Raw genomic sequence first — 112,915 nt, forward strand, 5'->3', positions numbered from 1 at the left:
CACCGCGCCACCACTTCCCACCCCCGAAAGGCGGACACCGTGCAGCAGGACGACGACCTCATCACGCGGGCCAGGACCTGGCTCGCCGAGGACCCGGACCCCGACACCCGCGCGGAGCTCGCCGCACTGCTCGACGCCGAGGACCTCGCCGCCCTGGAGAACCGCTTCGCCGGCACGCTCCAGTTCGGCACGGCCGGCCTCCGGGGCGAAATGGGCGCAGGCCCCATGCGCATGAACCGCTCCGTGGTCATCCGCGCCGCCGCCGGTCTGGCCGCCTACCTGAAGGCGCAGGGGCACGCCGACGGCCTCGTCGTCATCGGCTACGACGCCCGCCACAAGTCCGCCGACTTCGCCCGCGACACCGCAGCCGTGATGACCGGCGCCGGCCTCCGCGCGGCGGTACTCCCCCGCCCGCTCCCCACCCCCGTACTCGCGTACGCCATAAGGCATCTGGGCGCCGTCGCCGGCGTGGAGGTCACGGCCAGCCACAACCCACCCCGCGACAACGGCTACAAGGTCTACCTCGGCGACGGCTCGCAGATCGTGCCCCCCGCCGATGTGGAGATCGCCACCGAGATCGCGGCGGTCGGCCCGCTCACCGGCGTACCGCGCCCGGAGTCGGGCTGGGAGATCCTCGGCGAAGACGTCCTGGCCGCCTACCTCACACGTACGGACGCCGTCCTCAGCGCCGGCTCCCCCCGCACCGCGCGCGCCGTGTACACGGCGATGCACGGCGTGGGCACCTCCGTACTCACAGCGGCCTTCGCCCGGGCCGGCTTCCCCGAGCCCGTACTGGTGGCCGAACAGGCGGACCCCGACCCGGCGTTCCCCACCGTCGCCTTCCCCAATCCGGAAGAGCCCGGCGCGATGGATCTCGCCTTCGCCACCGCACGCCGCTCGAACCCCGACCTCATCATCGCCAACGACCCGGACGCCGACCGCTGCGCAGTCGCCGTCCCGGACGCGTCGGCCGACGGCGGCTGGCGGATGCTGCGCGGCGACGAGGTCGGCGCGCTGCTCGCGGCGCACCTGGTGGACCGCGGCGCCACCGGCGTGTTCGCCGAGTCGATCGTCTCCTCCTCCCTCCTCGGCCGGATCGCCGACAAGGCGGGCCTCGGCCACGAGGAGACGCTGACGGGCTTCAAGTGGATCGCCCGCGTCGACGGCCTGCGCTACGGCTACGAAGAGGCTCTCGGCTACTGCGTGGACCCGGAGGGCGTCCGCGACAAGGACGGCATCACGGCGGCACTCCTGATCGCCGAACTCGCCTCCGTACTCAAGGAGAAGGGCCGTACCCTCCTCGACCTGCTCGACGACCTCGCGCTCGAACACGGCCTGCACGCCACGGACCAGCTCTCGGTCCGGGTCGAGGACCTGACGGTCATCGCGAACGCCATGCGGCGCCTGCGCGAGACTCCCCCGACCACCCTGGCGGGCCTCCCGGTCACCGCCGCGGAGGACCTCTCGCAGGGCACGGCCTCCCTGCCGCCCACCGACGGCCTGCGCTACCACCTCACGGGCGCCAGGGTGATCGTCCGCCCGAGCGGCACGGAACCGAAGCTCAAGTGCTACCTGGAGGTCGTGCTCCCGGTCTCTTCGGCCGCCGAACTGCCCAAGGCCCGCACGAAGGCCACGGAACTCCTGGCGGGCATCAAGCGGGACCTGTCGACGGCCACGGGGATCTGACAGACCTTACGATGATGCCGATGGCGGCAACCTACGAATGGCGAGGCGACTTCGACAACGAAGCGGTGAACGCTCTCCACGCGGAGAGCTTCGATCACCCGCCGGAACCGATCGACTGGCTCGCCCGCACACACCGCCACAGCCTGGGGTGGGTCTGCGCCCGGCTGGACGGCCGGCTCGTCGGCTTCGTCAACGTCGCCTGGGACGGCGGCGCCCACGCCTTCGTCCTGGACACCATGGTGGCCGAGGACCTCCGCGGGGCCGGCATCGGCACCGCACTGGTCTCCGCCGCCGCCCACGGCGCCCGCTCGGCGAACTGCGCCTGGCTGCACGTCGACTTCGAGGACCACCTGCACGGCTTCTACTTCGACGCCTGCGGCTTCAACCCGACCGCCGCAGGCCTGCTCGCGCTCTCCTGACGGTCGCGGCGGGGGGTGGCGGGGGGGGTTAGGGACCGGCCGACGGGCTTTTTGTCCGGTATCGACGTCCGTAACTTCCCTCCCCCTGCCCCGGGCGGCCGCCCGGGGCCGGCTCAGCCGATTGCGAGGAGGGTCGCCAGCAGCAGCGCGCCGACGGCGGCCGGGGCGATGACCTCGTAGGCCCAGCGCACCGACGCCGTGGTCGTGCCCGGCTCCTCGCGGGTGCCGGCGCGCTCGGCGAGCTCGCGCAGGTCGCTGACCGTCTGGTCCGCGGCTGCCGCGCGGCCGGCGGAGTCGCGGACGTCGGCGTGCACGGAGGTCCGGCCGTACGGGTCGTCGTGCGCCTGCTGGGTGGCCTTCCTGGCCGCGCGCTTGCGTTCGCGCAGGGAGACGGGCACCGCCCACAGCTGGTACTTGTCGCCGCTGTGCGTGAAGATCTCGCTGGAGTACGCGGCGCGCACGGTGGAGACGTCGGCCCAGGGCAGCACGACCGTGCGGAACGGATTGCGGATCCGGATCCGCTCCTCGTCGGCGAACACCGCCGGCCGCAGCGTGAAGGCCACGATCAGCGGGATCACCGTCAGCAGCGCGGCCAGCGCCAGCCACGGCACCCACCCCTTGCCCTGGACCACCGCGTCGCCGCCGATCCAGCCGACCAGCAGGATCAGCAGTGCACCGCTGACCAGACCGGCGCCGGACCGGAAGGTCCGGTCGGCGTAGGCGGGCTGGGAGGGAGGCGTGGGGCTCGTCATGGCCCCGATTCTGCCTGAAGGGGGAGGGGCCGTGCGGGGCGGCCTTGCCGGTGCCGGGCGGCGCGAGTGGGGGCGCGGAAACGGGGGAGCCCCCTGTACAGGTCGCTACGCGCGTAGATATGCTCATCTGGTGACCATGCCCACCACTGCTCCTGCATTCGCCGACGCGACGGCGTCCGACAGTGCGCTGCGCCGCTTCCTGCACGGGCTGCCCGGCGTCGACACCGTCGGCCTCGAAGCGCGCGCCGCCTCTCTCGGCACCAGGTCGATCAAGACGACGGCCAAGGCGTACGCCATCGATCTGGCCATCTCGATGATCGACCTGACGACGCTGGAAGGCGCCGACACCCCGGGCAAGGTCCGGGGGCTGGCCGCCAAGGCCGTCAATCCCGATCCGACCGACCGTACGGCCCCGCGCACCGCTGCCGTCTGCGTCTATCCCGACATGGCGGCCACCGCGGTCGCCGCGCTGGCCGGGTCCGGGGTGAAGGTGGCGTCCGTCGCGACGGCCTTCCCCGCCGGGCGTGTCGCGCTGGACGTCAAGCTCGCGGACGTACGCGACGCCGTGGCGGCCGGGGCCGACGAGATCGACATGGTGATCGACCGCGGCGCCTTCCTGTCCGGCCGTTACCTGAAGGTGTACGAGGAGATCGTCGCCGTGAAGGCCGAGTGCGGCTCCGCGCGGCTGAAGGTGATCTTCGAGACCGGCGAGCTGTCCACGTACGACAACATCCGGCGGGCCTCCTGGCTCGGGATGCTGGCGGGGGCGGACTTCATCAAGACCTCGACCGGCAAGGTCGGGACCAACGCCACCCCGGCGAACACGCTGCTGATGCTGGAGGCCGTGCGCGACTTCCGGGAGCAGACCGGCGTACAGATCGGTGTGAAGCCCGCGGGCGGCATCCGCACCTCCAAGGACGCGGTCAAGTTCCTCGTCCTGGTGAACGAGACGGCGGGCGAGGACTGGCTGGACAACCACTGGTTCCGCTTCGGCGCCTCCAGCCTGCTGAACGACCTGCTGATGCAGCGCCAGAAGCTCAGCACCGGCCGCTACTCCGGCCCCGATTACGTGACGGTGGACTGATACGCCATGGCATCCGCATCGAAATCCGCACCCGCATCCGCATCCGGGTCGGCGTCCGCGTTCGAGTACGCGCCCGCCCCCGAGTCGCGCTCCGTCGTCGATATCGCACCCTCGTACGGGCTGTTCATCGACGGCGAGTTCGTCGACGCGGCCGACGGTCAGGTCTTCAAGACCGTCAGCCCGTCCACCGAGGAAGTGCTGTCCGAGGTCGCCCGGGCCGGCGCCGAGGACGTCGACCGGGCCGTGAAGGCGGCCCGCAGGGCGTTCGAGAAGTGGTCGGCGCTGCCCGGCTCCGAGCGCGCCAAGTACCTCTTCCGGATCGCCCGGATCATCCAGGAGCGCTCGCGTGAGCTGGCCGTCCTGGAGACGCTTGACAACGGCAAGCCGATCAAGGAGACCCGGGACGCGGACCTCCCGCTGGTCGCCGCGCACTTCTTCTACTACGCGGGCTGGGCCGACAAGCTGGACCATGCGGGGTTCGGCCGGAGGACGACAGACGGGCACGCCGGAGCGAATCCGCGCCCGCTGGGCGTGGCCGGGCAGATCATCCCTTGGAACTTCCCGCTGCTGATGCTCGCGTGGAAGATCGCCCCGGCGCTTGCCACCGGCAACACGGTGGTGCTGAAGCCGGCGGAGACGACGCCGCTGTCCGCGCTGTTCTTCGCGGACATCTGCCGCCAGGCGGGTCTGCCCAAGGGTGTCGTCAACATCCTGACGGGGTACGGCGACGCGGGCTCCGCGCTCGTCGAGCACCCGGATGTGAACAAGGTCGCGTTCACCGGGTCGACCGCCGTGGGGAAGGCCATCGCCCGGCAGATCGCGGGCACGGACAAGAAGGCCACGCTGGAGCTGGGCGGCAAGGGCGCCAACATCGTCTTCGACGACGCCCCCGTCGACCAGGCCGTCGAGGGCATCGTCACCGGCATCTTCTTCAACCAGGGCCAGGTCTGCTGCGCGGGCTCCCGGCTCCTCGTACAGGAGTCCGTGCACGACGAGGTGCTGCACGCCCTCAAGCGCCGGCTGTCCACGCTCAGGCTCGGCGACCCGCTCGACAAGAACACCGACATCGGCGCGATCAACTCCGCGGAGCAGCTCGCCCGGATCAGCGCGCTCGTCGAGACCGGTGAGGCGGAGGGCGCCGAGCGCTGGTCGGCACCGTGCGAGCTGCCGTCCGCCGGCTACTGGTTCGCGCCGACGCTCTTCACCGGTGTCACCCAGGCGCACACCGTGGCCCGCGACGAGATCTTCGGCCCGGTGCTGTCGGTGCTGACCTTCCGTACGCCGGACGAGGCCGTCGCGAAGGCCAACAACAGCCAGTACGGCCTCTCTGCGGGCATCTGGACGGAGAAGGGCTCCCGCATCCTCGCGGTGGCCAACAAGCTCCGTGCGGGCGTCGTGTGGGCCAACACGTTCAACAAGTTCGACCCGACCTCGCCGTTCGGCGGATACAAGGAGTCGGGCTTCGGCCGCGAGGGCGGCCGTCACGGTCTGGAGGCCTACCTCGATGTCTGACGGGCGACTCAGCGTCTTCAAGACCTACAAGCTGTACGTCGGGGGCAAGTTCCCCCGCTCCGAGAGCGGCCGGGTGTACGAGGTGACGGACTCGAAGGGCCAGTGGCTGGCGAACGCGCCGCAGTCCTCCCGCAAGGACGCACGGGACGCGGTCGTGGCCGCGCGCAAGGCGTTCGGCGGCTGGTCGGGCGCGACCGCGTACAACCGCGGGCAGATCCTCTACCGCGTCGCGGAGATGCTGGAGGGGCGCCGGGAGCAGTTCGTACGGGAGGTGGCGGACGCCGAGAGCCTGTCGAAGTCCAAGGCGGCTGCCGTCGTGGACGCGGCGGTCGACCGCTGGGTCTGGTACGCGGGCTGGACGGACAAGATCGGCCAGGTCGTGGGCGGGGCGAACCCGGTCGCGGGCCCGTTCTTCAACCTGTCCACCCCGGAGCCGACGGGTGTGGTCGCGGTTCTCGCGCCGCAGAAGTCGTCGTTCCTCGGGCTGGTCTCGGTGATCGCCCCGGTGATCGCGACCGGCAACACGGCGATCGTCATCGCCTCGGCCGACGCGCCGCTGCCCGCGCTCTCGCTGGGCGAGGTCCTGGCGACCTCGGACCTGCCCGGCGGTGTGGTGAACATCCTGTCGGGTAGGACGGCGGAGCTCGCGGCGCCGCTGGCGTCCCACCAGGACGTGAACGCCATCGACCTCACGGGGGCGACCGACGCCGGGCTGGCCAAGGAGCTGGAGACCGCGGCGGCGGACAACCTGAAGCGGGTCCGCCGCCCACAGGCTGTGGACGGCGACGACTGGTCGGCCGATCCCGGTACGCACCGGCTGACGGCCTTCCTGGAGACCAAGACGGTCTGGCACCCGACGGGCGCGCTGGGCGCCTCGGGCTCCTCGTACTGATCTTCCTGCGCGCGCGTACGTGTGGGGCCGACCCCGACTCCAGGGCGGCCCCACACACACGTCTACGGCCCGTTCAGCCGGTGATCAGGCCCGTCACCTCTCCGACCACGGGCAGATCGCCGAGCGCGGCGCCGCCGGTGATCGGGTCCGTCACCAGAGCCGTGGTCACGGGCTTGAAGTCCGCGATCTGGGTGCCCACCGCGTTGTCCAGCGGATCCACGCCCGTACCGGCGAGCGGGTCCAGCTGGAGTTCGGTCACGGGCTTGACCGCGCCCACGATCCCGTAACCCAGCACGCTGTTCAGCGCGGGCTCCGCCGCGTCGCCGACGGACGCCAGGGCGCCGTCCGCGGTGTCCGCGCCGGTTGCGGGCAGGGCGGGCAGCGGCGCCGCCTGGGCCGCCGCCGCACCTCCCGCACCGAGCGCCGCGCCCAGCGCGGTGAGGGTCAGACCGGTGCGCAGCAGGGTGCGGTGCCGGGACTTGGACAGTGCATGACGTGCCATGTTTTCCCACCTGATCAGGACGTGTCGGGTACGTGTCGGGTAATCATTCGTGCACGCAGAGTAGTTGAGGTGTGATGCTCGATACCAACAGGACCTCCCGGGGATCCCCTACGCGGGTCAATGCCTCACACTTCTGTCCTGTGAGCTCCCAACCGATCCCCACGCGCGTCGTGCTGCTCGCCGGTCCGTCCGGCTCCGGCAAGTCGTCCCTCGCGGCCCGCAGCGGTCTCCCGGTGCTCCGCCTGGACGACTTCTACAAAGAGGGAAACGATCCGACACTGCCCCGGGTCACCGGCAGTACGGACATCGACTGGGATTCGGCCCTGTCCTGGGACGCGGACGGCGCGGTCGCGGCCGTGGCGGAGCTGTGCCGTACGGGCCGTACATCCGTTCCCCTGTATGACATCGCCACCAGCTCACGCACGGGCCGCGAGACGCTCGACATCGAACGCACGCCGCTCTTCGTCGCGGAGGGCATCTTCGCGGCGGACATAGTGGAACGCTGCCAGGAGCTCGGCCTGCTCGCGGACGCGCTGTGCCTGCGGGGCCGGCCGTCGACGACCTTCCGGCGCCGACTGCTGCGGGACCTCCGCGAGGGCCGCAAGTCGGTCCCGTTCCTGCTGCGCCGCGGCTGGCGCCTGATGCGCGCCGAACGCCGCATCGTGGCCCGCCAGACAGCACTGGGCGCCCACCCCTGCGCCAAACAGGAGGCCTTGGGCCGCCTGGCCGCGGCAGCGGCGGGCCGCTGCCGACGGGCGACGGTGGGGGCACGGGGCCCGGAGTAGACAGGCATGACGAATCTGGCCCATGTCGCACCGGAGGCCCGGGACCGGCTCGTGATCCGGTTCGGCGCCGATGTGCTCGGCTGGTGTGACGAGTTGCCGGGTCTCGTCGCTGAACTCTCTGACCGTTGGGGTCTGGACCCGGTGGCGACGGGTGGCGGCGGCACCTCACGGGTGTTCCGCTGCCTACGGCACGAGACCGGCGCCTCGGTCTGGCTGAAGCTCACTCCGGAGCCGTCGATCGCCCGCGAGGAGGCCGAAGCCCTGCGGGCCTGGGCGGACACGCCTGGGGCGACCCGGACTTCGACGCTGTGGACTCGCTCGCTGCCTGGTTACGCGGCTGGGGCGGACAGGCCCCCCGGCCCGTCCGCCCCAGCTGCGTATCAACCCCCGTGCCGCCGCCTCCCCCGAAGCTGCGGCCTTTCCCCCGTACCCCTCGGGCCCCGTTTGTCCCCCGCGACCCCTCTTTCCCCCGTAGACCTCAGGCCACCAGCTCGCCGAAGGACTCCTCCTCGTCACGGCCGAAGCTGAGGACCTCGTCCTCGCGCAGCCGGCGGAGTGACCGCCAGATGCTCGACTTCACCGTGCCGACACTGATGTCGAGGATGGACGCGATCTCGGGGTCCGTGCGGCCCTCGTAGTAGCGGAGCACCAGCATCGTGCGCTGGAGTTCGGGCAGCCGTGCGAGTGCCTGCCAGAGCACCGCGCGCAGTTCCGTGCCCCGCATCGCGTCCGTGTCGCTCACCGTCTCCGGGAGCTCCTCGGTCGGGTATTCGTTGAGCTTGCGCCTGCGCCAGGCGCTGATGTGCAGATTGGTCATGGTGCGGCGGAGATATCCGCCGACGGCCGCCTTGTCGCTGATCCTGTCCCACGCCCGGTACGTCGAGAAGAGGGCGCTCTGCAGCAGATCCTCGGCCTCGAACCGGTCGCCGGTCAGGTGGTAGGCGGTCGCGTACAGGGAGGCGCGGCGCTCCTTGACGTAGGCGGTGAACACCGCTTCGGCGTCCTCCGCCTCGACGAGGGGCTTCCGCTCCCCCGGGACCTCCCCGTACGCGCTTCCCCCGTTTTCCCCCGTGGCGGCGTCAACCATCGTCAGGTACGACGTGTGCTGACGCCCTGCGCCACGTGTACGCCCCCGCCCCCCGGCCGGGGACTTCTCCGGGCTCCGCCCGACGTCGTGAAGGCGCGTGACAACTGCGCTTGAGTTGGTGCTGTGCAGTGCGTTCATCTGGCGCCCCCCATCGGTGGAGTCCGTTCGTTCCCTGTGCCAACGAGCTTGCCGGGGCAGTTTCATGGCACTGTCCCCCGACTGTCACAGAGCTGTCACAGGGCATGTCGGGCGATCAAGTCGGGGGGATTGTCGAAACCCGGCACCGCCATGGGCCAGAATGGCCCCTGTGCCTTTCCTGTTGCTGATCGAGGACGATGACGCCATCCGCACGGCCCTCGAACTCTCGCTGTCACGCCAGGGCCACCGTGTGGCCACCGCGGCGACGGGAGAGGACGGCCTGGAGCTGCTCCGGGAGCAGCGGCCGGACCTGGTTGTGCTGGATGTGATGCTGCCCGGGATCGACGGTTTCGAGGTGTGCCGGCGTATCCGGCGTACCGACCAGCTGCCGATCATTCTGCTGACCGCGCGCAACGACGACATCGACGTCGTGGTGGGACTCGAGTCCGGCGCGGACGACTATGTCGTGAAACCCGTACAGGGCCGGGTGCTCGACGCCCGTATCCGCGCGGTCCTGCGCCGCGGGGAGAGAGAGTCCACGGACTCGGCCACGTTCGGAAGTGTCGTCATCGACCGTTCGGCGATGACCGTCACGAAGGACGGGGAGGATCTGCAGCTCACGCCGACCGAGCTGCGACTCCTGCTCGAACTGAGCCGCAGACCGGGGCAGGCGCTTTCCCGGCAGCAGTTGCTGCGCCTGGTCTGGGAGCACGACTATCTCGGTGACTCACGGCTTGTGGACGCCTGTGTGCAGCGGCTGCGGGCGAAGGTGGAGGACGTGCCGTCCTCGCCGACCCTGATCCGTACCGTGCGGGGTGTGGGCTACCGGCTGGACACGCCTCAGTGAGTGATTCCGCGAAGCGTTCCATACTCGCGGGTCTTCGCTGGACCAGTCTGCGGCTCCGTCTGCTGATCGTGTTCGCGCTGGTGGCTCTGACGGCGGCGGTGTCCGCTTCGGGCATCGCGTACTGGCTCAACCGCGAGGCCGTCCTGACGCGTACACAGGACACGGCGCTCGGCGACTTCCGCCGTCAGATGCAGAACCGGGCGGCCTCGCTGCCCCTGCAACCCACGGCGGACGATCTGCAGGACGCCGCCGAGCAGATGGCCAGCAGCGGTCCCGGTTATCACGTGCTGCTGATCGGCGCCCGTGACGGCAAGCCCGTCGCCGGGTCGTCCGACCTGGACTCCTTCACGAAGGCCGACGTACCCGCCTCGCTGCAGAGGCAGGTGAACAAGAAGCAGCCGCTGACGTCGGCCAACACCGTCGAGTACCACCTGTTCTGGCAGCGTACGACCCTGGGCGGCACCCCGTATCTGGTGGCCGGGACGAAGATCATCGGCGGTGGTCCGGCCGGCTACATGCTGAAGTCGCTCGACCAGGAGCGTCAGGACCTCAGCTCGCTGGCGTGGTCCCTGGGCATCGCCACCGCCCTGGCCCTCGTCGGCTCGGCGCTCCTCGCCCAGGCTGCGGCGACGACCGTGCTGCGGCCTGTGCAGCGGCTCGGCGACGCGGCCCGCAAACTCGGCGAGGGCAAGCTGGACACCCGTCTCGTGGTCTCCGGCACCGACGAACTCGCCGATCTCTCCCGTACGTTCAACAAGGCCGCGATCTCCCTGGAGAAACAGGTGGCGGACATGAGCGCGCGCGAGCAGTCGAGCCGCCGGTTCGTCGCCGACATGTCGCACGAGCTGCGCACCCCGCTGACCGCGATCACGGCCGTCGCCGAGGTGCTGGAGGACGAGGCGGACAGCCTGGACCCGATGATCGCTCCGGCCGTGCACCTGGTGGTGAGCGAGACCCGGCGGCTGAACGACCTCGTCGAGAACCTCATGGAGGTCACCCGCTTCGACGCCGGTACGGCCCGCCTCGTCCTGGACACGGTCGACGTCGCCGACCAGGTGACTGCCTGCATCGACGCCCGTGCCTGGCTGGACGCGGTCGATCTGGACGCCGAGCGCGGCATCATGGTGCGGCTCGATCCGCGCCGGCTCGACGTGATCCTGGCCAATCTGATCGGCAACGCCCTCAAGCACGGCGGGTCGCCGGTGCGGGTGTCCGTACGGACCGACGAGGACGATCTGGTCATCGAGGTGCGCGACCACGGCCCCGGCATCCCCGAGGAGGTTCTGCCCCACGTCTTCGACCGCTTCTACAAGGCGAGTGCCTCCCGCCCGCGCTCCGACGGCAGCGGGCTCGGCCTCTCCATCGCGGTGGAGAACGCGCACATCCACGGCGGTGACATCACGGCCTCGAACCTGCCGGACGGCCAGGGCGCGGTGTTCACGCTGCGCCTCCCCCGGGACGCGGAGGGGCTGACCGACGCCCCCGAGGACGACGACGCCGGCGACGACGGCCCCAGGGACGCCGACGGTCCGCGGGACGACCGCCCCCGCGACGGCCACCCCCGGGACAACGGCCCCGGCCGGAACGAGAAGGGCGGCGACGCCAAGTGACGCGCAGCGAGCGGGCGCACAGCACACCGCGCGCGGGCCGGCCGCGCCCGGGCTCCGGGCGCCCCGGGGCCACGGCGAAGGACCGACCGGTCCGGGGCTCCGCCCGCCGGGCCGCGACCGCGCTGGCGGCCGTCGCGGCCTGCGCGGCGCTGGCCGCCGGCTGCGGCATCCGCAGCACCTCGGTACCGGTCGACGCAGGGGCGGCACCGTCCCGGATGCCGTGCCGGACGACGTCGGCCGAGTCGTCCGTACCCCCGGCGGGCAGTGTCTCCATGCGGGTCTACCTGGTCTGCGCCTCGCAGCTGGCCACGGTGGAGCGCACGGTCGACATCGACGACTCCCGCTTCCGCCCGCTCCTCGTCGCGCAGGCGCTCCTGAGCCAGCTGCAACGGGAACCGGACTCGGCCGAGCGGCGCGCCGGATTCACCACCGACGTCCCGACGGGGCTGCGGGTCACCGAGGCGCGCAAGGGGGACCCGGACGGCACGCTGCGCCTCAGCGAGCAGCCGGACGACCTGCCGGCGGAGGCCCTCGCGCAGGTGGTGTGCTCGTACGCGGAGAGCGAGTCGATCGGCTCCGGCGGCTCGGTGCTCCTGGGCGGCCCGGGCAACTACGCCCCCCGCGGCTACCTGTGCACGTCGGAGACGAAGAGCCTCCCCGGCGACGTACCCACCCTGGGCGCGGTCGAACTCTCCTGACGCCCGCGGGCGTCAGCGGGGCGGGCGTCAGCGCGGCAGCGGGGGTTACGGACAGCCGAACGCCCGTTTTACCCCTTACGTACGTCCTTAACCTCCCCCAGCGGCCCGCCGGGGGGGCGGCGGGGGGCCGGCGGGCCCCGTGCCGCTCGTCACAGTGGGTTCCCGGGAGCGGACGGAACCGATCCTGCCGGTCGTGACGTCTTGGTGCACGTGCGTCACAGTTCGGACGGCCCGGCCGTCATCCGCTTCCGCGCGGCGGGGGTAGTCCTCCTCCTCGTGCATCTTCTGTTCGTCTGCTGGCTGACGCTTCGCCCGCTGGACGTGCCCTGGGTGACGGCCGCGAACTTCCAGCCACTCGCCGGCATCAGGGCGGACCTCGCCCTGGGTCCCGCCGAGGCGATCAGCCGCATCGGCAAGGGCCTGCTGCTGCTGGCGCCGCTGGGCATACTGCTGCCGATGGCCGGCGGCAGGCTGCGGGTCTCCCCCTGGGCGTCGCTGGCCCGTACGGTCGCGGCCGGTGCGCTGATCTCGATGGGCATCGTACTGGCGCAGACGGGGGTGCCCGGCCAGGTCGTCGACGTCGACTCGATGCTGCTGAACACCGCGGGCGTCGCGCTGGCCCATCTGCTGGTCGTCCCGCTGTCACGGTCACGGCTGCGCAGGGGTAACCGGGCGGGCGCAGGCGACCTGTCCCGGATCGGTTACGGGGGCCTGATGCTCCGGGATGAGGGCCCTCAGGGATCTACCCCGACGATTACCAGGGTCGGCATCGCACCGTAGAGCGATGCCTGTCGTACCCGGTGGAGTCACTATGGAAGTACCGGGAGCGCGACGGAGCAGCTCCCCGAATCGGTTCGTGAAGGAGCCCACCATGGCCGGACTTGTACGCCCCCGAGAAGGACGCATGATCGGTGGAGTGTGTGCGGCGCTGGCACAGCGTTTCGGTACATCCGCGGGGACGATGCGCGTCATCTTCCTGTTGTCGTGCCTGCTCCCCGGACCTCAGTTCGTGCTCTATCTGGCCCTGTGGGTCCTGCTGCCGTCCGAGAAGAACCGCGCCGCGACGACGACGGCCTGGTGACCGCCCGGATCAGGCGAGATCAGAGAAAGCCGGCGGAAGGCCGGGAGAAACGCAGATGGGGCGCACGCCCGAGTGGGTGTGCGCCCCATCTGTGTGTGCGGAATCTGATCTGTGTGCGGGGGGGGAAGAGAGATCAGGCGCCGAGCGGCAGGGCGCCGGTGAGGCCGTTGACCGGGAGGCCGCCGAGCAGGTTGGTGCCGGGGGCCGAGAGGTCGCTGCTGCCGCGCTGCTGCTGGTCGAGCAGGCCGCCTGCCGCCTTCTGCACGGCGGGCAGCGCGTCGGTGACGGAGTCGAGCGCGACACCGGCGGGCAGGGCGCCCGCCACGGAGTCGACGGGCACGGCGACGGCGGAGGCACTGCCCGCGCCTGCGGCGGCGAAAGCGGCGCCGAGAGCGGCGACACCGAGGGTCCTGACAGCAGACTGCTTCATGTGAAATTCATCCTTGGGGAAGGGGATGTGAGCGGCTCTGCAACGTAGTCAGCCGCGCGCCTCTCACGCAAACATGCCGGGACACGCGAAAACGGCCGGGATATGGCGCTCCCGGCCGTTTCACTTTCCGTTCGGTCAGCCTGCGGGGGATGAAGAGAGGCTGGTCACGGCCGTCTGACGGAAGAGCCACTCGGATTTCAGTTCTGCGTATCCGGGCTTCACGACGTCGTTGATCATGGCCAGACGTTCATCGAAAGGAATGAACGCCGATTTCATCGCATTGACGGTGAACCACTGCATGTCGTCGAGCGTGTATCCGAAAGTCTCGGTCAGTCGCTCGAATTCCCCGCTCATGCTCGTCCCGCTCATCAGCCGGTTGTCCGTATTCACGGTGGCGCGGAAATGCAGCTTCCGCAGCAGCCCGATGGGGTGCTCCGCGTACGAGGCCGCGGCGCCGGTCTGGAGGTTGGAGGTCGGGCAGAGCTCCAGCGGGATCCGCTTGTCCCGGACGTAGGAGGCGAGGCGGCCGAGGGTCACGCTGCCGTCGTCGGCGATCTCGATGTCGTCGATGATGCGGACGCCGTGGCCGAGCCGGTCCGCGCCGCACCACTGAAGGGCCTGCCAGATCGACGGCAGCCCGAAGGCCTCGCCCGCGTGGATGGTGAAGTGGTTGTTCTCCCGCTTGAGGTACTCGAAGGCGTCCAGGTGGCGGGTGGGCGGATAGCCCGCCTCGGCTCCGGCGATGTCGAAGCCGACGACGCCGAGATCGCGGTAGCGGTTGGCGAGCTCGGCGATCTCCAGGGCGCGGGCCGCGTGCCGCATCGCGGTGAGGAGAGCGCCGACGCGGATGCGGTGGCCGGCTGCGTGGGCGCGCCGCTCTCCCTCACGGAAGCCCTCGTTGACGGCCTCGACGACCTCTTCGAGGGAGAGACCGGCGGTGAGGTGCTGCTCGGGCGCGTACCGCACCTCGGCGTAGACGACGCCGTCCTGGGCGAGGTCCTCGGCGCACTCCATGGCCACCCGGAACAGCGCGTCGCGGGTCTGCATGACGGCGCAGGTGTGGGCGAACGTCTCCAGGTAGCGCTCCAGCGAACCGGAGTCGGCCGCCTCGTGGAACCAGGCGCCGAGCTTGTCGGGCTCGGTCTCGGGCAAGGCTTCGAGGAGGGTACCTCCCATGCCCTTAGGGCTATGGGGGCCTTGCGCGCGGGCCAGGTCGACGATGGTGCCGGGGCGCAGGCCGCCGTCGAGGTGGTCGTGGAGGAGCACCTTGGGCGCGCGGCGGATCTGTTCGGGGCCGGGGACGTTCGGAGTCTGGCTGGTCTGCCTCGTCATTGGTGCACTCTAGCGCCTACGCGCGTAGAGTGCTGGCTGCCGATGCGTAACAGTGACCGCGAAGCCGGGTGGAATACACCTGTGCTTCTGACACTGTTCTGTCATGGCACAGCGCGCACTTCCCCTGCCTGCCGCCAGGCTGGGACGGGCCGTCCTCACGGCCGGAGCAGCACCCGAGGTCAGCGGCGTGGTCCTGCTGCTCCCTGACGGCGAGACCGATTCCCGACGCCGTCCCTCCACCCTCTCGTACGCGGCGCAGTTGCCGTTCGCCCGGAACCTGGCCCGCGCCGGCCAGGACGACGGGCTCGCGGTGCACGTCGTGCGCTACCGCACCCGGGGCTGGAACGCCGACGCGGATCCGGCGGCCGACGCACTCTGGGCGGCCGACGAGGTCGTACGCCGCTACGGCGACATCCCCGTGTGCCTGGTCGGGCACGGCATGGGCGGCCGGGCTGCGCTGCGGGGCGCCGGGCACACCGCCGTCAACTCCGTGCTGGCGATGGCCCCCTGGATCCCGGACGGGGACGCGGAGCCTGAGCCCGAACCGGTGAAGCATCTGGCGGGGCGCCGGGTCCTGATCGTGCACGGTACGAACGACGCGCGGACCAATCCGGAGCTGTCCTACCGGCTGGCCGAGCGGGCCAAGAAGTCCAACCGGGACACCTGTCGCTTCGAGGTGCACTCGGACGGGCACGCGTTGCGTCAGCACCGGTCCGAAGTGATGGCGCTTGCTTCGGACTTCGTACGGGGTTCGCTGTTCGCCCGGTCGTACGCCCGTCCGGTGGCCGACGCGTTCGCCGCTCCGCCGCCGTTGGGGCTGCGGATGCCACTCGCGGCGGGGTTCGGACGGTCGCTGCGGCACTGAATGGGCCTCGGGCCGGGGGGGGCTGAGGCACCGGGGTACGGGGCTGGTCGTCGGGCCTCGTGGCGGTCTCAGTCAGGTAGCAGGCTGCCCCGGCGTGACAGCAGGAAGTGCTTGAAGGCGGCGACCGGCGGGGTGTCGGGGTGGCCGTCCAGCCAGGCGACCCCGATCTCGCGGGCCGCCCGCGGCGCCGTCACCGTCAGCTCGACCACCCCGGGCCGTGCCACCGCCGGCGGCGGCAGCAGGGCCACCCCGAGGCCGGCCGCGACCAGGCCGCGCAGGGTCTCCGCCTCCTCGCCCTCGAACGCGACCCTCGGGGTGAAGCCCGCCTCCGCGCAGAGGTCGTCCGTGATCCGGCGCAGTCCGTAGCCGGGTTCGAGGGTGACGAAGGTTTCGTCGGCGGCCTCGGCGAGGCGGATCCGTCGGCGTCCGGCCAGACGGTGGTCGTCGGGGACGACCAGGCGCAGCCGCTGCTCGTCAAGGCGCCGAGCCACGAGGTCCGGGGCGTCGGGCACGGGCGAGGTGAGGCAGAGGTCGAGGCCGCCCGCGCGCAGGCGCTCGATCATCGCCTCGCCGTAGTTCTGGACGAGCTGGAAGCGGACCCGGGGGTGGTCGACGCGGAAGGCGCGGATCAGGCCGGGCACGGTCTCGGATCCCATGGTGTGCAGGAAGCCGAAAGCGACCTTGCCCGCCGTGGGGTCGGCGTCGGCGCGTACGGAGTCGGCCGCCTTCTCCACCTCGGCCAGGGCGCGTTCGGCGGAGCCGAGGAAGGTGCGGCCCGCGGGGGTGAGCGAGACGGTGCGGCCCCGGCGGGCGAACAGGGCTACGCCCAGGTCCTGTTCGAGCCTGACCATGGCCCGCGACAGCGTCGACTGCGGGACCCCGAGCTCGTGCGCGGCCCGGGTGACATGCTCGTGGCGCGCCACCGCCTCGAAGTACGCGAGGCGTGGCGCAAGCACGGCCCGGATGTCTTCTTCGTAACTGCTCGGTGACAGCTGCGGCTGTGAGCTGTATTGATGCGCCATGGGAACGATTATGAGGGTTTCATGCATTGGACGCATGAAACCGTGCGGCGCTACGTTCGCCGCATGCCTCCTGCCAGTACCGGGGCGTCCACCATCGCGCTGGACGCCGCCGCTCCGTCCCCCTCATCCCCCGCAGCCGCCTCCCCGGCCGCCCCGGACCGCCTCACGCCCGGTGGTCCCGGCTACCGCAGGATGAGCTTCGCGCTCTTCTCGGCGGGGGTCGCGACCTTCGCTCTCCTCTACTCCACCCAGGCCCTGCTGCCGTCCGTCTCCGCGTCCTTCGGCGCGACGGCCGGCCAGGCGAGCTGGACGGTCTCGGCGGCGACGGGTGCACTGGCGCTGTGTGTCCTGCCGCTGAGTGCGCTCTCCGAGCGCTTCGGGCGGCGGCAGATGATGACGGCCTCCCTGTCGGTCGCCGTGGTGGTCGGGCTGCTCGTGCCCTTCGCCCCGTCGCTCGGCTGGCTGATCGCGCTGCGCGCGGTCCAGGGCGCGGCGCTGGCCGGACTGCCCGCCTCCGCGATGGCGTATCTGGCCGAGGAGGTACGGCCCAAGGCCCTGGTGGCCGCGATCGGGCTGTTCGTGGCGGGCAACAGCATCGGCGGCATGAGCGGCCGTATCCTCGCCGGCTGGGTCGCCCAGCTGTGGGGCTGGCGGGTGGCGCTCGGCGCGATCGGGCTGCTGGCCGTGGTGTGCGCCGTGGTCTTCCACTTCATGATCCCCAAGGCGCGGCACTTCAGCCCCGCGTCGCTCAACCCGAAGGCCCTGGCGAAGACCGTCACCGGTCACCTCGCCAACCCGCTGCTGCGCAGGCTTTACGCGATCGGCGCCCTGTTCATGACGGTGTTCGGCGCGGTGTACACCGTGATCGGCTACCGCCTCGTCGAGGAGCCCTTCAGCCTCCCCCAGGGCATCGTCGGCTCGATCTTCCTGGTCTACCTCGTCGGCACGGTCTCCTCCGCCGCCGCGGGCCGGCTGGTCGCCCGGCTGGGACGCAGGGGCGCGCTCTACCTCGCCGTGTCCACGACCGCCGCGGGTCTGCTGCTGTCCCTGGCCGACCAGCTGGCCGCCGTCCTGGCCGGCCTCGTCCTGATCACGGCCGGCTTCTTCGCCGGGCACGCGGTCGCCTCGTCCTCGGTGAGCCGTACGGCGACGTCGGGCCGCGCTCAGGCATCGGCGCTCTACCAGTCCGCGTACTACCTGGGATCCAGCGCGGGCGGCACGCTCGGCGCGGTCGCCTTCCACGCCGGAGGGTGGGCCGGCACGGTCGTGCTGGGCGTCCTGGCGATCCTCGGCGTCCTGTCGATCACCGTGTTCGGCAGCCGCGCGGCCCGGACGGAGCGACTCCGCGCCGCGTGACGGATCCGGGTGCCGCGTGGCGGACCCGGGTGGTGGGCGGGGCCGGCCGGTGCCGGGCGGCGCTGCTCACCGGAGGGTGGCATCGGAGGCGGGCTCGTCGGGCTCGGCGTTCTTGTCGGGCTCGGCAGTCGCGTCGGGCTTCTCCGTGTCCGTGTCCGCGTCCCCGGAGCCCCGGCGTAGGCCCGTCAACGTACTGCTCCCGACGATCACCAGGCCGATCGCGATGACCTTGGCGGCCGAGTAGTAGCCGGTCCCCAGCCCCTCCGGTGCGCCGGGCAGCCGGAAGAAGAGCCACACCACGGCGAGGGCCCCGAAGGCGATCAGCACGACGCCGCCCCAGGCCTTGAGATCGACCCACCAGGGGCCCGCGCCCATCTCCCGCTGGTCGGCCTGCTCGACATCCGGGTCGGCCTGGTCGGTCCTGTCGGTCTCGTCGGTCCTGTCGGTCCTGTCGGTCCTGTCGGTCACGGTCTGCTCCCCTGCGTTGCGCCTGTGGTGGCGGTCCACAGGGAAGACGTCGGCCAGGTGCGGTCGGTTCGCCGAACCGGTCGCTTCCCGCCGGCTTCCCGATCGCGGCCCAACACTTGAGCAGCGGTTTTCCCGCTTCCGTCCCCTGTTGTCAGTGCCCTGCGGTAGCTTCCACAGTGCTGAGTGAGCGGTGTCACAGCGCAACAGGGGTGAAGCGATGAGTGATCGGACAGCGGCGACAGCGGAGATCGACAGCCGTCTGGAAGGACACCGGGTCGAGCTGACCGGTTACTGCTACCGGATGCTGGGCTCGGCCTTCGAGGCGGAGGACGCGGTCCAGGACACGCTGGTGCGCGCCTGGCGCAGCTTCGACAAGTTCGAGGGCCGCTCCTCGCTGCGCTCCTGGCTGTACCGCATCGCGACGAACGTCTGCCTGGACATGCTGAACGCGGGCAACAAGCGGGCCAGGCCGGTGGATCTGACAGGCCCGACGCCGCTGGCCCAGGCCGCGCTGAATCCGCTTCCGGAGAACACCTGGCTGGAGCCGATGCCGGACGGCCGCATCCTGCCCTCGACGGCCGACCCGGCGGAGGCGGCCGTGGCCCGTGAGTCGGTGCGCCTCGCGTTCGTCGCCGCGCTCCAGCACCTCCCGCCCAAGCAGCGTGCGGTGCTGATCCTTCGCGAGGTCCTGGCGTGGAAGGCGAGCGAGGTCGCCGAGCTGCTCGACACCTCGGTCGCCTCGGTCAACAGCGCTCTGCAGCGCGCCAGGGCGACCCTGTCGGACACGGACAAAGCGGCAGCGGACGCCGCGAATCCGCTGGACGACGAGCAGCGCAAGCTGCTGGAGCGCTATGTGGCGGCGTTCGAGGGATACGACATGGCGGCGCTGACGGCGCTGCTCCATGAGGACGCCGTGATGACCATGCCGCCGTTCGATCTCTGGCTTCAGGGACACGACGACATCACCGGCTTCATGCTCAGCATCGGCGCGGGCTGTGCGGGCTCCCGGCTGGTGGCGACGGAGGCGAACGGGACGCCGGCCTTCGCGCACTACAAGCCGAATCCGGACGGGCCGGGCTTCGTGCCGTGGGCGGTGCAGGTGATCGACATCTCGGACGGTGCCATCACGGGGATGCACTGCTTCCTGGACACCCCGCGCTGGTTCCCGCTGTTCGGGCTCCCCGACCATCTGGAGGCCGATTCCTGAGGGGAGACGGGCTGAGGCGGTCGGTCACTCGGGGGCTGTGCGGATGGTTTCCACCCCGTCGGCCAGCCCCACCAGCCCGAGCAGCGCCCCGAGTTCGACCGGGACGTTGCGCAGCCTCAGCTCGACGCCCCCGGCGCGGCGTGCGACGAGACCCAGTCGTGCGACGGCCTCGACCACGGCAAGATCCGGGTGCACGACACCGCCCACGTCGCAGTCCACCACGACGGTCCCCGAAGCTTCGGGAGCGCCGCTTACCAGGGCCTCCAGCCGGGCGCAGAGGCCCGGCACATCGGCGCGGGTGATCCGGCCGGTGAGGACGAGGGCGTTCGGCGTCATGGCATCCACACCACAGAGACCGGCCGGATGCCCGGAACTCATCGGCGCGGGGGCGTGTGAGCCTCAGCTCACTGGAAACGCCCCGGTGTCCAGGTCAAGACCGAAGGGCTCAGGGAGCGTCCGCGTCCCTCCGTACCCGACCGCTTCGAGGACCCGGTAGGTACCGTGGTCGGGGGCGCCGTGGAGCGTGGCGGTCGGGCGGCCCGAGTGCCACGGATCCAGCAGCAGGAAGAACTCGACGCCGGCTTTCGCGTATCCATGGGCCTTCTTGACCCGGTCGTGGTTGGCATTGGCCTGCGGGGTGATCCCGACGACCAGCAGGGCCTCTTCCGCCGGGACGCGGTTGCCCGGTCCGGTCGCCGCCACGCGCGGCACGACGACGAGATCAGGGAGGTAGACGCCCGCCCGTCCCGGGACCGAGACGCCCAGCGTCTGGTAGACCCCCCAGTCCTCCGGGATGACTGTGTAGAGCCTGCGCTGCAACAGCTCCGCGGTGGTGTTGTGGTCCTTCGACGGCGGTGGCGACACGGTGACGATCCCCTCGATGATCTCCACCTTGCAGCCCTCGGGTGCGTCCGTCTCCTCCCAGATCCGGACGAGGTCGTCCCAGTCCTGGCCGTGGCCCGGCCCGGGACCGACAGTGAGTGCGCTCATGGCGGTCTCCTCTTATCGGTGCGTCACCGGGTCCAGGATGCCGAACGGGACCCGTGGTGGTCCACAGGTCCCGTTCGCCCGAGGAAAGTCGCAGGTCAGGCGATACGCTCCCGCACCACAGGGGTGGCGGTGAAGGGTGTGCCCGCGGGGGCGATGTCGTAGGAGCCGGGCAGCGCGTCGAGGGCGTAGCCGAACTTCTCGGGGGTGTCCGTGTGCAGGGTCAGCAGCGGCTGTCCCTCGGTCACCGTGTCGCCGGGCTTGGCGTGCAGTTCGACGCCCGCGCCCGCCTGCACCGGGTCCTCCTTGCGGGCGCGGCCCGCGCCGAGGCGCCAGGCGGCGACGCCGATGTCGTACGCGTCGAGGCGGGTCAGCACGCCCGAGGACGGGGCGCTGATCACGTGCTGCTCGCGGGCGACGGGAAGCCCGGCGTCCGGGTCGCCGCCCTGGGCGGAGATCATGCGGCGCCATACGTCCATGGCGGAGCCGTCGGCGAGGGCCTTCTCCGGGTCGGCGTCCTTGAGTCCGGCGGCGTCGAGCATCTCGCGGGCCAGCGCGAGGGTCAGGTCGATGACGTCCTGCGGGCCGCCACCGGCGAGTACCTCGACGGACTCGCGCACCTCAAGGGCGTTGCCCGCGGTCAGGCCGAGCGGTGTCGCCATGTCGGTGAGCAGCGCGACGGTGCGTACGCCGCTGTCGGTGCCCAGCGCGACCATGGTGGAGGCGAGTTCGCGGGCGTCGTCGATCGTCTTCATGAAGGCCCCGGTGCCGACCTTGACGTCCAGGACGAGCGCCCCGGTGCCCTCGGCGATCTTCTTGGACATGATCGAGCTGGCGATCAGCGGGATCGCCTCGACGGTGCCGGTGACGTCGCGCAGCGCGTACAGCTTCTTGTCGGCGGGGGCGAGGCCGTCGCCGGCCGCGCAGATCACCGCGCCCGTGGTGTCCAGGACGTCGAGCATCTCGGCGTTGGAGAGGTGGGCGCGCCAGCCGGGGATGGACTCCAGCTTGTCGAGGGTGCCCCCGGTGTGGCCGAGGCCCCGGCCGCTGAGCTGCGGCACCGCGGCGCCGCAGGCGGCGACCAGCGGGGCGAGCGGCAGGGTGATCTTGTCGCCGACGCCACCGGTGGAGTGCTTGTCGGTGGTGGGGCGGGCGAGCGCGCCGAAGTCCATCCGCTCGCCGGAGGCGATCATCGCGGCGGTCCAGCGGGCGATCTCGGTGCGGTTCATGCCGTTCAACAGGATCGCCATGGCCAGCGCGGACATCTGCTCGTCGGCGACCTCGCCGCGGGTGTACGCGTCGATGACCCAGTCGATCTGCTCGGGGCTGAGCTCGCCGCGGTCCCGCTTGGTGCGGATGACGGAAATGGCGTCCATGGGAGGGCTCCTTCGAAAATCTGCAAGTCCGCTTGCAGGATAAGTGACGACAACGACTGGACCGCTGGGCGGGAGTCGGCCCGTGAACAAAGAAATCGACACCGGCGGCACTCGCGGACCTGACGCACCTGACGCCAGAACGCCGGGATTCGGGACAGATGCATTTTACCTCACACCATTCCCCCTATTCACCAAAGAGTATGACCGGTCGGGCCACGATCCCCCCATCCCGACCGCGAGATATTTATCGATTACTGGCCCCTGAATAAATACCCCGACTATCCGATGGGTGAAAACCCGCACGAAGACGACAAAGAAGATCAGGGCCGACCGAATCATGCAGTAGCAGGCAATTCGAAAAATGACCCATTGAATAAAACTCGAAATCCTCTTGAGAGGCCTCCGCGCGTGCGCTACTTTTTTCACCGAGTGCATGGACGAAGCAACTGGAATCGGGGGAGTCGGTATGAAATTGGGCGTCGAACGTGCCACGAAGAAGGCGAAGGCCGACGTGACGCTGGCAGCCGCGACCCTCGCGGCGGTCGGCGGAATGGTCGTGTTCGCACAGCCTGCCGCAGCCATCACCTGCGAAGCGACGAAGTCTGGTGACGGTCGCAGCGTGTCCGCGACCTGCACGGATATCGGCCGATTCGACTACTTCCGGGCGAAGGCCATCTGCGTCGATCCGCATGGTTCCAAATGGACCATGTACGGGCCGAAGAAGAGCAGCGGGCAGACATCCACGGTGAAGTGCGGTGACAACGTAAACGTTGGTGTCTATCAGGCTGGATGGGAACTGATCGAGACTACATGATCCGGCCGAACGTATAGACGCGACTTCAGGAGCGCATGAAAATGTCAATCAATCGTGGTTTTGTCGCAGCGACCTCCCTTGCCGCCTTGCTGGCGGCAGGGCTCATCACGGCACCATCTGCCGGCGCCGCGGTAGCTCTCGACGCAAACTGCAACACGTGGGTTTCCCAGAACGGACGGCAAGGCAACGCCAGTTGTTCGAGTCTCGGTTCACTCGGCAACTTTCGAGTTCGCGTGACATGTGTGGACCCGCACGGTTCCAAGTGGGTGGTGGTCGGCCCCTGGATGGGTAACAACAAGACCTCGAGCCGACTGTGCTCCGACAACGTCAACGTCGGGGTTGTCTCTATTGGAACAGACATCAACCCGACTCCCACACCTTGACTCAGAACTGTCAAGGCTCTGATTCCTGAATTACAGGATACGCCGAGCCGCGGCGGAGGGCACCCGTTTCGACAGAAGCGCGTGCCCTCCGCCACGTCCATTTGCTCCGAGGTCGCCGCGTTGCCGTCCCCGGACCAAGTGGCGAGACCAACCGATCCGAACAGGCGAGGGCATTACCCCAAGTGCTGCGGCCCAAAGGCCTGCGGCAGCATCTCGTCGAGCGTGCGGTAGCCGTCCGGGGTCTCCAAGACCAATTCCGGCCCCCCGAACTCGTACAGCAGCTGGCGGCACCGTCCGCACGGGACGAGGGCCGCGCCCTCGCCGTCCACGCAGACGAAGTGGGTCAGCCGGCCGCCGCCCGTGGCGGCGAGCTGGGAGATCAGTCCGCACTCCGCGCACAGGCCCACGCCGTAGCTGGCGTTCTCGACGTTGCAGCCGACGAGGATACGGCCGTCGTCAGCCAGGGCGGCAACACCGACCTTGTAACCCGAGTACGGGGCGTACGCCCGGGACATCGCGTCCCGGGCGGCCGTCCGCAGGGCGTCCCAGTCGACCGGCGGAGCGGCATCCGCAGCCGGGGGCGTCACTTGCCCTGCCCCTTGCGGTAGCGCATGCCGTCCGCCTTCGGCATCCGCAGCCGTTGCGCGGAGAGCGACAGCACGAGCAGCGTGACAATGTACGGCGTGGCGCTGACGAACTCGGTGGGCACCGTGTCGGTGGCGAGGTACCAGACCAGCACCGCGGCGGCGATGACGGCGCTGATGACACCGGGCACGAAGCTCCTACGGTAGAGCTTCCAGGCCGCCAGCACGGCGAGCAGCACCACGAGCAGCAGGAGCAGCGCGTGGACGGACTCACCGCCGTTGCGCAGCTGGAGGGCGTCGGCGAAGCCGAACAGGCCTGCGCCCATGGCGAGTCCGCCGGGCCGCCAGTTGCCGAAGATCATCGCGGCGAGACCGATGTATCCGCGACCGCCCGTCTGGCCCTCGTTGTAGATGTGCGAGGTGACCAGGGAGAGGAAGGCGCCGCCGAGACCGGCCAGGCCTCCGGAGACGATCACGGCGATGTACTTGTAGCGGTAGACGTTGACGCCCAGGGACTCGGCGGCGACGGGGTTCTCCCCGCAGGAGCGCAGCCGCAGGCCGAACGAGGTCTTCCACAGGATGAAGAACGTGGCCGCGAAGAGCACGACGGCCACCAGCGTCAGCAGCGAGACGTGGGTGACGAGTCCGCCGAGGATGCCGGCGAGGTCGGACACGAAGAACCAGTGGTGCTGCTCGACCGAGTGCAGCCAGCCGGACAGCCCTGGGACCGTGACCTGCGTGATGCTGTCGGCCGGTGGCGACTGTTTCGGGCTGCCGCCCCTCTCGGACGCCTCCCCGGTGTTGAACCAGAGCTTGGCGAGGTACGTCGTGAAGCCGAGGGCCAGGATGTTGATGGCGATGCCGGAGATGATGTGGTCGACGCCGAAGGTGACGGTCGCGAAGGCGTGCAGCAGCCCGCCGAGCATGCCGCCGACGACTCCGGCCAGGACGCCGATCCAGGGGTCGGTCTGCCAGCCGGCCCAGGCACCGAAGAAGGTGCCGAGGATCATCATGCCTTCGAGGCCGATGTTGACCACGCCGGCCCGCTCGGACCACAGTCCGCCGAGACCGGCGAGCCCGATCGGCACGGCCATCGCGAGGGCCGCGCTGATCTGCCCGGCGGATGTGACGTCCTGGGCCCCGGTGATGGACCGTACGGCGGACAGCGCGAGCAGGGCGCCCGCGATGATCAGCAGTACGACGGGAAAACTGAAGCGGGTGCGGCCGCCCTTGCCGCTGGAGACCTTGGGGGCCGCGGGCGGCGGGGTGGAAGTCGCCGTGGCGCTCACGCCGACACCTCCTGCTGGTCGGAGTTACGTGCGGCCTTGGCGGCGAGTTCCGCGCCGACCCTGCTCTGCTGGCGCTTGAGGCCGAATCGGCGGACGACTTCGTAGGCAATGACGACGCACAGGACGATGACGCCCTGGATGACGCCGACGATCTCCTTGTCGTAGCCCTCGAATTCGAGCTTGCCCGTGCCGCGTTCCAGGAAGCCCCAGAGCAGCGCGCCGAGCGCGATGCCGATGGGGTGGTTGCGGCCGAGCAGCGCGATGGCGATGCCGGTGAAGCCGATGCCGACCGGGAAGTCGCCGCTGTACTCGTAGCTGTCGTTGAGCAGCGTCGGCATGCCGATCAGGCCGGCCACAGCGCCGGAGATCAGCATGGAGGTGACGACCATCTTCTTGACGTCGACACCGCTGGCCTCGGCTGCCGATCCGGACTGCCCGACCGTACGGAGGTCGAAGCCGAACCGGGTGCGGGTGAGGGTGAACCAGTAGGCGAAACCGGCGACGACCGCGATCACGACGAAGCCCCAGATGGGCGTCGGAGTGGTCGGGAACTCGAAGAAGTGCGAGGACTCCGGGATGGGGGTGGTGGACACCTTCGTGCCGGCCTCGTCGAGGTGGCCGAGACGGCCCTGCTGGAGGAGGTAGCCGATGATGGCCGTCGCGATGGAGTTCAGCATGATCGTCGAGACGACCTCGCTGACTCCGCGGGTGACCTTCAGGAGACCGGCGATACCGGCCCACATCGCGCCGACGATCATCGCGGTGAGGATGACCAACGGGATCTGGAGGGCGCCCGGCAGGGTGAGTGCCCCGCCGAGCGCGGCGGCGAAGAACGCGGCGAGGCGGTACTGCCCGTCGACGCCGATGTTGAAGAGGTTCATGCGGAAGCCGACGGCGACCGCGAGACCCGCGAGGTAGTAGGTCGTCCCCTTGTTGAGGATGTAGACCTGGCTGTCCGACTTCAGTCCGTAGTCGAACATGATGCCGAAGGCGCTGAACGGTTCCTTGCCGGTGGCTGCGAGCACCAGGGCGGTCACCAGGAACGCGACCACGATGGCGAGCAGCGGGGCGGCGATCCCCAGGAGCAGCCGCTCCTTGTCGAACTTCTTCATCGGTCCTCTCCCCCGTCCCGGGGGCCGGTTTCGGGGCTGTCGGCCCCGGTGTCGTCGCCGCCCGTGGTGTCCGGCGCTTCCAGGTGCCCGGCAGCTGCACCGGTCATCGCCGAGCCGAGCTCCTCGGGGGTGACGGTCGCCGGGTCGGCGTCGGCCACGAGCCGGCCGCGGTACATGACGCGCAGGGTGTCGGAGAGCCCGATGAGCTCGTCGAGGTCCGCGGAGATCAGCAGGACCGCGAGGCCCTCACGGCGTGCTTCGCGGATCTGGTCCCAGATCTGCGACTGTGCGCCGACGTCCACGCCCCGGGTGGGGTGGGCGGCGATCAGCAGCTTCGGGTTGTGGCTCATCTCGCGGCCGACGATCAGCTTCTGCTGGTTGCCGCCGGAGAGCGAGGCGGCGGTGACCTCGATGCCGGGGGTGCGGACGTCGTACTCGCGCACGATGCGCTCGGTGTCGGCGCGCGCCGCCTTGAGGTCGAGGATGGGGCCCTTGCTGTTGGGCTTCTCGGTGACATGGCCCAGCATGCGGTTCTCCCAGAGCGGGGCGTCCAGGAGGAGGCCGTGCCGGTGCCGGTCCTCGGGGATGACGGCCATGCCGTCCTCGCGGCGCTTGCGTGTGGGCGTGCGGGAGATGTCGGCGCCGTCGAGCGTGAGCGTCCCCTTGTCGAGGGTGCGCATGCCCATGATGGTGTCGACGAGTTCGGACTGGCCGTTGCCCTCGACGCCCGCGATGCCGAGCACTTCGCCCTTATGGATGGTGAAGGTGATGCCGTCGAGCACGGCGCGCACCACACCGTCCGGGTCGGTGGCCGTCAGCCGCAGGTCGTCCACGCCCAGCATCGGCGTATCGGTGACGGTGGACTCCCGGGTCTCGGGCGAGGGGAGTTCGCTGCCCACCATCAGCTCGGCGAGCTGCTTGCTGGTGGTGTGGGCGGGGTCGGCGGTGCCCACCGTCGTGCCACGCCGGATCACGGTGATCTCGTCCGCGACCGACAGCACCTCGCCCAGCTTGTGGGAGATGAAGATGACGGTGAGGCCCTCGGCCTTCAGCTCACGCAGGTTGTCGAAGAGCGCGTCGACCTCCTGCGGCACGAGAACCGCTGTCGGTTCGTCGAGGATCAGGGTACGGGCGCCCCGGTAGAGGACCTTGAGGATCTCCACCCGCTGGCGGTCGGCGACCCCGAGGTCCTCGACGACGGCGTCGGGGCGCACCCCGAGGCCGTACGCGTCGGAGATCTCCCTGATCTTCGCCCGCGCCCTGTCCCCGATGCCGTGCAGCTTCTCGGAGCCGAGGACGACGTTCTCCAGGACCGTGAGGTAGTCGGCGAGCATGAAGTGCTGGTGCACCATGCCGATGCCGCGGCCGATGGCGTCGCCCGGGCTGCCGAACGAGACCTGGTCACCATCCACCGAGATGGTGCCCTCGTCCGGCTTCTGCATCCCGTAAAGGATCTTCATCAGGGTGGACTTGCCGGCGCCGTTCTCACCGACAAGGGCGTGGACGGTGCCAGACCTCACCGTGATGTCGATGTCGTGGTTGGCCACGACGCCGGGGAATCGTTTGGTGATGCCGCGGAGCTCTACGGCATGAGGACTGCTGGACGCTTTGATGGCGCACTCTCCTTGGCAGGAGCGGAGGGCGGGCGATGTTCGGACACAGCGCGGGGACCGGTGGCGAAAAATACCGCGCTCGGCGGGCACTACGCGCGTAGTGCCACCGAATCGCCGGCCACCCGGCGACAGGTGGCGGACCAGGAGCACGATACCGACACACGCTGTGGGGCCCCGGCCCGGAGGTGTACGTGAATCGGGGTCCGCGGGCGCGGTGGAAACCACGCCCGCGGACCCCGACTTCAACGGGCTGGTCAGGTCGTGGTCTTGACCTTGATCGTGCCGTCGGCGATCTTCTTCTTCGCCTCGTCGACCTTCGCCTGGACGTCCTTGAGGTGGTCGCCCGTGGTGGTCAGGCTGACGCCGTCCTCGGCCAGTGAGTAGGTCTGCGTACCCGTGAGGGGCTTGCCGTCCTTGACGGACTTCACCAGGTCGTAGACACCGCTGTCGACGTTCTTGACGACCGACGTCATGATCGTGTCGGCGTACTTCGAAAGGGCCGGGTCCTTGGCCTGGTCGGAGTCGACGCCGATGGACCAGGCGCCCTTCTTGCCGGCCACGGCCTCGATGGCGCCGGCACCGGAGCCGCCCGCGGCGGCGAAGATCACGTCGGCTCCCTTGTCCAGCATGCCCTTGGCAGCGGCCTCACCCTTGTCAGGGCTTCCGAAGCCGGACAGGTCCGAACCGGTGGACAGGTACTGGATCTGGACCTTGGCCTTCGGGTCCGTCTCCGTCACGCCCTGCCGGAAGCCCGCCGCGAACTTCTTGATCAGCGGGAGGTCGACACCGCCGATGAAGCCGACCTGGCCGTCCTTGGACTTCAGCGCCGCCGCGACACCGGCGAGGTAGGAGCCCTGCTCCTCGGTGAAGACGATGGACGCCACGTTCTTCGTCTCGGACACCGAGTCGATCAGGCCGAAGGTGGTCTCGGGGTGCGCCTTGGCCACCTTTTCGAGAGCCGGCTGGTAGGCGAAGCCGACGCCGATCACCGGGTTGTAGCCACCCTCGGCGAGCGACGCGAGGCGCTGCTCACGGTCGGCCGGGGTCTCGCCGCTCTTGGCGGTGAGCTCCTTGGTGTCGGCGCCGAACTCCTTCTTGGCCTTGTCCAGGCCACGAGCGGCGGAGTCGTTGAACGAGTTGTCGCCACGGCCGCCGACGTCGTAGGCCATGCCGATCTTCATCTGGTCCTTGTCTGAACCACTGCTCTCGGTGGACGATTCACCGCACGCGGTGGCAGTGAAGGCGAGAGCCGCGGAAACGGTACACGCAGCAGCGATCTTGGATACGCGGCGCAAGGGAAGGCTCCTTCGACCTGACCGAAGCGCCTCTTCCGGCGCTGGTTTCGCGGCGATCGTAACGCGCGTAGATGTCAGATAAGGACCCGTACGGAAGCTGTTATCGGATCGTCGCGAACAGAAGGTGTCCGGTCCTGTCACCAGCCATGACCAGCAAGTAACAACGGGTCCGCGCCGCGCATCCTGCACCTCCCCCGCCGGCCACGCTCAGGCCTCCAGCAGCGCGGCGGCGGTGAAGAGTTCGACCCCCACGGTGATCGCTTCCTCGTCCACGTCGAAATTGCCCCGGTGCAGGTCAAGGCCACGGGTGTCACCCGGCGTCCGTACGCCGAGCCTCGCCATGGCGCCGGGGATCTTCTCCAGGTACCAGGAGAAGTCCTCGCCGCCCAGGCTCTGCTCGGTGTCCTCGATCGCATACGACCCACGACGGATGGCCATCGCCGCGTCGAGAAGGCCGATCGTCTCGGCCTCGTTCACCACGGGCGGCACCCCGCGTACGTAGTCGATCACCGTCTTGGCCCGGTACATTCCGGCCACCTCGTCGATCGCCGCGTGCACCAGGTCGGGCGCCTGACGCCAGCTCTCCAGATCGAGGCAGCGGATGGTGCCGGACAGCTCGGCGTGCTGCGGGATGACATTGGGTGCGTGGCCCGTCTGGAGGCGGCCCCAGGTGAGGGCGAGGCCCGCGCGTGCGTCGACGCGCCTGGCGAGCAGCGCGGGCACGTCGGTCACCACCCGGGCCGCGGCGGTGACCAGGTCGGTGGTGAGGTGCGGGCGGGCGGTGTGTCCGCCGGGGCCGTCGAGGGAGACCTCAAGCCGGTCGCAGGCGGAGGTGATCGGCCCGATACGGAGCCCGACCCTGCCCACGTCCACCTTCGGATCGCAGTGCACCCCGATGATCCGCCCCACGCCTTCCAGCACTCCGGCCGCGACCACGTCGGACGCGCCGCCCGGGAGCACCTCCTCGGCGGGCTGGAACAGCAGCCGCACCGGGCGGGGCAGCTGCCCCTGCCGGTCCAGATCGCTCAGCACGAGTCCGGCTCCCAGGACACAGCTCGTGTGCACGTCGTGCCCGCAGGCGTGGGCACGGTCGGGGACGGTGGACCGGTAGGAGACGCCCGCCTTGGTGTCCGGGATCGGCAGCGCGTCGATGTCGCCCCGCAACGCCAGCATCGGCGTCACGCCGTCCCACTCGCCCACGTCACAGACGAGTCCCGTGCCACCGGGCAGCACCTGCGGCTCAAGACCGGCCTTCTCGAGCCTGGCCTTGATCGCCGCGGTGGTACGGAACTCCTGGTTACCGAGCTCGGGGTGCATGTGCAGATCACGACGGAAGGCGATGAGCTCGGCACGCAGGTCGTCGGACAGGGTGCCGGGCAGGGCGGCTTCGGCGTGGGGCGCACGGGACTTCAACTGGTTCACCTAGTCAAGGGTAGGCCCCTGGCACCTACAACTGGCCACAGATCAACAAAAGTTCAGCCGCTCAGCGCAACAAAAAACGGCGTCGCGGGGTGTGACGAGGGATTGAGGTGGGTATGCTCCGCCGACTTTCGAGTGCGCCTCGTCGCGGTCGCGAGTTGCTGGGGACGTTACGGACCGAATATCGGGCCTTTTGCCCGATATGGGCATCCGTAACTCCCGCCCCGAGGGACTAGCCCGTCCCCGTCATGTGGAGATCCCGTGAGGGGGTGCGCCTGCGGGTCCGCTTAGGCTGCTGGCGTTGGCCAACGCGTCACCGTGGGGGGTACAGGGCTGATGAGCCATGCGATGGATGCCTTCGAGCCACTTCAAGCCGACGATCCGCCCCTGGTGGCGGGTTATCGGATCGCCGCGCGGCTGGGCGCCGGTGGGATGGGCCGGGTGTACCTGTCGCACACCCAGGGCGGCCGACCCGTCGCGATCAAGGTCGTACGCCCGGAGCTGGCCGACGATCCCGGCTTCCGGCGGCGGTTCGGCCGGGAGATCAAGGCGGCCCGGCAGGTCCGGGGGGCGTACACCGCCGAGCTGATCGACGCCGACGCGGACGGCGTACCACCGTGGCTGGCCACGCTGTACGTGCCGGGGCCTTCGCTGACGGAGGCGGTGACCCGGCGGGGGCCGCTGCCGGTGCCCGCGGTGCTGTGGCTGATGGCGGGGGTGGCCGAGGCACTTCAGGCCATCCATGCCGAGGGCATCGTGCATCGTGACCTGAAGCCGTCGAACGTGCTGCTGGCCGCCGACGGGCCGCGGGTGATCGACTTCGGTATCGCGCTGGCCGCCGACGGCACCTCGTACACGGCGACGGGGGGCACGATCGGCACGCCCCCGTTCATGGCCCCCGAGCAGGCGTCCGGGGGTGACATCACTGCGGCCACCGACGTCTTCGCACTCGGCCAGACGGCGGCCTTCGCCGCACTGGGCAGGCCGCTGTACGGCGAGGGCTCGTCCGTCGGCGTGCTGTACCGGATCGTGCATTCCGAGCCCGAGCTGTCCCTGCTGCCCGCGTCGTTGCGTCCGCTGTTCGCCCGGTGCCTGGCCGCCGATCCGGCGGAGCGGGCCACGCCTGCGGAGGTCGTGGAGTGGTGCCGCAACCGGCTGGGGGCGGAGGCCGACGCGGGTGGCGGGCCTGCCGTCTGGCGGGAGGTCGCCGGGCCGGAGCCTGTGGTTCCGGCCCCGTTGCCCGAGCCGACCCGGGCCTACCCGCAGCCCCTGGTGCCCCCGGCGTCCACGCCCGCCGTCCCGGGATTCCCGCAGCCGCCGGTGCCGGTCCCCACGCCCGTCCCGGGATTCCCGCAGCCCCCGGTGCCCACGCCGGAGCCGCGTAAGGCCCGCAGGCGGCGCACCGCGCTGATCGCTGCGGCCGGGGTGACGGGAGGGGCGCTGATGGTGGTGGCGCTGGCCTGGACGCTCATGGACGCGGCGGACCGGCTCAGCGACCGGGGCGCAGACGCCGGCGGCAGGGCATCCGCGTCCGCATCGGGGGCGGGGGCCGGGGCGGACGCGGGAACGGTTGTGGACCCGTCGGAATCCGTACCCGGACTCACCACCGGATCCCCTGCGGGCGCCTCGGCCGGAGCGGACGACACGGCGGGCGGGGGCGGTGGGGGCGCGCCCCGAGAGCCGAGGCCGGAGGACTTCGCCCAGGTGTGGCTGGACGCGAAGAACTCGCTCAGCCTCGCGGAATCCGAGCCGCAGCTGAAGAACCGCAAGGGAGACATCCGCTTCGGCTGCGATGCGAACGGCTGCGAGCTGACGGGCGACCACACCGTGTTCGTCCAGATGTTCAAATCACACGGCACCACCCTCGATGAGTGCCGTCTCATACTCAAGGACGCCACGAGCCACCGATGGCCGCTGGCCTCGACGGCGACCGGCTCCGAGATCTGCATGAAGGACGCCGAGGGCAACATCGGGCTGTACGTGATCCAGACGAAGTCGACCGCGATGCCCGGGAGCGCCTTCCTCCTCGCAGACCTGACCGTCTGGCGGAACGCCGGCCAGTAGGCTTTCGTGGTCGACCCGGGTAGGGGCGTGGGCCTGGTCCGGCCGGAGCGCACCTGCCTTGCCTGCTCCGCCACGTATCCGAGGAACGGAGTCCCATGTCCGCTTATGTCATCGTCAACGTGGATGTGCTCGACGAGGAGGCCGGCCTCGTCTACGCGGCTGTTGCCCAGAAGTCCATCCTCGACCACGGCGGCCATTACCTGGTCGCAGGCTCCACGCCCGAGCCCGTCGAAGGCGCCTGGGACTCCGCCCGGTTCATGGTCATCGAGTTTCCCGACATGGACCGGATCCGGGAGTGGTACGACTCTCCCGAGTACCGGCGGGCCCGGGAGATACGCGAGGGCAAGGCTCGGGTGGGCATGCTGTTCGTCGAGGGGTCGCCTCCCGAGGGGTTCACCCTCCCGGTCCGGTGACCCCTCCCCGCCAGGTTCGCGGGACCAGCACCCCGCATCAGCTCTCCGGGACCGCCGCGGCCCTCCAAGGTGCCAGTCGCTGCACGTCCTTGGCCGTCTCGGTCACGCCGCTCAGGAAGCCCTGGGCGCGAGGGGATGCCGTCTCGCGGAGCCACTCCGGCTCTATGTTGCACACGGCGACCTTCACGCCCGTGCCCGCCAGGGCCAGCGGGAGGGTGTGGACCACGGTGGAGGGGAAGCTCAGGACCGTGTGGCCGATGGGGCCTCTGCGGGCGATGAGTTCCAGGGGGAGGTCCGGGCGGACTATCTCCAGGCCGGTGGCGGCCTCCAGGGCGTGGAGCTTGTCCGCGGTCTCCCTGCGGTGGGCGAAGTAGCGCGTCGCGCCGTGGGTGCGGGCCAGTGTGGTCACCGCCTCCTCGTACGGGACCGGGTCGACCACGCCCGTCTCCACCAGGGAGGTGCCGACCAGGTCGGCGCCCTTGGTGATGAGGGGCGGGCCGAAGCGCTCCCGGGTCCAGGCGAAGGTGTTCGCCGTGACCTCGACGCCGTCGGGGGCCTCCACCGGCATCGCGGTGAACACCTCGACCGTGCGGGAGGCCGAGGGGGTGAAGCTGCGGCGGGCCGCGGTGGTGACCGGGGCCAGGAGCAGCTCGCGTGGGCCTCCGCTGCCCCTGCGGTGCCAGCGCACCAGGCGTTCCCCGCGCGCCAGTTGGGCGACGAACTCCATGGTGGCAGTGCCGTCGTCGACGACCGTGATCCGACGGACTCGGACCAGGGTGAGGAGCAGTTGCACGTAGCGGGAGAAGGGGTCGCCGATGACTATGCGGTCGGCCTTGCGGATCAGGCCGGTAAGCGCCCGCAGGGCCTTCAGAGGCGCGCCGGTCTCCCCGCGCGCCTCCTGCCAGCGGACGGTGATGCCCTCGTCGCGGGCCAGCTCCGCCATCCTGCGCAGCTGTCCGCGCGACATCGGGTCGACCGGGGGGAGGACGACGACGGTGGTGTCGGGTCCTCCCCGGGTGTGGGTCCACTCCAGGACGTTCAGGAGCTGGACCGGGCTCTCGACGAAGGCGAGGTTCACCGGTCGGCCCGTCAGACCGCGACCGGCTCGGCGGCCGGCGCGTTCTCGGACTCGGCGACGACACCCGCGACCCTGCGGAGCTTCTTCATCGGGCCGAGCTCCGACTCGTAGACCTTCTTGACGCCGTCACCGAGCGACGCCTCGATGGTGCGGATGTCGCGGACGAGGCGCGTGAGACCCTGCGGCTCGACGGAGGCCGCCTGGTCGGAGCCCCACATGGCGCGGTCCAGGGTGATGTGGCGCTCGACGAACGTGGCGCCCAGGGCGACGGCGGCGAGGGTCGTCTGCAGACCGGTCTCGTGGCCGCTGTAGCCGATCGGGACGTTCGGGTACTCCTGCTGGAGGGTGTTGATGACCCGCAGGTTGAGCTCCTCGGCCTTCGCCGGGTACGTCGAAGTGGCGTGGCAGAGCAGGATGTTGTCGCTGCCGAGCACCTCGACCGCGTGCCGGATCTGCTTCGGCGTCGACATGCCGGTGGAGAGGATGACGGTGCGGCCGGTGGCGCGCACGGTGCGCAGCAGCTCGTCGTCCGTGAGCGAGGCGGAGGCGATCTTGTATGCGGGGACGTCGAACTTCTCCAGGAAGGCGACGGCCTCGTTGTCCCACGGGGAGGCGAACCAGTCGATGCCGCGCTTGGCACAGTGCTCGGCGATGGCGGTGTACTCGGCCTCGCCGAACTCGACGCGGTGGCGGTAGTCGATGTACGTCATCCGGCCCCAGGGGGTGTCGCGCTCGATGTCCCACTGGTCGCGCGGGGTGCAGATCTCCGGGGTGCGCTTCTGGAACTTGACGGCGTCACAGCCGGCTTCGGCGGCCACGTCGATCAGTGCGAGGGCGTTGTCGAGGTCACCGTTGTGGTTGATGCCGATCTCACCGGTGACGTAGACGGGGTGGCCGGGTCCTGCGGTGCGGGCGCCGAAGGTACGCAGGCGGGAGGTGTTGCTCATGGTGGTGCTTCCTTACGTGGTGGGGACGTCGGGGGTTGCGGTGGAGAGGGTGGGGCCCAGGAGCCAGGCCGCGATCTCGCGGATGGCGCCGGAGCCGCCGGGGTGGGTGGTCACGGTGCGCGCGGCGGCGCGTACCGAGTCGTGGGCGCTCGCCACGGCGACGGGCCAGCCCGCCAGGCCGAAGCACGCCAGGTCGTTGACGTCGTTGCCGACGTAGAGCACGCGGTCGGGAGCGATGGACTGCTCCTCGCACCACTGCTTGAGTGCCAGGTCCTTGCGGTCGATGCCGTGCAGGACCGGGACCTGGAGTTTGCGGGCTCGGGCGGCGACGACCGGGTTCTGCTCCGTGGAGAGGATCAGGACCGGCAGGCCGGACCGGCGCAGGGCGGCGACGCCGAGGCCGTCGCCCCGGTGCACGGCGACGATCTCGCGTCCGTCGGAGTCGATGAGGACGCGGTCGTCGGTCTGCGTGCCGTCGAAGTCGAGGACGACGGCGTCGATGTCCGCCCTGGTGGGGTACGGGGAGGGGTCGAGGAGCGGGGCGAGTGCGCGGGCCCGGGCCAGGTCGTGCGGGTCGTCGATCTCCAGGACCCGGGCGGGGTCGGTGGGCACGAGCGCCGTGTGGCCGAAGAAGCGGTGGCGGTGGGTGCGGAAGCCCTCGACGTCCATGGCGTAGGCGGCGCCGGTCTCCAGGTAGTCCTGGGGCCGGTCCTGCCTGCGGGGGCGTACGGCCTTGTCGTGGTTGACGCCGTAGGTGTCCTCCTCGACCGCGCTGCCGTCGCGCCACACGAAGCCGTGGAAGGGGGCCACGGTGACCGCGGTGTCGGCGCCTTCGCGGGCGACCGCGGTGGCGACGCCGTCGATGTCCTCGCGGGTGATGAAGGGGCTGGTGCACTGCACCAGGAGCACCACGTCGGCCTTCCGGCCCTGCGCCGTCGTCTCGTAGGTGTGCAGGGCGTGCAGGACCGCGTCCTCGCTGGTGGCGGTGTCACCGGCGATGGCGGCGGGGCGCTGCACGCAGTGCAGCCTGGATTCCTCCCCCAGTGCCTCGGCGGCGGAGCGGGCCGCGGCGCCGATGGCCGGGTCGTCGGTGGTGACGACGACGTCCGTGACCTCGGGCGACGCGAGGCAGGCGCGGACGGCGCGGGCGACGAGGGGTACGCCGCCGACCTGGGCGAGGTTCTTCGCGGGCACGCCCTTGGATCCGCCGCGGGCGGGGATCACGGCGAGCACGGTGGAGGGCGGGGTCATGGTTGCTCCTGAATCGGTGGTCACAGCTCGCCCATCCGCCGGATCACGGGGGCGACCCGCTGGACGCCGTGGCGGTAGGCGCCGCGCGCCGCGTTGCGTACGGTCTCGCGGACCGCGCCCCGGACCCGGCCCGTCTCCTTGGGAGTGGCGGCGCCCGGCAGCGGGTGGCCGTCGGGGCCCAGGTGGTGGCGGGCGAGGATGCCGGGGAGGTATCCGGGCGCGGTGGCGGGTGTGTAGTAGGGGGCGAGGCGGGGAAGCGGCCCGGCGTCGAGCAGTGCGGTGACCCGGGCGCGTGCGGTGTCGTAGGCCGCGGGGTACGTTCCGTCGGCGGCGACGCCCTGGCCTGCGACCCAGGCCTCGTCGGGATCGGGGCGGCGGCCGCCGTCGATGTGGTCCCAGGACGTGATCAGCCCGGAGCCGATGAAGTGGTGGTTGCCGAGGGCCTCGCGGACGCCGAGGTCGGAGAGGATCGCGGTCGGGATCCGCCGGTGCAGGGACTCGAGCGCGGCGGTCGACGACACGGTGACCAGCAGGTCGGTGCGGTCAAGTACCTCGCCCATGTGCCCGTACACGAGGTGGAAGTTGGGCGGCAGCCCGCCGGGGAGCCGTTCGGCGAGCTTCTGGTAGGGCAGCTCCTCGATGTGCGTGGTGTGCTCGCCGGGCTTGGAGCGCAGCTTCAGCAGCACCTCGCGGGAGGGGTGCAGCCTGGCGTGCTCGACGAGCCGGCGCAGCAGGTACGTGCGCTCGGCGCGGGACGCCGGCACGGACGGCTGGGCGGCGAACACGACGGTGTCGCGGCCTTCCTCGGCCCGGTGCGGTTCCCCGCCGAGGAACGGCAGGGCTGCCTCGGTGACGGAGGACGCGTCGGCGCCGACCCCTTCGTAGACGGTGCGGAAGCGCGCGGCGTCATGACGGGAGTTGGCGAGGACGATGTCCGCGCCGTGGCGCAGCAGGAGTCCGTCGGCGAGCTTCTCGTAGACGACGCCGACATAGCCGGTGACGACGACGGGCCTGCGGGGCAGGTCGAGGGCGGCCAGGCCGTGCAGCATGGCCTGGACCGCGCCGCCCACGAGGGCGAGTACGACGAGGTCGGGCGCCTCGTCCCGCACCGTGTGCAGGAATTCGACGGCCGTCACCTCGCGCACCCGGTCGGCGTCGACCCCGACCTCGCCGACCTCGGCGAGCTGGCGGGGCGTGGGGGTGGCCCGGCCGCGCAGCAGCAGCCCGCTGATCTCGACGGGGCGCCCGGCCGCACCGGTCTCCGGGGTCCCGGTCTCCGGGGCTCCGGTCTCCCCGGCTCCGGAGAGGCGGCGCGCGGTGAGCGCGCCCCATTTCCACCGGGTGTCGGAGTCGGCGAGCACGGCTATGCGGAGAGCCGCACGGTCGGCTGCGGGGGTGGCGGCGGGAGCAGCCGCGTCATCGGTACGAGGGGGCACGTCGTAAAAGTTAGGAAGCCATTTCGATCCGCGGCCCAACGCGGTGGCAACAGATGGTTAACAGCCGGTCGACGCTTGGGGATTCCGCTCGGGAAATGGGTGAATCGCGTCCGAATGCGGACGGGTTCACTTTTCCGCCCCCCGCCGTTCACTTTCCGTACGGACAGGGGTCAAGGCAAAGGCCGGGGCCACCCCTAGCGTGATGCGGGTGGTTAAGCTCTCCGTCATCGTGCCGTTCTACAACGTCCAGGCATACGCGCCCGACACTCTCAGAAGCCTGCGGTCCAATACCCGCGAGGACTTCGAATTCATCCTTGTCGACGACTGCTCGACCGACGGGACGGCGGATCTCCTGCGCCGGGCCCAGGACGGCATCGAGGGGGTGGTGGTGCACCGGCACGAACGCAACGCCGGTCTGGCCACCGCCCGCAACACCGGCCTGGACGCGGCCCGCGGCGAGTACATCGCCTTCCTGGACGGCGACGACTGGCTCGCACCCGGTCACTACACCCGGTTGCTCGCCCGGATCGAGGCCCTGGGCTGCGCGTTCGTACGTACGGACCATGTCCAGGTCACCGGCACGTCCCGCACGGTACGCCGGGTCCAGCACGGGCTGCGGGACGTGGTGAGCGACCCCAGGGACGCGATCCTGCCCGTCGGCCGGACCACCTCGGTGGACTACGCGTACGCCTGGGCAGGGCTCTACCACCGCAGCCTGCTGGACCGGGGGCTGCTGCACTTCACCGACGGGCTGCGGACGGCCGAGGACCGGCCGTGGATCTGGCGGCTGCACCGGGAAGCGGAATCCTTCGCGGTCCTGGGAACGCTGAGCCATTTCTACCGGCGGGGGGTCGCATCGTCCCTCACCAGGATCGGCGACGAACGCCAGCTCGATTTCATTCGGGCGTATGACCAGGTGCTGGCCGACACCGCGGCCGACCGGGACGCGGAAGTCCTGATGCCGAAAGCCGTGCGGACCTACTGCGCCGTTATTTCCCATCACATCGGATCCATGGAGAAATTCGAGCCGCCCGTGGCCCGCAGCCTGAAATCGCTCGCGTCGGCGGCGCTCAGGAACATGCCGGGGCGCGTGCTCGACGACGTCCTGGACTCCATGGACACCGAACGGGCGACCGTGCTGCGCAGGCTGCGCCGCCGGCCCGCCGTCACCGAGAAAGCGGCTGCCGCGTGACCGTACAGATCTTTGTCGCCTCCAGCTTCCGGGGTCTGGCCGTGCTCGCCGCGGCGCTCGATGCCGGCTTCTTCGAGCCCGAGGACTCCGCCGCGGCCGGCACGTCCGGCGCGCCCGGGGGCTCCGGTTGTTCCCGGCGTCGCGTCCTGGTGCTCTCCGACACCACGGCGATTCCCGAGGCTGCGGCGCCGTTCGAGGCGTTGCCCGGATTCGCGGGGCTGCGCGCCCGGTTCGACGAGGTGCGCTCGTGGAACGACGCCGTCTTCCCGCTGCACCCGGGCGCCTGGACACCCAGGCCCGACGACGTACCCCTGTGGGAACGCCATCTGCGGCGCGCGTGGGGCCTCGGGGACGAGGAGGTCGAGCTGGTCATCGAGTCCCCGCACACCGGCCCCTCCCAGGCCGTCGCCCAGATCTTCACCGGCGGACCGGTGAGCGTGTACACGGACGGGCTGACCGGCTACGGCCCTACCCCGGAGAAGATCCCGCCGCTGATCGGCACCCGGGTAGGGCAGCTGATCCACCCGGACCTGCTCCCCGGCCTGGCACCGCTGCTGCTGGGCGAATTCGACGCCGTTCCACGCCCGCTGTCCGCTCCGGCCCTGCTGAGGGTCTTCGGTGAGCTGGCGGCGGCCGCACCGGAGCACCCGGCTCCGCAGGGGGCCGCGCTGCTGCTGCTCTCCGGTGCCGGGACGCTTCCCGCCGCCGACGAGACGGAGCTGCACCTGCGGATGATCCGCGGCACGGCCGCCATCGGCCACACGCATCTCGTGCTCCGGCCCGACACCGAGGCATACGGCCCCGCGCCCGCCCTTCCCGCTCTGCGGGCGGAGGCCGTACGCCTCGGTGTCGAGCTGACCGTGCCGGACATCCGGCTGCCCGGCGGCCAGGTCCTCGCCGAGGCCCTCTTCGAGCGGCTGCGCCCCGCGCTCGTCGTCGGCTCCTGCTCGACGGCGCTGCTCACCGCCGCCGCGTACTACGGGCTACCGGTGGCCAGGGCCGGGACCGGGACGCTCCTGGAGCGCCTCTCCCCCTACGAGAACCCGGCGAGGATCCCCGTCACGATCGTCGACGCGCTGCTGCCCGACCTGGCCGATCGCGCCGCCGTGGCCGACCACGCAGCGCTGACCGAGGACACGGTGGCCGACGCACTCGGTGGTCTGCTGCCAGCGGTCGCCTTCGCCATGCAGCCACGGGTACGCCCCGACCTGCGCCCGGCCGCCGAGCGCTATCTGTCGACCCGTCTGAACGCGAGGACCTGGCGCTACTTCAAGCGCCGCCGCCTCGGTTCCCTGGCCCTGCCCGGCGTCGTCCCGGCACGCCTCGCCTTCGTGCGCCGGAACGCCACACTGCGCCGGATCGCACGCCGGGCGCGGACGCTGAAGCGCCGCTGATCCCTGTGTTGTTCAGCCCAGCAGCCGCTTGAGCCCCAGGCGGTCCCAGAGGAGAGCGGCGCCGAAGGACAGGGCGACCGTGGCGGCGCTGACGCCGAGGACCAGGGCCGCGGCCACCGGCAGCGAGAGACCCGGGTCGACCAGTGCGTCGGTGAGGGTCTCCTGCACCAGTACGTGGATCATGTAGGCGCCGAACGAGGCGCCCGCCAGACGCGTCAGCACCGGACGCAGGCGCTCGGGGATCCGCACACGGTGCAGGGAGACCAGCACACCCGCGCTGAACAGGGCGACCAGGATGTTCGCGTTCGGAATCGCGTAGTGCACCCCGTGCTGGTAGGCGACGACACCGGCCACGAGCACACCGGCCGGGAGCAGCCACCACAGGTTCCGCCGGCCGAAGGCCCCGGCGGGGCGCGCGTAGAGCAGGGCGCCCATGGCCGCGTAGACCAGCTGGTACGGGACGAAGCTCCACCCGAAGCGCGGCAGGTCGTGGCCCGTGACCTGGGCGATGTCGCCGAACAGGGTCGGGGCCGCCGCGATGACGAGGAGGGCGACGCCGAGGCCCCAGGGGCGCTTGCCCGACTTCACCAGGGCGGCGAACGCCAGGACGATGATCACGGGGACGTAGGCGTAGAGGTACCAGAGGTGGTACGCCGGGCGCACCGAGGCGAACAGCGCGTCGAAGGCGAGCCTGCTCGCAGGTCCGTCGTTGGTGTCGCGCAGCCGGCCCCAGGCGATGTAGAGCAGCGTCCATACGGCGAGCGGCACCACGATCCGTACGATCCGCTGCCGGAGCTGCCGGCCGTCACGGACCGGGGCGCCGACGAGGACGGCCCATCCGGCGATCGTGAAGTACAGCGGCACGGCGAAGCGGCCCACCGAGTCCGCCACCAGACCCACCCAGTAGACACCGGGGCCGTTCGATGCCTCGCGTCCCGCCGCGGTCAGAAGGGCGCCGCCCGTGTGGCTGAGGATCACGCCGCTCGAGCAGATCAGCCGGATCAGGTCGATGTCGTAACGGTGTTCGCGGCGCGGGCGGGCTTCGGGGACCGGGCCGGGGGACTGCGCGGGGGCTGGCGAACCGGCCGGGTAAACAGAGGAAGACATAGTCATCGCAGGCTAGGAGCGGGCGGTGGGCGGGTGAACTCCGGTCGGGTGAACAGTCACTTCGTCCGGGTGTCAGGCAGGTGAAGTCCCCGTGCCGGCTGGGCGGTCCGGGGGCCTGGGACGTGCGGGACCGGCATGCCGAAGATGTCCTGGAGCTCGGCGAGGTTGGCGCGGGTGACCGACCACAGGCGCTCCTGCCGGCCGTGCACATCGGCCACGGCAGCCCGGTGGTCGTCCAGCACGGCCGCGGCACGCTCGGCGAGGCGGGCGCCCAGTGCCCTGTCGTGGACGGACACACCCCAGTCGGGGCGGTCGATGTCGGAGAGGAAGTAGGCGAGTTTGGGGTGCGAGACCAGGCTGATGATGGGCGTGCCGCAGCCGAAGGGGATCATTCCCGCGTGCCCGCGCATCCCGATCACCAGGCGCGTACGCCGGTAGAGCTCACGGATGCGGTCGTTGGTGAACAGGTACAGCGGCTCCACCGGGAGCGCGATGCCGTGTTCCCTGCGCAGGTCGTGCACGAACTTCTCGTCGGCCGGCATGTGGGCGGCGTAACGCACCTCGGCCCGCTTGCCGATGTCGCGTACGGCGGCGGCCGTTTCGGCCAGGAAGTGGCCGTAGTCGTGGCCGAAGCGCAGGCCGGCGCGGTCGTAGGCGCAGTTGATCAGCACGGTGTCGTCCCGGTCCCGGTCGCCGGCACCGTAGCCGTCGCCGTCGCCGTCGCCGTCGCCGTCCAGGGTGGGGTCGAGGTGGCGGGCCACGGTGGTGGGGCAGGGCTGGTAGCGCACCCGGTCCCGCAGCTCCTCGGGCAGGAGTTCCCTGACCCGGTCCACCGAACCCTGGTTGCGCAGCCCGAAGAAGGCCGACTTCCCGACCAGGGCGCGCAGGCTCGCCGCGAAGCGCTCCCGGCGGTAGCGCTGGCCGTCGAAGACGTTGTAGCCGACCGCGAAGACGGCGAGCGGCGCGGTGATCCTGGCCAGGACGTCGTCGGAGACGTTCCACTGCCAGCCGCTGTTGCTGTTGGGCGCGGTGTCGGGGAGGAAGAGCCCGCCGCCGCCGACGACGATGCCGCGCCTGGCGTTCAGCTCCTCCAGGGCGGGTTCGTCGACCAGCAGATGCACGGACCGTTCGTGCCAGCGGGCGGGTCCGGTGTCGGAGCCGAAGCACTGGCGCACGGCTTCGGGGAGCACCTTGTCGCCCGCGTTCTCCTGACCGTCGGCGAACAGGGCGACATGGGCGAGCTGTTCGGCGGCGGGCGCCGGTTCCCCGGTTGGTTCCGCCTCCACGAGAGTGTTCGTACGGGCATACCAGGCGCGGCAGTTGCCATCGGTGGGGTCGGCGTCGAGGCCTTCCAGGGCGTACGCCCGCGCCTGTGAGGTCCGGCCGAGCAGCCAGGCCAACCGGGCGAGCTGACCGTAGGCACGGGCGGCGAAGTCCGGTGACACGGTGGCCAGGAGGAGGTGCGCCTCGGCCTCCTCGTAGCGGGACAGGGCCATCAGGCTGATGCCCAGCGTCTCGTGGCAGCGCGGCAGGTCCGGGCGGTCCGCCACGGCGGCGGTCAGCAGGGTGACGGCGTCGTCGTAGCGACCCTGCTGCCGGTGCACCTCCGCGACCTGCCGGACCAGGTCCACCGGCGCACGCCCCCCTTCGGGGAGCGGCAGGGCGCAGTGCAGGAGCAGCTCGGGGTGTTTGGGGCCCGGCAGGGCGCAGTAGGCGGCGCGGAATGCCTCGTCGTCCAGTTCGAAGCGCTCACGCGCCTCGCGCGCCGGAGCGCCGGGGTCGAGATGCTCGGCGAAGTGCAGGACGACGGTGCTGTCAGGTACGGGGGTGTCGTCGTACAGCCGGCCGGCCGGGAAGTCGTAGCGGGTGCCGAGCGGTTCGAGGATTCCCGACTCGGCCAGCGCACGGTCGACCGTGTCCTCGCCGCCTTCGGCCAGCGCGTCCAGCACGGTGTCCGTCACGTCCTGGCGCTGGATCACCAGCAGCCCGCCGTCGCGCACGGTCCGTCCGCCGCCGGGTCCTGGCTGCGGCACGGCGGCCACTCCGGTGCGCAGGGCCAGCAGCGGCTGGAGGGAGCGGAGGACGACCATGCCCGGGCCGAGCGCGATGACGGTGTCGTAGCCGGTCGCCCGGAAGACGTCGAGGCGGCTGTCCGCGACACGCGGGACGAGACGCGGGTGCAGCCGGCGGGCGGCGTCGATCGCCGAGTCCGGCAGTCCGGGGTGCAGGAGGAGGAAGTCCTCGCAGACGACGGGGTCGGCGAGCGCGAGGCTGCGCAGCAGCACCAGGAGGCCGGGCATCCGGTCCTCGTCGGCGTACGCGGCGAACGCGATCCTCCGCTTGCCGGTGACGGCGCGCCGGTCGTCGGCGGCGAGGTCCGGGCCTGCGGGGCCGGTCTGTCCGTGGCGGGCGGCGGCGGGGGCCGCCTCTCCGTGGCGGGCCGCGGGCCCTGGGCTGCTGTCGTCGGTGGGCTCGGCAGAGGGGTTCATCGCAGTGCGGTCCTCATCTCGGTCTCATCCTCGTGTGTCGCGCGGGCCGTGACCCAGTCCCGCTCGCGCGGCAGCAGCTGACCCGGCAGTCCGAAGCCGATGAGGTCCAGGCGGTCGGCCGTGTCCAGGAAGTCCAGGAGCCTGAGCACGGTGAACGCGGTGCCGGTCCTCTCACCCCAGCCGTCCTCGCCGAGCAGCGCCGGATCGTCCAGGGGGTGCCGCAGCGAGGCATCGCCGATGTGGTCCTGGGCGCCGGTGACCAGGCGGGCGCGCAGCGAACGGCGCCAGTGCGGCAGAGAGTCGCCGAAGACCAGCCGGGTGCCGGTGCGCCGGTCCCAGGAGGGGCCCGTCCAGGGCGTGTCACCGCGCAGGGTGACCGCGTGCACGTCGGTGCGCGGGGCGGCGGCCGGGAGGGTGTCGCAGCGCACCACCAGGTCGTATCCGTCGATCAGCTTGCCGAGCGGGCTGCCGGGTTCCCGCTCCTCGTCGGCGATCCGGGCCGCACCGGAGACCAGGCAGACGGAGCGGCCGTCGACCAGGCGGCGCAGGGCACCGGCTCCGAGGGGTTCCGCGCCGCCGAGCAGGGGGTCGGCCATCCTGCCCCGGTCCAGGAGCCGGCGGTGGGCGGCGTACAGGGCGGTGAGGCGGCGGACGGCCGGGTCCGCCGTGCCGCCGCCCTCGGTGCTCCGGCGGCGTACGGTCTCGGCGAAGTCGGCACGGGCCTGTCCCGCGGGGGCGTTGTGCAGGGCCCGCAGCCGGGTGCCGTCCTCGCCGGGGAGCAGCGCCGCGGCCTCGTCCAGGCAGGCGCGCTGCTCCCCGAGGGTGGTGATGCGGCGCGCGATGTCCTCGGCCGCCGCCGGGTTCTGCTGGAGTTCCAGATGGCGCTCAAAGGCCTGCGCCGCTTCGTCGCGGTGGCCCAGTGCGTCGAGGGCCGCGCCGCGCAGCCGCCAGGCGCCCTTGGACCTGGGCCGCAGCTCGGTCGCCTCTGTGGCGATGTCCAGGGCGAGGCGCGTCTCCGTGTCCCCTTCGGCCTCCAGGCCGCGCTGGCCGGTGCGGAGCAGGGCGTCGAACAGGGCGTCCGCGCCGGTGGCCGTGGTGAGGCTCCCCATGGCGGCGACGAGCCGGGTCTGCCGGGCGTCGTTCAGGGGGCCGCTCGCCGTGAGGCCCGCGAGGTAGTCGCCGCACAGACGCAGGGCGGCCGTGGGGGCCGGCTGTGCCGTGCCGCCCTGCCCGGTTCTCGCCCGCACTGCCTTGAGCAGCCCCGCGAAGGTCTGGCCCATGCTCGTTCCGCCGTTCTGTGATCAGTGGCCGCCGGGACGCGCGCCCCGGCTCGGGGTCAGAGGCCCAGGCTGCTGCGGGTGCGTCGCACGGTGCGGCGCAGCCGGATCGCCGCTCCTCGCGGGCCGCCGCCCGGCAGGGTGAGTTTCTGCAGGCGACGCCGCTTGAAGTAGTGCTGGGTGGTGGGGCCGAGGTGGTCGCGCAGCCAGGACTCGGCCTCGGCGCGCAGCGTGGGGTGGAGCCCGGACTGCATGCAGTAGCCGACCGTCCTGACCAGCGGCGCGAGGGATTCCGGTGCTGTGGAGGGGAGTTCGGGCACGGGCTCGCCTGACTGCTCGTCCAGGTCGGGCACGAGGTGGTCGACGATGGTCAGGGGGATGCGGTTGCTGTTCTCGTACGGGGTGATGCGGTCCAGGACGAGGCGGGTGCCGACCCTGGCCACCGGGATGCCGTAGTACACGGCGGCGGTGAACATCGCGGTCGAGAAGCAGCCGACGACGAGCGTGGGCGCGCAACGCTCGTAGAGCGTCTCGGCCAGGAGCGGACTGTCGAGCGTGGTCAGCCGCACCCCGAGGGCGCTCGCCGCGTCGTCCAGCGCCCGGGAGTAGCGGGCCGGCGCGGTGGGGTGGGGCTTGAAGAGGATGGAGGTGTGGCCGGCCCGCGCCGCGCCGCGCAGCATGCGCAGGTGCAGGTCCTCCTCCTCCTCGGCCGTGAGGATGTTCAGCGCGGCGAGGTACTGGCCGAGGAGTACGGCCGTGGGGGCACCGGCCTCCGCCTCGGCGAGCTTTCGGTCACCGTCCGCCGCAGCCGCGATCTCGCCGAGCACCTTGCGGAAGGCGTCGTCCGGGACGATCTCGGGCTCGACGCCCGACTCGGCGAGTAGCAGCGGGCGCAGCCCCGGTACGAGGTCGAGGTGGAGCACCCGCTGGACGCGGCAGGCGATGGACCGCGGCACCTTGTTACGGGTCGGGCCGTAGCTCATCAGACCGTCCGCGTAGACATGGACGGCGCTCTCGGAGAAGATCGCGGCCAGCGCGCGGGCCGGGTTGACCTGGATGGACTCGACGGCGAGGTCGACGGGGCCCTCGGGGGCGATGCCCCAGGCGAGACGGAAGGCGCGCTGCCAGAGTTCGGTCTCCTCGGCGCGCGGGCCCCAGCCGCTGGGGTGGTGCGGGCTGATGGCGTCGTTCCAGTCGACGACCGCGTCGAAGCGGGCGGCGATGTCCCCGTAGCCGCGCATCTCGTCGAGTCCGAGGGCGGTTTCGGGGACCGCCGCGTTGTTGGAGACGAGCAGGATGCGGTGGCTGTCCTGCCCGGGTCCGAAGCAGCCGGCGTCCAGGGCCGCCGCGAGCGTGGCGGCGCCGTACAGGGTCGAGACCTGGAAGATCTGGGTGCGCGTGGGCATGGGTCAGGCGGCCTTCTGCTTGTCACGCAGGCGGTTGAGCAGAGTGCTGCGCCTGGTGTCCATCATCGTCAGGGTGTGGTCGAGCACCTGCTGCGGCATGCGGTGCAGCGCGGCTGCCGACTCCTGGCGCAGACGCCGGAACGTCGCGGGTTCGTAGGCGTCGGCCTTCTCGTTGTGGAAGGCGATCATCGCGCAGTAGGTGCGGACGGCCTTGGGGAGGAGGAGCTCCGCGTCCGGGTCGTCGCGTATCTCGTCGATCACCGCGTCGTAGGCGGGGAAGAAGTCCAGCTGCCGGGAGTCCTTGATCTGCGTCAGGGACGTGGTGACTCCGCGGCGGTAGAAGATCCCGTACAGATTCAGCGCCGCGCAGGTGCGGGCCCGCAGGTGCAGCTGCCAGACCCACAGCCGGTCCTCGGCGGTGCGCAGCCGGGTGGTGAAACGGTGGCCGCCGTCCTCGAAGAGCCGCCGGTGGTAGACGCCCGCCCAGACGAAGGGGTAGTCGACCAGGGTCTCCCACTCGGGGGACGCGATGCCCTCGCGCGGGTCGAGCACGGTGTCACGGAGCCGGGCGGGGGCGCGCCGCACGACCCGGCTGGTCCCGGTGGCCTGGACGTGGTCGGTGCGGGCGAAGTCGCAGTCGAGATCGGCGGCGGCGTGCAGCAGCCGGCCCAGGTGGCCGGGGGCGTACCAGTCGTCGCCGTCGAGGAAGGTGACGAAGTCACCCCGGGCCGCGTCGATGCCGCTGTTGCGGGCCGCCGCGATCCCCACGTTCTTCTCGTGCCGGATGACCTCGGCCTGCGGGAGCCTGTCGGCCCAGCGGTCGACGATGGCCGGGGTGTCGTCCGTGGAGCAGTCGTCGACCAGCAGGAACTCGATGTCCGGGCCCGCGTTGCGGGCAAGGCTGCCCAGGGTCGTGTCGGCGAAGGCGCCGACATTGTGGAACGGAACGACAACGGACAGTTTCGGCACGCGGGCCCTCGCCTTCGATCTTGGTCCGCACACGCTACGGACGCGGATGAAGGAGTGGGTGTCTCCCGGCCCGACGAACGGTGAACTCTGGGCATCGCGGGGGTGACCCGCACCGGGGGTGACCCGCGCCGGGGCGAGCCGGGCTATCACACGCCGTAGCGCGCCTCGATACCGGCGACCACGATCCACAGGCCGTCCTCGAAGCGCTCGTCGTAGCGCGTGAAGATCTCGGCCCCGGCCGCCGCCGCGAGCGGATAGCCCTCCATACGCGCGGCACGCTCGTCGAAGTCGTACCCGTCGCGCCGCTCGTCCGGCATGGGCTGGACGCCCTGCTCCTCGGTGACGAAGCCCATCGTGTAGGCGTGCGCCGTGGTGCCCGCGCGCACCGCCTGCCACAGCTCGAAGCCCGCGTCGACCATGGTGCCCAGGTGCGTCTCCAGGCCTTCGGCGTGGTCGGTCCCGGTGAAGCGGGCGCCGCTGTAGACCTTGGCACCGTCCCGGTAGCGCAGGAGCGCCCCGCGCAGCGCGCCCTGGTACGCGACCATCTGCTGCTGCCAGGTGCGGGGCACCGGCCCGGGGAGCTCCTCCGTCAGCATCCGGCGGTACATCACCGTGGCCATCTCGTCGAGCAGCGCCTGCTTGTCCTTGAAGTGCCAGTAGAGCGCGGGCGCCTTGACGTCCAGCTCCCTGGCGATGGCGCGCAGGCTCAGGCCGTCGAGGCCCACCTCGTTCAGCAGCTCCAGGGCGGTGTCCGCGACGCGCGCCCGGTCGATCTTCGTCGTACCCACCTTGACAATTTAACAGCGTTAAGCACACACTCCCAATTATGGAACTTAACAGCGTTAAGGAAACCGGGGTCCTCATCGTCGGCGCGGGCCCCAGCGGTCTCGCCCTGGCCTGCGACCTGGCCCGCCGTGGCGTACGCGCCCTCCTCGTCGAGCAAGCCCCCGCGCTCTTCCCCGGCTCGCGCGGCAAGGGCATCCAGCCGCGCACCCTGGAGGTCCTCGACGACCTCGGCGTCGGCGACGCGGTGCGTGAGCACGGCGGCCCCGCGCTCGTCGGGATGACCTGGAAGGACGGCGAGCGCCAGGGTGAGTACGACATCTTCCGCCGCGCGGCGCCCACCGAGGCCGAGCCGTACGGAGCTCCGTGGGCGATGCCGCAGTGGCGGACCCAGGAGATCCTGGCCGCGCGCCTGCGCGAGCTGGGCGGCGACATCCTCTTCTCGGCCGCCCTCACGGGTCTGTCCCAGGACACCGACGGCGTCACCGCACAGCTCACCACCGGCGAGGTGCGCGCCTCCTACCTGGTCGCGGCGGACGGCGGGCGCTCCACGGTCCGGCGCTCGCTCGGCATCACCATGGACGGCGAGACCGTCGACCCCTCCCCCACCGTGGTGGCGGACGTACGGATCGCCGAGGCGGCCCTCGACCGGCTGAACTGGCACATCTTCCTGGGCGACGCCGGCCTGCTCACGCTGTGCCCGCTGCCCGGCACCCCGGACTTCCAGCTGGTCGCGCAGATCAAGGAAGGGACGCCGGACACCACCCCGGAAGGCGTGCGGCGGCTCGTCGCGGCCCGCACCCACCTGGCCGCCCAGGACGTCACCGAGGTGCGCTGGTCGTCGGACTTCCGGCCGCGCGCCGCGCTGGCCGACCGGTTCCGCGCCGGCCGGGTCCTCCTCGCCGGCGACGCCGCGCACGTCCACTCCCCGGCCGGCGGCCAGGGCCTGAACACGAGCATCCAGGACGCGTACAACCTCGGCTGGAAGCTCGGCCAGGTCCTGCTGCACGGAGCACCAGCGGCCCTGCTGGAGACGTACGAGCAGGAACGCCGCCCGGTCGCCGCCGAGATGCTCGGCCTCTCGACCCGCATCCACCAGGGCCGCCAGGAACGCGGGGCGGCAGCGCAGCAGTTGGGGCTCGGTTACCGCGGAGGGCCGCTGGCTTCGGGGCGGGCCGGTCTCCTGGAGGCCGGCGACCGGGCGCCCGACGGGCCGGCGGGCGGGGGCAGGCGGCTCTTCGACGTCTTCCGCGGGCCGCACTTCACGCTGCTCGCCGTCGGCACCGACGCCGCCCTGCCCTCGCCGGACGGCACCCTGCTGCGGACCCACCGCACGGAGGCGTACGAGGTATACGGCAAGGGCCTGTTCCTGGTGCGGCCCGACGGCTACATCGGCTGGGCGGGCGAGGACACCGCAGGGCTCGCCGCCTACGCACGAGGGATCGGCCTTGACCTCGACTTCGCTTGAGGTCCTACCGTCCGGGGCATGGACTACTCACATGACGACGCAGGACTCGCACGGCAGCCCATCGGCTACTGGAGCTGGGCGGCCCACGACGCGACCGTGACCCACATCCGGGCCGCACTGGCCGAACACGGTCTGACCCAGCCGCCCTGGTGGGTGCTCAACCAGCTGACCGAAGCGGACGAGGAGGGCCGTCCACGCGCCGAGGTGGTGGCGGTGCTCCGCGGCTATCTGAACGTCGGCGACTCGCTGGAGCCCGAGATCGACGCGCTCATCGCCCAGGGCCTGGTCACCGAGGACCCCACCACCCACCTGCGGATGACCACCGAAGGGCACGCGCTGCGCACCAGGGCGGCCGAGCGGGTCGGCGGGGCGATCGCGGACATCCACACCGGCATCCCCGACGAGGAGTACGTCGCCGCCCTCAAGGTCCTCCAGCGCATGATCCACAACGTCGGCGGCACGGCCTGGCACCACTGAGCCCCGGCGCCCTCCGCCTCAGCTGAGAGAGAGCTTCGCCGCGAATCCGAGGAACAGCACACCCGCCGCCGAAGTGGCCCCCGCCGACAGCCGCTTGCGGCGGCGGAAGGCGGCGGCCAGGCGGGTGCCGCCGAATATGAGCGCCGAGAGGTAGAGGAAGCTGCCGATCTGCAGCAGCGTGCCCAGGAGCAGGAAGGACAGCCCCGGATAGGCGTAACCCGGGTCGACGAACTGCACGAAGAAGGAGATGAGGAACAGGATCAGCTTGGGATTGAACAGACTGACCACGAGCGCCCGCCGGTAGGGATGCTCCGCCTCCTTCGCGGGCGTGCCGTCCTCATCCGCCAGCTCGGCCATGTGCTGGTGCCGCCGGCGCCACATCGACAGAGCCGTCCGCATCATCCCTATCGCCATCCAGGTCAGATAGCCCGCGCCGGCGAACTTGACGACAGCGAAGAGCAGGGGCGTCGTCTGCAACAGGGAGGCGGCGCCCAGCGCCGACAGCGTCATCAGGATCGTGTCCCCGGTCCACACTCCGGCGGCGGCCACATACCCCGTACGCACACCACGCCTCGCGCCGACGGACAGCACGTACAGCGAATTGGGCCCCGGCAGCAGAATGATCAGCACCAGGCCGGCGAGATAGGTCGGAAGATCGGTGACACCCAGCATGAACGGAGTCTCGCACGCGGCTACGACAATTCGCCCGGGCGGTCCAGAATGCGGCGGACCAGCCCTCGTCGCAGTCGAGCGGACAGCGACGAGGGTGGCCGTCGACGCCCCTCAGAACGCGTCTGTCGGGACGTACGCCCCCCAGACCTCCCGCAGCGCGTCGCAGACCTCGCCCACCGTCGCCCGTGCCCGCAGCGCGTCCTTCATCGGGTACAGCACGTTGTCCGTACCCTCCGCCGCCGTCCTCAGCTCCGCCAAAGCCGCGTCCACCGCCCCCTGGTCCCGCTGGGCGCGGAGTCGCGCCAGCCGGGCCGCCTGCTGGGCCTCGATCGAAGGGTCGACCCGCAGCGGTTCGTACGGTTCCTCCTCGTCGAGGCGGAACCGGTTGACGCCGACGACGACACGCTCCCCGCTGTCCGTCTCCTGGGCGATGCGGTAGGCGCTGCGCTCGATCTCGCCCTTCTGGAAGCCGCGTTCGATGGCGTCGACCGCGCCGCCCATGTCCTCGACCCTGAGCATCAGCTCCAGGGCCGCGGCCTCGACGTCGTCGGTCATCCTCTCGACGACGTACGAACCGGCGAAGGGGTCCACCGTCGCCGTCACGTCCGTCTCGTACGCCAGGACCTGCTGGGTCCGCAGGGCCAGGCGGGCCGACGTGTCCGTCGGCAGGGCGATGGCCTCGTCGAAGGAGTTGGTGTGCAGCGACTGCGTGCCGCCCAGGACCGCGCCAAGACCCTGCACGGCGACCCGGACCAGATTGACCTCGGGCTGCTGGGCGGTGAGCTGGACACCCGCCGTCTGGGTGTGGAAGCGAAGCATCAGGGACTTGGGGTTCTTCGCGCCGAACTCCTCCCGCATCACCCGCGCCCAGATCCGGCGCGCGGCACGGAATTTGGCGACCTCTTCGAGGATCGTCGTGCGGGCGACGAAGAAGAAGGAGAGCCGCGGCGCGAAGTCGTCCACATCCATGCCGGCCGCCACGGCGGTACGGACGTACTCGATGCCGTCGGCCAGGGTGAAGGCGATCTCCTGCGCGGGCGAAGCACCCGCCTCGGCCATGTGGTAGCCGGAGATCGAGATGGTGTTCCACCTGGGGATCGCGGCCCGGCAGTACTTGAAGATGTCGGCGATCAGCCGCAGCGAGGGCTTCGGCGGGAAGATGTACGTGCCCCTGGCGATGTACTCCTTGAGCACGTCGTTCTGGACGGTGCCCGTCAGCCGGTCCGCCGGAACACCCTGTTCCTCCGCGACCAGCTGGTAGAGGAGAAGGAGCAGCGCGGCGGGGGCGTTGATGGTCATCGAGGTGGAGACCTCGCCCAGCGGGATGCCGTCGAAGAGGACACGCATGTCGTCGATGGAGTCGATCGCCACACCGACCTTGCCGACCTCGCCCGAGGCGATGGGGGCGTCCGAGTCGTGCCCCATCTGGGTGGGGAGGTCGAACGCGACGGACAGACCGGCCGTGCCGTTGGCGATCAGCTGCTTGTAGCGGGCGTTGGACTCGGTGGCGGTGCCGAATCCCGCGTACTGCCGCATCGTCCAGGGTCTGCCCGTGTACATCGTGGGGTGGACACCACGCGTGAAGGGGAAGGAACCCGGGGCGCCCAGCTTCTCCTCCGGCCGCCAGCCTTCGAGCGCCTCCGGCCCGTAGACCGGCTCGATGGGCAGTCCCGACTCGGACTCACGCGTCATCTGCTGTGCCTCCCACTTCGATCTGCGTACGTCTCCCACTATGCGCAGGGTTCGGCAACCGGGCAGCGAGGGAATCCGTCTCATGAGATATTCACGCGCGAACCACAGGCGCGAATCAGGGGGCCGAGGATGAGACGCAGACGCATACGGACGAACGGGAACGCGCGCAGAGTGCGCACGATGGCCGTGGCGGCCGCCGGTGTGGTCGCGCTGGCCACGCTCACGGCGGGCTGCAAGGTCGAGACGGTGGGGGCCGCTGAACCCACCGCGGCTCCGACGAGATCCTCCGCGGGCCCCACCTCCGCGCGGCCCACGGACGACGCCGAGCCGGGCGGCGGGGCTCGCGGGGGACCCCGTCGGAGCACCCACTCGCGGACACCGAGCGCGCGGCCCTCCCCGCAGCCCAGCACCCTGATGTCCGTCGGGGACCGGAGCAAGCGGGTACGGGAGCTCCAGGCGCGGCTGCGCCAGATCGGTCACTTCGACCGGAGCCCCACGGGCTACTACGGCACCGTGACCGTCGCGTCCGTGCAGTCCTTCCAGGGCAAGCGGGGCCTGTCCCGCACAGGTCGTACCGACACCGTCACCTGGGAGCGGCTGCTCGCGATGACCCGGGAACCGACGGCCGAGGAGCTCGACCCGCCGGCCCCCACCCCGAAGGCCGCGAAGCCCGACGCCCGCTGCGTGAAGGGCCGGGTGCTGTGCATCAGCAAGAACAGCCGCACGCTGTCCTGGATGATCGACGGCAAGGTCGTCTCGTCGATGGACGTGCGGTTCGGCTCGCAGTACACGCCCACCCGCGACGGCACCTTCTCGGTGTACTGGAAGTCCCGCCACCATGTGTCGACGCTCTACGACTCCCCCATGCCGTACGCCATGTTCTTCAGCGGCGGCCAGGCGGTGCACTACTCGTCCGACTTCGCGGCGCGCGGCTACAACGGCGCCTCGCACGGCTGCGTGAACGTACGGGACGAGGGGAAGATCGCGTCGCTCTACGCCCAGGTGCGGAACGGCGACAAGGTCGTCGTTTACTGATAGAGCGTTCAACCGAATAAGGGGCGCGGGCGGGACCGGGGGAACGTGTCCCGCCCGCGCCGGGTGCGCGGAGCCGAAGGTACGGGGGGAACCTCGGCTCATCGCGCGGCCGATGACCAGTCGGCACTCATTACTGCGCCGCGCCGCCGAAGAACGTTACAGCTGAGGCGTTTACGCAGGTCAGCGCGTTACGAGTGCGAGAGAGGGCCCGGGCGGCGGGCTCTTCGATGAGTCCGTCGCGTCCTCGGGCCCTTGGTCCGGCGGGCTCTGCACGGTGGGCGGACGGAAGCCGATGGAGGGAAGGGAGGACTCGCCGTCGCCGCTCCCGGCGTCGCCCCCGACGGTGTCCTGGTCGTCGTCCTGGCCCTCGCCGGGCTCACCGCTCCCGCCGTCACCGTCCTCCGCGCCGAGGAGGCGGTCGCAGAAGCGCTTCAGATTGCTCTTCCCGTCGGCCAGTTCGAGGAGCCGGGACTCCTCCTCCTCGCCCAGGGTGTCGTCGCGGTAGGCACGGCAGGCCTTGACCGACTTCTTGTACACCTCGGCCGTGGGCCCCTGGGGCACCTCGCGTCCCCCCGTGCCGTCCTGGGTGCCGCCGCCGGTGGCGCTGTCGCCGCCTGTGTCCTCGTGGTCCGTCGCGGGCCCGCCGTCCTGCCCGGTCCGCCCGTCGCTCCCTGCCTCGCCGTCCTCGGGTGCGTCCGGGGCCTTCGACCGGCCGGGCGAACCGGACGGGCTGACGGAGGGCAGCGGAGAGGGCGGCTCACCGACGTCGGGCAGATCGGCGCCCAGTTCCTCGGGGGACGCGGACGCGGAGACCGACGTGGCGGGGGCGGGCGAGCGGCTCCCGCCGAACGGTGCGGGAAGCATGCCCGTACCCCCGGCGACCGCCACGCCGCCGAGCGCGCACCCGGCGAGCGAGACGGCGAGGCCGTAACGCAGCGGGCGGGTCCAGCGCGGCCGTCCGGGCGTGGCCGTGCGGGCCGCCCCGATCCGTACGGTGTGCCGGGCGTCCTGCTGTCCCGCGAGCCCGATGGGGTTCGCCGCACCGGCGCGCTTCCCGCCTCGGGACGCCTCACGGAAGGCGGCCAGTACGGCGGCCTCACCAGGCAGTTCTTCGCCGGCGGGGGCAGGATCCCGCAGCGAGCTCAGCGCGGCCTCCAGCCGGCGGGCCCGGGCCCTGGCGTGATCGCCGACGGGTTCGACGGGCTCACCGCGGAGCAACATCTCCGCCGCGTCCACGTCAAGCCACTCGTGCTGCTCGTCGGCCATCACATGTCCTTCTGCGTCCACGGACGCGAATGCGTCACACCGGCGGGCGCAACCGAGCCCTGACGGCCGGGGCGTTGCGCGGGTACGGCGCCGAGCTCCTCGCCCGCCGCCGGAATTTCGTCCTCCGGGCCGTGGTCGGCGCCCACCAGCTCGGCCAGCCGCTTCAGTCCCCGGTGGGCCGCTGTGCGCACCGCGCCGGGCCGCTTGCCCAGCGTCCTGGCCGCGCTCTTCGCGTCGAGGCCGATCACCACCCGGAGCACGACCGCCTCGGCCTGGTCCTGGGGCAGTTGGGCGATGAGGGAGATGGTGCGCCCGGTGGCAAGCGACTCCAGCGCCTCGCCGGCCGTGTCGGACTCGGCGGGCTCAGCGGCCAGTTCGCTCTCGTCGCCGCCGATCGCGGGGCGCCTGCCCCGCATCCGTATGTGGTCGAGCGACCGGTTGCGCGCGATCCTGGCCGCCCAGCCGCGGAACCGGTCGGCGTCCCCGCTGAACCGGTCGAGGTCACGCGCTATCTGCAGCCAGGACTCCGACGCCACGTCCTCGGCGTCCGGTTCACCGACCAGCGTCCGTATGTAGCCCAGCAGCCGTGGATGCACGGCGCGGTACACAGTCCGGAAGGCGTCCTCGTCCCCGTCCTGTGCCGCGAGCACTGCGGCGGTCAGCTCCGCGTCGTCCCCCAGCACTCCCTCAACCCGCCCTGCTGATCTGAATCGTAGCTGGTCACCACTACTGCGCCACGCTGCGCGCCTCAGCACGCTACGTGGTCGGACGGTGCCCCGTCCATGACTTGTACAACCCGCAACCGTCTCCTGACACAGCGCGGTGTGACAGAAAACGCACCGGCGGCGCTGAGATGAGTACGGGGTCGCTCTGCGGCCCCGTGGAAGACGGCCGGGGCCTCTCCTGTGGGGGGTGGCGGCCCCGGTCGTCGTCCCCCTCCTCGCCAGGTGAAAAAGCGCGACCGGTGGGGCCCGTGATCAGCCCGTGCCGTGATCAGCTTCCGAGGACGGCGCGCAGGGACGGCTGGAGCCGCTCGCCGTGGGCGCGCACCATGTCGTCGCACAACTCCCAGATGCGCTCGACGGGCAGCGCTGCCCCGGTGGCCGGGTCAGCCATGGCCGCCTGCCTGACGGAGCGCGGGTCGTCCTCCAGGGCGGCGCGTACGACCAGGTCGTTCATACTCAGGTATTGGCGGTTCAGGGCGGCGCACTGGGCGGGCAGGGAGCCGATTCGGGTGGGCTGGACGCCCATCGCGTCGACGAGGCAGGGCACTTCGACGGTTCCGGTGGCCGGCAGGTTGTCGATGAGTCCGTGGTTGGGAACATTGCCGTAGACGGCGCGCGGGGTGCCGGTGGTGATGCTGTGGATGATCTGCGGGGCGTACTCCAAGGTGCCCTCGACGGGCAGCTCGGCCCCGGAGGCGAGCGCGGCGCGGGTCTTCTCGTACTCGGCGACGTTCTCGTCGACGATGCCGAGATAGGCGCCGATGGGGAGCCGCAGCCGCTCCACCTCGCTCTCGTGGCCCAGGTACCACGGCACGTACTCGGACGAGTGCTCGCTGGTCTCCGTCGGATAGTGGCCGAGGCGCCGGTACATGTCGACGCGGACCCGCCGGCGCAGCTCGGGATCCTCCGCGATGCGGGTGTCCAGCAGGGGATACAGGTCGGTTCCTTCGCGCTCGAAGCGCAGCACCCACGCCTGGTGGTTGACGCCGGCGGCCTGGTAGCTGACCTCGTCGAAGGGGACGCCGACCAGCTCCGCCAGGTCGTGCATGGTCCAGTACACCGAGTGGCACAGTCCCACGACACGCTTGAGGCCGGTGGCCTGGGCGAGGTACTGCACGTTCATCGCCATGGGGTTGGTGTAGTTGAGCAGCCACGCGTCGGGGCAGACCGCCGCGATGTCCTCGCCCAGCGCCTTGAGCAGCGGGAAGGTCCGTAGCGCGCGGAAGATGCCACCGATGCCGAGAGTGTCGCCGATGGTCTGGCGTACCCCGTGACGGGCAGGGATCTCGAAGTCGGTGCGGGTCGCCTCGCCCATGCCCACCTGGACGATGTTGATGACGAAGTCTGCGCCGTCGAGTGCCTCCCGCCGCTCGGCGTGCGCGGTGATCCTCGGAGAGGCTCCGGTCCGTACGGCGATGGCGCGGGCCGCACCCTCGGCGGTGTCGAGGCGTTCGGCGTCGATGTCGTGCAACGCGATGTGGACGCCCCTGAGTTCGGGGAAGGCGAAGATGTCCGCCAGCAGTCCCTGGGTGAAGACGACGCTTCCTGCGCCGATGAATACGATCTTGGTGGTCATGAGGGGTTCTCTCCGTTGCGGGCGACGGCTGCCTGCGCCTCGTCCCAGGTGGGTTGTGCGGGGGTGCCGCCGTGGGCCCGGGTGGACAGCGCACCGCAGGCGGCAGCGAGTTCGAGGGCGTCGGTGGTGCCGAGGCCGTTCAGTGTCGCGGTGACGAAGCCGGCGTCGAAGCTGTCGCCCGCGCCGACGGTGTCCTTCGGACTGGCCGGGACACCGGCTGTCCGCAGGACGCTGCGCCCGTCATGGGCGAGGGCGCCGTCGGCGCCGTTCTTGACGACCACGAGCGGCCCGAGCGCGGCGAGCCGGGCCGCGGCCTCGTCGAGCCGGACGTGGCCGGCCGCGGGACCGGCCAGTGCGATCGCCTCCTGGGCGTTGGGCAGCAGGATGTCGGTGACGGCGAGCAGCGCGTCGAGGGCGTCGCCGCGCCAGGCGCCGGACGGGTCGTCGTTGGTGTCGAGCGAGGTGGTGGCGCCGTGGCGGCGCGCCACACGCATCAGGCCGGGCAGCGCCTCCGCGAGAGCGGGCATGAGGAAGTAGGAGGCGGCGTGCACATGCCTGCAGTCGGCGAGCAGCGCCTCGGGGACGTCGTCGCCGGTGGTGGCGTGCAGGGTGCCGGGGGCGGTGAGGATCGCCCGGTCGCCGGCCCGGGTGAACACCGTGGTGAGCGGGGTCGGCAGGCCGGGATCGAGCCGCAGGGCATCAGTGTTGACGCCCCTGGCGTGGAGGGCGCTCCGTACGTAGCGACCGGCGTCGTCGTCGCCGACGCGGCCGGCGAACGCGACCTTCATGCCGAGCCTGGCCGCACCGCAGGCCATGATCGCGGCGGAGCCGCCGAGCGTGAGCAGGCCCGTCTCGACGAGCTGCTCGCGCTGGCCGAAGGCGAGTGGCGTGTCGAGCGGTCCGAGGACGATGTCGGGGTTGGCGTCCCCGATGACCAGCAGATCGAAGGTGGAGGGCATCAGGCTTCCGTCGGTGTCGGTGGCGGTGTCGGTGGCGGTATCGGTGTTACGGGTGGGACGAGGAGGAGCAACGGCGGCTCAGCCCTTGAGCCCGCTCGACGTGATGGACCGGATGAAGGACTTCTGCGCGAAGAGGAAGGCGAGCAGGACCGGCAGGATGGTGATCACATTGCCCGCCATGACCGCGGCCCATTGGGTGTGGTGTGTGCCCTGGAAGGTGGTCAGCCCGAGCTGGAGTGTGTAGTGCGTGTCGTGGTTGATCGCGATCAGCGGCCAGGTCAGGTCGTTCCAGGTGGTCAGGAACGTCAGGACCGCCACCGTGCTCAGTGCCGGCCTGGACAGCGGCAGGACGATACGCAGGAGCACCTTCAGCCGGGAACAGCCGTCGATCCAGGCGGCCTCTTCCAGCTCCCGGGGCAGGGACAGGAAGAACTGACGCAGCAGGAAGACGGCGAACGGCGTGACGAGCGAGGGAACGATCAGTGCGCCGAGGGTGTCGATCAGCCCCAGACGCTTCATGACCAGGAACGTGGGGATCATCGTGAGCTGGAAGGGCACGGTCATCGTGGCGAGCATCAGGGCCAGCAGCACGCGGGAGCCGCCGAACCGCATGCGGGCGAACGCGTAACCGCCGAGCGCCCCGAACACGAGGTTGGAGCAGACCGTGACGGCCGACACGATCAGCGAGTTGGCGAACCACTGGGGGAACAGGGCGTTGCCCAGCACGTACCGGTAACCGCTCAGATGGATCCCGGAGGGCCACAGGGCGGGCGGGAAGCGGTTGATCTCACTGTTGCTCATCACTGAGCTCAGCAGCAGCCACACCAGCGGGATCGCGAACAGCAGGGCGAGCGGGGCCAGGGCGAGGTGCCAGGCGCTGAACGGCAGCCTCGGGCGTCGGGGGCGCCGTGGCCCGGCCGCGGGCGTGGGGGCCGGGCTCGCGGTCTTGGCCGGGATGTCGGTCGCCGTCATCGTACGGCTCCTTCGAGGCGATGGTTCTGCCGTTTCCGGGCCACCCGCAGGATGACGCTGATCAGCAGCAGGGCGATGGCGAGCGCGTAGGCGGCGGCAGCGCCGTAGCCGGCGGTGAAGTTCTTGAAGGCCTGTTCCCAGATGAAGTAGACGATCACGGTGGTGGAGCCGAGTGGTCCGCCCTTCGTCGTCACGTACACCAGGTCGAAGACCTGCAAGGACTCGATGGTCTGCCACAGCACGAGGAACACGCTGACGGGCCCGAGGGTGGGCAGGGTGACATGGCGCAGGATCTGGAAGCGTCCCGCGCCGTCCAGCCGCGCCGCCTCGATGAGGGACAAGGGCACGTCCTGAAGGGCCGCGAGATAGATCACGACGCAGAAACCGGTGCCGCTCCACAGCGAGATCGCCACCAGTACCAACAGCGCCTGGCCCGGGTCGGTCAGGAACCCCTGCGCCGAGAGCCCGAGGCTGTGCAGCACCGAGTTGGCAGCCCCGAACTGCGGGTCGAGGATGAAGGAGAACAGCACACCCTGGGCCGTCGCGGATATGACGAACGGCACGAAGATCAGGGTGCGGTAGAGGCCGACCAGACGGATCCTCCGGTTCAGCGCGACGGCGAGCGTCAGCCCGAGTGCCATGCTCAGCGGCACATACATCAGCGTGTAGAGCAGTGTGTTGCGGACGGCCTGACTGAAGTGCGGGTCCTTGACCAGCGCGTGGTAGTTCTCCAGGCCTACCCATCGGCTCGGCGTGACCAGGTCGTCGGCCTGGAACGACAGCAGCAGCGACCACACGACGGGGACGACGCTCAGCCCCAGGATGATCAGGATCGCGGGCGAGATGAAGGACCAGGCGGTCATCGACTCACGGCGGCGTTTGCGGCGCAGCGCCGGTGCGGGCCGGTCGCGGTCGGTGAGGGTGAGTGGGGCGGGCAGGCTCGGCATCCGTGTGCTCCTCAACGCGGGATCAACAGTGCGGCGTTGGCCTCGTCGGTGCATCGACGCAGCGCCTTGGCCGGGGAGTCCGCACCGAGCAGTACGGCGATGACGGCCTGTCCGAGCGCCTGGGAGATCTGCGGATAGGCGGGATGTGTGGGACGGACCCGCGCGGACTGAAGGGCCTGGGTGAACACCCGCAGTCCCGGCGTGTGCGCCTCCTGCTTCTGCCAGGCCGCCAGCGCCTGGGTACGCCTGGTCAGCGGGAGACTGCCCGCCTGGATGTCCCACCGCACGTCCTGGGCCGGCTGGTTGAGCCAGCGCAGGAAGGTTTGTGCGGCGTCGGAGCGTGCGGAGCCGTTGTCGAAGACCATCCAGGTGTCGGGGCCCGAGATGGTCAGAGGCTTACGGCTGTAGCTGGGCAGCGGCACCACGTGGTAGTCGATCTTCGCCTCGCGGATGTCGGGAAGCTCCCACGGCCCGGTGACGACCATGCCCATCCGGCCGGAGTGGAAGACCTGGTAGAGCTGCTCGCTGTCGGGCTTGGGGTCGACGTAGACGCTCCGCTCGCGTGCGAGTGTCTCGACGGTCTCCAGGGCCCGCACACCGACGTCGGCGAAGCCGACGCCGCGCCCGTCCTTCGCGATGACGTCGCCCCCCAGGTCCCAGATCATCGGCCACAGACGCCACACGGTGTCCTCGTCCCCCACACCCGGCCACCCGGTGCCGAAGGAGCCGCGCTTCCTGTCGGTGAGGCGTCGGGCCGTTTCGGTGAACTCCTGCCAGGTCCAGCCGGCTTCGGGCAGCGGGACCCCGGCTGCGGCGAAGAGCTTCTTGTTGCAGACGACGGCAAGAGTGTCGATCAGCGCGGGAGCGGCCCGGACACGGCCGTTGAGCGTGACGGCGTCACGGGCCGGCGCCCAGTAGTTGTTCCACGGGAGGGGGCCCGAGCGGAAGGTGTCGGTGAGGTCCACCACCGAGGGGCTGTGCGCGACGTTGGCCAGATCCGACCCGAAGACATAGGCGATGTCGGGGAACGATCCGGAGGCCAGAGCCGCCGTCAGCTTCTGGAGCATCGAGTCGGCCAGTACACCGCCGCCTGAGTCGACGTGAATGCCCGGGTGGGTGCGGTTGAACTCCGTGACCAGTTTCTCGATGGCCACGCGTCCGGTGTCCGTCTGTCCGTGCCACAGCTCGACCACGGTCCGGCCGTCGGCGGTGGTACCGCCCCCGGCGTCCGCCGCGCACCCGGGCAGCGTCGCCGCCGCCGCGGCACCGAACGCGAGCCCGGCGCCGCGCCGCAGCACCGTACGGCGCGCGGCCCTGGTGACGGTGTGCTCTCCTGCGGGCATCTGAGCCTCCCTGCGCTGTTCGAAGGAGCGGGCGGCGCGGGGGTGACCCCGAGGCCCGCGAGGAGGGCGGTGTTCCGACCGTGTCGGCGCATGGGGGGGATGGTGTGCCCGCCCTTGTCGGCGCAGGCGGCCGGTGTGCCCGCCCTTGTCGGCGCACGGGGGCCGGTGTGCCCGCCCTTGTCGGCGCGGACGCACCGGACCACCGCAGGGCCTGGTCAGCAGGTCTCGCGCAGGTATCCGCTCGAGGTCTCGGGCCGGACCAGCTTGTCGCGACGGACGATGCTCAGTTCGTCACCCCATCCGTCGCAGGCTGTCTTGAGGCCGGCGGAGGAGTACTCGATCACGATGACCTCGTTGCCGAACGCCTCCTGGTACGTGCCGCACTCATCCCACTGGCCGCATTCCTCGGCCACGGCGAAGTCGAGCCCGTTCTCCGCTGCACTGCCGGCCAGCTCCGCGGTGTTCTTCTGCGCGACGGCGAGGCCCTTGCCGTGGGCATGGGAGGACAGCAACCTGACCATCGCCTGTGCCTGGGCGTCGGTGAGCAGGTCGTCGGAGCGTGTGTACGTGTCGTAGTTGTCGGGCTCGACGGCCTGGAAGCCCTTGCTCGCGCAGCCGTCGATCCAGCCGTTGACCTTCTCGGCGATGCGTACGCGCTTGGCCTCGGTGCTGATGTCGAGCAGGACTTCGTCCCATTCGCCGTCGACGACGTTGTTCCCGTCGGCGTCCTTGAGGAGCAGGTCGGAGTCCCAGTCGTCCAGTTCGCCCGGCTGCGTCTGGAAGGCGTTCACGTAGCAGATGTTGTACAGACCCTGCGCGGGCGGCGCTTCGTGGTCCCGGCTGACGACGGTGACACCGCTCGGGGGGTCGTACTCCCCGCCGATCTGGTAGTCGAAGCCGGCGTGTGCCGGAGGGAGGGCCACCGCGTTCGACGAGGCGCCGGCGGAGGCGGAGGAGAGGAGTGAGGTGGCGACAGCCGTTGCGGTCACCGCGGCGGCGGCGAGACAACGACGGGAGAGAACACGCTTCATGTTCATCCGTTGAGCTCCAGCTGAGGGAGGGTACGTCCCCGCCTCGGAACCACACGTCCCTGGCGACTTTGTCCGGATTCGGGGCTCGCGAACGGGCCTGTACCGGCTAGGCGTACCTCTGGCGCCAGATGGCTCGAATCTGGCGTTGCATGGAGTAAAGCGAGCAGGACACGTCATGTCAACAGATCGAAAATGCTCAATACCTCAGGAGTTATGCTCACGCCATGCTGAGAACTGAGCGTCATGCGCGCATACTTGAGCATGTCGCCGCGCACGGCGCCGTCGGCGTCAATGAGCTCTCCGCGCTGCTGGATGTCTCAGGAGCCACCGTCCGGCGCGATCTGCAGCATCTGAACGAGATGAAGCTCCTGCGGCGCACCCATGGAGGCGCGACGCTCGGCAGCATCGGTCTGGAACTGCCGATGCAGCACCGTACGGAGCGTCGCAGGCCCGAGAAGCAGGCCATCGCCAAGGCAGCGGCCGCCCTGGTGCCCGAAGGGGCAGTGGTGGGCATGACCGGCGGGACCACCGTCACCGAGATCGCCCGCCTGCTGGCCGAGCGAGGGCCGGTGACCATCGTCACCAACGCGGTCAACATCGCCGCCGAGCTCATCCAGCACAAGAACGTGACACTCGTCGTCATCGGCGGGAACGCCCGTACGGCCAGTTACGAACTCGTCGGCCCCATGGCGGAGAAGGCCCTCGCCGAGTACCACACCGACATGACGTTCCTGGGCGTGGACGGAATCAGCGCGGAGTACGGCTGCACCACGTACGACCAGCTGGAGGCCGCGACGGACCGCGCCTTCGCGGCCAGGAGCAGCCGGACCATCGTCGTGGCCGACAGCTCCAAGATCGGCAAGGTGACCTTCGCCAAGATCTGCCCTCTGACCGACATCCACCATCTGGTGACCGACGGCGGCGCTCAGGGGCAGCAGCTAGAACACATCGCATCGGCCGGTGTCCAGGTGACCACCGCCTGACCGGTCCCCTCCGTCCCAGGATCACGTCACGGCGAGGGCGCTCCGCCGGACCGGCCACGGCCGCGGGCGCGACGGGACATCACCGCGCGCAGCACCCGCCGGCCCTCGGTCGACAGATCGAGTGCCCGTCGCACTCCGGTCGCGCCGCCCGGAGTGCCGGCGGTGTCGGCGAGGCTCTCCAGGATCTCGGCCTGCCGCCGGAGCTCCCCCGTGACGAGCGGGCCGCCGCCCGAAGCGCCGTCGGCCCGGCGGCTCCCGGACGTCCGGGCGGTGTCACCGGCCGGGAAGTCGGACTCGCGGTGGATGTCGAGTGCGAGGAGCGAGCAGGCGTCCGCCCACGCGCGGAGCGGCTCCGCGGTGAAGTCCCGGGGTGCGGAGCCGAGCAGCCCCCTGACGCGGGCCGTCGTGGCGTCCGTCGCCGCGGCGCTCTCCAGCGCCGTGTGCGCGGTGTCGAGCCTGGCGGCCCATTCGGCGCCGCTCTCGCAGCCCGCCCAGAGCGGACGCAGGGGCTCCGGTTCGCCGCCGTCCTCGGGCTCCGGGAGGCAGCGGTCCAGACAGGCGACCCCGCTCGCCGCCAGACCGCGCTCGTCGGCACGAGCGATCAGCTCCAGCAGACTCATCGACGCCTCCCCCATCGGTTCACCGTTCCTCGGTGGTCGGGAAGCGCACCGCTTCCCCGTTACCGCGTACAGCGTCAGATGGCTGAAAAGCGTCACTCTTCCGGCACGGAACTCACGGCGGGGCTCAGTCGGACAGGCTCTCGATGCCCAGACGGTCCAGGAAAGCGAAGAAAAGTTCCTCCGCGGAGAGCTCCGGCTCCTCGATCCGCAGCAGTTCGAGCAGGGGCCCTTCGAGGACTCCGCGGCCGGATTCGGCCGCCCAGCCGACGGCGCGGGCGGCGGCGTCCTCGGGGGGCAGGAAGAGGTCCTCGGTCGTCGGTCCTTCCCGGCCGAGATGCGCCGCCATCGGTGTCCTGCCGAGGCAGGCGTACCAGGACCCGCTGTACGGCGCCGCCGCCTCGACGGCCACACAGACGCCGTCCATGACGAATCCGAGGAGGACCGGCGCGCGTGCGGCCTCGGCGAGCGCGGTCATGCTGCCGAGCGAGGGTTGTGTGGGGTGGGACCAGACCTGCCAGCCGTCGGCGCGGTACTCACGCAGCGTCAGGAGTCCGCGCGCCTGCCGTAACGCGGGATGGCCGATGAGCGGCTCGCCGCTGCGGCCCACCAGATAGCAGCCCCAGAAACCCACGTCGCGCTCCCCCCGCGGTCCGGGCTGTCATTCTTCCCGCCCGGGACCACGGGGAAGCGCGAAAACGGGTCAACCCGTGCGGACCGCTCAGCGCGTCTCGTCCGCGAGCTTCTTGAACTGCGCCCAGCTGAGCTTCGGCTCGCGCGGGTCCCACAGCTTCTGGGAGACCGCGTTGAGCGGCATCCGGATCCCCGCCGCGACCTGTTCCTGCGTCTGCGCGTTGGGGAAGTCGCCCCAGACGGCGAACCGGCCGCCCAGGATCTGCTTCGAGTACCGCTTCGCCACCGGCTCGGTCCCGCGCAGGACGAACGGGGTCCACTGCTTGTAGATCCGCTCACCCGTCGGGTACGTGAAGTCGTTGGGCTCGCCGAGCACGTAGTAGAGGAACTCGTCGTTGAGGTTGATCACCTTGCGGCCCTCGGCGAGGTAGTCCTGGGGCGGCCGGGCACCGATCTCCTTGCCCGTCCAGTACTCCACCTCGATGCCCTTGTCGCCGTTGACGGTCCCGCCGCTGAAGAAGCCGTCGTTCCAGGCCTTGGGGATCTTCTTGGCCTTGGTGATGACCGCGGCGCGGTCGTTCAGCCAGCCCTCCGTCAGGTCCTGGACGCTCGCGTCGTCGCCGTACTTCTTACGGGCGGCCTCGGCCAGCTGCGGGTAGGAGGCGGCCGGATCGCTCACGGTCAGCGCCTGGTACTCGTCGGCGCCGACATGGAACCAGTTTCCGGGGAAGAGCTCCGCGTACTCGCGGAGCAGGTCGTCGACAATCTTCGCCGACTCGGGCTTCGAGATGTCGATGGCACCCTCCCGCACGACCCCCTGCGTGTTGCGCAGCTGCAGGTCGGGGTGGGCCTTGAGGACCGCGCCCAGATGTCCGGGCGAGTCGATCTCGGCGACGATCGTAATGTGGAGGCTCTGCGCGAGCTTCACGATCCTGCGGACCTCGGCCTTGGTGAGATGTTCCTCGGAGACCACCTCAGGGTGGGTGTCGGACTCGATCCGGAAGGCCTGGTCGTCGGAGAAGTGCAGGCCGAGCTGGTTGAGCTTGAGGTCGGCCATCTCGCGCAGCCGGTCCTCGATCCAGTCCGCGGTGTAGTGCTTGCGCGCGATGTCGAGGTTGAGCCCGCGCTGTGCCCGGTCGGGCGTGTCGCGCACCGTGCCCTCGGGCACGGTGTCGTCGGCGTTCAGCGACTGCTTGAGGGTGCGGGTCCCGTAGAAGACGCCCGCCTCGCCGGGGCCGCTGATCGTGACCTGGTTGTTCTCGGTCTTCAAGGTGTACGACTCGGGGTCGCCCTTGCCCGAGGAGGCGAGCGCCAGCGCGACGTCACCGGACCGCGGGGACTTCTCGCCGCGGTAGCTGATCTTCAGCTCCTTGGCGAGCAGCTTCGCCTCGTCGGCGAGCTTGGGGTCGGCCGCGACGACCGTGCTGTCCTTCTCGGGTTTCCAGCCGGGACCGCGCGCGGCCGTGTGCTCCCGGACCGCGGGTACGGTCCTCGGCGTCGTGGAGAGCGGATAGCTCCGGCTGGGTGAAGGCGAGGCGGATGTGCGGGAGGGGGCGGACGCGCCGTTCTCCGGGCCGGGGTCCGAGTCCTCGGGCCAGACGACGACGGTGAGCGTGACGGCGGCCGCGACCGCGACGGCGGCGCCTGCCACCAGGGGTGCGCGTGAGGGCGACATCGGTCAGAAACCTCCGGATCGGGGGAGAAACAGTTCAAAGAAGATGAGAAAGTCGGGCATTTCCCCCGCAGATTCGTCCATCAAGCGTTCCGAAACTCTCCCGTCCGGGTGAATTTCTCGCATCCTTCGGTTGTGCGTTGCCGGGCCTCGCTAGCGTGACAGCACATAAGAACCAGTCCTCACTCCAGCCCCGAGCAACCTCGTCGCTCCCCGGCCCCTCTCCAGGGTCACAGATGTCTTTCATTCGAGGAGTCCCGCTGTCCAGGTCCAGCGAGTCCCACGCCGGCCTGCCGAAACCACCGCAGCAGTCCGGGCGGACGGCCGTTCCCGTCCAGAACAGCGGCCACGCCCCGGCTCTTCGGGAAGCCACGGCAGGGGCCCCTGTTCCGGAACCAGTGTCGGTGAGCCCGCGCCCCGGTGCCCACTCGAACGCGCTGGACCACTTCAACACCTGGCCCCGGGAGCCGGCCGAGGCCGCCCTGCTGGAGTGCTGCGGCAGCCGCCGCTGGGCCCAGCGGCTGGCCGCCCACCGGCCCTATCCGGACCTGGGCACCCTGCTCGCCGCATCCGACGAGGCGGGATACGACCTCGCGCCCGCCGATCTCGCCGAGGCGCTCGCAGCGGAGGACGCCCCCTGCCTGCACCATGACGCGCCCCGGGCCGCCCACCTGGCGCTGCGCGCCGCGCACGCCGCGTACGAGAGCCGGTTCGGCCACGCGTTCGTGATCTGCCTCGACGGCGTGCGCCCCTCCCAGCACGTCGACCAGGTGCTGGCCGCGATCCGCACCCGGCTGGCGCACGAACCGGACGAGGAGCGCGCCCTGACCGCGGAGGAGATGCGACGACTCGCCCGGGGCCGCATCATCGAGCTGGTGGCGGAGGCGGGCCGGGCGCCCGACCCGTTCCCCCCAGTCGCACACGACCCCCGCTAGCCCGTCCGTGGCTGTTCGGCCGCCGCTTTGATCACACCTTCGGGCCCCGCTGCCATGGAACCGACAAGGCGTCGCTACGATGGCCGGGGCCGGTGGACCGTACCCGGCCGGGTCAGACCGACAGTCAAGCCGGCCGACCCCAATCCCCGCTCCCGGAGGGTTCTTCCGTGCCGGCTGGAACGCTGTACCGCGGCCGGGAAGGCATGTGGTCCTGGGTGGCTCATCGAGTCACCGGTGTCCTCATTTTCTTCTTCCTGTTCGTACACGTCCTGGACACCGCCCTCGTGCGTGTCTCCCCCGAGGCGTACGACGACGTCGTGGCCACCTACAAGACACCGATCGTCGCGCTGCTCGAGTACGGCCTGGTGGCCGCAATCCTCTTCCACGCGCTGAACGGTCTCCGGATCGTCGCCGTGGACTTCTGGGCCAAGGGCCCGCGCTACCAGAAGCAGATGCTCTGGACCGTCCTGGGTATCTGGATCGTGCTGATGGCCGGGGCCCTGTACCCCGTCCTCGGTCACGCCGTACGTGAAGTATTCGGGAGCTGAGGCCGATGTCCACCGAGACACCTTCTTCCGCGATCGGCGAGGTCGAGGGCGTAAGCCTGTTCGACGCCGAGAACCCGGCCCCGGTGATCGAGCCCCCGCGCAAGCGCACGGGCAAGACACCCAAGGGTTCGCGCACCAATTTCGAGATGTACGCCTGGCTCTTCATGCGCCTGTCGGGCATCGTGCTGGTCGTCCTGGTCATCGGGCACCTGCTGATCCAGCTGGTGCTGGACGGCGGCGTCTCCAAGATCGGCTTCGCCTTCGTGGCAGGCCGCTGGGCCTCGCCGTTCTGGCAGATCTGGGACCTGGCGATGCTGTGGCTCGCCATGCTGCACGGCGCCAACGGCCTCCGTACGGTCATCAACGACTACGCCGAACGGGACAACACCCGGTTCTGGCTGAAGATGCTCCTGTACACCGCCACGGTGTTCACCGTCCTGCTGGGCACGCTGGTGATCTTCACCTTCGACCCGAACATCCGCTAGGCGCCGGGACAGAGGGACCAGAGGGAAACCATGCAGATCCACAAGTACGACACCGTCATCGTCGGCGCCGGCGGCGCCGGCATGCGCGCGGCCATCGAGTCGACCAAGCGCAGCCGCACCGCCGTGCTGACGAAGCTCTACCCCACCCGCTCCCACACGGGCGCCGCGCAGGGCGGCATGGCCGCCGCGCTGGCCAACGTGGAGGAGGACAACTGGGAGTGGCACACCTTCGACACGATCAAGGGCGGCGACTACCTGGTCGACCAGGACGCCGCCGAGATCCTCGCGAAGGAGGCCATCGACGCCGTCCTCGACCTGGAGAAGATGGGCCTGCCGTTCGGCCGTACGCCCGAGGGCAAGATCGACCAGCGCCGCTTCGGCGGTCACTCCCGCAACCACGGTGAGGCCCCGGTCCGCCGCGCCTGCTACTCGGGCGACCGCACCGGCCACATGATCCTCCAGACGCTGTACCAGAACTGCGTCAAGGAGGGCGTGGAGTTCTTCAACGAGTTCTACGTCCTGGACCAGCTGGTCGTCGAGGTGGACGGCGTCAAGAAGTCCGCCGGCGTCGTCGCCTACGAGCTGGCGACCGGCGAGATCCACGTCTTCCAGGCGAAGTCGGTCATCTACGCCTCGGGCGGCACCGGCAAGTTCTTCAAGGTGACGTCGAACGCGCACACCCTGACCGGTGACGGCCAGGCCGCCTGCTACCGCCGGGGTCTGCCGCTGGAGGACATGGAGTTCTTCCAGTTCCACCCGACGGGCATCTGGCGCATGGGCATCCTGCTGACGGAGGGCGCCCGCGGTGAGGGCGGCATCCTCCGCAACAAGGACGGCGAGCGCTTCATGGAGAAGTACGCGCCCGTCATGAAGGACCTCGCGTCCCGTGATGTCGTGTCCCGCTCCATCTACACGGAGATCCGTGAGGGCCGCGGCTGCGGTCCCGAGGGCGACCACGTCTACCTCGACCTCACGCACCTCCCGCCGGAGCAGCTGGACGCCAAGCTCCCGGACATCACCGAGTTCGCGCGTACGTACCTCGGCATCGAGCCCTACACGGACCCGATCCCGATCCAGCCGACCGCGCACTACGCCATGGGCGGCATCCCGACCAACGTCGAGGGCGAGGTGCTGGCCGACAACACCACCGTCGTCCCAGGCCTGTACGCCGCCGGCGAGGTCGCCTGTGTCTCCGTGCACGGCGCCAACCGCCTGGGCACCAACTCGCTGCTCGACATCAACGTCTTCGGACGCCGGTCGGGCATCGCCGCCGCCGAGTACTCCGCGAAGAACGACTTCCTCGAGCTTCCCGAGAACCCGGCGCAGCTGGTCCAGGACCAGGTCGACCGGCTGCGTGACTCCACGGGCACCGAGCGGGTCCACGAGCTCCGCACGGAGCTGCAGGAGTGCATGGACGCCAATGTGATGGTGTTCCGCACCGAGCAGACCATCAAGACGGCCGTCGACAAGATCGCCGAGCTGCGGGCCCGCTACCTCAACGTGTCCATCCAGGACAAGGGCAAGCGGTTCAACACCGACCTGCTGGAGGCCGTCGAGCTGGGCAACCTGCTCGACCTGGCCGAGGTCATGGCGACCTCCGCGCTGGCCCGCAAGGAGTCCCGCGGCGGTCACTACCGCGAGGACTTCCCGAACCGCGACGACGTCAACTTCATGCGCCACACCATGGCGTACCGCGAGGTCGCGGACGACGGCACCGAGTCGATCCGGCTCGACTACAAGCCGGTCGTCACGACCCGCTACCAGCCGATGGAGCGTAAGTACTGATGGCAACCCCGACCCTGGACAAGACCGACAAGGCAGAGGCGGGCTTCGCCGACACCCCGTACATCACGGCCACGTTCCGGATCCGCCGCTTCAACCCCGAGGTCTCCGACGAGGCCCAGTGGCAGGACTTCCAGATCTCGATCGACCCGAAGGAGCGTGTGCTCGACGCCCTTCACAAGATCAAGTGGGAGCAGGACGGCACCCTGACGTTCCGCCGTTCCTGCGCGCACGGCATCTGCGGCTCCGACGCGATGCGGATCAACGGCAAGAACAGGCTCGCCTGCAAGACGCTGATCAAGGACATCAACCCGGAGAAGCCGATCACGGTCGAGGCCATAAAGGGCCTCACGGTCCTCAAGGACCTCGTGGTCGACATGGACCCGTTCTTCCAGGCCTACCGCGATGTCATGCCGTTCCTCGTCACCAAGGGCAACGAGCCGACGCGTGAGCGCCTGCAGTCCCCCGAGGACCGCGCGCGCTTCGACGACACCACCAAGTGCATCCTGTGCGCCGCGTGCACGTCCTCGTGCCCGGTGTTCTGGAACGACGGCCAGTACTTCGGCCCGGCGGCGATCGTCAACGCGCACCGTTTCATCTTCGACTCGCGTGACGAGGCCGGCGAGCAGCGCCTGGAGATCCTCAACGACCGTGACGGGGTGTGGCGTTGCCGCACGACGTTCAACTGCACGGACGCCTGCCCGCGTGGCATCGAGGTCACCAAGGCGATCCAGGAAGTGAAGCGCGCGCTGATCACCCGGCGCTTCTGACCCGGAACTGAAGGCCCTCAGAGGCCCCAGCGGGAGGCCCCGTCCCACGCACGCTCCGTGCGGGAGGCGGGGCCTCCTCGTGCGCCGGGCAGCCGGGACGGTACGGTCGTGCGGGGCCGGTGACCGGCTCGACTCTCCCGGTCCGCACGGCACGGGAGCGGCCGGCTCGATGGAGAACGGGGAACGCCGTGAGCGATCCGAATCCGTACGCGGACGACTCGTACAAGTGGGGCCCGCGGCAGCCCCCGGGCCATTCGCCCACGATGCCGGACGGCCCGGGTTACGGCTACCCGGCTGCGGGCGCCCCTCCGGCGTACGGCTATCCGCAGCAGCTGCCCGATTCCGCGGCCCAGCCGGGCCCCGCCTACGGCTATCCGGGCGGCTCGGGCGCGCCGACTCAGCCCGGCTTCGACCTGCCGGCGCAGCAGGGCGGCGTGCCGGTGCTCTCGCTCGGTGACATCACGGTGATGAACGACGGCATCGTGACCCCGTCCGGCACGCTGCCGCTCAAGGGCGCGGTGTGGACGGCGACCGACATGTCGCGCACGGAGGAGAAGATCCCGACCGTGGGCATCGTGCTGGCGATCGTCTTCGCGCTGTTCTGCCTCATCGGTCTGCTGTTCCTCCTGATGAAGGAGAAGCGCACGACGGGCTTCGTGCAGATCACGGTCACCAGTGGCGGGCGGCACCACCAGACGATGATCCCGGCGACGGGCCCCGAGACCTTCCCGTGGATCATGTCCCAGGTCAACACCGCGCGTACGCTGAGCGCCTGAGACCGGTCACCGGGGCGGGCGGGTCCGCCCTCCCGCCTCCGTGCGCCGCGTGTGCCGTGCGTCAGATCCAGCTGAGTTCCCACAGGCGCCAGATCCCGGTCCCGTCGGAGAGGTACTGCGATCCGGACACGGACTGCTTGCTGACGACGTAGTCCTTCTTCTGCCACAGCGGGACCAGCGGCACGTCCTCGCCGACCACCTGCTGGAGCTTCTTGAAGTCGGCCGAGGTGCGGCCTCGGTCGCTGTACTGCTGCGTGGCCGAGATCAGCTCGTCCACCTTCTTGCTGGTGTAGCCGTTGTGGAGGGAGTTGTCCTTGCCGACCAGCGGCTGGCTGAAGGTGTCGGAGTCCGGGTAGTCGGGGAGCCAGCCCACGGTGTACGCGTCGTACTCACCGGCCGCGTAGCCCTTCTGGAAGGCCTGCCACTCCACGGCCTTCTCGGTGACCTCGAAGAGCTCGTCCTTCTCCAGCTGACGCACCAGCTCGGTGGACTCCTCCTTGTTGGCGTCGTCGTCGCGGTGGGCGAAGGTGATGTGCAGCGGCAGATCCACCCCGGCCTCCTCCATCAGCGCCCTGGCCCGCTTCGGGTCCGAGCGCGGATAGGAGTCGAAGAAGGGGGTGCTGTGCCCGATGTAGCCCTGCGGGATCAGCGAGTAGAGCGGCTCGACGGTGTTCCGGTAGACCTTGGTGACCAGCGGCCCGCGGTCGATCAGCCAGGCGACGGCCTGACGGACCTTCTTGTCCGCGAGCGGCGCGCCGTCGCGGACGTTGAAGACGAGGTTGCGGATCTCGGCGCTGTCCGCCTCGGTGACGCGCTGCTCGCCGGCGGCCGGGTCGAGGTCGGCGAGCGTCTCGGAGGGGAGCTGCCGGTGTGTGACGTCGACGTCCCCGGCGTCCCAGGCGGCCTGGAGCGCCTCGGAGCCTTCGAAGTAGCGGATGTCGACGGCGCCGCCCGACTTCTTCAGCGCGCCCTTGTACGCCGGGTTGGGCACCAGCCGCGCCTTGACGCCCGACTCGAACGACTTGAGGACGTACGGGCCCGAGCCGTCGACCTGGGTGCCCGTGCGGAGCTTGTCCTTCGGGTACTGGGCGGGGTCGACGATGGACCCGGCGCCCGTGGCCAGCTTCTGCGGGAACGTCGCGTCCTTGGCCGAGAGGTTGAAGGTGATCGTGCGGCCGTCGGCGACGACGTTGTCCAGGCTCGGGAACAGCACCGAGGGGCCTTCGTCCGCCTTGATCCTGAGCATGCGGTCGAAGGAGTACTTGACGTCGGCCGCCGTCACCTTGCGGCCGTTGGAGAAGGTCAGGTCGTCACGCAGCCTGCACTGGTACGTCTGGAGCTTCTGGCCCACGAAGTCGCAGCTCTCCGCCGCGTCCGGTTCCGGCACGACCGCACCGGAGGTGAACGTCATCAGCGACTGGTAGAGGTTGCTGTAGATCGCCCAGGAACCGGCGTCGTAGGCGCCGGCCGGGTCGAGCGAGGTGACCTCGTCCGATGTGCCGACCGTGATCGGGGAATCGTTCCCGTCGTCCGAGGGAAGCAGTTGCCAGGCGCCGACGCCCGCGATGACCAGTACCGCCAGAATCGCGAGAATCCGTAGACGGATGAACCGCATGTGCCGTGCTCCCTTGCCAACCCACCCCGGCCCGCGTGCACAGAGAGGCACATCACCGCCGCATGATCGCCTCACCCAATCACACGATATTCACATAACAAAGACCAGGGTGGACACAAACTGGACACGCGAAGGTGTCGGATCAAGCCAGCGGGGAAGCGAGCTCCACGACTGTGATGTCGGAGGGAGCCCCGACCCGCACGGGCGGGCCCCAGGCACCGGCCCCGCGCGAGACGTACAGCTGGGTGTCGCCGTAGCGCTCGTACCCGGCGACGGTCGGGTTGGCGAGCTCGGCCAGCAGGTTCCCGGGCCAGAGCTGGCCACCGTGGGTGTGGCCGGAGAGCTGGAGGCCGACGCCGTACTCCACGGCGTCGTCGATGACGACGGGCTGGTGCGCCAGGAGGACGGAGGCGCGGGAGCGGTCGCGGTCACCGAGCGCACGGGCGAAGTCGGGGCCCTGCCCCTCGCTCTCCCCCGCCACGTCGTTGACCCCGGCGAGGTCGAAGCCTGCGACCTCGACGCGGGCGTTCTCCAGCGGGCGCAGACCCAGCTCACGTACGTGGTCGACCCATTCGGCCGCGCCGGAGAAGTACTCGTGGTTGCCCGTGACGAAGTAGCTGCCGTGACGGGCCTCGAGCCCGGAGAGCGGCTCGGCCGCCGTGCCGAGATCCGCCACGGATCCGTCGACGAGGTCGCCGACGACGGCCACGAGGTCGGGCCCGGTGGCGTTGATCGCCTCGACGACCCGCCGGGTGTGGGCGCGGCCCAGGATGGGGCCGAGGTGGATGTCGCTGACCATGGCGATCCGGAAGCCATGGGCGGAGCGCGGCAGTCCGGCGAGCCGGACGGTGATCCGCTTGGTGCGGGGGCCGCGCAACACCCCGTAGGTGCCGTAGCCGACGGTGCCGAGTCCTGCGAGTGCCGCCGCGCCGCCGACGGCGCGGGAGACGAACAGCCGGCGCGAGGGGTCGGCGACGGACGGGGCGGGGGGCTCCGCGCGCTGCGCGAGGTCCGTAAGGGCCCCGCCGCCGGTGGGCGCGGTGCCGGGCCCGCCGGCGGTGGCGGTGGCCGTGGTGGTGGTCCGGGCCGCCGCCGGTGCGTCGGTGGCCGCAACGGGCTCGGTGTCGGGCCCGGCCGGTTCCGCGGCGGGCTCGGTGGCGGCATCGGTGGCGGCCGTCCGACGGGCGAGCAGCCGGCGCAGCAGGGGCCGTACGGCCTCCCCCACCAGCAGAGCGAGTGTCAGATAGAGCAGGGCGGCCAGCCAGAGGTAGCCCGGCCAGGCCAGCACCCGCTGCACCGGGAAGGGGACCCCGGAGCGGCTGGAGACGAGGGCGCCGATGCTCAGCAGCGGCAGCACGAAGGCCGCGACGGTGCCCGTGCGGCGCGCGAGGCTGCCCTTCGCCGTGGTGTCACCGATCAGCCGGCGCCACACATACCGGTGCACGCCGACGAGCAGCGCGAGCACCGCGACCGCCACGAGTACGAAGACCACAACCACGTACGCTCCCCCGCTGAAACGATCCTGTCCGGACGGCCGCCTGTGGCCTCCGGCGCGTCATCCGCCTTCGCGACGCAAAGCCCTGACACCACGGAACCCGATGACCCCCACAGCCGTCCCCAGGAGAAACGAGGTGATGGCGAGCAGGAGATGGACCCAGAAGTAGGCAGTCGGGTCTCCCGCGTCATCGAACGCGAGCCCGCTGCCGTCCTTCCAGAGATTCTTGACAAAGGTGACCCAGATGACCCAGCTCCACGCTCCGAAGACGAGCAGGAACCAGGAAACGGGGCGGCTGAGCTTCATGGGTTCAGTATCGCCGCCGGTCTCCCGTCGGATCGCCCGGGGTGGGCTGTCCCGGCGGTATGCACGGCGGGTCAGCCCGAGCGGGTCCCGATCCTCAGCAACGCCATGTACGTTTCCGACCGTGCCAGCTCTGAAAAAGACCGTGATGACGGTCATCTCTGCCGCTTTGCTGTCCGTATGTGTCGCCAACCCTTCGGGGGCAGTGGCCGCCAAGGACAAGACCAACGACAAACAGCCGACGCCCACCGGTCAGATGTCGACCGTGGGCGGCAAGCGGCTGGGCGACGTGGGCACCCAGGTCGATCTGGGCCCAGGAGCCCCGGTCCTGCCGAAGGACCTCAGCGGGCGATCGTGGATCGTCGCCGACGCGGAGAACGGGGAGGTGCTGGCCTCGCACAACGCGCACTGGCGGCTGCCGCCCGCCTCCACCCTGAAGATGCTCTTCGCCGACACGGTGCTGCCCGCCCTGCAGCCGAAGACCCTCACCCACCTGGTGACCGAGGAGGAACTCGCGGGCGTCGGCGAGGGAAGCAGCCTGGTGGGCGTCAAGGAGGACCACACCTACACCGTCCACGACCTGTGGCTCGGCGTGTTCCTGCGATCGGGCAACGACGCGGTGCACGTGCTGTCCGAGATGTACGGCGGCGTACCGGCGACGGTCTCCGCGATGCAACGGCACGCCGAGGAGCTCCAGGCCCTGGACACGACGGTCGTATCGCCCGACGGTTACGACGCCCCGAACCAGGTCTCCAGCGCGTACGACCTGACGCTCTTCGCCCGCAGCGGGATGCAGAAGGCGGACTTCCGGGAGTACGCGGCGACGGCGACGGCCGAGTTCCCCGGCGAGAAGAAGAAGGGCAAAAAGCGCGAGACCTTCGAGATCCAGAACACCAACCGGCTGATCACCGGTGACCTCGGGGTGGATCCGTACAAGGGCATCGCGGGCGTCAAGAACGGCTACACCACGCACGCGGGCAACACCTTCACCGGCATCGCCGAGCGCGACGGGAAGGTGCTGCTGGTGACGGTCATGAACCCCTCGTCCGAGGAGAGCCACGCCGTCTACAAGGAGGCCGCGGGCCTGCTCGACTGGGGTTTCGCCGCCGACGGCAAGGTGACCCCGGTCGGCGAGCTGGTGCCGCCGAAGTCCGCCGTGGCCGCGAAGGGCTCACAGCCCGCGGCGGGCGCGGACAAGGCCGAGGGCAAGGAGCACGCGGCCGCGTCGGCCGCCGCGGCCGGTTCCGGCTCCGGCTCCGGCGGGATCCGGACCGCGCTGTCGATCGCCGGCGGAGCGCTCGTGGTCCTGGCGGCCGGGGTGTTCCTGGTCAACCGGCGCTGGCCGCTGCCGGACCTGGTGCGTCGCCTTCCGCGTCGCTGATGTCCTGGCCGCTCCCCTCCGGGGTGCCCTGCTTCTCCCCCTTGCTCGGCGTCGCCGTCCAGGCGGCGCAGAGCAGGAGCAGCTTCGCGCTGAAGTTGATCCACAGGAGGAGCGCGATCGGCACGCCGAAGGCGCCGTACATGCTCTTCGACGCGACCTCCCGCATATAGCTGCCGAGCAGCAGTTTCAGCAGCTCGAAGCCGACCGCGCCCACCAGCCCGGCCACGATCAGCCGGCGGCGCGGCGGCTCCACCCCGGGGAGCAGGGTCAGCAGGTAGAGCAGGATCAGGAAGTCGGCGAAGGCCGCCACGACCACGGCCGCCACCTGGAGCAGGACCGCGCCCACCCCACCCTCGGCGATTCCCAGCCGGTCGACCGTCCAGCCGATCGCGGTGGACGCGACGGTGGACACGGCCAGGGCCACGAGCACCGCTCCGCCGAGCCCGAGCAGCAGACCGGCGTCCTTGAGCTTGCGGACGACCGGGTTCCCCTCGTCCACGTCGTCCTTCTCCCAGACGGCGCGCAGACAGTCCCGCATCGAGCTGACCCAGCCGGTGCCGGTGAAGAGCAGCAGCACACCGGCGACGACCCCCACCGTGCCCGCGTGGGCCACGAGGTTGTCGATGCCGAGCTGGTCCGAGATGCCGGGCACCTGCTCGGCGAGCTTGTCCTCGATCTTGTCGAGCTGCCGTGGGGAGAGCAGTGCCGCGCCGATGGCCGCGCCGAGCGCGAGCAGCGGGAAGAGCGCGAGGAAGCTGAGGAAGGTGATCGCCGCGGCGAGCCTGGACCAGTGGACCCTGTCCAGCGTCTCGTAGGAGCGCCAGGCGTGCGTCTCCATCAGTCGTGCGACGAGCGGCCCGATGACGGGGAGTTTTTTCAGCCAGTCCATGACCTACGCGTACCCTGCCGGGCGCGGAAAACCGGTGTCCCTGGCCGCCAGGATCATCAATCACCCATTTCGGTGAGCGCTGTAACAAATCCCTCAAATGGGTTTTCTCTGGCGATACGGTCACGAGCGGCGGCTGCTCCGCCACCGCTCTGTCATCCCGCTAGGAGTTATCCCGTGAAGGACGCCTTCGGTGCCCCGCAGTCCCTGCTCGTCCTCGGCGGCACCTCGGAGATCGGCCTGGCCACCGCGCGGCGGCTGATCGCCCGCCGCACGCGCTCCGTGCAGCTGGCAGGACGGCCGTCCCCCGCCCTGGAGCGGGCCGCGGCCGAGCTGCGCGAGCTGGGCGCCGACGTCCGTACGGTCGCCTTCGACGCGCTCGACTCCCCCTCGCACGAGGAGGTGCTCGGGAAGCTGTTCACCGAGGGGGACATCGACATGGTGCTGCTCGCCTTCGGGGTCCTGGGGGACCAGGCGCGCGACGAGGAGGAGCCGCTCTCCGCGGTCCGGGTGGCGCAGACCAACTACACGGGGGCGGTCTCCGCGGGACTGGTGTGCGCCGGCGCGCTCCAGGCGCAGGGCCACGGCTCGCTGGTGGTGCTCTCCTCGGTGGCCGGCGAACGCGCCAGGCGTGCCGACTTCATCTACGGCTCCAGCAAGGCGGGCCTGGACGTCTTCGCACAGGGTCTCGGCGACGCGCTGCACGGCACGGGGGTGCACGTGATGATCGTGCGCCCCGGCTTCGTGAGGTCGCGGATGACGGCGGGACGCGAGGAGGCACCGCTCGCCACGACCCCCGGCGCGGTCGCCGACGCGATCGTGACGGGGCTGCGGCGGCGCTCGGAGACGGTGTGGGTGCCCGGGGCGCTGCGGGTGGTCATGTCGGCCCTGCGGCACGTGCCGCGCCCGCTGTTCCGGCGGCTGCCGGTGCGCTGAGGGGCCTCGGCCGAGAGCCTTCGGAAGGATGCTCTCAGGAGGACAGGGAGGGCTGGTCCATGGAGCTGCCGCCCTGGGCGGGTACGGCGGGCGAGCCGCCACCGCCCCCGAACGGGAACTCGTTGATCTTGCGCCAGACGCCATCCACGCCCTGTTCGTACAGCGCGAAGGAACCACAGGTCCACGCCGCCTCGTACGAGGAGAGCTCCTCGTACGCCCGGTCCATGGCCTCCTCCGCGATGCCGTGCGCCACGGTCACATGCGGGTGGTACGGGAACTGGAGCTCGCGCACCAGGGGCCCGGACGCCTCCCGGACCCGCTTCTGGAGCCAGGAGCAGGCAGAAGCGCCCTCGACGACCTGGACGTAGACGACGGGCGAGAGGGGGCGGAACGTGCCCGTGCCCGACAGGCGCATCGGGAAGGGCCGGCACGCCGTGGCGATCTGGGAGAGGTGGGTCTCGATCGCCGGCAGGCCGGCCGCCTCGGTACCGGTCGGCGGGAGAAGGGTGACGTGGGTGGGGATGCCGTACGCGGCAGGGTCCCCGAAGCTCGCGCGCCGCTCCTGGAGCAGACTGCCGTAAGGCTCCGGGACCGCGATCGAAACGCCAAGCGTTACGGTCCCCACATCGTTCTCCTCTGTCTTCGCGATTCGTTCGTCGGTCGTGCCGACGCCAGTGTGGCCCCTCCGGCCGTGGTCCCGCCAGAGTCCTTGGACTCAGTGCTTCGCAGGCAGAAGGCCCATCCGGTCGTACGTCTGTGCCAATGTCTCCGCCGCCACGGCCCTGGCCTTCTCCGCTCCCTTGGCCAGCAGGGCGTCCAGGGTCTCCGGGTCGTCCAGGTATTCCTGGGTCCGGGTCCTGAACGGCGTGACGAACTCCACCATCACCTCGGCGAGGTCGGTCTTGAGCGCTCCGTAGCCCTTGCCCTCGTACTTCTGCTCGAGATCCGTGACGGCGGCACCCGTGAGGGTGGAGTAGATGCTCAGGAGGTTGCTGACCCCGGGCTTCTTCTCCGCGTCGTAGCGGATCACGGTGTCCGTGTCGGTGACCGCGCTCCTGACCTTCTTCGCGGTGACCTTCGGGTCGTCGAGGAGGTTGATCAGGCCCTTCGGCGTGGACGCCGACTTGCTCATCTTGATCGCCGGATCCTGCAGGTCGAAGATCTTCGCCGTCTCCTTGAGGATGTACGGCGCCGGGACGGTGAACGTCTCGCCGAAGCGGCCGTTGAACCGCTCGGCGAGGTCCCGGGTGAGCTCGATGTGCTGACGCTGGTCCTCACCGACCGGGACCTGGTTCGCCTGGTACAGCAGGATGTCGGCGACCTGGAGGACCGGGTAGGTGAAGAGCCCCACGGTCGCGCGGTCGGCGCCCTGCTTGGCGGACTTGTCCTTGAACTGCGTCATACGGGACGCCTCGCCGAAACCGGTGAGGCAGTTCATGATCCAGCCGAGCTGGGCGTGTTCGGGGACATGGCTCTGCACGAAGAGCGTGCAGCGCTCCGGGTCGAGTCCGGCCGCCAGCAACTGGGCGGCGGCGAGCCGGGTGTTGGCCCTGAGCTCCTTCGGGTCCTGCGGCACGGTGATCGCGTGCAGGTCCACCACCATGTAGAAGGCGTCGTGGGACTCCTGCAGCGCCACCCACTGGCGGACCGCACCGAGGTAGTTGCCGAGGTGGAACGAGCCTGCGGTGGGCTGGATTCCGGAGAGCACGCGGGGACGATCAGAGGCCATGCACTCATTGTCTCAGGTGCCGAACCGGTCCACGGCAACCGGTGCGGGAAAGCGGCGGGGCACGCGAGGAGGCTCCGCAGCCTGGCGCGCCACGCGGGAGAGGTTTCCCCAGCACGAATCCGACGGACGATACAAAGTGGGCACCACCTCCGCCCACGCCGCACGACGAACGGAGATCCCGTGTCGACCACGGAAACCGCCATCGCCTCCGCCGAGGCGCACAGCGCGCACAACTACCACCCGCTGCCCGTCGTCGTCGCCTCGGCGGACGGCGCCTGGATGACCGATGTCGAGGGGCGCCGCTACCTCGACATGCTCGCCGGCTACTCGGCGCTCAACTTCGGGCACAGCAACCGGCGCCTGATCGACGTCGCCAAGGCCCAGCTGGAACGCGTGACGCTGACCTCGCGTGCCTTCCACCACGACCGGTTCGCGGAGTTCTGTACCAAGCTCGCCGAACTCTGCGGCATGGAGATGGTCCTCCCCATGAACACCGGGGCCGAGGCGGTGGAGACAGCGGTGAAGACGGCCCGTAAGTGGGGCTACCGCGTCAAGGGCGTACCCGACGGGATGGCCAAGATCATCGTCGCGGCCGACAACTTCCACGGCAGGACGACCACGATCATCAGCTTCTCCACGGACCAGGAGGCACGGGCCGACCACGGTCCGTACACACCGGGGTTCGAGATCGTGCCGTACGGCGACCTCACCGCCCTCGACGAGGCGATGACGGAGAACACCGTCGCGGTGCTGATGGAGCCGATCCAGGGCGAGGCCGGGGTGCTGGTCCCGCCGCCCGGCTATCTCGCCGGGGTGCGGGAGATGACCCGGCAGCGGAACGTCCTGTTCATCGCGGACGAAATCCAGTCGGGCCTCGGGCGCACGGGACGGACCTTCGCGTGCGAGCACGAGGGCGTCGTTCCCGACATGTATCTGCTGGGCAAGGCGCTGGGCGGCGGGGTCGTGCCCGTATCGGCCGTCGTGTCGTCCGCGGCGGTCCTCGGCGTCCACAGGCCGGGCGAGCACGGGTCCACGTTCGGCGGGAACCCGCTGGCCTGCGCGGTCGCGCTGGAGGTGATCGCGATGCTGAACACCGGTGAGTACCAGCAGCGTGCCGCCGAGCTCGGCGACCATCTCCACCACGAGCTGGGGCTGCTGACCGGCGGCGCGGTGCGGGCCGTACGGGGCCGGGGGCTGTGGGCCGGGGTCGACATCGCGCCCGGACTCGGCACGGGCCGGGAGATCTCGGAGAAGCTGATGGAACGCGGGGTGCTGGTCAAGGACACCCATGGCTCCACGATCCGGATCGCCCCGCCCCTGGTGATCAGCAAGGAGGACCTGGACTGGGGCCTGGACCAGCTCCGCGGCGTACTGGCCGGCTAGGTGTATTGAAAGTCCCGCCTGCCCGGCGACGCCTGGCACGCACGCCCGCCGACGGCGCCGGTCACCCGCCGGAACGGGACGGGGAGGGGGCGACCGGCGCCGCGCCGGGGGCGTGTCCCGGAGCACGCCAGGACGGGACGGGCACGACGCGCCGGGGCACGCCCTACGGAAGCACCCGGCACAGCGCGTCCAGCGCCCCCGCCCAGCCGCTCTCCGACGGCGTGCCGTAGCCGATGACCAGCCCGTCGCGGCCCGGCGCCGCGTCCTCGTGCCGGAAGCGCGAGAGCCGGTCAAGCGCGAGCCCCTGCCAGGTGGCCGCCTGGACGACCGACTGCTCGGTGCCCTCGGGGAGTTCGAGCACAACGTGCAGCCCCGCCGCGATGCCGCTCACCCGGAAGTCCGGTGCCCGCTCGGCGAGCGCGTCGACGAGCTGGTCGCGGCGGCGCCGGTAGCGCAGCCGCATGGCCCGCACATGCCGGTCGTACGCCCCCGCCCCGATGAACTCCGCAAGGGTCAGCTGGTCCGTCATCCCGGACATCCGGTCGAAGCCGCTCTTCGCCTCGCACACCTCCTCCACCAGGTCCTCAGGGAGCACCATCCAGGCCAGCCGCAGACCGGGCGCCAGCGACTTGGCGGCCGTGCCCAGATAGACGACCCGTTCCGGATCGAGCCCCTGGAGCGCGCCCACCGGCTGGCGGTCGTAGCGGAACTCGCCGTCGTAGTCGTCCTCCAGGACCAGACCGCCCGATGACCGCGCCCAGTCGACCGCCGCGGCCCGCCGGTCGGGGTGGAGCGGGACGCCCGTGGGGAACTGGTGGGCGGGTGTCAGCAGCACCGCGCCCACGCCCGGTGTCCCTCCCAGCTCCCCGGTCCTGGCCCCGAGCTCGTCCACCGGGAGACACGGGGTGCGCAGACCTGCGCCGGTCAGGAGATCGCGGTGCAGGTCGAGCCCGTACGACTCGACGGCCACGCCGCGCACCCGGCGCCGCCGCAGCACCCGCCCCATCAGTGTGAGCCCGTGCAGGAAGCCCGAGCAGATCACTATGCGTTCCGGGTCGGCGTACACCCCGCGCGCCCGCGCCAGGTAGTCCGCCAGCACGCTCCGCAGCTCGATACGGCCCCGTGGATCGTCGTCGTACCCGAAGGCCGCGTCGGGGGCGGCGGTGAGGGCGCGTCTGGCGGCCTTCAGCCATTCGGCGCGCGGGAAGGCGGAGAGGTCGGGCGACCCCGGGAGCAGACTGTGGACGGGCCGCCGGGGCACCCGTCTGGCCCTGGCACCCCGGGCGACGGGTTCCGGCACCCCGGCCCGCCGCGCGACCCTGGTGCCCGAACCCTGCCGTGCGGTGAGCCAGCCCTCCGCGACGAGCTCCGCGTAGGCGTCCGCGACGGTGTTACGAGCGATCCCGAGGTCCACGGCGAGCGTCCTGGACGAGGGAAGCCGGGTGCCTGGCGTCAGCCGTCCGGTGCGCACGGCCTCCCGCAGCGCGTTCGTCAGCCCGCTGCGCAGACCGCCGCCGGCCGGTTCGATATGCAGGTCGGCGCCGAAAGCGGCCCAGGAATCCGTCATGGAAATGGACCATACCGGTGCGCCATCCCGTGGTTAGGGTCGAACCCATGAGCACGCACACACATCAGCACACATCCACCGAATACGCCCCCGAGCACCCCCCGCGGCTGCAGCTGGCCGAGCTCGCCCCCGACGTCTACAAGGCCATGGTCAGGCTGGACGCCGCAGCGCGTAAGGGCGTCGACCCGACGCTGCTCGAACTGGTGAAGATCCGTGCCTCGCAGCTCAACCGCTGCGCCTTCTGCCTGGACATGCACTCCAAGGACGCGCTTGCCGCGGGCGAGTCGGTCGAGCGGATCATCCAGCTCAGCGCCTGGGAGGAGTCGCAGCACTTCTACACGGAGAAGGAGCTGGCGGCGATCCGGCTGACGGAGGCCGTGACGGTCCTTAACGACGGCTTCGTGCCGGACGAGGTCTACGCGCAGGCCGCGAAGCACTTCGAGGAGGCCGAGCTCGCCCAGCTGATCGCCGCGATCACGGTGATCAACGCGTGGAACCGGTTCGGGGTGACCACCCGGCTGACCCCGGGGCACTACGCACCGGGCGACATCAAGCACTGAGCGCGAGTGCGGGAGCGGGGGCGCCGGTTTCCGTGCCCCCGCTTTCCGCTTCCGCCTTCCGGTCCCCCACCCCGCCCCTTTCTGCCCCCGGAGCCCCGATGAACGACCCCGCGTCCGTCTTCCGCACCCTGCACCACGGCCGGCGCCCCGGTGACCCGCTGGTCCTGCCAGGTCCCTGGGACGCGGTGAGTGCCCGCGTGTTCGAAGAGGCCGGCTTCCCCGCCCTGGCCACCCCGAGCGCCGGTGTCGCCGCCGCCCTCGGTCATGCCGACGGAGACACGCCCGCGGACGAGATGTTCGCGGCGGTGGCCCGGATCGCGCGTGCGGTGTCCGTCCCCGTGTCGGCGGACATCGAGGCGGGATACGGCCTGGACCCTGAGGAGCTCGTCGGCCGCCTCCTGGAGGCCGGCGCGGTCGGCTGCAATCTGGAGGACTCCGTCGGCGGCGTCCTGGTCGAACCGGCACGGCAGGCCGACCGGCTCGCCGCGGTGCGCGCCGCGGCGGGCGAGCGCCTCTTCGTCAACGCCCGCATCGACACGTACGTCCACGGGGACCCGGCCGCCGTGGACGTGGCCGCGGACACGACGGCCCGCGCCCTGCTCTACGCGGAGGCCGGCGCCGACTGCGTCTATCCGATCCTGGCGCCCCCGGACACCCTGCCCGCTCTGACCGCCGCGGTCCGGGTCCCGGTCAACGCGGTCGGCCCACTCGACGACCCGTCCGCGCCGCGCCGGCTCGGGGAGCTGGGCGCGGCCCGGATCACCTTCGGCCCCCAGTTCCAGCGCAGGGCCGCGGACGCCGTGCGCGACCTCGCGGACCGGCTGCTCGGCGGCTGAACACACGGGACGGGACGCAGCACACGCGAGGGCGCCCCCGGGCAGCGACTGCTGCCGGGGGGCGCCCTCGTAACCGCTCGGGTCCGGCCGGGGCCGGGCTCCGGTCAGATCAGGCCGAGCTCGCGGACCGCGTCGCGCTCCTCGGAGAGCTCCTGCACCGACGCGTCGATGCGCGCACGGGAGAACTCGTTGATGTCCAGGCCCTGGACGATCTCGTACTTTCCGTCCTTCGTGGTGACCGGGAAGGAGGAGATGATGCCCTCGGGCACGCCGTAGGAGCCGTCCGACGGGATACCCATCGAGGTCCAGTCGCCGTCGGCGGTGCCGTTGACCCAGGTGTGCACGTGGTCGATGGCGGCGTTGGCGGCCGATGCGGCCGAGGAGGCGCCACGGGCCTCGATGATCGCGGCACCGCGCTTGGCGACGGTCGGGATGAAGGTGTCGGCGAGCCAGGCCTCGTCGTTGACCGTCTCGGCGGCGTTCTTGCCGGCGATCTCCGCGTGGAAAATGTCCGGGTACTGGGTCGCCGAGTGGTTGCCCCAGATCGTCAGCCGCTTGATGTCGGAGACGGCGGCACCGGTCTTGGCGGCCAGCTGCGAGATCGCGCGGTTGTGGTCCAGACGGGTCATCGCGGTGAAGCGCTCGGCCGGTACGTCCGGGGCGGCTGCCTGCGCGATGAGGGCGTTGGTGTTGGCCGGGTTGCCGACGACGAGGACCTTGATGTCGTCCGCCGCGTTGTCGTTGATCGCCTTGCCCTGCGGCTTGAAGATGCCGCCGTTGGCGGCGAGCAGGTCGCCGCGCTCCATGCCCTTCGTACGCGGGCGGGCGCCGACCAGGAGGGCGACGTTGGCGCCGGCGAAGCCGACGTTGGCGTCATCGGTGATCTCGATGTTGCGCAGTAGCGGGAAGGCGCAGTCGTCGAGCTCCATGGCGGTGCCCTCTGCGGCCTTCAGGCCCTGCGGGATCTCGAGGAGTCGCAGGTTGACCGGCACATCCGGGCCGAGCAGGTGGCCGGAGGCGATGCGGAAGAGCAGCGCGTAGCCGATCTGGCCGGCTGCGCCGGTCACGGTGACATTCACGGGAGTGCGGGTCATGGCGATCTCCGTTAGACAGCTGGCGGTGGGGGTCCCTGCCCCTGGTGCTGGACACCTCTGAATCTTGACGTGAAGAGATATCCAGCGGTCAGGCTATCCGACCCTCGCTGCCGGAAACGTCCGGCCCCCCGTGCGACCGCGCACAGCCGGTTACGCAGCGCAGCGGCTCCTGCGCCTCACTCCGGCGTGGCGCAGCCGGTCGCGCCGGAGGCCAGGGTCGCGCAGGCCTTGGCATCGGAGGCCTTCTTGACGGCGACCATCGGGGTGTACGTCTCGGTGTCGGCGTCCACCGTGCCGTCCTGTTCCGACGCACCGGCGGTGATCTTCACGCTGTCGCCGGTGGATGCCTGGGTGATACGGGCCCACGCGGCCCCGCAGGTCTCGCTGTAGCGGACCTCGACGAGCCCGCTGCCGACGGCCGCGCTGGCGACCGTACCGGCGAACTCGCCGCCGCAGCCCATGGCTTCCGGATCCTGGCCGGTGCAGTCGGCGCCGCCGCATTCGACGCCGGCGGGCAGCTGGGACGCGTCGGCCGTGGGATCGGCCGACGGTGTCGCGGCCACCGCGCCGGCGTCGTCGTCCCCGCCCAGATCGAGGAGCAGCACGGCCCCGGCCATCAGCAGGAGCGCGCCCACGACACCCGCCAGGAACATCGTCACCCTGCGCCGGCCGCCGCCCTTCCCCGGCCCTTCGGAACGGCCGTCCGCGTGGTGCGCGCCCGGGGCGGAGTCCGGCTGCGGCTGCTGCGGGATGCGCGGCGCCGCGCCACGCTGGACGGGCACGGACGGCGGGCGGGCGGCGTCGCTGCCGTCCCCTCCCGGCCCGCCCGCGGTGGAGACTCCCGTACCACCGGCCGCGTGGGCGCCGCCGGTCGCACGGCCGCCACCGGCTGCCCGGCCGGGCCGCCTGGCTGCCACGGGTGCCGCCGCCACACCCGCCTCGCCGAGTGCCGCACGCGCCTGGGAGATCCTGATGGCCTCCATCGTCATGTCATGACGCATCTCGGAGCGGCTCCAGGCCCGCTCGGCCAGTTCCCACATGGTCGTCAGATGGTGCAGCTGCGTACCCGTCACCTCGGCGAGCGCGACGATCGCTCCCTTGGGCGCGAGCAGCCTGCCGTTCAGATAACGCTCCCACGACGTCTTGCTGTAGCCCGTGCGGTCGGCGACCGCGGCCAGGCTCAGCCCGCTGCGGTCCACCAGTCCGCGCAGTTGGCCCGCGAACTCCCGCATCTGCGGATCGAGTTCTTCCGGTAGTGCCTTCCAACGAGGCATTGCTTCCCCCCAGTCGATTCCCCCGGACCGTTCCCCGGACGTTCCCCGGCGCGCCCCCGACCCCGGCACCGGGCCCTTCCCCCTGTCGTACGGAACGTCGGTTCCGCGCTCCGTACTACCCAGAAGGATGCACGGATCCAGGATGCCAGTTCCGGACAAAGGGGCGCACGGGGGCATTCGGCATGAGCGCATGCTCCGTTGTGCGCCGTAGTGCGCGTCGAGCCGGTCCGGGCGTCGTTGCCCGACGATCACACCATGGCGGAATGGTCACTTCCGCGCCACAGCCACCAGGCATCCCTTGAACCAGGTACCTGATGTCCATGACGCTTGACCCAGGACAGGGCAAGGCCGCTCAAGTCACCGCATTCCGGCGCTTCTTGCACCGGCGCCCGGTCCGGTGTCCGTCCCTTCTCGGGGGAGGGGGCGGGCACCCGTCAGCGGATCGTGAAGTGCACGACGTCCGGCAGGAACGGGACGTCGAGCCAGGGCTTGGGCTGCGCCATCAGCGCGAGCAGCACGATCAGGATCCCCATCAGGCCGTACGTGACCAGATCGGTGAACCGGGACCGCACGGCGAGCATGCCGACGGAGGGGACCACCCAGCGCATCACCGCACCGGCGAGGAGCGCGACGCCCATCAGCATGACGCCGATCCTGAAGGCGTTGCCGAACGGATCCGCGCCCACGATCAGCAGCCCGACCCCCGCGGTGCCGAGCACCGTGAGCAGCGGCCACTGACGGGCGGGCGCGGGGGCGTCCCCCGCTGCCGCCCTGCCGCCGCCCTCGGGGCGGGCGGTGTCACGGGTCAGCGAGAAGCGACGCGAGGGCGCCCAGGTCGATCCGCTCCGTCCGGCGGCCTCGGGGGCCGCAGACGCCTCGGGAGCGGCAGAGGCCTCGGAGACCTCAGAGCCCTCCGCTTCCTCGCGCGTCACATCCTCCCCCGCACCGTCCTCGCCCGGCTCCTGGCCGCGCTCTGCCACCCGGGCCTCCTCGGACGTCTCGGCCTCATCGGCCTCATCGGCCGATCCGGCCGGATCGGCCGATCCGTCCGCGTGTGTACCGCCTGCCGGACTCGTACCAGCACCCATGACGTTCCTCCGGTCCGGGTCAGCCGGCGGAAACGGCGGAGGCCTCGGCGGCGGCGAGCTCGGCCGCCTCGACCACGTTGACGAGCAGCTGGGCCCGAGTCATGGGCCCGACACCGCCCGGATTGGGGGCGACCCAGGCGGCCACATCGGCCACACCGGGGTGGACGTCGCCGACGATCTTGCCGTTCTCGTCCCGGCTGACGCCGACGTCCAGCACGGCGGCGCCCGGCTTCACGTCCTCGGGCTTGATCAGGTGGGCCACACCGGCTGCGGCGACGATGATGTCGGCCTGCCTGAGGTGCGCGGAGAGGTCACGGGTGCCGGTGTGGCACTGGGTGACGGTCGCGTTCTCGGACTTGCGCGTCAGCAGGAGCGGGAGGGGACGGCCGATGGTGACGCCCCGGCCGACCACGACCACATGGGCGCCGTTGATCTCCACGCCGTGACGGCGGAGCAGCGTGACCACGCCCTGCGGGGTGCAGGGCAGCGGGCCGCTCTCGTTCAGCACGAGCTTGCCCAGGCTCATCGGGTGCAGGCCGTCCGCGTCCTTCGCCGGGTCCATCAGCTCCAGGATCCGGTTGGTGTCGATCCCCTTGGGGAGGGGGAGCTGCACGATGTAACCCGTGCAGTCGGGGTTGGCGTTGAGCTCCCGTACGACCTCCTCGATCTCCTCCTGGGTGGCGGTGTCGGGGAGTTCACGCTGGATGGAGCCCATGCCGACCTGGGCGCAGTCGCGGTGCTTGCCGTTGACGTACCAGCGGCTGCCCGGGTCGTCGCCGACGAGCAGGGTTCCCAGACCAGGTGTGATGCCCTGTGCCTTGAGGGCCGCCACGCGGACGGTCAGATCGGACTTGATCGCAGCTGCGGTGGCCTTGCCATCGAGAATCTGGGCAGTCATGGAACCCATCCTCGCGGATGACCCCGCCCACGTACCAATCCTGGCTTGCCACGTGGACATGAGATTGCACTTGCACAACACATTCGGCGTCCGGCTGGACAAATGGCGGATGTCACGACGACGATAAGTCCCGCATCACCGCGGGCAGGGTCGGGGGGACCAACCGTTCAGATTGCGCAGATTTCCTCCGCCGCCAGGACCGCGTCGTCCCCACAGATTCACAACGGAGGAAATTCGCCATGAGCTTCGGCGACCCCAACAACCCCTACGGCCAGCAGCAGGGTGGACAGCCGGGCGGCCAGCCCGGCGGGCAGCAGCCGGGCTACGGCTATCCGCAGCAGGCCCCGCAGGGTGTTCCCCAGCAGGGCTACGGCTACCCGCAGGCACCGCCGGTCCAGGGCGGCTACGGCTTCCCGGGCGGGCCCAACGAGATGCCCGGCGGGGTGAAGGCCTCGCGCGTCCTGCTCTACGTGATCGCCGGACTCCAGGTCGTGGGCGCGATCTTCGTCATGCTCGCCGCCGCTGCGGTGAACGCGGCCAAGAACGACCCGACGCTCCAGGAAGACGTCCAGTTCCAGCAGCTCGCCGACTACTCGGGCGGCGTGCTGTGGGCCATCGCCGTCTTCGCCGTGCTGTGGGGGGCCTTCGCCGTCGTCCTCGCCGCCAAGTTCGGCAAGGGGGGCAGCGGACTGCGCGTCACGACCATCATCTTCGGCGTGATCACCGCGATCCTCGGCATCTACCCGTTCGTCGTGATCGGCCTCATCCACACGGTGCTCGCCGTCCTGGTGATCGTCTTCGTCGCGAAGTCCGACGGCGAAGCGTGGTTCAACCGCCGGCAGCAGCCGCAGTACTGAACCTCTCCCCCGCTCGCGCGCGAAGGCCGTGGCACCCGCTGGACCGCGGGTGTGCGGCCTTCAGCCGTTTCCGGGTGCCGGGGCCGACCGTGTGGTGCGCTCCATGACCACGAAGGGGCCGGCCTCGCGGGTGACCCGGTAGCGGGCCTCCGGGTGGAGCTGCTGGGCGTATTTCACCGGGTCGTCGATCGGCTGCGACCAGCCGAAGTCCAGGTTGAGGGCGACGACATCGGGCGCGGTGCCGGGGGCCCCGCCGACCCAGTAGACCGTGCGGTCCCCGGTCAGGTGCGCCATCAGCGTGATGTCGGTCTCCACCCGTGCTCCCACGGGGATGGCCTCCAGCGCCTCCTCGGCGGCGTGGGTGCGCACATCGGCGCGGTACGTCTCCGGGCGCAGCAGCTCGCGGAACGGGAGGTGCTGGGTGAGCGCGACGGCGATGGCGGCGGCCATGGGGACGGCGACGTTCGCGTAGGAGACGAGCCAGGGCCGCTTCGAGTCCTGGCTGCGCCTGATGCCGTCGGCCATGGCCAGGAAGACCACCGGCATCAGGATCGCGCTGTAGTGCCAGACCATGCCCCAGTGGTTGGAGTCCTGGGAGAGCAGTCGCCAGCCGAGCGTGGGCAGGACCAGCAGGATCAGGGGGGAACGGAGCGCCATGAAGGCGGTGATGCCGACCAGGAAGACCAGCATCTCCAGCTTGACCGACGAGTCGAACACCCCGAGGACGGAGTGGAGCAGCGAGACCTCCTGCCCGCCGTCCTCCTCGATCTTCTTCCAGTAGTCGTACGTCCCCGCGCTGCTGGCCGCCGGTATGAGCACCAGCACGGTCAGCGCGAACGCGAGCACGCCGAAGGCCGCGAGCAGGAAGCCCTGGAGCCGCCTCCCGTACAGGGCGAGGAGCAGGCCGACGACGGCCACGGTGGCGCCGAGGTCCTCCTTGACCAGGACCAGCGGCAGCGACCACAGGACGACGGCACGCACGCGCTCCATGAGTAGGGCGCGGCAGACCAGGGCCAGCAGCGGGACGGCGAAGGCTATCTCGTGGAAGTCGGCCTTCACCGCCTCCTGGAGCCCCCAGGACAGCCCGTACGCGACGGTGACGCAGAGGCCCGAGCGGCCGCCCAGGATCTGCTGGACGGTGCGCCCGACGACGACCGCCGACGCGGCGAACAGGGCGGCCTGGGCGAACAGCAGGGCGACGGCGGACGGCCAGATCCAGTAGAGCGGGACGAGGAGCGCCACGACCGGGCTGAAGTGATCGCCGAGGATCAGATAGCCCGGCCCCTTGATGTCGACGACCGGTGCGTCGAACCCCGCGTAGGCGCGCACCTCCTGCTCGAAGATGCCCAGGTCCCAGGAGGGCGACTGGAAGTGGCTGAAGCGCAGGTACGCGTAGAGGAAGTAGACCGCGCACAGGACCACGGCCGCGATCAGGTACGGGCGCAGCGGCGCCGGGTGCGGTGCGCCCCCGGCCGGCCGGGGGATTCGCTCGCCCGGTGCGTCGGTCTCGCTCTGGTTCAGGTCAAGCACGGTGCCCCCGCAACGGAATCCCTTACTGGTCGCTGCCCGGTCGCACCGGTTCCGTCCGCCACGGCCCGACAAGCCATTCATTAGAACAGAAGACCGGGAAAGGGCTCGGTGCGTTCCACATCCGACGAACGACGCGGCCTGCGGCCGTCACAGGGCCGGAGATCGGACCGCCCGCCACCGACAACCGTCGGGGCTGTCGATGAATACAGTCAATAAGGCTGACCATCGAGGCGGGGCGAAGCCCCTCGGACGCCCCGGCGTCGCAGAGCGAGAGGAAGCCGGGGGCGAACGTTGCCTGCCGCGGCACTAGCTCGCGTAGGGGTCGGTGATCTCGCGCAGTTGATCCAGGATCTGGTGCAGCAACGTGAAGTTGCGGGTGCCCAGATAGGCCTTCCACTCCGAGAGGATCTCGTCGAGTGTCGCCGAGGCCACCTCGACCGCCCGCCTGCCACGCTCCTCGATCACGATCAGCCGGGCGCGACCGTCCGTGGGGTCGGGGACCCGGCGGACATAGCCCAGGCGCTCCAGCTGGTCGACCAGCACTCCGGCGCTCTGCTTGCTCATCTGCGCCTGGTCAGCGAGGTCGGTGAGGCGCGAGCCGTCCGGGGCGACGCGTTGGAACACCCGGCACTGGGCGAGGGTCCAGTCATCGAACCCGGCATCCTGCAGGGCCCGGAACATGCGGTCCTCGGTGTACCGGTACGGGATGAACAGCGACACCCCTAGATCATTCCGCTCCTCGTCGCCCATAGCGCTCCCAGCCCCGCCTCCCACCTGACCTCACGAGGTTCACACCCTACGTGAACGCCGCCGGGCCCGACCCCCGCCGACCCGGCCGCGGCGGCGCGCACGGCTCCGCACGCCGCACACACGGCCCACCCCTCGGCCACCTCACACCTGCCGCTGTTGCCGTCGGCGCGACCACGCGCCTAAGGTAGTCAATGTTCCTGACTAATTCGATGAAGGCCCGATGAAAGAACGGGCAGCGCGACCCGAGGACTGTTCACATCCGGACAAGGCAGAGAGAAAGAACGCAGGTAGCGCGATGACACCTACATCAAGCCTGGCGGGCAAGCGGGTCCTGGTCACCGGAGGCAGTGGCGGAATCGGCGCGGCGATCGTGCGACGGCTGGCCGCCCAGGGGGCCACGGTCGCGGTCGGCTACCGATCCGGTCAGGAGGCGGCCGAGGCACTCGTCGGTGAGCTCCGCGACCGCGGGTGTGCCGCGTCGGCCTTCCCCGCCGATATCGGTGACCGAGCGCAGACCCACGAGCTGGTGGGCGCCGTGGTGTCCGAGTTCGGCGGCCTGGATCTGCTGGTCAGCAATGCCGGGATCGAGCACTTCGGAGCGCTGGAGACCATCACTCAGGCCGACTTCGACCGCATCTTCCAGAGCAATGTGGCCGGGCAGCTGTTCGTCACCCAGGCCGCGGTAGCCGCGATGCCCGACGGCGGCCGGATCGTGCTCAGCTCTTCGGTCAGTGCGCGCCTGGCGGTCCGTCAGCACGCCCTGTACGCGGCGAGCAAGGGCGCCATCCCCGCCCTGGTGCGCAATCTCGCTCCCGAGCTGGCCGAGCGGAACATCGCCATCAACGCGATCGCCCCGGGCGCCACCGCCACCCGCATGGCCGACTACGCACCCAACTACGTGGACCCCGCCCTCGCCGATGTGCCGTTCCCCGCTCTCATCCGCTCCATGAGCGCGCTCGGCCGGCTGGCCCAGCCTGACGAAATCGCCGCTGCGGTCGCGTTCCTGCTCTCCCCGGACGCGTCCTTCATCACCGGCACCACCATCGAAGCCGACGGCGGCTGGAACTGACGCACCCGGCTCGTCCCACCCGGCCATGTCGCCAGGGATCTGAGCGCCGGGGCCGGTCGCACCCACGCCGCAACACACCCACACCGAACACCCGTCGAAGGGAAACACCATGACCACTGTCATCACCGGAGCCTCAGGTCACCTCGGCCGGCTCATCGTCGACCAGCTCCTCGCCGCCGGAACACCGCCGGAGCAGATCGTGGCCACAGGGCGGGACATCGGCAAGCTCGCCGACCTGGCACGCAACGGGATCACCGTGCGACGCGCGGACTTCGCCGACCCGCACACCCTCGACGACGCCTTCGCGGGGGCCGACGCGCTGATGCTGGTCTCCACGACGACGGTGGGCGAGCGGTTCGACAACGCCCGCAACGCCATCGACGCGGCGCGCCGGGCCGGTGTCTCCCGCGTCGTGTACACCAGCATCCTCAACGCCCCGACCTCGCGGATGACACTCGCCGACGCGCATCACCGCACCGAGGAGTACCTGCGCGACAGCGGGGTGCCGTTCGCCATCCTGCGTAACGGTTGGTACCTGGAGAACTACACGGACCAGCTCCCGATGATCACCCAGTACCAGGCACTGCTGGGCAGTGCGCACGACGGGCGTGTCAGCGCGGTCGCCCGGGGTGATCTGGCAGCTGCCGCGGCAGCGGTGCTGACGCAGGACGGGCACCTCGGTGCGACCTACGAGCTTGGCGGAACACCGTTCACGCTGACCGAACTCGCCGCCACCTTCAGCGACGTCCTGGACACCCACATCGTCTACCGGGACATGTCGGTGGCCGACTACACCGCGACTCTGACGGGTGCCGGGCTGCCTCCGGAGATGGCCGCCGCTGTGGCCGACGCCGACGCCGGGCTGGCCCGCGGCGAGCTGTTCACGGACAGCGGCGACCTGGTCGAGCTCATCGGCAGGACGGCGACCACGGCGCGGGAAGCCGTGCTGAGCGCCGCAGCCGTCGAGGAGTCACGGTGAGTGCCCCCGGGCCCGGCGTCGACACCCATGAGATGGTGCTGATCCACCGCGTCCTCCGGCGCGAGTTCGGTCAGCTTCCGCGGCTGTTGCGCGCCGCGGCGGGTGACCGTGCGCGATCCGGTGTCATCGGTGCGCACGCCCGGGAGATGCTGGCTTTCCTCCACACACACCACAGCGGCGAGGACGAGCTGCTCTTTCCGCTACTGCGTGAGCGGGCAGCCCTCGATCCGGACCTGATGGACCGGATGGATGCCCAGCACGCACAGGTCGACGACGCCGTCACGGCCATCGACGCGGAGTTGGCGGCGTGGACGGCGAGCGCGGACTCCGCCGCGGGCGAGCGGATGGCCGCTCGCATCGACGCCATGATGCCGGCGCTGATCGAGCACCTGGCCGAGGAGGAGCGGACAATACTGCCGATCGCCTCCGTCACACTGACGCAGGGCGAATGGGACGCACTCGGCAAGCACGGCATGACCGCGATCCCCCTCACCCGGCGGCTGGTCATCCTCGGCCACATCGTCGAGGAGGCCGATGACGCGGAGCGGCGAACGTTCATGAAGGTCCTGCCGGCCCCGGCTCGTGCGGCCTACAAGCTGATCGGCCACCGCCGGTTCACCCGCGAGACCAGCAGGATCCGCGGCCTGCCCTCCCCACGGCCCGGCAGCACACCCGAACGCTCACGGGACGCCGCGGAGCGCTGACGCCGACGCTGACGCTGACGAAGCGGATTCGTCGGTAGGCGGGACGCACCGCAGGCCGCACCCGGGAGGGGCGCGGCCTGCGGTGCGTCCCCGGGTGCGGGCTTCTTCAGGGCTTCCGTCAGTGGAAGAAGTGGCGCGTGCCCGTGAAGTACATGGTCACGCCCGCCTTCCGCGCGGCCTCGACGACGAGCTCGTCACGGACCGAGCCGCCCGGCTGGGCGACCGCCTTGATGCCGGCCGCGGTCAGGATCTCCAGGCCGTCGGGGAAGGGGAAGAAGGCGTCGGACGCGGCGTAGGAGCCCTGGGCGCGCTCCGCGCCCGCCCGCTCGACGGCGAGCTTCGCGGAGTCGACGCGGTTGACCTGGCCCATGCCGACGCCGACCGAGGCGCCGTCCTTGGCGAGCAGGATGGCGTTGGACTTGACGGCCCGGCTCGCCTTCCACGCGAAGGCCAGCTCCCCGAGCTCGGCCGGGGAGAGCGCGTCGCCGGTGGCGAGCGTCCAGTTGGCCGGGTCGTCACCGTCGGCCTGGAGCCGGTCGGTGACCTGGAGGAGCGCACCGCCGTCGATCGGCTTGACCTCGACGGCCGAGGCCGGGGCATCCGGACAGCGCAGGACGCGGATGTTCTTCTTACGGGCGAGCACCTCGACGGCCCCGTCCTCGTACGCCGGGGCGACGATGACCTCGGTGAAGATCTCCGCGACCTGCTCGGCCATCTCGACGGTCACCGGCCGGTTGACGGCGATGACACCGCCGAAGGCGGAGAGCGGGTCGCAGGCGTGCGCGTTGCGGTGGGCCGTCGCCACGTCGTCGGCGATCGCGATACCGCACGGGTTGGCGTGCTTGATGATCGCGACGCACGGCTCGTCGTGGTCGTAGGCGGCGCGGCGGGCGGCGTCGGTGTCCGTGTAGTTGTTGTAGGACATCTCCTTGCCGTGCAGCTGTTCGGCCTCGGCGAGGCCACCGTCGCCGGAGGTGTAGAGCGCGGCGGGCTGGTGCGGGTTCTCGCCGTAGCGCAGGACGTTCTTGCGGGCGAAGGTGTCACCGAGGAACCCGGGGAGGCCAGAGTCGTCGGAGGCCGCGTAGTCGTCCACGAACCAGGAGGCGACGGCCACGTCGTAGGCGGCGGTGTGCTGGAAGGCCTCGGCGGCGAGCCGCTTGCGGGCGGTCAGGTCGAAGCCGCCCGCCTTGACGGCGGCGAGGACGTCGGCGTAACGCTCCGGGCTGGTCACGACGGCCACGGACGGGTGGTTCTTGGCGGCGGCGCGGACCATCGAGGGGCCACCGATGTCGATCTGCTCCACGCACTCGTCGTCGGACGCGCCCGAGGCGACGGTGGCCTTGAACGGGTACAGGTTGACGACGACCAGGTCGAACGGCTCCACACCGAGCTCGGTGAGCTGCTCGCGGTGGGTGTCGAGACGCAGGTCGGCGAGGATACCGGCGTGCACGCGGGGGTGCAGCGTCTTGACGCGGCCGTCGAGGCACTCGGGGAAGCCCGTGAGCTCCTCGACCTTGGTGACCGGCACACCGGCGGCTGCGATCTTCCCGGCGGTGGAGCCGGTGGACACCAGCTCGACACCTGCCTCGTGCAGACCGCGGGCGAGGTCTTCGAGCCCCGTCTTGTCGTAGACGCTGACCAGGGCGCGGCGGATGGGCTTGTTCGCCGGGGTGGGGTTATTCACCGACATGACCGAGATGAACCTTTCGTCCCTCAATGCGATAGCCGTCACGGGCGAGCCGCCCCACGGCCTCGACGAGCAGCTTGCGCTCGACTTCCTTGATGCGTTCATGGAGAGCGGCTTCGCCCTCCACCGTTTCCTCTTCGGTCACCTCGACCACGCCCTGCGCGATGATCGGACCGGTGTCGACGCCGTCGTCGACGAAGTGGACGGTGCACCCGGTGACCTTCACGCCGTGCGCGAGCGCGTCGCGGACTCCGTGGGCACCGGGAAAGCTGGGGAGCAGGGCGGGGTGGGTGTTGACGATCCGGCCACCGAACCCGGCCAGGAACTCCTTGCCCACGATCTTCATGAAGCCCGCGGACACGACGAGGTCCGGGCGGTGTTCCGCCACGGCCGCGGTCAGGGCCGCGTCCCACGCCTCGCGGTCGGCGTACTCGCCGAGCTTGCACACGAAGGTGGGAAGTCCGGCGCGCTCGGCACGCTCGATACCGACGGTGCCGTAGCGGTCGGCACCGACCGCGACGATTTGGGCGCCGTAGCCCTCGGGGTCGTCACCGATCGCGTCGAGGAGCGCCTGGAGGTTCGTTCCTGAGCCGGAGACGAGCACGACCACACGGGCCGGAGCGGCGGAGGGGGGCGGGGAGGCCACAGCAGGGCCCTTTCTCGCGTGGTACAGCAGGTACGCGATGTACAGGAGGTGCGTTTGTATGGTCGTACGAAAGAAGCTCACCCCGGGATACGGGGAACTCTACGAACGCTCCGACCGTCAGCAACGATACCGGCACACCCGGCGGCCCCCACGGGACGGGGGCGTAGCCGGGAGGTAGCGTCAGGGGACAGGGAACCGCCCCCGGGCGGAAATGACGAGATGGGGAAGACGTTCACCACATGCCGGACCGCCTCCGCACCGCCCTTGGCCACCCGCTGCCCGAGCGGGCATCCACGCTGATGCGGGAACGCCAGTCCTCATCGCCGGACTCACCCTCGGGCTCCTCGTCGGGCTCGGGGTCCTCATCGGGCTCGGGCTCCTCATCGGGTCGGGGATCGTCATCCGGTCGGGGGTCCTCCGGGTCGTCCGACGACAATCCGTTCGCTGCACCGCCCGAGGACCGGCCCGACCAGCCCTGGCAGCCCCGCCACCCCTCCCACGCGCCGGGACAGCAGGGCAACGGGGGCGGAAACGGTGAGGGGGGAGGCGGTGACGGCTCCGGAGGTCAGTCCGACGACCGCCCCGTCTGGGGCAGCCAGTGGAGCGACCAGCAGCCAGGCCGCCAGAGCGGCGGTTTCGGCGGCCGTCCGGGCGGCGCGGGCGGCACAGGGCCGGGCGGCCAGGGCGGTGGACCCGAGGGCAGTCCCCCCGGGCTGCGCTGGGACCCGACCGACCCCGCTCAGCGACGTGCTCGCTATGCGGTGCTGGGCGGCATGTGGGCGTTCTTCTTCGCCCTCTTCGACCTCCCCGAGATCGCGATGCTCCTCGGCGCCCTCGCCGTGTACTGGGCGATCAGCGCCCTTCGCGGTGGGCCCCGGAAGACCGAGCCGACGGGCGCGGGACAGGCCGCGGTGTCCGGCACGAGCGGTCAGGACCGCACCACCACGCCCCCGGCGACGGGGGTCGCTCCCACCGCTCGCACCCGCGGGGTCGCGCAGGGCAGCAGCCGGCAGCAGACGACGGCGGCCGTCAGCGGTCTGGTGACGGCGCTGCTCGCTCTGGCGATCGTGGCCACCGGCTACACGGTCCAGTTGGTCTACCGCGACTACTACACGTGCGTGAACGACGCGCTCACCAAGTCCGGCGCGATCGCCTGCAACGACAAGCTGCCCGACCCGCTGGAGCCCTTCTTCGGCGTGAAGAAGTAGCGGGCCGGCCGGCTGGCTGGCTGGCTACGGAGCGGTGTCCCGGTCGGGTTCCGGTTGCCTCTGGGCATCCGGAACCCGACCGGTCGGCGTATCGGGCTCGGGTTCGGGCTCGGGCTCGGGGTTGGGTTCGGGCTCGGGCGCGGGTTCAGGTTCGGACTTCGGGCTCGGGTCCTTGTCCGTGACGGCCGGGAAGTCCGCCATCAGTCCGCCCGAGTTCCTCTTGAGCGCAGCCCATCGCGCCGCGCGCTTCCCGTCCTCGTGCCAGGGGCCTGCCCACAGGAAGTCGTACGGCTCCGCGTCGACGTCCCCGCCCCCGGCCCCGCCCGCTCCCCCGGGCTCCTTCTCCGTCCTCTGCCCAGGCTTCCGCCCCGGCTCCGGATCCTGCCCCGGTTCCGGCTCCTGCCCGGCTCCCGTCTTCGCCTGCTCCCCCTTCGCCGCTTCCCACCGCCATCCCCACCGGTGTTCCCGCAACCGCCATGCCCTGAGCAGCAACGCCGCCGGTACGCCGATCACGGCCGTCCAGGCGAGCGTGGCCGGACCCACCAGCCACCACACGGGGCCGAACTCCGCCAGAGCCCCGGTGCCCAGCGGGCCGCCGGACGACGCCGCCAGCACCGCCGCGCCCGCCGCGCAGCCCACCGCGGCGAGTCCTGCCACCAGCGCGGTACGGGCCTGCCCCCACGCCTCCTCGCGCGCCCCGCACACCGGGGCCGCTGCCCGTGCGACGAACCGGGCGAGGGTCAGGGCCGCCAGGACCGGCACCGCGACCGCCGCCCAGTTCGCGGCCGTTCCCGGGCCGTGGGCCGGCACCGCGGCGAGCAGGGGGAAGTCCGGCAGCGCAGGAGGCCCGGTGAACGCGAGCGGGGTGGCCATCGACGCCGTACCGAGGGCGAATCCAGGCCCGAGACCGTACGCGGCACCCCACATCGCCGCGTTCGGCACGAGCGCCATGGCCAGCAGGAGGACGGAGACCCGGCCCGCCCAGTCACCCGACAGGCCCAGGAACGAGTCCCTCGCCGCCCCCGTGTGCCACACCAGCGCCACCGCGACCAGCAGCGCCCCGCCGCCGAGCAGCATGAGCACCCCCGCGGCCGCCGACCGCAGGGCAACTCCGGCGCCGGACCGGAAACGGGAGCGGGCGGCAGCCTCCTGCAGTCTCAGCGGCGCCCAGACCAGTAGCGGCGTCAGGGGCCGCCCACGCGCCGCCCACGCCCCCGCTGCCGCCGCGCCGGCCACCACGAAGGTGACGGGGAAGGCGAGCGAGGTCCGGTCGGCGGGGAGTGCCCCGTCACCCGCGTAGGCCGCCGCCCCGAGCATCACCAGCAGATATCCGGCGGTCACCGCGCAGAACGCCCCCAGCGCCGAGTGCTCGCCCGAAGCCTCCCCCTCGGTCTCCGCCGAGTCCCGGGCGGCGCGGTGCACCAGCCACACGGGCAGCACCACGAGCAGCAGCGGGACCGTCGCCACCGGTGCGGGGTGGCCGCTCAGTGTGTCGGCTCTGACGAGATCGGCGCCGTGGGCCAGCAGCCAGATCCCGGTCGCCACCTGGAAGGCCCCGCCGGGCCCGCTGTCGGGGTACGGAGAGCTGATCCACAGCACCATGACCAGGACGGCGAGCGAGCCGAGCCCGAGCCCCGCCGCCAGCACTCCGCGCACGAAAGCGTAGGCCAAGGCGACGGACCTGGTGCGCTCGGCCGACAACATCGGGCTGCGTTCGGTCACTTGGGTCACGCGGCCATGCTGCCAACGACACGCGCTTATTTCGTGTAACGGGCCAATGGCCGCTGTGTCGCCCAATATACGTTTATGTACTTTTTCACCCAGTGCAGTGCCCTCGCGGACGGAGGCCTGGCATGACGCGGAGCAGCACAGGACCGGCACCCGGAGCCCCGCTGCCCTCCCCCAAGGAGCGCCGCAGACTGCGCGAGGCGAAGGCACTGAGTGAGGAACAGGTCGCGGCGGCCGTGGGGGTCACGCCCGCGACCGTCCGCGCCTGGGAAACGGGGCGCACGAACCCCCGGGGCCGTCGGCGCGCGGCGTACGCACGGCTGCTCGGCTGCGCCGATGACCGCCCCACGCCACCGCCGACCACCGGGAGCACTGAGACCATCGGGACCACCGGGAGCAGCGGGACCACCGGGAGCAGCACGACACCCCCGGCCGAGCCCGGCACCGCCCCTGCGGACACCCGAAGCACCCCCGAACCGAAAAGGCCCGCCCCGGACGAGGCTGCCCCGGACTCGGACGCACCGGACTCGGTGACGCCGGATTCGACGGCGCCGGATTCGACGGCGCCGGAAACGGACGCGCTGGATGCCGCAGCGCCGGTCTCGACGGCGCCGCAAACAGCAACTTCGGAGGCCCCCACATCCGAAGACCCGGCCCCGGAAGCCGCAGTGCCGGAGGCAACGGTGCCGGAAGCCTCCGCGACGTGGACCACAGCGCCGGAGACCACAGCGCCGGAGGCCCCCACATCCGAAGACCCCGCGCCGGAGGTGGCGGTGCCGGAACCCGCGGCACCCGAGCCCCCCGTAGCACCCGCCCCCGTCCCCGCGGCGCCGGACGGGGCTGGGCCCGTCCCGTCGCCCCGGGACGGCCTCACTCCCGAGGAGGCGTACGACACGCTGTACGGCCGTACCGCCCCTGGCCTCACCCGTCAGATGTATCTGCTGACCGGTCGCCGGAAGCTCGCCCGGGAAGCCGTGGAACACGCCTTCCGGATCGCCTGGCAGCGCTGGCCCGAGGTGGCCAGGGACCGTGATCCGGCGGGCTGGGTGCGGGCGGCCTCGTACGAGTACGCGATGTCGCCCTGGCATCAGCTGCGCCGCACCCACCGTCGGGTCGACGCGGCGCCCGACGACCCGGCGCGGCGTGCGCTGCTCGACGCGCTGCTGGGCCTGCCGGCCTCCTACCGGCGCACCCTGCTGCTCCACGACGGCGTGGGCCTGGGACTGCCGGAGACGGCCGCGGAGACGGAGGCGAGCACTCCGGCCACGGCGAGCAGGCTGCTTAACGCACGGGCCGCGGTCGCCGAGCGGCTCCCCGAGCTGGCGGAACCCGCTGCGCCCACGGAGTCCGGCGGCAGGTCCCCGGTGCTCCGGGAGCGACTGGGCGCACTCGCCCTCGCGGAAGAGGTGCCCGAGCCGCCACCGGCCACCGCCGTCCGCGCGGGCAGCCAGCGCATCGCCCGGCTCTGGACCCGGGCGGCGCTCTGCTTCGGCGTACTGCTCATCAGCACGACCGCCTTCACCCTGCACACGGCACCCACGCAGTACGAGCAGCCGCTGTATCCCGCCGAGCCCGTCGGCGGCGTCCCGCCACGGGGCGGGCCCGAGAAGCTGACCCCGCAGGACCTGAAGCTGGAGAAGGCGCTGAAGGGCCAGTTCACGCACGGCCCGGAGCGACTGGTTCCACACATTCCCTGAACGGAAACGGCGCGGGCCCGCACCCCTTCTCCGAGGGGTGCGGGCCCGCGCCGTTCACGCGGTGGCGGTCAGCCGCCGAGGATCTCGCGCGCCAGCTTGGCGGTCTCGGTCGGCGTCTTGCCGACCTTCACGCCCGCGGCCTCGAGGGCCTCCTTCTTGCCTGCGGCCGTACCGGAGGAGCCGGAGACGATGGCGCCGGCGTGGCCCATGGTCTTGCCCTCGGGTGCGGTGAAGCCCGCGACGTAGCCGACGACCGGCTTCGTGACGTTCTTCGCGATGTAGTCGGCCGCACGCTCCTCGGCGTCGCCACCGATCTCGCCGATCATCACGATGAGGTCCGTCTCGGGGTCGGCCTCGAACGCGGCGAGCGCGTCGATGTGCGTCGTGCCGATGACCGGGTCGCCACCGATGCCGACGGCCGACGAGAAGCCGATGTCACGGAGCTCGTACATCATCTGGTAGGTCAGCGTGCCGGACTTGGACACGAGACCGATGCGGCCGGGCTTGGTGATGTCGCCCGGGATGATGCCGGCGTTGGACTGACCGGGGGTGATCAGACCGGGGCAGTTCGGGCCGATGATCCGGGTCTTGTTGCCCTTCGCGTTGGCGTACGCCCAGAAGGCGGCCGAGTCGTGAACGGCGATGCCCTCGGTGATCACGACGGCCAGCGGGATCTCGGCGTCGATCGCCTCGACGACGGCGGCCTTCGAGAAGGCCGGCGGCACGAAGAGGACGGACACATCGGCGCCCGTCTTCTCGATCGCCTCGGCGACGGACCCGAATACGGGTACCTCGGTGCCGTCGAAGTCGACGGAGGTGCCCGCCTTACGCGGGTTCACGCCACCGACGATGTTGGTGCCGTCGGCCAGCATGAGCTTGGTGTGCTTCATGCCCGTGGCGCCGGTCATCCCCTGGACGATGACCTTGCTGTCCTTGGTGAGGAAGATAGCCATGGTGTTGGAGTCCCTCGTCCTTTACTTCGCAGCCGCGGCGAGCTCGGCGGCCTTGTCGGCCGCGCCGTCCATGGTGTCCACACGCTGAACGAGCGGGTGGTTGGCGTCGGAGAGGATCTTGCGACCCAGCTCCGCGTTGTTGCCGTCGAGGCGCACGACCAGCGGCTTGGTGACGTCCTCGCCCTTGGACTTGAGGAGCTCCAGAGCCTGGACGATGCCGTTGGCGACCTCGTCGCAGGCGGTGATGCCACCGAAGACGTTGACGAAGACGGACTTGACGTCGGCGTCCCCGAGGATGATCTCCAGGCCGTTCGCCATGACCTCTGCGGAGGCGCCGCCACCGATGTCGAGGAAGTTGGCGGGCTTCACGTTGCCGTGCTGCTCACCGGCGTACGCGACGACGTCCAGGGTCGACATGACCAGACCGGCACCGTTACCGATGATGCCGACCTCGCCCTCGAGCTTGACGTAGTTGAGGTTCTTGGCCTTGGCGGCGGCCTCGAGCGGGTTGGCCGCGGCCTTGTCCTCGAGCGCCTCGTGGCCGGGCTGGCGGAAGTCGGCGTTCTCGTCGAGAGACACCTTTCCGTCCAGGGCCAGGATGCGGCCGTCCTTGGTCTTCACCAGCGGGTTGACCTCGACGAGGAGGGCGTCCTCCGCGACGAAGGTGTCCCACAGGGTCACCAGGGCCTCGGCGACACCCTCGGCCACGTCGGCCGGGAACTTCGCCTGGGCCACGATCTCGCGGGCCTTGACGATGTCGACCCCGTCGACAGCGTTGACCGGGACCTTCGCGAGGGCCTCGGGGGTCTTCTCCGCGACCTCCTCGATGTCCATGCCGCCCTGCACCGAGGCCATGGCCAGGAAAGTGCGGTTGGTGCGGTCGAGGAGGTACGAGACGTAGTACTCCGCCTCGATCTCCGGAGACAGCTCGGCGATCATCACGTTGTGGACCGTGTGGCCCTTGATGTCCATGCCGAGGATGTCGGTCGCCCGGGCGACCGCCTCGTCGGGATTGGCGGCCAGCTTCACGCCGCCGGCCTTGCCGCGGCCGCCGACCTTCACCTGCGCCTTGACGACTGACTTGCCACCCAGCCGCTCGGTCGCCTCGCGGGCTGCCTCAGGCGTGTCGATGACTTCACCGGCCAGCACCGGTACACCGTGCTTGGCGAAGAGGTCCCTCGCCTGGTACTCGAACAGGTCCACGCGCGTCCGTCCCTATTTAGTGGTCTCGCGGTTCGTCTTTCTGCGTGGGCGTGCCGCGAGGGCAACGTGACTGCGCAGTCACTAGGGAGGCGCACACGGTGGCCGAGTACGCGGCATGTCCATCCGGCAGGTTATCCCCCACGCCACGCCGGACCCTAAATTGCAGATCACACCTGAGCGGTGATACCGGTCACAGACCCTGCTGGTAGCCGGGTTACGAGGGACAAAACGACGTCTCCGCCGGCCCCCTCGGGGCGGCCCTCGTCCGGTCATCGGGCGATGCCCGGTATCGGGAGGGGCCGCTTCTCGATCGCCGCCGCCATGACCTCGGGGAAGAGGTCAGGTGTGCATGCGAAGGCCGGGGCGCCGAGCGCCCCGAACGCGGCGGCGTGCTCACGGTCGTAGGACGGCTCGCCCTCGTCGGAGAGCGCGAGCAGCGTCACGAACTGCACGCCGGACGCCTTCATCGCCCTGACCCGCCCGATCATCTCGTCACGGATCCCTCCCTCGTGCAGATCGCTGATGAGGACGACGACGGTGTCCGCCGGACGGGTGATCTTCGACTGGCAGTAGGCGAGCGCGCGGTTGATGTCCGTCCCCCCGCCGAGCCGCGTGCCGAAGAGGACGTCGACCGGGTCGTCGAGCTGGTCGGTGAGATCGACGACGGCCGTGTCGAACACGACGAACCGGGTCGACAGGGTCCGCGTCGAGGCGAGCACCGCGCCGAAGACCGAGGCGTGGACGACGGAGGGGGCCATGGACCCCGACTGGTCGACGCAGAGGACGACATCCTTCTTCACGGACCGGTCCGTGCGCCCGTACCCGATGAGGCGCTCGGGTATCACCGTGCCCGCGTCTTCCCGGCCGGGCAGCGGCACGTAGTGCTTCAGGTTGGCCCGGATCGTGCGGTCCCAGTCGATGTCCCGGTGGCGCGGCCGGCCCACCCTGGCCGAGCGGTCCAGAGCGCCGGTGAGCGTCGCCCTGGTGCGGGTGGCCAGCCGGCGCTCCAGGTCATCGACGACCTTGCGAACGACGGCCCTGGCCGTCTCCTTCGTCGTCTCCGGCATGGCCCTGCCGAGCGAGAGCAGGGTGCCGACCAGATGGACGTCGGGTTCCACGGCCTCCAGCATCTCCGGCTCCAGCAGCAGGGCGGAGAGCCCGAGGCGGTCGATCGCGTCGCGCTGCATGACCTGGACGACGGAGGCCGGGAAGTACGTACGGATGTCGCCGAGCCAGCGGACCACCGACGGCGCGGACGCCCCGAGCCCCCCGGAACGCTCGGCCCGCCCCCTGCCCCTGGGCTTCTTCCCCCCTTCGTAGAGCGCGGTCAGCGCCTCGTCCATCGCCGCGTCACCTCCGGTGAGCGCACGGCCCGTGCCTTCGGCACTGTCCGCGCCGAGCACCAGGCGCCAGCGCCGCAGCCGCTCGTCGGCGGTGTCGGTCGTGTCCATCACCCTCGCCTCCTTCTCATCCGTCCTGACCGAGGAGCAGCCGGAGCACCGGGACCACCGCGTCCGCCCGCTGCTCGTCGAGCCCTTCACCGAAGCCCGGCGCGGCGGGTACGTCCTCGTCGCGCGCCCTGCCGGAGCCCGGCCCGCGGCGCACGAGCTCACCGAGTGCGCGCCGGGCGCCTGGCTCGTAGGCGGCGAACGTGCGGCGCAGCAGGGGCAGTACGCCGGTGAACGTGTCGGCCGGTATACCCGTCAGCCAGGTGTCCACGAGCCCGAGGAGCCGCTCGTCATGGACGAGCAGCAGACCGCCGCCCGCCGCTGCCCCGACGAACCCCTCGATCCAGGCCGCCGCATCGGGAGGCGCGGTGCCGGCCGAGAGGGCAAGGCCCATCAGTCGCGCGGCCTCGCTCCCCTCCAGCCGCCCGTCGTCCAGGAGCAGTCGTGTGGCACGGCCCCGGACCGCACCGACGACGGCGTCCCTGGTGGACAGCTTGTGCAGGACGCCGGCCCACCGCTCGGGCAGCCCGTCCGCCCGTACGGCGCCGGCGAGCAGCCCTATCGCGGTGTGCACGCCGTCCACCCGCCGGTGGGCCTCCGCCGCCGCGTCCGCGTCGAGGCCGGTGCAGGCGGGCGGCAGGCCCACACAGACGCGCTCGGCGATACCGACCGCCACCTCTCCCAGGGCCGAGGTGCCGGTGGAGCGCACGTCCCCGTAACGCAGGGCGCGGGCCAGGGCGGGCAGCGCGTCGGCGAGGTGGCCGACGTCCGCATCGAGGGCGGCCCGGTCGGAGAGGGCCCTCATCACGACCGGCAGCGCCTCGGGCAGGCCTGCCAGGAGGCACCGCTCGGCGAGCGCGGTGACCCCGGCGAGAGAGGACGCGGACAGGGCGTCCGCCTCGGCCCTGGCCGTCGCGGCTCCGAGCACGGTGGTACCCCAGACACCGGCCTCGGCGACCCGGACGTGGAGCTCGGGCTCCCAGCGCAGCCGCCAGCTCTCCCGGAACGTCCCCGTGCTGCCCCGGCCCGCGGTGGGTTCGCCCCAGTGCACGCCGAGGAGCCTCAGCCGGTGCAGCAGCCTGCTGCGGGCCGCGTCGGTGTCCTTGCGCAGATCGAGCTCCAGCTCACGTCTCCGCGCCTCGGGTGCGATCCTCAGCCTGCGCTGCTGCCGGTCCAGGTCGCGCTGGAGGGGGACGGCGGGGGCGGTGTCGGGGACCTCGCCGAGGATCTCCCCGACGACGAGCCGGTCCCGCACGAGAGCGAGCGGCACATCGGATCCCCCGCACATGACCGCTCTGACCGCGTCGGTGGCCTCGGCCAGTCCGACGGCCGGACGGTCGCGCAGGGCCGCCAGTGTCCCGGCGAGCCGGACGGCCTCGATGACGTCCGCGGAGGACACTGCCCGGTCCGTGTCGCGCAGCAGTCCGGCCACCTTCGTCATCCAGCGCTCGACGGGCCGGTCCGGGGCGCCGAACAGATGCCCGTACCAGCCGGGGGATTCGATCCCGGCGCCGTATCCGCTGTGCCGTGCGAGCCTGCGGTGCGTCCAGGGCACCCAGGTCAGCTCCGCCTTGACCTTGGGCATCCCCTTGAGGAGCGCCCGGTCGGCGGCGACGGTCGTCCGCGCGCCGAGCGCCGGGACATGCCAGGCGCCGCAGACCACGGCGATGCCGTCGCCGAACTCCTTGCGGGCGGCGCGCAGTTTCAGACGCATCGCGGCCTCCCGGACCGCGTCCTGCGGATGTCCCCCGTCCCCGTACGCCTCACGCAGTGCGGTCATCGCCTCGGCGAGCGCGGTGAACGGGGCACACGGATCGGCCGGCCGTCCGTCGGCCGCGCGGTGCTCGACGACGTCCTCCCACCAGTGCTCGGAGTCGTCGTGGCCCGCGGCTCCGGCGAGGATCCCGATGGGGTCGATGCCCGGCGCGCCATCCTCCGCGACCTGCCCCGGGGCATCCTCCCGGGCGTCATCCCGCTGTTCCGCCAACGCCAGGGAGTGCGCGGCCGGCAGGTCCACGAAGCGCACCGGAATCCCGTGCGCCGACGCCCAGCGGATCGCCACCCACTCGGGCGAGAACTCGGCCAGCGGCCAGAACGCGGCACGCCCCGGATCGTCCACGGCATGGGCGAGGAGCGCGACCGGCGGACGCATGCCGCTGTGCGCCGCCAGAGGCAGCAACGCGTCGCCCTCGGGCGGTCCTTCGACGAGCACGGCCGCGGGCCGCACGGAGTCCAGGGCGGCCAGGACCGCGCGGGCCGAGCCGGGGCCGTGGTGGCGCACTCCCAGCAGCAGCGGCCCCCCGGGAACGGCGGCCCCACCGGCGCGGGGTGTCATTCGGCGGCCTCACGGCAGGCACGGTAGAAGTCCTTCCAGCCGTCGCGCTCCCGGACGACCGTCTCCAGGTACTCCTTCCAGACCACCTGGTCGGCCGTGGGGTCACGGACGACGGCCCCGACGATGCCGGCCGCCACGTCCCCGGGCCGCAGGACGCCGTCGCCGAAGTGGGCGGCGAGCGCGAGGCCTCCCGTGACGACGGAGATGGCCTCGGCCGTGGACAGCGTCCCCGAGGGCGACTTGAGTCTGGTGCGGCCGTCGGTGGTGACGCCGTCGCGCAGTTCACGGAAGACCGTGACGACCCGCCGGATCTCGGCCATGCCGTCAGGAGCCGGAGGCAGGTCGAGCGAGCGCCCGATCCGGGCCACACGCCGGGACACGATGTCCACCTCCTCCTCGGGCGTCGCGGGCAGCGGCAGCACGACGGTGTTGAACCGGCGGCGCAGGGCGCCGGAGAGCTCGTTGACCCCGCGGTCGCGGTCGTTCGCCGTGGCGACGAGGTTGAACCCCCGCACCGCCTGGACCTCCTGCCCCAGCTCGGGGACGGGCAGGGTCTTCTCCGACAGGATCGTGATGAGCGCGTCCTGCACATCGGCGGGGATGCGCGTGAGCTCCTCGACGCGCGCGGTCATGCCCTCGGCCATGGCCCGCATGACGGGGCTCGGCACCAGTGCCTCGCGGCTGGGGCCGTGGGCCAACAGCCGTGCGTAGTCCCATCCGTAGCGGACGGCTTCCTCGGGGGTGCCCGCGGTGCCCTGCACGAGCAGGGTCGAGTCTCCGCTGACGGCCGCGGCGAGGTGCTCGGACACCCATGTCTTGGCGGTCCCCGGGACGCCGAGAAGCAGCAGCGCCCGGTCGGTGGCGAGCGTGGTGACGGCGACTTCGACGAGACGGCGTGGGCCCACGTACTTCGGTGTGATCAGCGTGCCGTCCGCGAGCGTCCCGCCGAGCAGATAGGTGGAGACGGCCCACGGCGAGAGCTTCCAACGGGCAGGTCTCGGGCGGTCGTCGGCGGCGGCCAGAGCCTTGAGCTCGTCGGCGAAGGCATGCTCGGCGTGCGGCCTCAGGGCCTCGCCGCCTGCTGCGTCGGTCAGTACGGACACGGTCATGGATCCCCCTCCGGATCGGTCGATCCGATGCGGTTTCCACGGTGCACCACGCCACTGACAATCGGCCCCCGGCCCCCGGCCCGGACGCCCTGCCCGACCGGCCGGTCCGTCCGGCCGGGACCGATTGTCAGTGGTGCGCCCTACCGTCGGATCCATGGTGCTAACTCACGGGGGAGAATCCTGCCGAGCCGCCGGACCGGCGGCTCGGCAGACGCTGGAGGGGGCGCAGAGCCTGGCTCCTGACGAGGCGTCGAGCGAGACGGGTCGCGCGTTCGCCTCGGAGCACGCCTGGTCCGAAACGGGGTTCGGCGGTCCGGGCGTGGTCTGGGGCGTCCGCGCGGGCGGCGACGGCCCGCCGTACCGCACGGCGGTGGACACGCGTGAGCCGGCGTACACCTGCGGTTGCGGCGAAGAGGCGTCCCCGTGCGGGCATGCCCTGGGGCTGCTGCTGCTCGACGCCTCCGGCGACCGGACGCCGGAGCGGGTGAAGGAGCGGGTGGAGGAACCGCCCGACTGGGTCGCACAGTGGCTGACGGACCGGCGTCCGCGGGCGGCACCCGGGGGTCCGGCGAGCCGGGCTGCGGAGCGTCGCGCCGCCCGCAGGGCCGAGCGCATCACGGGCGGTGCCCAGGAGTTGGAGGAGCGGCTCGGCGATCTGGTGCGCGGTGGACTGGCGGCTGCGGACCACCCCGAATACGCGCTGTGGGAGGAGACCGCGGCCCGCATGGTCGACGCCCAGGCCCCAGGACTCGCAAGACGTGTGCGGGGGTTGGGGTCACTCCCCGCTTCCGGCCCCGGCCGGCCCGCTCGACTGCTGGAGGAGTGCGCACTCCTGCATCTGCTGGACTCCGCCTGGCTCGGGATCGACCGGCTGCCAGGACCGCTGGCGGCGACCGTCCGGACGAGAGTGGGGCTGACGGCTTCGGCCGAAGGACCGGCTGTCCGGGACCACTGGCTGGTCCTCGCCCAGTACGACACACCGGACGGCAGGATCGTCACCCGGCGCACCTGGCTGTACGGCAGGGATTCGGGCCGCACCGCCCTGTTCCTGTCCTACGGAGCACCGGGGCGTTCCCCCGCGAGGTCGCTGCCGGTGGGCACGGTGCTGGACGCCGAGGTGACACCGTATCCGGGCGGCGGCAGGCTGCGGGTCGAGCTGGGACCGGAGTTCGGCGAGTCCGTCGTCACGACAGCGGCGCCGCCCGGCGGCACCACGGCCGACGCCGTCGCCGCGTACGGGCACGCGCTGCGGGACGACCCGTGGCTCGACGCCTGTCCGGTCACACTGCGCGATGTCATACCCGCGCCGTCCGGGGACGGCTGGCAGTTGGTCGGCGCGGCGGACGGTTCCGCCCTGCCGGTCGCACCATCGGCGCTGTCCCGGCCGGGTCTGTGGAAGCTCGTGGCGCTGTCCGGCGGCGGCCCCCTGACGGTGTTCGGCGAGTGCGGACACCGGGGTTTCGACCCGCTCGCGGCCTGGTGCACCGAGACCTCCGACGACGACGAACCGAGCGCGGCAGCCGTGGCGCTCGCGTGAGGCGCCGCGCCCTCCCGCACCGCCGACTTCCTGGCTCCCGATTCCTCAACCCCGGTTCGCCCAGCCCCGGTCCTCCGGGCCCCGGCGCTCCGAGCACCGACTACCTCAGCGCCGATTCCCCCAGCACCGCTTCCTCCGAGCACCGCGTCTCCGATCACCAGTTCTCCCTGAGTACCGGAAAGGACCGCCCGATGCCCACCACAGTCACGACGGCCGGCGTGCCCGTGAGCGCCCCGTGGGAAGAGCTCCTCACCTCGGCGCTGCTCGGCACCGGCCGGCGCCCTCTGCGGGCGGAGGACGGTGCCGTGGTCGGACCGGCGGCGCTGCTGGGCGCGGCGGCGGTCCACACCGTGCGGCGCAGGGCTGCTCTGCGGCCGGCCTCCGGCGCCGCCCTGCCCGTGCCGGCACCCGCCGATCCCCGGCCGCCGCTGCCCGCCGCCGCCCGCCGCAGGCTCGCCCAGCTGCTGGCGGACCGCTCGGCGCCCCCGGACGGCGGGCGGCGGGGAGCGGCTCCCGATCTGACCGAGCTCATCCCCCAGTGGCTGGCCTCGGCCGGTGCGCACGGTTACCGGGCGCCCGCGGAGCTGCTGCCCGCACTGCTGGACGCGGCGAGAGCGCGCACGGATCTGCGTCCGCACGTACTGGCCTTCGCCGGGCCGCGCGGGCTCTGGCTGGCCGCGCTGAATCCGGAGTGGAGATTCGCGCTGCGTGCCGCGTCACGCGGCGCGCAGCGACCGGGCACAGCGGATCCGGAGGCGGTGCGCCTGCTCTGGGATGAGGGCCTCTTCGCCGAGCGGGTCGCGCTGCTCGGGGCCGTGCGGGACCAGGACCCGGGTGCGGCCAGGGCCCTGCTCGCCACCACGTGGTCCACGGAGCGGGCCGAGGACCGGCTGATGTTCCTGGATTCTCTGCGGTCGGGCCTTACGGCGGCCGACGAGGCGTTCCTGGAGGAAGCCCTGACGGACCGCAGCCGTAACGTGCGCTCCACAGCCGCCGAGCTGCTGTCCGCCCTGCCCGACTCGGCGCTCGCCCGGCGGATGGCGGCCCGTGCCACGTCCTGTGTGAACCCCGACCGCTCGGGTGGTGCCGTATCCGTCGCGGTGGAGGCGCCGCACGAGTGCGACGCCGCGATGCAGCGCGACGGCGTGGTGCCGGTACCGCCCTCGGGGCGCGGTGAACGGTCCTGGTGGCTCGGCCAGTTGGTGGAGGCGACCCCGCTCGGGGTGTGGCGGGAGAGGTTCGGCGGCCGGACCGCCGATGAGCTGGTGATCCTGCCGGTCGCCGACGGCTGGGCCGGTGAGCTGCACGCCGCCTGGTGCCGGGCCGCCGTGCGGCAGCGGGACCCCGACTGGGCGCGGGCACTGCTCGGCGTCCCCTCGGCCCCCTTGGCGAACGGCCCCGGGACGGCGTCGCTGGCGGAGCGGTCGCAGCTCCTCGCCATCCTGCCTGCCGCCGAGCGGGCACTCTGGGTCGCCGGTTTCATAGCCGCGCACGGCCTGTCCGAGGCCTTCCAACTGCTCGGCGTCTGCTCCGTGCCCTGGGATGTGCCGCTCGGCCGGTCGGTCGTCGACGCACTGGACATCGCCCGGGACGCGGGGAGCTACCCCTGGAGCTTCAGCGGGGTGATGGGCCTCGCGGAGCGCTGCCTGAATCCCGCCGAGGGGGACAGGCTCGCGGTGCTCACCACCACGCCCGACGAACCGGCAGACGCGTCACCGGGTGCGGGTGACTACTGGTCGGAGGCGTTCCAGCGCCTGGTCTCCACCCTGCGCCTGCGCGCCGCCATGGACGCGGAGCTGGCCCAGGACGGCACAGGCTGACCGGGGGCGGCTCAGGCCCCCCGCACAGGCTGACCGGGGGGCTCAGGCCCCCGCGGGCTGGCGGACATGAGCGTTCACCCAGTCCACGATCGAAGCCGTCGTCGCACCCGGGGTGAAGATCTCCGCGACGCCCTGCTCCTTCAGCGGGCCGATGTCCCCCTCGGGGATGATGCCGCCGCCGAACACCTTGATGTCCTCGGCGTCGCGCTCCTTCAACAGCTCGATGACCTTGGCGAAGAGCGTGTTGTGCGCACCCGAGAGGATCGAGAGACCGATGGCGTCGGCGTCCTCCTGGATCGCCGTGTCCACGATCTGCTCGGGGGTCTGGTGGAGCCCTGTGTAGATGACCTCCATGCCCGCGTCCCGCAGCGCCCGCGCGATCACCTTGGCCCCGCGGTCATGGCCGTCGAGGCCAGGCTTGGCGACCACCACACGGATCGGACCGGTCACACCCATCAATGCCTCCACATGCGTCTCCCGGACCCAGAGGGGCCGGTGATGTGAACGAACGTTATCCACAGCATCCCGCACGGCGTCGTTTCGCGGTGGACCGGGAGGGGGAAATCACACATGGGACATGTTCGCCGGCAGCGTTCCCAGCACCGGGCGGCCCAGTGGGCCGCGCGGGGAGCGCCGCCAGGGGAGCCGCAACGAGGTCGTCGTACCACCGCGCCGTCAGCCGCACGGCACGGTGGTACGACCCCCCGGCAGCGTCAGGGCCGCCGGCCACCTCTCCGCGGCAATCCCCGTGAGGGCGTACGGGGCAGGGAGCCGCCTCCCCCGCACGCCAGTGCA

General features: G+C 71.0%; 103 protein-coding genes. 42 read left to right on the forward strand and 61 right to left on the reverse strand.

The genetic code is table 11. The features are described from left to right. Nucleotides 1-39: 39 nt before the first annotated feature. Together AB0C75_RS08025 and AB0C75_RS08030 are read left to right on the forward strand one after the other, a co-directional pair. Nucleotides 40-1,686: a phospho-sugar mutase gene (locus tag AB0C75_RS08025; protein ID WP_362888222.1), complete on the forward strand. Its 1,647-nt coding sequence runs from the start codon at nt 40-42 to the stop codon at nt 1,684-1,686. 20 nt (nt 1,687-1,706) lie between these two features. Beyond that, nucleotides 1,707-2,105 (forward strand): GNAT family N-acetyltransferase, encoded by a 399-nt coding sequence (locus AB0C75_RS08030; protein ID WP_362888224.1) that lies wholly within the window; start codon nt 1,707-1,709, stop codon nt 2,103-2,105. A gap of 113 nt (nt 2,106-2,218) precedes the next feature. On the opposite strand, the gene AB0C75_RS08035 is transcribed toward AB0C75_RS08030, so the two are convergent. Further along, nucleotides 2,219-2,857 carry a PH domain-containing protein gene (locus tag AB0C75_RS08035; RefSeq protein WP_362888226.1) on the reverse strand — a complete coding sequence of 213 codons (639 nt, stop codon included), beginning with the start codon at nt 2,855-2,857 and terminating at the stop codon, nt 2,219-2,221. A 136-nt stretch (nt 2,858-2,993) separates the two neighbouring features. On the opposite strand from AB0C75_RS08035, the gene deoC reads away from it, so the two are divergent. The 3 genes from deoC to AB0C75_RS08050 are packed head-to-tail and all read left to right on the forward strand — an operon-like array spanning nt 2,994 to nt 6,345. Continuing rightward, nucleotides 2,994-3,941, forward strand: coding sequence for a deoxyribose-phosphate aldolase (deoC, locus tag AB0C75_RS08040; RefSeq protein ID WP_362888656.1), 948 nt, complete (start codon nt 2,994-2,996; stop codon nt 3,939-3,941). 6 nt (nt 3,942-3,947) lie between these two features. Next, nucleotides 3,948-5,453 (forward strand): aldehyde dehydrogenase family protein, encoded by a 1,506-nt coding sequence (locus tag AB0C75_RS08045; RefSeq protein WP_362888228.1) that lies wholly within the window; start codon nt 3,948-3,950, stop codon nt 5,451-5,453. Then, nucleotides 5,446-6,345, forward strand: coding sequence for an aldehyde dehydrogenase family protein (locus AB0C75_RS08050; RefSeq protein ID WP_362888230.1), 900 nt, complete (start codon nt 5,446-5,448; stop codon nt 6,343-6,345). The genes AB0C75_RS08045 and AB0C75_RS08050 overlap by 8 nt, the downstream gene beginning before the upstream one ends. Nucleotides 6,346-6,418: 73 nt before the next feature. Here the strand turns inward: AB0C75_RS08050 and AB0C75_RS08055 are convergent, their stop codons facing one another. Then, entirely contained in the window at nt 6,419-6,847 is a 429-nt protein-coding gene (locus AB0C75_RS08055) for a hypothetical protein (RefSeq protein WP_362888232.1), read from the reverse strand. A gap of 74 nt (nt 6,848-6,921) precedes the next feature. Between AB0C75_RS08055 and AB0C75_RS08060 the strand changes: the two genes are divergently transcribed. Next, nucleotides 6,922-7,632: a uridine kinase gene (locus AB0C75_RS08060; protein ID WP_362888234.1), complete on the forward strand. Its 711-nt coding sequence runs from the start codon at nt 6,922-6,924 to the stop codon at nt 7,630-7,632. A gap of 478 nt (nt 7,633-8,110) precedes the next feature. On the opposite strand, the gene AB0C75_RS08065 is transcribed toward AB0C75_RS08060, so the two are convergent. After that, on the reverse strand, nt 8,111-8,857 hold the full coding sequence (locus AB0C75_RS08065; RefSeq protein ID WP_362888236.1) for a SigE family RNA polymerase sigma factor: 747 nt from the start codon (nt 8,855-8,857) through the stop codon (nt 8,111-8,113). Between the two features lie 169 nt (nt 8,858-9,026). On the opposite strand from AB0C75_RS08065, the gene afsQ1 reads away from it, so the two are divergent. The 5 genes from afsQ1 (at nt 9,027) to AB0C75_RS08090 (ending at nt 13,093) form a co-directional block, all read left to right on the forward strand. Continuing rightward, nucleotides 9,027-9,704 carry a two-component system response regulator AfsQ1 gene (gene afsQ1 / locus AB0C75_RS08070; RefSeq protein WP_362888237.1) on the forward strand — a complete coding sequence of 226 codons (678 nt, stop codon included), beginning with the start codon at nt 9,027-9,029 and terminating at the stop codon, nt 9,702-9,704. Continuing rightward, the gene (locus AB0C75_RS08075; RefSeq protein ID WP_362888239.1) at nt 9,701-11,314 is read left to right on the forward strand and encodes a HAMP domain-containing sensor histidine kinase; all 1,614 of its coding nucleotides are present in this window, start codon (nt 9,701-9,703) and stop codon (nt 11,312-11,314) included. Before afsQ1 ends, AB0C75_RS08075 begins: the two co-directional genes overlap by 4 nt. A 122-nt stretch (nt 11,315-11,436) precedes the next feature. Then, nucleotides 11,437-12,012 (forward strand): hypothetical protein, encoded by a 576-nt coding sequence (locus tag AB0C75_RS08080; protein WP_362888658.1) that lies wholly within the window; start codon nt 11,437-11,439, stop codon nt 12,010-12,012. A gap of 204 nt (nt 12,013-12,216) precedes the next feature. Beyond that, nucleotides 12,217-12,792 carry a VanZ family protein gene (locus tag AB0C75_RS08085; protein ID WP_362888660.1) on the forward strand — a complete coding sequence of 192 codons (576 nt, stop codon included), beginning with the start codon at nt 12,217-12,219 and terminating at the stop codon, nt 12,790-12,792. Nucleotides 12,793-12,883: 91 nt separating this feature from the next. After that, entirely contained in the window at nt 12,884-13,093 is a 210-nt protein-coding gene (locus AB0C75_RS08090; protein ID WP_362888241.1) for a PspC domain-containing protein, read from the forward strand. A gap of 133 nt (nt 13,094-13,226) precedes the next feature. Here AB0C75_RS08090 and AB0C75_RS08095 read toward each other — a convergent pair whose 3' ends face one another. After that, nucleotides 13,227-13,523 carry a hypothetical protein gene (locus tag AB0C75_RS08095; RefSeq protein ID WP_362888243.1) on the reverse strand — a complete coding sequence of 99 codons (297 nt, stop codon included), beginning with the start codon at nt 13,521-13,523 and terminating at the stop codon, nt 13,227-13,229. Between the two features lie 135 nt (nt 13,524-13,658). Continuing rightward, nucleotides 13,659-14,855 carry an adenosine deaminase gene (locus tag AB0C75_RS08100; protein WP_362888245.1) on the reverse strand — a complete coding sequence of 399 codons (1,197 nt, stop codon included), beginning with the start codon at nt 14,853-14,855 and terminating at the stop codon, nt 13,659-13,661. Nucleotides 14,856-14,958: 103 nt separating this feature from the next. On the opposite strand from AB0C75_RS08100, the gene AB0C75_RS08105 reads away from it, so the two are divergent. Then, nucleotides 14,959-15,720, forward strand: a complete 762-nt coding sequence (locus AB0C75_RS08105; RefSeq protein WP_362888247.1) for an alpha/beta fold hydrolase — start codon at nt 14,959-14,961, stop codon at nt 15,718-15,720. 68 nt (nt 15,721-15,788) lie between these two features. Here AB0C75_RS08105 and AB0C75_RS08110 read toward each other — a convergent pair whose 3' ends face one another. Beyond that, nucleotides 15,789-16,742 (reverse strand): LysR family transcriptional regulator, encoded by a 954-nt coding sequence (locus AB0C75_RS08110; RefSeq protein WP_362888249.1) that lies wholly within the window; start codon nt 16,740-16,742, stop codon nt 15,789-15,791. Between the two features lie 63 nt (nt 16,743-16,805). Here AB0C75_RS08110 and AB0C75_RS08115 point away from each other — a divergent pair, with 63 nt between their 5' ends. Continuing rightward, nucleotides 16,806-18,098, forward strand: coding sequence for an MFS transporter (locus AB0C75_RS08115; protein ID WP_362888251.1), 1,293 nt, complete (start codon nt 16,806-16,808; stop codon nt 18,096-18,098). Between the two features lie 66 nt (nt 18,099-18,164). On the opposite strand, the gene AB0C75_RS08120 is transcribed toward AB0C75_RS08115, so the two are convergent. Further along, complete coding sequence (locus AB0C75_RS08120; protein ID WP_362888252.1) at nt 18,165-18,566, reverse strand: hypothetical protein; 402 nt, start codon at nt 18,564-18,566, stop codon at nt 18,165-18,167. Between the two features lie 217 nt (nt 18,567-18,783). On the opposite strand from AB0C75_RS08120, the gene AB0C75_RS08125 reads away from it, so the two are divergent. Beyond that, the gene (locus tag AB0C75_RS08125; protein ID WP_362888253.1) at nt 18,784-19,773 is read left to right on the forward strand and encodes a sigma-70 family RNA polymerase sigma factor; all 990 of its coding nucleotides are present in this window, start codon (nt 18,784-18,786) and stop codon (nt 19,771-19,773) included. A 24-nt stretch (nt 19,774-19,797) separates the two neighbouring features. On the opposite strand, the gene AB0C75_RS08130 is transcribed toward AB0C75_RS08125, so the two are convergent. The 3 genes from AB0C75_RS08130 to AB0C75_RS08140 form a co-directional block, all read right to left on the reverse strand. After that, complete coding sequence (locus AB0C75_RS08130; RefSeq protein ID WP_362888255.1) at nt 19,798-20,151, reverse strand: hypothetical protein; 354 nt, start codon at nt 20,149-20,151, stop codon at nt 19,798-19,800. Between the two features lie 21 nt (nt 20,152-20,172). Further along, the gene (locus AB0C75_RS08135) at nt 20,173-20,763 is read right to left on the reverse strand and encodes a Uma2 family endonuclease (protein WP_362888257.1); all 591 of its coding nucleotides are present in this window, start codon (nt 20,761-20,763) and stop codon (nt 20,173-20,175) included. A 95-nt stretch (nt 20,764-20,858) separates the two neighbouring features. Then, nucleotides 20,859-22,136 (reverse strand): thymidine phosphorylase, encoded by a 1,278-nt coding sequence (locus AB0C75_RS08140; RefSeq protein ID WP_362888259.1) that lies wholly within the window; start codon nt 22,134-22,136, stop codon nt 20,859-20,861. Between the two features lie 466 nt (nt 22,137-22,602). On the opposite strand from AB0C75_RS08140, the gene AB0C75_RS08145 reads away from it, so the two are divergent. Further along, nucleotides 22,603-22,950, forward strand: a complete 348-nt coding sequence (locus tag AB0C75_RS08145) for a hypothetical protein (protein WP_362888261.1) — start codon at nt 22,603-22,605, stop codon at nt 22,948-22,950. Between the two features lie 556 nt (nt 22,951-23,506). Here AB0C75_RS08145 and AB0C75_RS08150 read toward each other — a convergent pair. The 6 genes from AB0C75_RS08150 to AB0C75_RS08175 form a co-directional block, all read right to left on the reverse strand. Beyond that, nucleotides 23,507-23,920 (reverse strand): cytidine deaminase, encoded by a 414-nt coding sequence (locus AB0C75_RS08150; protein WP_362888263.1) that lies wholly within the window; start codon nt 23,918-23,920, stop codon nt 23,507-23,509. Continuing rightward, nucleotides 23,917-25,206, reverse strand: a complete 1,290-nt coding sequence (locus AB0C75_RS08155) for an ABC transporter permease (protein WP_362888265.1) — start codon at nt 25,204-25,206, stop codon at nt 23,917-23,919. The genes AB0C75_RS08150 and AB0C75_RS08155 overlap by 4 nt, the downstream gene beginning before the upstream one ends. Further along, nucleotides 25,203-26,318, reverse strand: coding sequence for an ABC transporter permease (locus tag AB0C75_RS08160; protein WP_362888267.1), 1,116 nt, complete (start codon nt 26,316-26,318; stop codon nt 25,203-25,205). Before AB0C75_RS08160 ends, AB0C75_RS08155 begins: the two co-directional genes overlap by 4 nt. Beyond that, entirely contained in the window at nt 26,315-27,931 is a 1,617-nt protein-coding gene (locus AB0C75_RS08165; RefSeq protein ID WP_362888662.1) for an ABC transporter ATP-binding protein, read from the reverse strand. The genes AB0C75_RS08160 and AB0C75_RS08165 overlap by 4 nt, the downstream gene beginning before the upstream one ends. A gap of 254 nt (nt 27,932-28,185) precedes the next feature. After that, nucleotides 28,186-29,226, reverse strand: coding sequence for a BMP family ABC transporter substrate-binding protein (locus tag AB0C75_RS08170; protein ID WP_362888269.1), 1,041 nt, complete (start codon nt 29,224-29,226; stop codon nt 28,186-28,188). Between the two features lie 207 nt (nt 29,227-29,433). Beyond that, nucleotides 29,434-30,639: an amidohydrolase gene (locus tag AB0C75_RS08175; protein WP_362888664.1), complete on the reverse strand. Its 1,206-nt coding sequence runs from the start codon at nt 30,637-30,639 to the stop codon at nt 29,434-29,436. 342 nt (nt 30,640-30,981) lie between these two features. On the opposite strand from AB0C75_RS08175, the gene AB0C75_RS08180 reads away from it, so the two are divergent. Continuing rightward, complete coding sequence (locus AB0C75_RS08180) at nt 30,982-32,709, forward strand: serine/threonine-protein kinase (RefSeq protein ID WP_362888271.1); 1,728 nt, start codon at nt 30,982-30,984, stop codon at nt 32,707-32,709. Nucleotides 32,710-32,804: 95 nt separating this feature from the next. Continuing rightward, complete coding sequence (locus AB0C75_RS08185) at nt 32,805-33,122, forward strand: DUF1330 domain-containing protein (protein ID WP_362888273.1); 318 nt, start codon at nt 32,805-32,807, stop codon at nt 33,120-33,122. Nucleotides 33,123-33,159: 37 nt separating this feature from the next. Here the strand turns inward: AB0C75_RS08185 and AB0C75_RS08190 are convergent, their stop codons facing one another. From AB0C75_RS08190 to AB0C75_RS08205, 4 genes are read right to left on the reverse strand one after another with little or no spacing between them, the layout of a single operon-like run. Beyond that, on the reverse strand, nt 33,160-34,200 hold the full coding sequence (locus tag AB0C75_RS08190) for a hypothetical protein (RefSeq protein ID WP_362888275.1): 1,041 nt from the start codon (nt 34,198-34,200) through the stop codon (nt 33,160-33,162). An 11-nt stretch (nt 34,201-34,211) separates the two neighbouring features. Next, a complete protein-coding gene (locus AB0C75_RS08195) occupies nt 34,212-35,147 on the reverse strand; it encodes an N-acetylneuraminate synthase family protein (protein WP_362888277.1) in 936 nt (311 codons plus the stop codon). A 12-nt stretch (nt 35,148-35,159) separates the two neighbouring features. Beyond that, on the reverse strand, nt 35,160-36,398 hold the full coding sequence (locus tag AB0C75_RS08200) for an acylneuraminate cytidylyltransferase (RefSeq protein ID WP_362888279.1): 1,239 nt from the start codon (nt 36,396-36,398) through the stop codon (nt 35,160-35,162). Nucleotides 36,399-36,418: 20 nt separating this feature from the next. After that, on the reverse strand, nt 36,419-37,834 hold the full coding sequence (locus AB0C75_RS08205) for a DUF6716 putative glycosyltransferase (protein WP_362888281.1): 1,416 nt from the start codon (nt 37,832-37,834) through the stop codon (nt 36,419-36,421). Nucleotides 37,835-38,042: 208 nt separating this feature from the next. On the opposite strand from AB0C75_RS08205, the gene AB0C75_RS08210 reads away from it, so the two are divergent. Further along, nucleotides 38,043-39,026: a glycosyltransferase family 2 protein gene (locus tag AB0C75_RS08210; protein ID WP_362888283.1), complete on the forward strand. Its 984-nt coding sequence runs from the start codon at nt 38,043-38,045 to the stop codon at nt 39,024-39,026. Next, nucleotides 39,023-40,420, forward strand: a complete 1,398-nt coding sequence (locus tag AB0C75_RS08215; protein ID WP_362888284.1) for a hypothetical protein — start codon at nt 39,023-39,025, stop codon at nt 40,418-40,420. Before AB0C75_RS08210 ends, AB0C75_RS08215 begins: the two co-directional genes overlap by 4 nt. A gap of 12 nt (nt 40,421-40,432) precedes the next feature. Here the strand turns inward: AB0C75_RS08215 and AB0C75_RS08220 are convergent, their stop codons facing one another. The 6 genes from AB0C75_RS08220 to AB0C75_RS08245 form a co-directional block, all read right to left on the reverse strand. Next, nucleotides 40,433-41,533: an acyltransferase gene (locus tag AB0C75_RS08220; protein WP_362888286.1), complete on the reverse strand. Its 1,101-nt coding sequence runs from the start codon at nt 41,531-41,533 to the stop codon at nt 40,433-40,435. Nucleotides 41,534-41,583: 50 nt separating this feature from the next. Next, nucleotides 41,584-44,016: a tetratricopeptide repeat-containing glycosyltransferase family protein gene (locus AB0C75_RS08225; protein WP_362888288.1), complete on the reverse strand. Its 2,433-nt coding sequence runs from the start codon at nt 44,014-44,016 to the stop codon at nt 41,584-41,586. Then, nucleotides 44,013-45,296 (reverse strand): hypothetical protein, encoded by a 1,284-nt coding sequence (locus tag AB0C75_RS08230; RefSeq protein WP_362888290.1) that lies wholly within the window; start codon nt 45,294-45,296, stop codon nt 44,013-44,015. The genes AB0C75_RS08225 and AB0C75_RS08230 overlap by 4 nt, the downstream gene beginning before the upstream one ends. 56 nt (nt 45,297-45,352) lie before the next feature. Then, entirely contained in the window at nt 45,353-46,699 is a 1,347-nt protein-coding gene (locus AB0C75_RS08235) for a polysialyltransferase family glycosyltransferase (protein ID WP_362888292.1), read from the reverse strand. Between the two features lie 3 nt (nt 46,700-46,702). Continuing rightward, nucleotides 46,703-47,668, reverse strand: coding sequence for a glycosyltransferase family 2 protein (locus AB0C75_RS08240; protein WP_362888294.1), 966 nt, complete (start codon nt 47,666-47,668; stop codon nt 46,703-46,705). A 146-nt stretch (nt 47,669-47,814) separates the two neighbouring features. Next, a complete protein-coding gene (locus tag AB0C75_RS08245; protein WP_362888296.1) occupies nt 47,815-48,456 on the reverse strand; it encodes a TetR/AcrR family transcriptional regulator C-terminal domain-containing protein in 642 nt (213 codons plus the stop codon). Between the two features lie 38 nt (nt 48,457-48,494). Between AB0C75_RS08245 and AB0C75_RS08250 the strand changes: the two genes are divergently transcribed. Both AB0C75_RS08250 and AB0C75_RS08255 read left to right on the forward strand, forming a co-directional pair. Then, nucleotides 48,495-49,919 (forward strand): FAD-dependent monooxygenase, encoded by a 1,425-nt coding sequence (locus AB0C75_RS08250; protein ID WP_362888298.1) that lies wholly within the window; start codon nt 48,495-48,497, stop codon nt 49,917-49,919. Nucleotides 49,920-49,937: 18 nt separating this feature from the next. After that, nucleotides 49,938-50,396: a MarR family winged helix-turn-helix transcriptional regulator gene (locus AB0C75_RS08255; protein ID WP_362888300.1), complete on the forward strand. Its 459-nt coding sequence runs from the start codon at nt 49,938-49,940 to the stop codon at nt 50,394-50,396. Nucleotides 50,397-50,414: 18 nt separating this feature from the next. On the opposite strand, the gene leuE is transcribed toward AB0C75_RS08255, so the two are convergent. Together leuE and AB0C75_RS08265 are read right to left on the reverse strand one after the other, a co-directional pair. Further along, the gene (gene leuE / locus AB0C75_RS08260) at nt 50,415-51,068 is read right to left on the reverse strand and encodes a leucine efflux protein LeuE (RefSeq protein WP_362888301.1); all 654 of its coding nucleotides are present in this window, start codon (nt 51,066-51,068) and stop codon (nt 50,415-50,417) included. Between the two features lie 111 nt (nt 51,069-51,179). Further along, a complete protein-coding gene (locus AB0C75_RS08265; RefSeq protein WP_362888303.1) occupies nt 51,180-52,760 on the reverse strand; it encodes a methylmalonyl-CoA mutase family protein in 1,581 nt (526 codons plus the stop codon). Between the two features lie 180 nt (nt 52,761-52,940). On the opposite strand from AB0C75_RS08265, the gene AB0C75_RS08270 reads away from it, so the two are divergent. Next, on the forward strand, nt 52,941-53,795 hold the full coding sequence (locus AB0C75_RS08270) for a L,D-transpeptidase family protein (protein WP_362888305.1): 855 nt from the start codon (nt 52,941-52,943) through the stop codon (nt 53,793-53,795). Between the two features lie 180 nt (nt 53,796-53,975). Here the strand turns inward: AB0C75_RS08270 and AB0C75_RS08275 are convergent, their stop codons facing one another. The 8 genes from AB0C75_RS08275 to AB0C75_RS08310 all read right to left on the reverse strand — a co-directional run bounded on the left by AB0C75_RS08275 (nt 53,976) and on the right by AB0C75_RS08310 (nt 62,614). Beyond that, nucleotides 53,976-55,061, reverse strand: a complete 1,086-nt coding sequence (locus AB0C75_RS08275) for a hypothetical protein (RefSeq protein ID WP_362888307.1) — start codon at nt 55,059-55,061, stop codon at nt 53,976-53,978. Next, nucleotides 55,061-55,744 carry an RNA polymerase sigma factor gene (locus AB0C75_RS08280; RefSeq protein ID WP_362888309.1) on the reverse strand — a complete coding sequence of 228 codons (684 nt, stop codon included), beginning with the start codon at nt 55,742-55,744 and terminating at the stop codon, nt 55,061-55,063. The genes AB0C75_RS08275 and AB0C75_RS08280 overlap by 1 nt, the downstream gene beginning before the upstream one ends. A gap of 310 nt (nt 55,745-56,054) precedes the next feature. Continuing rightward, nucleotides 56,055-57,362 (reverse strand): alpha-glucosidase/alpha-galactosidase, encoded by a 1,308-nt coding sequence (locus AB0C75_RS08285; RefSeq protein ID WP_362888311.1) that lies wholly within the window; start codon nt 57,360-57,362, stop codon nt 56,055-56,057. Continuing rightward, entirely contained in the window at nt 57,359-58,321 is a 963-nt protein-coding gene (locus tag AB0C75_RS08290; protein ID WP_362888313.1) for a carbohydrate kinase family protein, read from the reverse strand. Before AB0C75_RS08290 ends, AB0C75_RS08285 begins: the two co-directional genes overlap by 4 nt. Before the next feature lie 78 nt (nt 58,322-58,399). After that, entirely contained in the window at nt 58,400-59,293 is an 894-nt protein-coding gene (locus tag AB0C75_RS08295; RefSeq protein WP_362888315.1) for a carbohydrate ABC transporter permease, read from the reverse strand. Continuing rightward, nucleotides 59,290-60,240 (reverse strand): sugar ABC transporter permease, encoded by a 951-nt coding sequence (locus tag AB0C75_RS08300; RefSeq protein ID WP_362888317.1) that lies wholly within the window; start codon nt 60,238-60,240, stop codon nt 59,290-59,292. The genes AB0C75_RS08295 and AB0C75_RS08300 overlap by 4 nt, the downstream gene beginning before the upstream one ends. Nucleotides 60,241-60,251: 11 nt before the next feature. After that, nucleotides 60,252-61,583, reverse strand: a complete 1,332-nt coding sequence (locus AB0C75_RS08305) for an ABC transporter substrate-binding protein (protein ID WP_362888318.1) — start codon at nt 61,581-61,583, stop codon at nt 60,252-60,254. Between the two features lie 215 nt (nt 61,584-61,798). Beyond that, nucleotides 61,799-62,614 (reverse strand): endo alpha-1,4 polygalactosaminidase, encoded by an 816-nt coding sequence (locus tag AB0C75_RS08310; RefSeq protein ID WP_362888666.1) that lies wholly within the window; start codon nt 62,612-62,614, stop codon nt 61,799-61,801. A gap of 224 nt (nt 62,615-62,838) precedes the next feature. Here AB0C75_RS08310 and AB0C75_RS08315 point away from each other — a divergent pair, with 224 nt between their 5' ends. Beyond that, nucleotides 62,839-63,597 (forward strand): DeoR/GlpR family DNA-binding transcription regulator, encoded by a 759-nt coding sequence (locus tag AB0C75_RS08315; protein ID WP_362888319.1) that lies wholly within the window; start codon nt 62,839-62,841, stop codon nt 63,595-63,597. A gap of 26 nt (nt 63,598-63,623) precedes the next feature. Here the strand turns inward: AB0C75_RS08315 and AB0C75_RS08320 are convergent, their stop codons facing one another. From AB0C75_RS08320 to AB0C75_RS08330, 3 genes are all read right to left on the reverse strand, one after another. After that, the gene (locus AB0C75_RS08320) at nt 63,624-64,217 is read right to left on the reverse strand and encodes a hypothetical protein (protein WP_362888320.1); all 594 of its coding nucleotides are present in this window, start codon (nt 64,215-64,217) and stop codon (nt 63,624-63,626) included. A 124-nt stretch (nt 64,218-64,341) separates the two neighbouring features. Next, nucleotides 64,342-64,848: a hypothetical protein gene (locus AB0C75_RS08325; protein ID WP_362888322.1), complete on the reverse strand. Its 507-nt coding sequence runs from the start codon at nt 64,846-64,848 to the stop codon at nt 64,342-64,344. Between the two features lie 87 nt (nt 64,849-64,935). Further along, on the reverse strand, nt 64,936-66,522 hold the full coding sequence (locus tag AB0C75_RS08330; protein ID WP_362888324.1) for a family 20 glycosylhydrolase: 1,587 nt from the start codon (nt 66,520-66,522) through the stop codon (nt 64,936-64,938). Nucleotides 66,523-66,956: 434 nt separating this feature from the next. On the opposite strand from AB0C75_RS08330, the gene AB0C75_RS08335 reads away from it, so the two are divergent. From AB0C75_RS08335 to AB0C75_RS08360, 6 genes are all read left to right on the forward strand, one after another. After that, entirely contained in the window at nt 66,957-67,454 is a 498-nt protein-coding gene (locus AB0C75_RS08335) for a 2-oxo-4-hydroxy-4-carboxy-5-ureidoimidazoline decarboxylase (protein ID WP_362888667.1), read from the forward strand. 167 nt (nt 67,455-67,621) lie between these two features. Beyond that, the gene (sdhC, locus tag AB0C75_RS08340; protein WP_362888326.1) at nt 67,622-68,002 is read left to right on the forward strand and encodes a succinate dehydrogenase, cytochrome b556 subunit; all 381 of its coding nucleotides are present in this window, start codon (nt 67,622-67,624) and stop codon (nt 68,000-68,002) included. 5 nt (nt 68,003-68,007) lie between these two features. Further along, the gene (locus AB0C75_RS08345; RefSeq protein ID WP_362888327.1) at nt 68,008-68,487 is read left to right on the forward strand and encodes a succinate dehydrogenase hydrophobic membrane anchor subunit; all 480 of its coding nucleotides are present in this window, start codon (nt 68,008-68,010) and stop codon (nt 68,485-68,487) included. Between the two features lie 30 nt (nt 68,488-68,517). After that, nucleotides 68,518-70,272: a succinate dehydrogenase flavoprotein subunit gene (sdhA, locus tag AB0C75_RS08350; RefSeq protein ID WP_362888329.1), complete on the forward strand. Its 1,755-nt coding sequence runs from the start codon at nt 68,518-68,520 to the stop codon at nt 70,270-70,272. Further along, complete coding sequence (locus tag AB0C75_RS08355) at nt 70,272-71,039, forward strand: succinate dehydrogenase iron-sulfur subunit (RefSeq protein WP_362888331.1); 768 nt, start codon at nt 70,272-70,274, stop codon at nt 71,037-71,039. The genes sdhA and AB0C75_RS08355 overlap by 1 nt, the downstream gene beginning before the upstream one ends. A 188-nt stretch (nt 71,040-71,227) precedes the next feature. Beyond that, complete coding sequence (locus tag AB0C75_RS08360) at nt 71,228-71,815, forward strand: hypothetical protein (RefSeq protein WP_362888333.1); 588 nt, start codon at nt 71,228-71,230, stop codon at nt 71,813-71,815. A 61-nt stretch (nt 71,816-71,876) separates the two neighbouring features. On the opposite strand, the gene AB0C75_RS08365 is transcribed toward AB0C75_RS08360, so the two are convergent. From AB0C75_RS08365 to AB0C75_RS08375, 3 genes are all read right to left on the reverse strand, one after another. Beyond that, nucleotides 71,877-73,430 carry an ABC transporter substrate-binding protein gene (locus AB0C75_RS08365; protein ID WP_362888335.1) on the reverse strand — a complete coding sequence of 518 codons (1,554 nt, stop codon included), beginning with the start codon at nt 73,428-73,430 and terminating at the stop codon, nt 71,877-71,879. A gap of 142 nt (nt 73,431-73,572) precedes the next feature. Beyond that, nucleotides 73,573-74,928, reverse strand: a complete 1,356-nt coding sequence (locus tag AB0C75_RS08370; protein ID WP_362888337.1) for a metallophosphoesterase — start codon at nt 74,926-74,928, stop codon at nt 73,573-73,575. A gap of 57 nt (nt 74,929-74,985) precedes the next feature. Continuing rightward, nucleotides 74,986-75,231, reverse strand: coding sequence for an SCO4848 family membrane protein (locus tag AB0C75_RS08375; protein ID WP_104788442.1), 246 nt, complete (start codon nt 75,229-75,231; stop codon nt 74,986-74,988). 121 nt (nt 75,232-75,352) lie between these two features. On the opposite strand from AB0C75_RS08375, the gene AB0C75_RS08380 reads away from it, so the two are divergent. Next, nucleotides 75,353-76,609 (forward strand): D-alanyl-D-alanine carboxypeptidase, encoded by a 1,257-nt coding sequence (locus AB0C75_RS08380; protein WP_362888339.1) that lies wholly within the window; start codon nt 75,353-75,355, stop codon nt 76,607-76,609. Here AB0C75_RS08380 and AB0C75_RS08385 read toward each other — a convergent pair. Continuing rightward, the gene (locus AB0C75_RS08385) at nt 76,557-77,498 is read right to left on the reverse strand and encodes a YihY/virulence factor BrkB family protein (RefSeq protein ID WP_362888341.1); all 942 of its coding nucleotides are present in this window, start codon (nt 77,496-77,498) and stop codon (nt 76,557-76,559) included. The genes AB0C75_RS08380 and AB0C75_RS08385 overlap by 53 nt on opposite strands. 174 nt (nt 77,499-77,672) lie before the next feature. Between AB0C75_RS08385 and AB0C75_RS08390 the strand changes: the two genes are divergently transcribed. Further along, nucleotides 77,673-78,431: a decaprenylphospho-beta-D-erythro-pentofuranosid-2-ulose 2-reductase gene (locus AB0C75_RS08390; RefSeq protein WP_362888343.1), complete on the forward strand. Its 759-nt coding sequence runs from the start codon at nt 77,673-77,675 to the stop codon at nt 78,429-78,431. A gap of 34 nt (nt 78,432-78,465) precedes the next feature. Here AB0C75_RS08390 and AB0C75_RS08395 read toward each other — a convergent pair whose 3' ends face one another. After that, nucleotides 78,466-79,056 (reverse strand): 2'-5' RNA ligase family protein, encoded by a 591-nt coding sequence (locus AB0C75_RS08395; protein ID WP_362888345.1) that lies wholly within the window; start codon nt 79,054-79,056, stop codon nt 78,466-78,468. Nucleotides 79,057-79,146: 90 nt separating this feature from the next. Next, nucleotides 79,147-80,160, reverse strand: a complete 1,014-nt coding sequence (trpS, locus tag AB0C75_RS08400; protein ID WP_362888347.1) for a tryptophan--tRNA ligase — start codon at nt 80,158-80,160, stop codon at nt 79,147-79,149. A 180-nt stretch (nt 80,161-80,340) separates the two neighbouring features. On the opposite strand from trpS, the gene rocD reads away from it, so the two are divergent. Then, entirely contained in the window at nt 80,341-81,543 is a 1,203-nt protein-coding gene (rocD, locus tag AB0C75_RS08405; RefSeq protein ID WP_362888349.1) for an ornithine--oxo-acid transaminase, read from the forward strand. A 163-nt stretch (nt 81,544-81,706) separates the two neighbouring features. Here rocD and AB0C75_RS08410 read toward each other — a convergent pair whose 3' ends face one another. Then, nucleotides 81,707-83,110, reverse strand: coding sequence for a PLP-dependent aminotransferase family protein (locus tag AB0C75_RS08410; RefSeq protein WP_362888351.1), 1,404 nt, complete (start codon nt 83,108-83,110; stop codon nt 81,707-81,709). A 47-nt stretch (nt 83,111-83,157) separates the two neighbouring features. Between AB0C75_RS08410 and AB0C75_RS08415 the strand changes: the two genes are divergently transcribed. Both AB0C75_RS08415 and AB0C75_RS08420 read left to right on the forward strand, forming a co-directional pair. Further along, entirely contained in the window at nt 83,158-83,670 is a 513-nt protein-coding gene (locus tag AB0C75_RS08415) for a carboxymuconolactone decarboxylase family protein (protein WP_362888353.1), read from the forward strand. Between the two features lie 98 nt (nt 83,671-83,768). Then, the gene (locus AB0C75_RS08420; protein ID WP_362888355.1) at nt 83,769-84,506 is read left to right on the forward strand and encodes an isocitrate lyase/phosphoenolpyruvate mutase family protein; all 738 of its coding nucleotides are present in this window, start codon (nt 83,769-83,771) and stop codon (nt 84,504-84,506) included. 104 nt (nt 84,507-84,610) lie between these two features. Here the strand turns inward: AB0C75_RS08420 and AB0C75_RS08425 are convergent, their stop codons facing one another. The 4 genes from AB0C75_RS08425 to AB0C75_RS08440 all read right to left on the reverse strand — a co-directional run bounded on the left by AB0C75_RS08425 (nt 84,611) and on the right by AB0C75_RS08440 (nt 88,860). Then, nucleotides 84,611-85,600, reverse strand: coding sequence for a malate dehydrogenase (locus AB0C75_RS08425; protein ID WP_362888357.1), 990 nt, complete (start codon nt 85,598-85,600; stop codon nt 84,611-84,613). A 176-nt stretch (nt 85,601-85,776) separates the two neighbouring features. Then, nucleotides 85,777-86,874 (reverse strand): DUF2690 domain-containing protein, encoded by a 1,098-nt coding sequence (locus tag AB0C75_RS08430; protein WP_362888359.1) that lies wholly within the window; start codon nt 86,872-86,874, stop codon nt 85,777-85,779. Between the two features lie 434 nt (nt 86,875-87,308). Continuing rightward, the gene (locus AB0C75_RS08435) at nt 87,309-87,962 is read right to left on the reverse strand and encodes a DUF3017 domain-containing protein (protein WP_362888361.1); all 654 of its coding nucleotides are present in this window, start codon (nt 87,960-87,962) and stop codon (nt 87,309-87,311) included. Between the two features lie 19 nt (nt 87,963-87,981). After that, nucleotides 87,982-88,860: a bifunctional methylenetetrahydrofolate dehydrogenase/methenyltetrahydrofolate cyclohydrolase gene (locus AB0C75_RS08440; RefSeq protein ID WP_362888363.1), complete on the reverse strand. Its 879-nt coding sequence runs from the start codon at nt 88,858-88,860 to the stop codon at nt 87,982-87,984. A gap of 239 nt (nt 88,861-89,099) precedes the next feature. Here AB0C75_RS08440 and AB0C75_RS08445 point away from each other — a divergent pair, with 239 nt between their 5' ends. After that, nucleotides 89,100-89,717, forward strand: coding sequence for a hypothetical protein (locus AB0C75_RS08445; RefSeq protein ID WP_362888365.1), 618 nt, complete (start codon nt 89,100-89,102; stop codon nt 89,715-89,717). Nucleotides 89,718-89,777: 60 nt separating this feature from the next. On the opposite strand, the gene AB0C75_RS08450 is transcribed toward AB0C75_RS08445, so the two are convergent. Both AB0C75_RS08450 and AB0C75_RS08455 read right to left on the reverse strand, forming a co-directional pair. Continuing rightward, nucleotides 89,778-91,247, reverse strand: coding sequence for a DUF2079 domain-containing protein (locus AB0C75_RS08450; RefSeq protein ID WP_362888367.1), 1,470 nt, complete (start codon nt 91,245-91,247; stop codon nt 89,778-89,780). Nucleotides 91,248-91,553: 306 nt separating this feature from the next. After that, entirely contained in the window at nt 91,554-91,967 is a 414-nt protein-coding gene (locus AB0C75_RS08455) for a MarR family transcriptional regulator (RefSeq protein WP_362888369.1), read from the reverse strand. A 325-nt stretch (nt 91,968-92,292) separates the two neighbouring features. On the opposite strand from AB0C75_RS08455, the gene AB0C75_RS08460 reads away from it, so the two are divergent. The 3 genes from AB0C75_RS08460 (at nt 92,293) to AB0C75_RS08470 (ending at nt 94,749) form a co-directional block, all read left to right on the forward strand. Then, entirely contained in the window at nt 92,293-93,066 is a 774-nt protein-coding gene (locus tag AB0C75_RS08460) for an SDR family oxidoreductase (RefSeq protein ID WP_362888371.1), read from the forward strand. Between the two features lie 109 nt (nt 93,067-93,175). Beyond that, entirely contained in the window at nt 93,176-94,045 is an 870-nt protein-coding gene (locus tag AB0C75_RS08465) for an SDR family oxidoreductase (RefSeq protein WP_362888373.1), read from the forward strand. Beyond that, complete coding sequence (locus AB0C75_RS08470) at nt 94,042-94,749, forward strand: hemerythrin domain-containing protein (protein WP_362888375.1); 708 nt, start codon at nt 94,042-94,044, stop codon at nt 94,747-94,749. Before AB0C75_RS08465 ends, AB0C75_RS08470 begins: the two co-directional genes overlap by 4 nt. Before the next feature lie 118 nt (nt 94,750-94,867). Here the strand turns inward: AB0C75_RS08470 and purH are convergent, their stop codons facing one another. Together purH and purN are read right to left on the reverse strand one after the other, a co-directional pair. Beyond that, nucleotides 94,868-96,439 carry a bifunctional phosphoribosylaminoimidazolecarboxamide formyltransferase/IMP cyclohydrolase gene (gene purH, locus AB0C75_RS08475; RefSeq protein ID WP_362888377.1) on the reverse strand — a complete coding sequence of 524 codons (1,572 nt, stop codon included), beginning with the start codon at nt 96,437-96,439 and terminating at the stop codon, nt 94,868-94,870. Further along, nucleotides 96,426-97,082, reverse strand: a complete 657-nt coding sequence (gene purN / locus AB0C75_RS08480) for a phosphoribosylglycinamide formyltransferase (RefSeq protein ID WP_362888379.1) — start codon at nt 97,080-97,082, stop codon at nt 96,426-96,428. The genes purH and purN overlap by 14 nt, the downstream gene beginning before the upstream one ends. A 239-nt stretch (nt 97,083-97,321) precedes the next feature. Here purN and AB0C75_RS08485 point away from each other — a divergent pair, with 239 nt between their 5' ends. Then, complete coding sequence (locus tag AB0C75_RS08485) at nt 97,322-98,290, forward strand: hypothetical protein (RefSeq protein WP_362888381.1); 969 nt, start codon at nt 97,322-97,324, stop codon at nt 98,288-98,290. A gap of 24 nt (nt 98,291-98,314) precedes the next feature. Here the strand turns inward: AB0C75_RS08485 and AB0C75_RS08490 are convergent, their stop codons facing one another. After that, nucleotides 98,315-99,994 (reverse strand): DUF6350 family protein, encoded by a 1,680-nt coding sequence (locus AB0C75_RS08490; RefSeq protein WP_362888670.1) that lies wholly within the window; start codon nt 99,992-99,994, stop codon nt 98,315-98,317. Between the two features lie 149 nt (nt 99,995-100,143). Here AB0C75_RS08490 and AB0C75_RS08495 point away from each other — a divergent pair, with 149 nt between their 5' ends. After that, nucleotides 100,144-101,715 carry a helix-turn-helix domain-containing protein gene (locus tag AB0C75_RS08495; RefSeq protein ID WP_362888383.1) on the forward strand — a complete coding sequence of 524 codons (1,572 nt, stop codon included), beginning with the start codon at nt 100,144-100,146 and terminating at the stop codon, nt 101,713-101,715. 68 nt (nt 101,716-101,783) lie between these two features. Here AB0C75_RS08495 and sucD read toward each other — a convergent pair whose 3' ends face one another. The 5 genes from sucD to AB0C75_RS08520 all read right to left on the reverse strand — a co-directional run bounded on the left by sucD (nt 101,784) and on the right by AB0C75_RS08520 (nt 108,763). Next, nucleotides 101,784-102,668, reverse strand: a complete 885-nt coding sequence (gene sucD, locus AB0C75_RS08500) for a succinate--CoA ligase subunit alpha (RefSeq protein WP_362888385.1) — start codon at nt 102,666-102,668, stop codon at nt 101,784-101,786. Nucleotides 102,669-102,689: 21 nt separating this feature from the next. Next, entirely contained in the window at nt 102,690-103,871 is a 1,182-nt protein-coding gene (gene sucC / locus AB0C75_RS08505; RefSeq protein WP_362888387.1) for an ADP-forming succinate--CoA ligase subunit beta, read from the reverse strand. Between the two features lie 269 nt (nt 103,872-104,140). Continuing rightward, complete coding sequence (locus AB0C75_RS08510; RefSeq protein ID WP_362888389.1) at nt 104,141-105,322, reverse strand: VWA domain-containing protein; 1,182 nt, start codon at nt 105,320-105,322, stop codon at nt 104,141-104,143. Nucleotides 105,323-105,338: 16 nt separating this feature from the next. Continuing rightward, nucleotides 105,339-107,654 carry a DUF5682 family protein gene (locus tag AB0C75_RS08515; protein WP_362888391.1) on the reverse strand — a complete coding sequence of 772 codons (2,316 nt, stop codon included), beginning with the start codon at nt 107,652-107,654 and terminating at the stop codon, nt 105,339-105,341. Next, nucleotides 107,651-108,763 (reverse strand): AAA family ATPase, encoded by a 1,113-nt coding sequence (locus tag AB0C75_RS08520; RefSeq protein WP_362888393.1) that lies wholly within the window; start codon nt 108,761-108,763, stop codon nt 107,651-107,653. Before AB0C75_RS08520 ends, AB0C75_RS08515 begins: the two co-directional genes overlap by 4 nt. Before the next feature lie 154 nt (nt 108,764-108,917). Between AB0C75_RS08520 and AB0C75_RS08525 the strand changes: the two genes are divergently transcribed. Both AB0C75_RS08525 and AB0C75_RS08530 read left to right on the forward strand, forming a co-directional pair. Then, the gene (locus AB0C75_RS08525) at nt 108,918-110,300 is read left to right on the forward strand and encodes an SWIM zinc finger family protein (RefSeq protein ID WP_362888395.1); all 1,383 of its coding nucleotides are present in this window, start codon (nt 108,918-108,920) and stop codon (nt 110,298-110,300) included. Nucleotides 110,301-110,491: 191 nt separating this feature from the next. Continuing rightward, nucleotides 110,492-112,120 carry a DUF5691 domain-containing protein gene (locus AB0C75_RS08530; RefSeq protein WP_362888397.1) on the forward strand — a complete coding sequence of 543 codons (1,629 nt, stop codon included), beginning with the start codon at nt 110,492-110,494 and terminating at the stop codon, nt 112,118-112,120. 42 nt (nt 112,121-112,162) lie between these two features. Here AB0C75_RS08530 and AB0C75_RS08535 read toward each other — a convergent pair whose 3' ends face one another. Continuing rightward, entirely contained in the window at nt 112,163-112,576 is a 414-nt protein-coding gene (locus AB0C75_RS08535; protein ID WP_362888399.1) for a cobalamin B12-binding domain-containing protein, read from the reverse strand. Nucleotides 112,577-112,915: the final 339 nt, after the last annotated feature.

The organism is Streptomyces sp. NPDC048565, from assembly GCF_040650935.1.
In the GTDB taxonomy this organism is placed as follows: domain Bacteria; phylum Actinomycetota; class Actinomycetes; order Streptomycetales; family Streptomycetaceae; genus Streptomyces.

Bases quoted from the DNA above. Each gene is read 5' to 3' on its own strand.
- AB0C75_RS08030 (WP_362888224.1), top strand. From the start codon at position 1,707: ATGGCGGCAACCTACGAATGGCGAGGCGACTTCGACAACGAAGCGGTG.
- AB0C75_RS08035 (WP_362888226.1), bottom strand. From the start codon at position 2,857: ATGACGAGCCCCACGCCTCCCTCCCAGCCCGCCTACGCCGACCGGACC.
- deoC (WP_362888656.1), top strand. From the start codon at position 2,994: ATGCCCACCACTGCTCCTGCATTCGCCGACGCGACGGCGTCCGACAGT.
- AB0C75_RS08045 (WP_362888228.1), top strand. From the start codon at position 3,948: ATGGCATCCGCATCGAAATCCGCACCCGCATCCGCATCCGGGTCGGCG.
- AB0C75_RS08050 (WP_362888230.1), top strand. From the start codon at position 5,446: ATGTCTGACGGGCGACTCAGCGTCTTCAAGACCTACAAGCTGTACGTC.
- AB0C75_RS08055 (WP_362888232.1), bottom strand. From the start codon at position 6,847: ATGGCACGTCATGCACTGTCCAAGTCCCGGCACCGCACCCTGCTGCGC.
- AB0C75_RS08060 (WP_362888234.1), top strand. From the start codon at position 6,922: ATGCTCGATACCAACAGGACCTCCCGGGGATCCCCTACGCGGGTCAAT.
- AB0C75_RS08065 (WP_362888236.1), bottom strand. From the start codon at position 8,857: ATGAACGCACTGCACAGCACCAACTCAAGCGCAGTTGTCACGCGCCTT.
- AB0C75_RS08090 (WP_362888241.1), top strand. From the start codon at position 12,884: ATGGCCGGACTTGTACGCCCCCGAGAAGGACGCATGATCGGTGGAGTG.
- AB0C75_RS08095 (WP_362888243.1), bottom strand. From the start codon at position 13,523: ATGAAGCAGTCTGCTGTCAGGACCCTCGGTGTCGCCGCTCTCGGCGCC.
- AB0C75_RS08100 (WP_362888245.1), bottom strand. From the start codon at position 14,855: ATGACGAGGCAGACCAGCCAGACTCCGAACGTCCCCGGCCCCGAACAG.
- AB0C75_RS08105 (WP_362888247.1), top strand. From the start codon at position 14,959: ATGGCACAGCGCGCACTTCCCCTGCCTGCCGCCAGGCTGGGACGGGCC.
- AB0C75_RS08110 (WP_362888249.1), bottom strand. From the start codon at position 16,742: ATGGCGCATCAATACAGCTCACAGCCGCAGCTGTCACCGAGCAGTTAC.
- AB0C75_RS08115 (WP_362888251.1), top strand. From the start codon at position 16,806: ATGCCTCCTGCCAGTACCGGGGCGTCCACCATCGCGCTGGACGCCGCC.
- AB0C75_RS08125 (WP_362888253.1), top strand. From the start codon at position 18,784: ATGAGTGATCGGACAGCGGCGACAGCGGAGATCGACAGCCGTCTGGAA.
- AB0C75_RS08130 (WP_362888255.1), bottom strand. From the start codon at position 20,151: ATGAGTTCCGGGCATCCGGCCGGTCTCTGTGGTGTGGATGCCATGACG.
- AB0C75_RS08135 (WP_362888257.1), bottom strand. From the start codon at position 20,763: ATGAGCGCACTCACTGTCGGTCCCGGGCCGGGCCACGGCCAGGACTGG.
- AB0C75_RS08140 (WP_362888259.1), bottom strand. From the start codon at position 22,136: ATGGACGCCATTTCCGTCATCCGCACCAAGCGGGACCGCGGCGAGCTC.
- AB0C75_RS08145 (WP_362888261.1), top strand. From the start codon at position 22,603: ATGAAATTGGGCGTCGAACGTGCCACGAAGAAGGCGAAGGCCGACGTG.
- AB0C75_RS08160 (WP_362888267.1), bottom strand. From the start codon at position 26,318: ATGAAGAAGTTCGACAAGGAGCGGCTGCTCCTGGGGATCGCCGCCCCG.
- AB0C75_RS08180 (WP_362888271.1), top strand. From the start codon at position 30,982: ATGAGCCATGCGATGGATGCCTTCGAGCCACTTCAAGCCGACGATCCG.
- AB0C75_RS08185 (WP_362888273.1), top strand. From the start codon at position 32,805: ATGTCCGCTTATGTCATCGTCAACGTGGATGTGCTCGACGAGGAGGCC.
- AB0C75_RS08195 (WP_362888277.1), bottom strand. From the start codon at position 35,147: ATGAGCAACACCTCCCGCCTGCGTACCTTCGGCGCCCGCACCGCAGGA.
- AB0C75_RS08200 (WP_362888279.1), bottom strand. From the start codon at position 36,398: ATGACCCCGCCCTCCACCGTGCTCGCCGTGATCCCCGCCCGCGGCGGA.
- AB0C75_RS08220 (WP_362888286.1), bottom strand. From the start codon at position 41,533: ATGACTATGTCTTCCTCTGTTTACCCGGCCGGTTCGCCAGCCCCCGCG.
- AB0C75_RS08225 (WP_362888288.1), bottom strand. From the start codon at position 44,016: ATGAACCCCTCTGCCGAGCCCACCGACGACAGCAGCCCAGGGCCCGCG.
- AB0C75_RS08230 (WP_362888290.1), bottom strand. From the start codon at position 45,296: ATGGGCCAGACCTTCGCGGGGCTGCTCAAGGCAGTGCGGGCGAGAACC.
- AB0C75_RS08235 (WP_362888292.1), bottom strand. From the start codon at position 46,699: ATGCCCACGCGCACCCAGATCTTCCAGGTCTCGACCCTGTACGGCGCC.
- AB0C75_RS08250 (WP_362888298.1), top strand. From the start codon at position 48,495: ATGGAACTTAACAGCGTTAAGGAAACCGGGGTCCTCATCGTCGGCGCG.
- AB0C75_RS08255 (WP_362888300.1), top strand. From the start codon at position 49,938: ATGGACTACTCACATGACGACGCAGGACTCGCACGGCAGCCCATCGGC.
- leuE (WP_362888301.1), bottom strand. From the start codon at position 51,068: ATGCTGGGTGTCACCGATCTTCCGACCTATCTCGCCGGCCTGGTGCTG.
- AB0C75_RS08265 (WP_362888303.1), bottom strand. From the start codon at position 52,760: ATGACGCGTGAGTCCGAGTCGGGACTGCCCATCGAGCCGGTCTACGGG.
- AB0C75_RS08270 (WP_362888305.1), top strand. From the start codon at position 52,941: ATGGCCGTGGCGGCCGCCGGTGTGGTCGCGCTGGCCACGCTCACGGCG.
- AB0C75_RS08275 (WP_362888307.1), bottom strand. From the start codon at position 55,061: ATGGCCGACGAGCAGCACGAGTGGCTTGACGTGGACGCGGCGGAGATG.
- AB0C75_RS08285 (WP_362888311.1), bottom strand. From the start codon at position 57,362: ATGACCACCAAGATCGTATTCATCGGCGCAGGAAGCGTCGTCTTCACC.
- AB0C75_RS08290 (WP_362888313.1), bottom strand. From the start codon at position 58,321: ATGCCCTCCACCTTCGATCTGCTGGTCATCGGGGACGCCAACCCCGAC.
- AB0C75_RS08295 (WP_362888315.1), bottom strand. From the start codon at position 59,293: ATGACGGCGACCGACATCCCGGCCAAGACCGCGAGCCCGGCCCCCACG.
- AB0C75_RS08300 (WP_362888317.1), bottom strand. From the start codon at position 60,240: ATGCCGAGCCTGCCCGCCCCACTCACCCTCACCGACCGCGACCGGCCC.
- AB0C75_RS08305 (WP_362888318.1), bottom strand. From the start codon at position 61,583: ATGCCCGCAGGAGAGCACACCGTCACCAGGGCCGCGCGCCGTACGGTG.
- AB0C75_RS08310 (WP_362888666.1), bottom strand. From the start codon at position 62,614: ATGAAGCGTGTTCTCTCCCGTCGTTGTCTCGCCGCCGCCGCGGTGACC.
- AB0C75_RS08315 (WP_362888319.1), top strand. From the start codon at position 62,839: ATGCTGAGAACTGAGCGTCATGCGCGCATACTTGAGCATGTCGCCGCG.
- AB0C75_RS08320 (WP_362888320.1), bottom strand. From the start codon at position 64,217: ATGAGTCTGCTGGAGCTGATCGCTCGTGCCGACGAGCGCGGTCTGGCG.
- AB0C75_RS08330 (WP_362888324.1), bottom strand. From the start codon at position 66,522: ATGTCGCCCTCACGCGCACCCCTGGTGGCAGGCGCCGCCGTCGCGGTC.
- AB0C75_RS08345 (WP_362888327.1), top strand. From the start codon at position 68,008: ATGTCCACCGAGACACCTTCTTCCGCGATCGGCGAGGTCGAGGGCGTA.
- sdhA (WP_362888329.1), top strand. From the start codon at position 68,518: ATGCAGATCCACAAGTACGACACCGTCATCGTCGGCGCCGGCGGCGCC.
- AB0C75_RS08355 (WP_362888331.1), top strand. From the start codon at position 70,272: ATGGCAACCCCGACCCTGGACAAGACCGACAAGGCAGAGGCGGGCTTC.
- AB0C75_RS08365 (WP_362888335.1), bottom strand. From the start codon at position 73,430: ATGCGGTTCATCCGTCTACGGATTCTCGCGATTCTGGCGGTACTGGTC.
- AB0C75_RS08375 (WP_104788442.1), bottom strand. From the start codon at position 75,231: ATGAAGCTCAGCCGCCCCGTTTCCTGGTTCCTGCTCGTCTTCGGAGCG.
- AB0C75_RS08385 (WP_362888341.1), bottom strand. From the start codon at position 77,498: ATGGACTGGCTGAAAAAACTCCCCGTCATCGGGCCGCTCGTCGCACGA.
- trpS (WP_362888347.1), bottom strand. From the start codon at position 80,160: ATGGCCTCTGATCGTCCCCGCGTGCTCTCCGGAATCCAGCCCACCGCA.
- AB0C75_RS08410 (WP_362888351.1), bottom strand. From the start codon at position 83,110: ATGACGGATTCCTGGGCCGCTTTCGGCGCCGACCTGCATATCGAACCG.
- AB0C75_RS08415 (WP_362888353.1), top strand. From the start codon at position 83,158: ATGAGCACGCACACACATCAGCACACATCCACCGAATACGCCCCCGAG.
- AB0C75_RS08420 (WP_362888355.1), top strand. From the start codon at position 83,769: ATGAACGACCCCGCGTCCGTCTTCCGCACCCTGCACCACGGCCGGCGC.
- AB0C75_RS08425 (WP_362888357.1), bottom strand. From the start codon at position 85,600: ATGACCCGCACTCCCGTGAATGTCACCGTGACCGGCGCAGCCGGCCAG.
- AB0C75_RS08430 (WP_362888359.1), bottom strand. From the start codon at position 86,874: ATGCCTCGTTGGAAGGCACTACCGGAAGAACTCGATCCGCAGATGCGG.
- AB0C75_RS08435 (WP_362888361.1), bottom strand. From the start codon at position 87,962: ATGGGTGCTGGTACGAGTCCGGCAGGCGGTACACACGCGGACGGATCG.
- AB0C75_RS08440 (WP_362888363.1), bottom strand. From the start codon at position 88,860: ATGACTGCCCAGATTCTCGATGGCAAGGCCACCGCAGCTGCGATCAAG.
- AB0C75_RS08445 (WP_362888365.1), top strand. From the start codon at position 89,100: ATGAGCTTCGGCGACCCCAACAACCCCTACGGCCAGCAGCAGGGTGGA.
- AB0C75_RS08460 (WP_362888371.1), top strand. From the start codon at position 92,293: ATGACACCTACATCAAGCCTGGCGGGCAAGCGGGTCCTGGTCACCGGA.
- AB0C75_RS08465 (WP_362888373.1), top strand. From the start codon at position 93,176: ATGACCACTGTCATCACCGGAGCCTCAGGTCACCTCGGCCGGCTCATC.
- purH (WP_362888377.1), bottom strand. From the start codon at position 96,439: ATGTCGGTGAATAACCCCACCCCGGCGAACAAGCCCATCCGCCGCGCC.
- AB0C75_RS08485 (WP_362888381.1), top strand. From the start codon at position 97,322: ATGCCGGACCGCCTCCGCACCGCCCTTGGCCACCCGCTGCCCGAGCGG.
- AB0C75_RS08490 (WP_362888670.1), bottom strand. From the start codon at position 99,994: ATGTTGTCGGCCGAGCGCACCAGGTCCGTCGCCTTGGCCTACGCTTTC.
- AB0C75_RS08495 (WP_362888383.1), top strand. From the start codon at position 100,144: ATGACGCGGAGCAGCACAGGACCGGCACCCGGAGCCCCGCTGCCCTCC.
- sucD (WP_362888385.1), bottom strand. From the start codon at position 102,668: ATGGCTATCTTCCTCACCAAGGACAGCAAGGTCATCGTCCAGGGGATG.
- AB0C75_RS08510 (WP_362888389.1), bottom strand. From the start codon at position 105,322: ATGGACACGACCGACACCGCCGACGAGCGGCTGCGGCGCTGGCGCCTG.
- AB0C75_RS08515 (WP_362888391.1), bottom strand. From the start codon at position 107,654: ATGACACCCCGCGCCGGTGGGGCCGCCGTTCCCGGGGGGCCGCTGCTG.
- AB0C75_RS08520 (WP_362888393.1), bottom strand. From the start codon at position 108,763: ATGACCGTGTCCGTACTGACCGACGCAGCAGGCGGCGAGGCCCTGAGG.
- AB0C75_RS08525 (WP_362888395.1), top strand. From the start codon at position 108,918: ATGGTGCTAACTCACGGGGGAGAATCCTGCCGAGCCGCCGGACCGGCG.
- AB0C75_RS08530 (WP_362888397.1), top strand. From the start codon at position 110,492: ATGCCCACCACAGTCACGACGGCCGGCGTGCCCGTGAGCGCCCCGTGG.
- AB0C75_RS08535 (WP_362888399.1), bottom strand. From the start codon at position 112,576: ATGGGTGTGACCGGTCCGATCCGTGTGGTGGTCGCCAAGCCTGGCCTC.